Genomic DNA, 115,343 nt, shown 5'->3' with positions numbered 1-115,343 from the left:
CGTAGTTCCGAAAAATATGGCTTGGCAGCGGGAGTCGTCGAATCATTGTCGACAACAATGAACTCAAGCAACTCCCGAGGATAGGTCGACTTGGCAAAAATGCTGTCAAGGCAGTTTCGCAGCAGGTCGATTTTGTCGCGTGTCAGAATGATGATGCTGACGCGGGGCAGCGATTTGGAAGCAGACGACGCGGCGTTTGCGACATTGACTCTGGGAAGCGACGACTTTTCGTTCAGGCTGCATAGCACGAAAGGCACGTGAGCCACCCGTTTACGCGGTGAATGAAGAAGCGCATTCGCCAACGCATCGGCCGATCCATCCTGCAAATCTTTTATAATGGCGGAAATTTGGTTCCGCTTGAGCGCATCTGTGCTACATAAAACCGCCGGCCCGACATAAAAACTATTGCGCAGCAACGTCGGCGAATACGCCGGCTTCATGTGCGGAGAAAGCTGTTTCTCGCCTTCTCGCCAGCAATCATGATCGCCGTAAACGAAATCGATGTCGCCATGGCTGATCGCTTCTAACATGAGGTAGGACGAATGGGGAGCGAGAATCGCCGCCCCCTGAACAATCAGCACAGGGTCGCTCAGGGAAGACAACTGAGCTTGATCTCCCAAGACGGCAAAACCATGCTTTTCGATCAACGGCCTCACGATTGCCTGCGCCTGGCGGCTGGCATCATTACCGAAAAAAACCAGCGCCCTGATATTTTGCAGGGCCAGATCGCGCCACGACGCAAAAATGTGCCTGGCGTTCTCGCAAGCCAGCGCATCGAAGATATGCACGATGGTAATCGACCTGAAGCGCATACGGCGAGCGTGATCACGCATCAGGTCGAGATCGGATTCGTCGATCCGCTCAAAAAGCTCTCGCCACGCCGGATATTGATTCGCCGCCGGTGGCTTCAGGCCGAGCGCGTGTCCTTTTTTTACGTAATGCGCGAACGCCGACTCGTTCGCATCCATCAACTCGGCATACATCATAGAGTACAGCGAACTCGAAAACCCCGGGCCGGGGTCGCGCCCCTCTTTTAGTCCGGAAGAAATGAAATGGCTTAGAGGCTCGATTTCGGAGGCGCGGACGTCTGCATATGTCTTTAAATACCAGTTTCCATCGAAAAACTCCGATATAATCTCGTCCGGTGTTTTTTTGATCGGGGCTGTTTTTTGCAAATCGATTTCTACCGGGAGCGGATCTGTCTTTCGGATTAGACCGTCGAAGTCGTCACCTTTTTTCATAAAATGCTCCAGCGCGCCCATCCCTTCCAAATCGGAAAAGGCAGCTGCATATGCAGCGCTATTGAATGTCGGAGACGGACTCCTTAATTCCCGATCTCCATGACGACAAAAATGCTCAATCGGCTCTAGACCGCTCGCCCTGACATCAGGATAAGCTGTCAAATACCAATCTGGATCGAACAGGGCCGAATTAAGAAAGAGATTTTTCAATTCACGTATGTGTTGTTCGCGAGGATTTACAGTTCTGAATAACGCACTAAGTTTCATTGGAGTCGCCCAATCCCATTGTATGTATACAAGATAACCAAAACGCTTTCGCGTTGCAACAGCCCTGCTGGGTCTGGACGGCGCGCTCCCGTCACGACGGTTTCAAGGTCTCTGCGACGGTTCGTGAGCGCGGTCACATCTTCGGAGTCTCATGCGGAAATTTGTCCCCGGCCCCGGATGTTGCCCATCGATCCCTTGCCCAATCACAGTAAGTATCTCCAGGCAATGCTCGGGGCTTTATGATGTGAGCCACTCATAGCCCCTGCGCGGTCCCTGACGCGCGCGCGATTTTTTGGTTGCCTACAGGCGGCTGCGTAATATCAAAGCCACAGGTTCAGCTGCTCCAGTTGGGCGGGCTGGAGTTCCGGACTGTGGATATATTCCCGGATCACTTGCGCGGTCCATGGCTGAGACAGTTTCGTGTGAATTAAACCCTCATACTCATCGATTGGCACACTTCCTTATCGTGAGCTTAACAGCTTAGAACTGCAACTTCCGACGATGGGCCGCTAAAAAGCGTCCGGTACCTGCTGCTATTACGCCAGGGCAACGGAACTCTTTTATTGTTTAGCCAAGGCGAAGTAGCGGTTGAAACGGTACATCTCATCGAGTCGCATTCCTGCATCTGGTGGCCGGCCCAGTCCGGCTGACGCGAATTACCCTGCACCAGTCTCCGGTCGATTTGTCGCGATGGCGGATCACAGGAATCAAGCAGGCCTGGCCTGCCAGATGGCGCGGCCGCGCGCCGGGCGCTTTTTGTCCGCGCGTCGCCTAGGACGTTGGTTCCCGCCGTAAGTAGAGCCTTTTCCAATTTGCTCATGATAGTGGAAAACGCGCGCTTCAAGGCGTGATCCATCTCGTTCCTCCGTGTGCGAAGTGCGCTTTGTCCTCCCGGTTAGGAAAAACGCGAATTTGTCGCATGCATAGTGACGCATCGCCGCTGACGCACCACTTCCACAATCAGTTAATAGACTTGTCGATAGCCACCTTATCATTTGTATTTTTTGAGTAGCTCGGATAAAGACGCTGCCAATGAAAGGCGACGTTCTCTCATCGGGAATGTATGTAACCTCAACCGTTACAATAGCGATGCTTGTGCATATTCGTGCACGGCATTAACCGTGACGCTTATGTAGCCGGAGAAAGCCAATGAATGGGTTTTGCTCTTAATCTCCATCGTGCATGAAATTTTGCGAATATCTGCTTTCGTCGGCCGACGCCGGATAGTTTGAATAGCGGGCGGGTAAATCGTCATTTCTCGCAAGGGTTCCTGGGATGCCATTACTAGAGTCAGAAATTTGGATCAGAGCCATCGGCATTTGATGGGGTGTAGTTGCTTCGATTGAAACTGAGATTGTAAGAGTCGCAAGAGGAGGATGACGCCGCCGTGCCAGTTGCTTTGCCGGAATCTGGATCAAATCTATCCGAAACGGACGTGCGTCAGGCGCAGACCCGGGAGCCAGACGTGAGCGTAACCGCGGACGACGACGTCGGCGCGCTAGATGCTAAATCGGCGCCGGCCGACGTGCAACGTCCCGTAGACTGCGATGATTCATTCGATGAGGAATTGTATTTGCTGTGCAATCCGGATGTCGCGCAGGCTCTCGAGCGCGGCGTCGTCCAAAGCGGTCGGGCGCATTGGCTGGCCAACGGAGAGGCGGAGCGCAGGCACGAGCAGCCGACAATATGCGAGGATCAACTTTACGAGAGTGCGCCCGTTCGCAGCGAGCCAGACTACGATGTCGTGACATGGGATTTCGACTCCGTCGAGTATTCTTTAATTTACGACGATCTTGCCAGAATATTCGGTTTCGATCATGAACGCTGCCGGCAACATTGGATCGCCGCCGGACGCCGCGAAGGTCGATATGGTCCCGGCGTTCGCCTGTTCGCGGAGCGCGAGGCCTCCCTCGAAAAAGTTCTGCAAAAGCCCTTCGGCATCAATATTTACGGCCCCTTCGCCGCGATCAGCGGTTTGGGGGCCGCCGCACGAAACCTGCTCGCCGCTATCAGAACGAGCGGCGTTCCATACGACCTGCATATCTTCGACGTGTCCAGGGGCGCTCCTCGCATAACGCCCGCCGAGAGAAAAAGACCTGGAAAATATCGGGTCAATCTCATTCTTGCCAACGCTGATCAGATCGAGAACCTGGTTCGTATGTATCCGGCGGGATATTTCGATCACTATTACAACATCACGCAATGGGCATGGGAGCTGGCTGCCTTTCGGCCAGATTGGTACGCCTGTTTTGGCGCCGTGGATGAAGTATGGACCTATAGTTCCTTCGTCGCCGAGTCGATCTCGGCCATCGCGCCAGTGCCGGTTGCCAAGGTTCCAATCCCGATCGTAACGCCGCAGATTTCCGCGACGTCCCGCGACGACGCAAGGAGACGTTTCGCGATCCCGCGCGACAAATTCGTCTTTCTCACCGTGTTCGACGTCGGCAGCACGTCGGCGCGAAAAAACCCCGATTCCGTGATCAATGCCTTTCGCGCAGCCTTTTCGGAGGTCGAGCAGGCGTTCCTCGTCGTCAAGCTTCACTTGCCAGGCAATGTCGACCGCGATCTTCTCCACGATCTCCGCAAAGAGATGGAAGACATCCCCAACGCCACTCTGATTGTCGCGCGCTTATCCGAGCACGAAATGGAAATGCTCCGAGAGGCGTCGGACTGCCTCGTCTCTGCGCACAGAAGCGAGGGCTATGGTCTCAACATCGCTGAGTTCATGGCGCTCGGCAAGGACGTGGTGGCTACAAACTATTCTGGTAATACAGAGTTCTTCTCCGAATCTACTGGCTACGCTGTCGATTATCGCCTCGTCGAGATCGAGACGCAAGCCGGCCCTTATCTGCCCGGATATGTCTGGGCGGAGCCGAATTTCGACTCCCTCGTCGACCAGATGAAACAAGCTTTCGCAGACCGTGGGCGGGCTCAGCGTCGTGAAGCGGCGATAGCGCGCGTGCAGGAATTTTCACCGAAGGCGATCGGCGAGATCATTCGGGCGCGTCTGATGGACCTTCAGCTGAACGCGGAAGCGAGCGCTGTCGAGCCGAAGTTCGCGCGATATCTCGGCGCTTCTCGCGACGTGGGGCTGCCGACAGCCTGCCGCCCAATGTCGTATGAAACCCGCGATGAGCTATCGAAGCTGGTATATCGGCCCCGTTTTTCGATCATTGTGCCGGTTTATAATGTTTCCCCCTCATATCTTCGTCAGTGCATCGACTCGGTCCGCTCGCAAAACTACCCATTCTGGGAACTGTGCCTTTGCGACGACGGTTCCACGAACCCGGAAACCGTTGCGGAGCTTGAATCCTTCCGTGGCCGCGACCCCCGGATAAGAATTCGACGGCTCGAGGTCAACACGGGAATTTCCAACGCCTCCAACGCGGCTGCTGAATTCGCGACCGGCCAATTCCTCATTTTGCTCGATAACGACGACGTAATCCTGCCGGACGCACTGATGGAGGTCGTGCGGGCTTTGAACAAAAACGCCCTGCTCGACTGCATCTATACGGATGAAGAGAAGATCGATGAAAACGGCAATCTAATCGACCACTTCCTGAAACCTGACTGGTCGCCGGAACATCTCGAGTCCGTCATGTACGTGCTCCACATGCTCGTGGTTCGCAAGCAACTGTTCTTCGAGCTTGGCGGCTTCCGGTCCGAATATGACGGCGCGCAGGATTTTGACCTAATGCTTCGGGTTTCCCGAGCGACGGAGCGGATCCATCACATTCAGAAGGTTGTCTATAAGTGGCGCGCGATACCGGGTTCCGCAGCCGCCGTGGTCGACGCCAAACCTTATGCGCTTGAGGCGGGATTCCGGGCCCTGACCGAGCACGCGCAGATCAAATATGGAACGCGCGCCCGCGTCGAAAAGGGGCTGCTGCCGGGGACCTTCCGCATGCGTCGCCCGCTACGGGAGGACGCCGCCGTAACGCTCCTGATCCTCACCAACAATGGCGAAATTGATCTGCCGAACCGCGGGCGTATTCGGCTCATCGACAACTTCGTAGATTCGATCCTGGCGAATACGGCATACCCGGATTACGAGATCATAGTGGTTGATAACTCGCGCCTTTCGTTGGAACAGCGCGAGCGCTTTGCAAACCTCGGTGTCCGAGTCGAGAATTTCACCGGGTCAATCGTTCCGTTCAATTACTCCGCCAAGGCGAATTTCTCCGTTCGGTGTGCGCGGACTGAGCATATTGTCATATTGAACGACGACATGGAGGTGTTGGACGACGGGTGGCTGACCGTGTTGATGGAATTCGCGCAGGATGAAAATATTGGCGGTGTTGGCGCGAGGCTGTTGCATGCCGACGGAACCATCCAGCATGTCGGCATGGTTCTTGGCGTGAACAGCGGCGCGGCGCACCCCTATCATGGATTCCCGGGCGATTTCGTCGGCTACAACGGATTTACCCATCTGATACGAAATTATTCCGCCGTCACCGGCGCCTGCTTCGCGACGCGCAAGAGCGTCATGGCGCTGGCGGGCGGCTTCGACGAGAGCCTCGCAGTTGATTTCAACGATACGGACTTGTGCCTGCGGATCCTGGAGTGCGGCTACCGGATCGTCTATACGCCTTATGCTTCGCTGACCCACTTCGAGAGCGCCTCGGCGAAGCGCACGATGCAAAATCCGGCGGAGGTGACGCTCTTCACTAGCAGGTGGCGCAAATATATCGAGAATGATCCGTATTACAATATCGAGCTGTCGAGAGCCCGTATCGACTATGCGCTTTCGGATGACCCGAGGCGTCGCTTTCGCCGCGGCGCCGGGACACGCTGTCCGACCTGAATCTGAAACGCGCCACGGCCAGGCGCGACCGTCAAGAGTCTGATAGTGTCCCGCGCCCTATCAGAACCGCTCTGCTTCAGTGCAAGTCGGTATGAAGCAAGGATTCTGACGCATATCTGGACGTTTCCGAATGGGCCTGCCGGCGACGCCGCGCTGAAAAGATTGATGAGGCGGGCCTGCGCCGCACGTCCATGGCGCCCGTGTAAAACTTGGTCGGACCGATAGAATGTTATAACATTCACCCTCGGGAAACAAACACATATCAGGTGGCAAATGCTCGGAATCGAGGAAATCAGAGGCGAAATTCCCGGCGAGCGCCAAACGCCGGATTTAACGCCCGCGACTAATTCAACGAAACAACGGCGCGGACGCTGGAAAAAGGGCGAGTGCGGCAATCGGCGCGGCAGGCCGCGCGGCACTTACAGCGCGCGCATGTCGCCGCTCAAGCGGATGCTGGACGGCGACGCGAAGGCGATCCTTCAGGCGACAATCGATGCAGCGAAGAGCGGCGACGTAGGCGCGCAACGGTTGTTACTGGATCGGCTGTTGCCCCGCGAGCGGCTGATTAAAGTTGCGTTGCCGCGCATTCGCTGCGTCACCGACGCGCTTGAAGCGTTGGCGCGCATTCTTCACGCGACCGCTGCGGGCGTGCTGTCGCCTTCCGAGGGCTCCGCAATGGCGGCGCTGACAGGGCGTTACCTCGAAATCGACGCCATGCAACGACTGGAGGAAAGAATAGCCCAGCTTGAGGCGGAGCGTTCAGCGTGAAATTGCGGGCGCTCGCGCGGCGGATTCAGCGGCTGGAGCGCGTGGGGCCGCCGACGCCCGGCGGCATTCGGATCGGGCGCGGCATGGCGGGCCTGCGGGCGGCGCTGGAGCGGCTTGACGGCTTGACGGCGGCCCGAGAACTGCCCAGACAGCCGCCGGACGCGTCGGCGGGGCTTCTGGCGGCCCGGGCGGGCGATGACGGGGCGGGCGATGACGGGCCAGAAGGCGATACGGACGCGGCGACGGCCGAACCGCACGCCGACGCGGCGCACGGCTGAAGGCTCCCGCCGACGCGGCGCGAAATTCCCGCCACGGACTTCCCGAAGCGCGCACACTGTCTGTAGGACAATGTGCAGGCCGGCAAAACGCCAGTGTTTGCAGGGTGTTGCGCTCATTGCGCGTCGGCGGCCGCGCGGAAAGTAACGCTGGCGGCGTCGTTTCGACGGCGTTTCGGGCTCCGGCGGACCGCTCCCGGCGGCTTGTCCGCGCCCGCGCCGAACGCCCGAACCGACGCCCGCCGACGCCAGCCGCCGAACCGACGCCAGCCGAACCAATCCCCTCGCCGGCCGGCGGAAATGCGCGAATGCCGGCCAAGCCCGAGACAGGAATCGGGATTGCAAACAAACTGTCGCCCGGAAAGGCCCGGAAAACGTAGGGGTCGAGAATTTTCCCGCCAATTTGGCGGGAAGGCCAAGACCTAGTTCTGCCAAGTTGGCAGAGCTTGGCCTTCCGGCCAAATTGGCCGGAAAGGACAAGACCTAGCAGGGACAGCGGCGCAGCCCGACGGCGGCGCTTCTGGCCAAGACCGAGACAGGAATCCGGATGGTAGACAGCCCATCGCCCGGAAAGGCCCGGAAAACATAGGGGCGCTGAATTTTCCGCTCAAATTGAGCGGAAAGCCAAGCTTAAAACTCATCCTGACAACTGCGGCCGGGGGCGGCGGAGCGGCGGCGTGTCGGCTTCACGGCCGGCGGCGCGGCATGCGTTCGCGGCCGGCATTCTCCCCCAGCTCAACGGCGGCCCGGCGGGGCCTCGCGCCTTCCGGCGGGGGCTCCCGGCGGGGCTTCCCGCCAGCGCTTCACGGCCGGCGGGGCGGCGCGCGGCGACACGCCCTCCCGGCGGTCATTCCCCTCCCCGGCGGGAGTTTCCCGGCGGGAGTTTGTCACGTTTGACACGGAGTCACGGCAAAAAACGCCCCTACTCTTTTCTATACATTTTTTGACTCTCAGGACTCTGCCTACAGTCCTATTTTTCGTATTTCCACTAGTCTTCTATATTTATTTTGTGACATAGTGACATATGTGACAAAAAAGGAAGAATAAGAAGGAAAATCAGCAACTTGCCAGTGACGTTCAAGCTAAGCAATTTTCATGACATTCGCCCGAAAAGCGTGACATTCGCCCGAAAAGCGTGACATGCTCAAGCTTAATCTGCGCAGGCATTTTTGTGACACGTCACGTTTTTCCGCGCGTCTGCGTCACGTTTTCCGGGGCGTCCACGTGACATTTCGGGCGTCCGCCTGCCTCCCCTCGGGGCTCCCCGGCGCACAAAAAAGGGCGGCCGAAGCCGCCCCTGAATCCGCCCGCCGCGCCGCTCAATCTTCGGCGGCGGCGTCGGGCATAAGCTCGATTTCCTCGCGCGTCTTGCGCCCGTGCTGCGATAACAGCACTTCGGCCGCGAACATGCTCAAGGTGTCCCGCAGGACCAGCACAGGCGGCGCGCCGCCGCCGAGCAGTTCCACGTGCAGCCAATAGGCGATGCGCTCGGCATCCGCGTGAGCCCAACATCGCCGCGTGCGGTTCAGTTCTTGAATTTCAGACTTTGACAAGGGCCGCGTGTCGCCGTTGTCCGTCGTCATCTGGGCATTCTTGAGCAAACAGGCCCGTCGCGAGTCGCTTTGCCAGCCCTTCTTACGAAACCACGCGGCAACTTTGCCCTTCGGCACTCCCCGCAGCCCGGGGACATGGTTGCACATTTGAAGCAACGTGTTTGGCGTCATCGCCACGTGGCGTTCGTCGAGATAAGGCCCTAACATTTCCTCAAGCGTGCTTTCATACGGAGACTCGCGATAATACTCCGCATTGTTGCGCTGTATCTCTGCTTGCAGTTCCTTGTCGTCAATCCAATGCGGCTCGTTTTTAAGAATGCGTGTGACAGCTTCTCCCAACAATTGCGGGCGCATTTCGGCGACGTGCTCCGGAATCGAGCGCCCGTCCGGCATTTCGCGAGCGGCAACTAAATCGCAAACGATGTAACGCCGCGAGCCGGTAGAATCGTTCAGGAATTCGATTTCGTTTGTTGTGCCCACCATATTATAAGATCGCGGTATCGAGCGCGGGAACTTGTCATAGGAGAAGCGAATTTCGTCAACTTTACGCGAGATAAACGCCTTGATGGCTTCATTTTCAGCGCGGCGCATTGCGTTCAGTTCGCTAATCTCTATCAGCATTTTTCCGACGCAATATTTTGCAGCTTCCACCGCATTCGATAGCTCCGGCACGTGGTCGCCAAAGCGCCCGGGCTCGCAACACGCTTCTAGCGTGGTTGATTTCACTATTCCCTGTATTCCGGCGAGAACCACAACGATATCGCATTTGGCCCCGGGCTCCAGTGAGCGTTTGGCCATCTGCAAAAACAATATACGCCCGGCGATGGCCGCCATCTTCTCGTTTTTGACATGAAAATATGTCTTGAAAAAATCGTCGATGCGCGGCACGCCATCCCATTGGCCGGCATATTTCAGCAATTGCTCGGCGAGCTTGTTGCGCGGGTTTTTCGAGGCCATCAATTGCAGCGCCTCGTAAACCATCGATTTCGTAACGCCATGCCATTTCGAAAACGTCGGGCAACCGAGCTTTTTCCGCTGAAGCTCCCCTAATATGTCCAATATGTCGGCGTCTTCAATCAACCTCGGCAACGGGCGGCGTCCGGTTATGCCGGGGAATTCGGAGTCAATACACATGCGCCCGGTTGTCACGTCAAGGTAGACATGCGGAACGCCGTCGGATTCTAGCAGGGCGACGATATTGATAATGCTAACATCAACGTCGCCCGTGCGGCGCTCGGTTGTCAGCGCCTGCGTCGTGTCGCGCTCGGGCGTCAGCAATTGCTCTAGGCGGTCCGCTTCCGTGACGCCTTCCGGCAACGGGTCTGCATCGTCCCATGATACGGGCGCGCCTTCCGGCGGATGGGCAAGATACACTTTCTGCCCCGGGCAGATTTTACGGATACCGGCCGCCGCCGCGTAGCCCTCGCTCCATCCGGCGGCGTCATTGTCGACAACCCATGTCACGACGCCGATTTCGCGCCAATCGATCAATTCGTCATTGTGGCCCGGTGTGCATAACGCGTGCTCGCGTGGCAGGCCGAATGACCAGTTGATGCGATGGATGGCCGCCGCGCCGCCAAACACGGGGCAAACTACGGCAATCATATTTTTGAGTGCGAGCAGGCGGTCGCGAGCTTCCGGCGTGTTCAGCCGGGCGCGAAGGGCTGCGGCGGTCTTCGCGCCCTCGCAAAGCCAAACGCCGACGGGCCGGCCGGTTTCGCGATGCTTCTGAATCGCCTTTACGAGCCCGACATAATTCCCCGGAATCAGGAGACCGTTTTGCGCCAGTGCGCGCCAGCGGTCTGTAATAAAGCTTTGGCCGTTTTCAGCGGCGCGCGACAATATGGTGTGGCGTTTCGAGCCGGGCGCGGCGTTCGGCGAGCGCGGTTCAGTCCGCACGTCGAGAAATATCGCGCAACCGCTGTAACCTTCCACGCGGGTGACGCTGATGATTTCTTCCTTGGTCCCGTTAAATCGCGCATGGTCATCATTGAAATAGCCCGCGCGCGTCGCGGCGTCCGTGGTGCGAATCATCGCCTGTTCGGCGGCGAGCCGGGCGGCGCGGGTGTCGGCGTCCGGCGGGAGCAATGAATCGTCGCCGTTGGGATAAAAGAACGGTTGCTGTTCAAACTCGTCGCGGTGCGGCCCGGCGGTTGCGACTTGGTGGGTGGTTGCTGTGTAATCGCGTCGGCGACTCCAATTGGACATGTCAGCGCCCTCCCGACAGCGAGAGAACGCGAGCCCGCGCGGCGACGGCTGTTGATGGCTCAAACTTGACGCCGGGGCCGCTATTCAGTAAACCGTGCTTGCGATTAGTTTTGCGATGTTTTGTCGGGCTCGGGGCGCGCGAACGCTTCGAGCCCGCTGCATTTGCGGTATCGTCCACAGGCTTATCTCCAGAAAAAGTTTGATCGGCGGCGGGCGACTATTCGGCGTCCGCCAGCTCCTTTGTCGTCTCGGGCTCTTGCGCCGCCGCGCGGCTTTCGCCCCCTTCAAGCTTTGCGAATTCGGCCGCCTCGCGCGCCAGAACGTCGCCCGCGATGGCGCGCAACCGTTCCGCGCGGCCGACGCCACGCCGCTTGGCGGATTCCTCCAGCAAGCGAAACCATGGCTTTGGCGCGCGAATCATCATGCATCCGGAATCGACGGGCTCGCGGCCCCTTGGATTAGGGACGCGACGCGGGGCGGGTTTTGCTGGTGTTTGGCTCATATAGCAATTGATCATCAGTATTAGTCAGGAGTCAATACCTTTTTTGCGCAAGATGCTGTTTTTGTTACAGTGTTTTGTCAACCGTATACTTGCACAGTGTCAACCGTCTACTTGTGCAATAAGTAACCGACTTATGCTTCGTCAACCGTCGTTACTTGTCGTCAACCGTGTCTCCCGATGACGAAGACGGAAGGCCGATGACGAAGACCGTCGCCTGATGACACAGCCCGCCAGTCGCAAAACAGCTCGCGAGCGACGCCGCCAGCGTTACTTTTTCGCGGCCAGCTCCCGACCTATTCCCGCAAGCGACTGAAATCATGGGGCTTTCGTCGTCCTGCACATTGTCAGGACAACAATGTGCAGGGCACGCGGCGGCGGCGCGGCAGCGCGGTTCGGCGTGTGCAACTCGGCTCGCAAATTCAGTGTCAACGCGCCAAGGCGTGCGCCCTCGTTGCGTCAGACGGTTGACGCTTGACGAAGACAAAAAATTTCGAGGAAGGTCGCTCTTGCTACGGAAACGAATTCTTCCGCTCTGAAATGTCTGCGATAATCTGAAATATCTGCATATTTCTATGCAGCGTCTTTCAGCGCAGTGTTTTCTTCCTGCTTCACTGAGGCTCGTTTCACGCGGCTCTTACGAACCGCGCCAGCGCGAATCTCTCCACAGGCTGTAGCCGCAGAGCTTGCGGCCATTCGTGCGAGGTTCAATGCCGCGTTGTGATCGCGGTCAGCCTCAAATCCACAGTCGTCGCAATTGAACATCCTTTGCGACAAGGCCAGCATCGGTTTAACGACGCCGCAGCAAGAGCATGTCTTGCTTGACGGAAACCATCTGTCGGCAACCACAACGCGCGAACCATACATGCGCGCCTTGTATTCCAGTTGCCGCCGAAATTCGAAGAAGCCGCCGTCCATGACAGCGCGAGCGACCTTGCCGTTGGCGGCCATGCCGCGCACGTTCAAATTCTCAACGCCGATTGTGCGGTAGGTCTTTGTCAGCCGCGTGGTCAGTTTATGCGTCGCGTCCCTGCGAATATTGGCTATGCGTGCGTGCAGGCGCGCGAGACGGCGCTTTTGCTTGCGGAAGTTGGCAGAGCCACGGCGCTTGCGTGACAGCGCCTTGTTGGCGCGGCGCAACCGCTTTAGAGCGTCCGTGTGCGGCTTCGGTCCTTCGATAATCTCGCCGGTGGAAAGCGTCGCCAACGCCTTCACGCCAAGGTCGACGCCGACGCAATCGAGCGGTTGCGCGACGGGCTTGATATCGTCGGTTTCGATCATCAGCGAAACAAACCAACGGTCAGCCTCGCGCGAGACCGTGGCGCGCTTCAGGACGCCAGAAAAGCGCACTTCCTCGCGCATCCGAACCCAACCGATAACGGGGAGCTTCACCTTGCGGCCGTCGACACGGAACGTCCCGACTTCATTGGCGGCGCAAAAGCTGGCGCGGCCGTCCTTTTTCTTGAAATGCGGATATTTGCCGCGCTTTTCGAAGAACGCGCGAAACGCCGCGCCAAGATCAATAACCGCCTCTTGAACGGCGCACTTGGTTACGTCGAACATCCACGGGAATTGCTCGCGCTTGATGGCGTTCAACTGGCGGCGCAGGCTTGTATCGTTCGGCTTTCCGCCCGCCTTGTATTGCGTTCGCCATTCGGCCAACGCCCAATTATAGGCGAAGCGCGCGACGCCGCTGGCGCGGGCGAAATACTCCCGTTGCGCCTTGTTCGGATCGAGGGCGATTTTATGGGCGAGCAGCATCGTCGCCATTCGCCGCCCTGCCCTTCGTCGCGCCGGCCTTCAACGAACCAAGCGCGCGCGCCTTCAGCCACGCGTCGACTTCGGCGCGGCGGCGATAGTTGCGGCCGTTGATTTTGAGCGGCGGCGGAAAGCCCGTGTTCGGGTCATTATCCCAACGGGCGAAGCTGCGCAGCGAAAACCCCAGAAGCTTCGCGAGCTTCGGGTCGGCGATCAGTTCGAGATTATCGATTTGATGGGCGGTAGACAAAGCAAACCCCTTCCGCGCTGGCGCGCGGCGTCTTCAGTTGGGTTCGCTCCTATCCCCTCATATGGCCGTTCGCGTCGCGGACGCAAGCGGAAAATTTCGTCACGCCGCCAATTCGCGTCGAGCCGCGACCGCTTCGACATGCTCGCCCCACGCGTTCAATGCGGCGCGCTTTTCATCGTCGAATTGATGCTTCTGGTAAACGCCGACGACGCCCGCGAACGATCCGCTAATGTGATTCACCACGCGCTCGATTATCGGCAGGGAAACGCCGAGCCGCGCCATGCCGCTCACCGCCGTGCGCCGCAAATCGTGCAACGCGAACGGCGGCATGGCGTCATCGCCCGACGCCTTCGCCATGGTCGACAATGCGTCGTCTAACCGCCGTTTCGCCCGTGAAAAGCCCGACGGCGGCGTGTCGCCCGAAGAAAACAGAAAGCCCTGCCCGCCGGCGAAAAGCGGCAATGCTGCGATGATTTGCAGGGCTTGCGGCGACAATGGAACGCGATGTTCAAGGCCATTCTTCGAACGTGCGGCGGGAATCGTCCACGTCGCCGACGCAAGGTCGACTTCGGCCCAAGTCATGCCCGCGACTTCGCTGCGCCGCTGGCCCGTCAACGCCAGCAACTTGAACAGCGGCCCGAAGGGGAAACCGAGCCCGCCCGACGCCCGCCAGACAAGCGCAAGTTCGTCATCGGTCAACGCGCGGTCGCGGGAGTTCTCGGCGGCGACGGGTTTGAGCTTGTCGCACGGGCTCGTTTCAATAATTTCGCGCTCAACCGCCCAAGCGCACAATTTCCGAAAGGCGGCCAAGACGCGGTTGCTCAACACGGGCGCGCGTTCCGCCGTTTCTTCAAGCAACCGCCGCGCGTCGCCGCGCGAGACGGTCGACAGCTTGCGGTCGCCCCAGCGCGCGACGATCTCCCGGCGCAGCAACCGTTCCGTCTCCCGCGCCGAATTCGGCCGCGTCTTCGGCTTGACGTGCTTTTCCAAGAAAAGGTCGACGATTTCCGCAATACTGTCGCGCGCCGGCTGTTGCGAAACCTTGGCGGCGGCGACGCGCTCGGCCTTTTGCGCGCAAGGATCGTTGCCGCGCGCGATTTCCGCCCGCGCCTCTTGCGCCAGTCGGCGGGCTTCGGCGAGCCCGATGGCGGCAAGGCCAATGGTCAGGTTCTTGGAACGCCCGCCGAAGCGATAGCGCAGATTGAAGCTTTTCGAACCGTTCGGCCGCACGGTTACATAGAGCCCGTCGCCGTCCAGCGTTTCATAGGGCCGCGCTTTCGGTCGCAGGCTCTCGATTTGTTTGACCGTCAGTTTTTTCGTCAGGCGCTCGGCCATGCGGTTTCCGATGTAACATTGACGTAACGCCCGGACCCTGTCTTCGCGTGTCCGGCCGTGACGGCGACAATGATGGACAACGCCAAATTTTGCAAGTATAAACAGTCAGATCGGTCGCAACGATTGTCGCCTCGCGTCCGGCTGTGTCAGGGTATGACCGCTGATTTGTAATCAGTAGGTCGGGGGTTCGAATCCCTCAACCGGCACCAATGAAATCAAATAGTTATAGGAAAGAGCGCCGGCGGCGCACAGGGCAAATCGCCACCGTGTCGCCACCGGAACGGCCGGACTCTTCCGGCGTGGCGACTTCACGCCGCCATCCGCGCCACGGCGCCGATTGCTGTTCCGACAACGCCGGTTCCGCCCGCTGTCGGCTCGAAGGCGATAGCGCCAGTCGTGACGCCAAGGGCCGCCGCCAGCGACGCGAGTTCGGCATTCGCCTCGTCCCTGTCGTTCCCGACGATCCGAATTTCAACGTCCATGTGCTGCACTCCATAAGAGGAAATTGTCGCCGCCGCGCGATCGGCTGAATCGAAGCACATGCAAATAATTCCGGCAAGCGTCGCTGTAGAAACGCCCAAATAACCAAGCATTGTTGCCTTTGTAGTCTTTGTATTATTTACGGCTCTACAAAAGCGACGAAAAACTATTCTTTGCTGGCCTGCGTCTGCGCCGCGCGAAGTGCTTCGGCGTGCTCCGCAGGCCGCGCGGGGAAATGGACGCCGGGCGGCGGGCCAGGATGAAACTTGGCGCCGTATATGGCGTCGCTCGCGCTTTCGAGTCTCCCGAGGCCAGAAACCGCCGCGGCGACGTACGGCCGGTCGATCGTCACCTTTCGCCGCTGCGCCGCCGCCGCTGCGGCGGGTTCGGCCAAGTGGCGGGCCGCAAGCAGCCGGCTTTCAGGGGACCGCATTCCATCCGCAGCCCACGCGATGAGCGGTTCTGTCGCGCCAACGTCGTGCAGGAGATAGACGTCGTCAATCTCCCGGCAGACGACGTTCTCGACGCGCTCCTGATTCTGGAAAGCGTGAATCTCACATTGCCTGTAGACCGCGATTGCAGGCATTTTCGCCATGGTCACGCCTCCGCCCGTTTCAGCCACACGATGGCGCCGGGCGCGCGGTCCTTCGCCGGCTCGGCTGGCGGGCGGCCCCTGTCCAAAAGAGCCTTCGCCGCAGAGACGCGCGCCGCGTGCGGTGCCGTTTCATCCGCCGCGATCTCTTCGAGAACGGCCACAGGGTCGACTTTTCCGCTCAGGGCGACCGGCTTGCGGGTCTTGCTGCCCTTCGGCCGGCCCGCGCCAGGACGGGCGCCGCCGCGGCCTGATTGCTTCATGGTCTCCATGGTTCACACTCCATTGATTTATTGGAATGTGAATCCTCTTAACATGAAATCGGCAAAGCGCGCATTTTTGATTTTCGGGCGCGTAAACCTCCAGATGAGACCCCTGCCGGTTCCGAGCCCCTTTTCGTCCAGATAATTCGCCCTCCCCCCGGTAGGGGAAGCGGGGCGCCGTGCCGGTCCATCCGCTGTCCCGGTGCCCCATATCAGGCGACATTTGCCGCCTAATTATTGGCCCGTCGCGTCTTCAGAGAGCCCGGCCTTGATGGTCGCGACGGCGGCGCGCAACTCGGCTGGAAGCTGCGCCTCGATGAAGTCCATCGCGCCTGCGTGGTCGGATCCCGACACCCGGCAGCGGTCGTAAAGGTCCGCGATGTGAATCGGCGTCCAATCTTGACCCCATCACCAATGATCATAAACTATTAAATCTAAAATCTTTTTATACGCTGTCGCCGAAAATGATCGGCGTTCAACCGTGACCCCGGTAAACCGCTCAAAACATAATTATTTCATTGCGATACGCGAAATGGAGCGGGGGTCATTGTTGGACGCCGATCCACACCATGACCGTGCCCGCGCCGTTGCGCGGCGAGATCAAGCGGCCGGATTACCTGGTGGGAATCCCCGGCATCGGCCTTGTCGCCTTCGACGTGAAGGCCAAGACCGTCTATCCCGAGGGCCTGATTTTCGACGTGGACGAGGTGCGCAAGCTCCGGGCCCTTGCCCGCCTCTTCCATCTCACGGTGTATTTTGCGTGCCTCGACCCCGAGGGCGGGCCGCACGGCTATTGGGTGCGCCTGGACCAGCTGGACTTTGTTCCGCAACGGCAAGCTGACCCTCGCCCTGCCCTGCGCCGCCGCCCTGCCCGCATCCCGGGAGGAACCGTTCTATTCCGCCTTCGTCCGCGCCGTGGAGCTCGGATAAGGCGTGCCCGTCCGGGCCGCGCTCTCGTACACGGAGCCGCGCCGCGTCTCCGCCCTGCGGGCTTCGATCGCTCACGCGGAAAGCTTATATAAGGGGTGGCCACCCCCGCCTGTCCGCGTCAAGGGCCGCTTCGCTTAAACCCTTGACCCGGCCATTCGGGCGCGGCGATCGGCTCACCGTGCCAAAGCCCAAGTCTGGGCTTTGGCCCTTCTTTTGACGGGGACCCCTGTCAGAAATTCATGTCATCTAATGACATCCAGATTTTTATAAGGTATTGTGGAACTAAAGGAGAACGAGTTATGCCGAATGTGAGCATTGGTAGCCATTTCGAGGAGTTTGTTGAGGCCCAAGTGAAAAACGGCCGATTTCACAATGCCAGTGAGGTCGTGCGCGCGGGCCTTCGGCTTCTAGAGGATCAGGAGCTGGAGCGAGCCGAGAGAGCCGCACGGTTGGCCAAATCCATCAACGAAGCCTTTGACGAGCCAGGAGAAGACATCCCCGCCGATGATGTGTTCGAGCGCCTTGAACGTCAGTATGCTGAGGATATGAAAGCTCCGCGTCGTGGGGCGTAAAGTCGTTTTCCGTGCCGCAGCTGACCGGGACTTAGCGAAGCTCTACAAGGACATCAAAGACAGCCGTGGTGGCGACCCGACTGTCGCAATCAATTACGTCCGACGCATCCGTTCCTACTGCGAAGGGTTTGCCGAATTTCCGGAGCGCGGCTCCAAGCGTGACGACATCCGGCCAGGGCTGAGGATTATCGGGTTTGAGCGGCGGCTGGTGATTGCCTTCATGTTCGACGACGAAAAGGTAAGGATCGGTCGCATTTTCTACGGAGGCCAAGACTATGAGGCTGCCTTGGGCGAGCATGAGTAGAAAGTCTTTTCGCTCAATAGGTTAGGATCATGCCACACCGTTAGGTGAAATGTTGACGGGAAACGTGGTCTTAACTGTGCAATAGCGTGTTGCAGGCGTAAGTTCCCTCCCATTAGGCACTGAGAATTATGAGCGTTATGGATTTCAAATCGATTGTTGCGCCAAGCGGCAGTGGGACAGCGGTGAGCGCCGCGCAGATTTCCCAGGGTCCTATCATCGCGCCCGTGGCGAGGATCAAGCTCTACAACGCCGACGAATGGGAAGCTTTCACGGAGGAATGGGCCTTCTACAGCCTGAAAAAGACCTATCAGGATGTCGTGAGGTTCAGCGGCGCAGGCGATAAAGGCGTCGACGTTGCCGGGTTCACCGACGGGAACGGTTTCAATGGCGTCTGGGATGGTTTCCAGTGCAAGCACTATGACAAGCCGCTCACGCCAGGCATCGCAAAGCCTGAAATCGCGAAGGTCATCTGGTATTCCTTCAACGGAGATTATACGCCGCCCCGCGCCTATTATTTCCTAGGCCCGCAAGGCATAGGCACTAAGCTCAATACGTTTCTGAAAAAGCCTGAATCCCTACGACAAGAAGTCAAATCGACGTGGGATAAGGATTGCCGAACCAAGATCACCGATACGCAGGAAGTCCCGCTTGAAGGCGATTTCCTGGCATATTTCGAGAAATTCGACTTCTCGATTTTCAAGGCGAAGCAGCCGCTTTCCATGATCGACGAAAGCCGCCAGCACAATCCCTTCCACGCGGGGAGATTCGGCGGCGGACTTCCTCCCAAGCCCATTCCTGGCGCGCCCCCGGGCACGATTGGAGCCGATGAAAGTCGCTACGTCGAACAGCTTCTTTCCGCATATGCGGATCACAAAAAGGAACCTGTCCCATCTCCCGCCGCCCTGGAGAAATGGACAGGCCTGAAAAACCATTTCAACCGGCAGCGCGAAGCGTTCTACCACGCCGAAACGCTTCGGGTTTTCGTGCGGGACAAGGTTGAACCTGGGACCTTCGAGCGGCTTCAGGACGAAATCCACGCCGGAGTGGTTGATACCTGCGACGGTCCGCATGGTGACGGTTATCAGCGCGTATGCGCCGTCACCAAGGCGGTGCAGGACCTGCAATTGACGGCGAACCCCATCTCCCCGATTGCACAGGTTCAAGATCGCCATGGCATTTGCCACCAACTCGCGAACGAGGACCGCTTAAAATGGACCGAATGACCGCGCGGACCTTCAATGGCCCGCTTGAAGCGGGCGTCCGATCCGTGGCCTTGCTCGTCGCGGCCTATCCGGCCGCGTACGACATCCGGCAGCTCACGATTTTCGATTATCTACTCGTTCGAACCAGCGAACTTAATGGCCCCGAGAGTCTCCATCCGCCCTCGCCCGTTCAGTCTCCCGACGCGACTGTCCGGCGAAAAATCGTTCAGGCCGGAATCGACTTGATGATTTCGCGAAGCTTGATTTGCCGTGAGCCTTCACTCGCAGGCATCACGTTTGTAGCGGGCGATGCAGCCGCGCCGTTCCTCGATTCCTTGGCCAGTCCGTACTTGGAGCGCATGAAGGAGCGCGCCGATTGGATCGCGGCCTATTTCAAGGATCGACCACAGGAAGCGGTTGCGGAGACCGTCCAGCAGATCTTCGATAAATGGGTGGCGGAATTCCAGGATCTGGAGCGCAGCTGGGGGGCAAGCGCGTGACCCAGGGAATACGTATCCGGCATCTCACGTTCACCGGGCCACTCAAGCCCGCCGCCACGATTGAATTCAGCCCTGGGATGAACGTGCTGTATGGCGCGTCCGATACCGGCAAGTCCTTCGTCGTGAACGCAATCGACTTCATGCTGGGCGGAAAAGGGCCTCTTCCCGATATTCCGGAGCGGGAGGGCTATGACCGCGTTCTTCTCGGCATCGAGAACCTCGGCGGTGAAAGCTTCACCATCCATCGTAGTGCAAGCGGCGGGGCATTCACGCTTTTCAACGGCCTTTTTCAAGCGTTTCCGGATGTTCCAGGTTGCGAGCTTCGCGAGCAGCACAGCGACGCGAAAGACGACAATCTATCGAGCTTTCTGCTCGAACAGGTTGGTTTGAAAGGAAAGCGGCTCAGAAAGAACGCTCGGGGGGAAACGGTGAGTCTCAGTTTCCGCCACTTGGCGCGTTTGGCGATCGTGGACGAGGAAGAAATCATCCAAAAACGCTCGCCCCTTTCTGATGGAAACAGAGTGGTCGACACAGCGAACGCATCGACCTTCAAACTCTTGCTCACCGGGGCCGATGACAGCGCCCTTTCGGGGCGAGGAGACGACCCCGCCAACCAGTCGCGGGGCGCACAGATCGATCTTCTGAACGACCTGATTGTTGACTACCAGAAACAAATCAAAGGACTCTCTGGTCCCGCCAAGGAGCTTGAGGAGCAGTCTGAAAAGCTCGAAGCGACAATCGAACGCCATGCCGAGCAACTGAACGCGACAGAAAATGCGTTTCGCGAGGCGACGGCCAATCGCCGGGCGCTACGAAAGAATTGGGACGCCGCCAATGAACGTTTGGCGGAGATCGAGATTCTTGAAGAACGTTTCTCGCTCCTCAACAAGCATTACCAGTCCGACCTGGAGCGGTTGAGGGGCATCGAAGAGGCGGGGACGCTTTTTAGCAGCCTAGAGACCGCTGCCTGCCCCTTGTGTGGCGCGGACCCTTCACACCAGGAACTCCATACCGACTGCAACGGCAACACGGAGCTTGTCGTTTCGGCCGCGCGCGCGGAAATCGCCAAGATCGAACAGCTTCAAAGGGAGCTTGGTGAGACCGTAGCCCAGCTGTCTGCCGAGCGACGCTCGTTGGAAATCAGAGTCCCACGGATGCGGGAAAAGCTGGACTCCATCGCTTCGTACGTCGAGACCCAGATCGCTCCCAACTTGCGGTCTATGAGGGGCACTTATGCCGAGCTCTCCAACAAAAAGGCGGAAGTGCGGGAATCCTTGGGTCTCTATCGCTCTTTACAAAGCTTCGAAGAGCGCAAAGCAGCTTTGGAGCGTGAGGTTCAGAAGGCGGTAGGCGGTTCCGCCATCGATGAGGATTTACCCACATCTGCCGTGGACAGGTTTTCCGTGCAGGTGTTGGACCTCTTGAAGGAATGGCACTTCCCGAACATTCAACGCGTCCACTTTGAGAAATCGGAGCGCGATCTCGTTATCAACGGCAAAAACCGAACCTCTTTCGGCAAGGGCCTGCGTGCCATCACGCAATCGGCCTTCACCATTGGCCTTCTCGAATATTGCCGGAGCAATAACACCCCACATCCAGGCTTTGTGATTTTGGACTCGCCCCTGCTTTCCTACCGACCGGAAATCAATGACGACGGCGATGAGAGCTTGAAAGAAACGGATGTTAAATCGCAGTTCTACGAATACCTCGCGAAGACCCCGGAAGACCGTCAGGTGATTATCATCGAGAACACTGACCCGCCCGAAGCAATCCAGGAGCTTGAACAAGCGATCGAATTCACCCGCACGCTTGGTGTGGGCCGCCCCGGCTTTTTCCCGCTCAAACCCGAGACTGCCACCACAACGCAAAGCGAAGGACTGGCTTAATGCCGGTTGCTCAATTGGAGCTTCTAACGGGCGAGACGCTGGAAATCATTTATCTCCGCAAGCTCCCTGCTCTTGGGGATTTGATATATCTGCATTCCGTCCGCACCGGCCGCGCCACGGAGACGGTCGAGAAGCTCTACCAGGCAATGGCCCCGATTTATGCGGGACACCTTGCTCAAAGCGTGACGCCAGGCTTTGACGCGATCGTATCGCCCCCCAGCGAACGCGCGGACGCGGACGTTTACCGAAACGCCCTTATCGGGAAGACGACGGCTTTGGACCTGACCGAGCGCTTTTCCCGGAAGTGAACCGCCCCGGATTTGCCGGAGGCCGTCTTGTTTGAGTCACGCCGCCATGGCGGGCTCTTCGATTTGCGCATAGTAGCGCGCTTCGGCCTCGGCCGGAGGAATGTTTCCGATCGGCTCCAGCAATCTCTTTTTGTTGAACCAGTCGACCCATTCGAGCGTGGCGAACTCCACCTGCTCGAGGCTGCGCCACGGTCCGCGCCGCCAGATCAATTCGGCCTTGTAGAGCCCGTTGATCGTCTCGGCGAGCGCATTGTCGTAAGAGTCGCCGACGCTGCCGACCGAGGGTTCGACACCGGCGTCCGCAAGTCGCTCCGTGTATTTGATCGAGACATATTGCACGCCGCGGTCGCTGTGATGAACGAGACCGCCGCGAACAGGCTGCCGATCGTACAACGCTTGTTCGAGCGCATCGAGCACGAAGGGCGTCTGCGCCGAACGCGAGACTCGCCAGCCGACAATCCGCCGGGCGAAGACGTCGATAACGAAAGCGACATAGACGAAGCCCTGCCAGGTCGCGACATAGGTAAAGTCGGCCACCCACAGCCGGTTTGGCCTATCCGCCGCAAACTGTCGGTTCACCTTGTCTCTCGGACACGGCGAGTTGCGGTCGCTCACAGTGGTTTTTGCCGGCCGACCGCGCACGACGCCCTGCAAGCCCAGGCGCCGCATGAGCCGCTCCACCGTGCAGCGCGCGACATCCTCCCCCTCGCGCCGCAGCTGCCGCCACACTTTCCGGGCGCCGTAAACGGAGAAGTTCTCCGCGAACACACAGCGGATCTTCTCGCTGAGCGTCCGGTCCCGACGCCCGCGCGTCGACAGCTTCGTCTCATCGCGCCGCTGCGCTGCATGCCATCGATACGTCGACGGGGCGATCGGCAAAACCTTGCAGATCGGCTCGACCCCGTAGCTCTCCCGATGCTTGTCGATGAAGGCAATCATGGTTTCGACCGGCGGTCGAGCTCCGCCTGGGCAAAATACGCCGAGGCCTTCCGCAAAATCTCATTGGCCTGCCGGAGTTCGCGGTTCTCCCGCTCCAGCGCCTTCAGCCGCGCCCGTTCGTCCGACGTGACGCCAGCGCGCGAGCCGGCGTCTCGCTCCGCCTGTCGGACCCAGCCGCGAAGCGTCTCGCCCGTGCAGCCGATCTTCCCGGCAATCGAGGCGATCGCCGCCCATTGCGACGCGTGGTCCCCCTGGTGCTCCAGCACCATCCGAACCGCCCGCTCCCGAACTTCAGGTGAAAATCTGTTCGATGTCTTCTTCTTCGCTTCCATAGCCCCAGTCTCTCAAGAGTTGGGGCCTCCGGCAAATCCGGGGCGGTTCAGAAGGGTAAGGTCAAAGCGTCCACTGCCTCGTCCGTCCAAGAGGTTGTCGACGAGTTTGACTACGCCGCTCAAGGAGACGAGTCGGAAATCAATTCATTGCTGATCGTCGACGAGTCGGTGGCGAGCGGAAAAACCGTCGCTGCGGTTTTGGAGCATTTGCGGCACGCGGGTTTGCCCGGGGACTGCAAGATTATGGTCGCCGCTCCCGCATGGCTGAAAGAGTGACTTAAGCCGCGCTACCATTCATCATCGAAGGCCGGGGTGTGAATCGGCGTCCAATCTTGACCCCATCACCAATGATCATAAACTATTAAATCTAAAATCTTTTTATACGCTGTCGCCGAAAATGATCGGCGTTCAACCGTGACCCCGGTAAACCGCTCAAAACATAATTATTTCATTGCGATACGCGAAATGGAGCGGGGGTCATTGTTGGACGCCGATCCACAATCGCGGAGGAGCTGAGCCAGCATTTCACCAGCGTGCCACCCTACCGTACTGTTGACAATGTTCTCGCGGGGTTTATTCAAGCTCTAAGACAAGTATAAGAGCTAATTTAATGGAGAACTCATGAGCGAACATTCTTCCCAAATTACTGGAATCCAAGCCGCATTTATGCAGTTCGATAGGCGTGCGGAAAAAGTCTCCCTTGATATTCTCACGCAAACATTTGTGGATGCGGAGCCGCTCTTCATCCAGCTTTCGAGCAAAAACAATCAGGTCCTCTATGGGCGTAGGGGCACAGGAAAAACGCACGCGTTGAAATTCCTAGCGGAAACTATCGCAAAGAACGGTGATGTTCCGCTTTACATCGACCTTCGTACGGTCGGCTCGAATGGGTCTATCTATTCCGACCCTACCCGCCCACTTGCGGAGCGAGCAGCTCGCCTAATCACCGATGTTCTTGAAGCGCTCGAAGCGGAGTTATTTAACCTTGCCGTAGAGCAGGTCGAGAAAGCGCTCAACCCTGAGCAAATTACGATAAGACTGGATGATCTGAGAACCGCAGTCAGTTCGGTTCAGGTAAGGGGAACAGTAGAAAAGCAGGAAGCCACGAAGAACGCTTTGAACGGAGGAGCGGAAACAAACGCCTCTCTTACCATTTCAAAAAATGAAGGGGCTGGGTTCAATTTTTCAGCTAAGGCGACTGAACAATCATCGGCCACTCAAGAAGGAAGCCTAAAACAAACCGGCCAGATGACAATTAGTCTGGACTTCGGCACGCTTCAATCCGCGCTCAGCGGTCTGATCACAGTCATCGGAAATCCGAGGATTTGGCTGCTCATCGATGAATGGAGCGAGATTCCTCTTGATCTGCAACCGTTCTTGGCTGACTTGCTGAGGCGGACTGTGCTCCCTCAGGAACGCATTATCGTGAAGATTGCGGCGATCGAACATCGCTCTCATTTTGCTGTATGGAAGGAACGCGCGGATTTCATAGGCATAGAGATTGGTGCTGATATGACCGCAGACATTAACCTAGATGACTTTGTCGTGTACGACGTTGATCAAACCCGAGCAATTCGTTTTTTCAGCAATCTGATATACCGGCACTATAAAGTCAGCGATAAGGCAACGGAACAAGTAGACTCGCCGGATGCTCTCATTTCAGAGGCATTCACACAATCTGGGGTTTTTCAAGAGTTTGTAAGAGCCGTTGAAGGAGTGCCTCGCGATGCGCTGAATTTAGCGGCCACTGTTGCGCGCATCGCTTACGGCCGACGCATATCTATTGACGACGTACGCAGGGCCGCTCGCGAATGGTACCAGCAAGACAAAATGTCCGCGACAAAGAGCAATCCCAGGCTCGCTCACGCTCTCAGCTTCATTATCTCCGAGGTTATCGAAAACAGACGGACTAGGGCATTCCTATTCCCATCGGGGAGTTCCAAGCAGGAAATCGACTATCTTTACGATGCGAGACTGCTTCATATTCTTAAGAAAAGCATTTCATCGAACGATGAACCAGGGAAGCGATATGATGTCTATAAAATCGACTACGGCTGCTACGTCGATCTCATCACGACGTCAAAGGCTCCACAGGGCTTACTGGCTGGCGATGATTCTACGCCATTCGTAGATGTCCCCCCTGACGACTACAGATCAATTAGACGCGCAATCCTCCGCCCCGAGGACCTGAGAAAAGCTCTTTCCGCTGAGGGTGAGGGTGGCCCTACAAGCTAACAAGTCCTTTTGATAGCAAGGCGTCTATCATAAATTGAGACGTCCGCAGCTGCCCCGCGCATTCACTGGGATGACGCTTTGCTGTCGCGGAAGCCTCATTGAACATTCACTGGCGCACAAGACGGCCCCGACGGTTGCCTCGGTTCTGGCATATGAACCTCCGCCCCGTAGATTCGCTTGAGAGCATCACGGAGCCGCGTTCGGGGTGAAGGACCGAAGTCACCGCGTCACTGAATTCGCCCCAACTCATATCGTCCGGCCTCTCTAGGACGAGAGTGTGAATCGGCGTCCAATCTTGACCCCATCACCAATGATCATAAACTATTAAATCTAAGATCTTTTTATACGCTGTCGCCGAAAATGATCGGCGTTCAACCGCGGCCCCGGTAAACCGCTCAAAACATAATTATTTCATTGCGATACGCGAAATGGAGCGGGGGTCATTGTTGGACGCCGATCCACAACCATCTGCGATTCCACCTCTCGGCGAGCGCCTGCAACTGCGCGCGCGACGCGCGGCGCGGTCGAGAGGCGCGCAAGACGTCGAAGGGGTCGAGTCGCTCCGCCTGTGTCGGCGACGCGGAGGGCGCGGGGCGTCGGGTCGCCACCGGTGGTGATGGTGATGGTGATGATGATGATGTTATTGTTGTTCGCGGCAGGCGCAGAATAAGACGACCGCCGGGACCGCGGCGCTTCGAATCGAGATTTAGAGCCATTGTTTCTCGCCAGTGGGGGGAGGTGGGACGCGGTTGCTACTCGACGCTAAACGACGACGTGCCGAGTCGTGCCGAAAGGTAACTGTTTGTTTTTGCGCCGCTTAAGCACCTTCGGCGCCTTCGGCGCCTTTTTCGGCTATACCGGCATATGGGGGATAAGGGCGCTGGGGCTTTGTTCCGCTTCCCTCCCCCCTTCCTGCTTCCTTTTCTCCTCTCTATTATTTTAGGTGACGAAGGTGACGAAGGTGCCGAAACATAGTAAAATTAGTTAGTTATGCTTCGGCACGTCGTCGGCACGTCGTTACTCAAAACGGCCCTTCTGGGTCGTCTTCAGGGATTGAAGCGCAGCGTCCACCTTCTGGCGCGCCCACGGTCACGCGCGCGGCGATGCCAATCGAACGCTTGACCAGCCGCGCGAGTTCTTCGCCGTTCGGGATGTAGAAGCCGCGATGGTGCCGAACGCCGTCTTTGATGATGTCGCGAACACGGGAACTTTCGCCCAAGATTCTCGACAGCGCCTTACCGAAGGCGTCGCGGCTTTCCATGCGTCCGCCTTGCTCTCGCGCCGCTCCGGCGTATGCCGCGTAAAGGTCTGCGGAAGGATGGGCTTCTCCTAGCTCCAGCCGCAAGTGTCGTCTGCGCGCGCCGTTCTCATAGGATTCAATGAAGCCTTGTTCGGCGCACGACAACAACCATTGATGGATACTAGACGCGCTTCGGATTTGCTGTTCGGCAAGTTCGATCGTTCGGGGCATTTGGCGAGGGTGCCAAGTCCCAAGCTTTCGACGCTGCAGATAATTCAGCAATTGCCCGTATCCGCCGGCCTCCAAGTCGGCATAAATTTTATTGAACCATGATCGGTCGCCGACTTTCTCTTCCGAGACTTCGCAAACAAACCAGCGGCGCGCATCCTTCCCCGCCTTGATCGCCCATACGTGGTTTGTCGTCAGTATTGCGTGAAGCCGGTTCGGAACTTGATACGCTTTTCGCCCTTTCGGATTTATCCGCAAACTCGCGCCCGTTATGGCGTGCTGCATCCGGTCGGCGGTCTTTGGGTCGCCTGCGAACAAACTTTCTTCCATTTGCAAAAACGATGTAAATTCGAGGTCGTCGACATGGCGACCAACGATTTCCTCCGGGTCAGAAACTACCGCGGCGTGCTTTCCAAAAATAACGCGCAGCACGTCAGAAGCGGTCGTCTTGCCCGAGCCCTCCGCTTCGCTCTTCAAAACGATAACCGTTTCCGCGCGCTTCTCCGGGTTCTTTACGGCCCATGCCATCCAGCGAATGATGTAGCGATATTTTCGACGGTCGCGGCGCGAGATAACGATCCACAAATGCGCGAGGAATGATTTTATCTTGTCGCGTCCTTGAATCGGCGCGACGCCGAATCCACGCCAGAAATTGTATTCATCTATGCGCGCTTTCCGGTGCGGGTCGAAAATTGCGCGACGGATCGGCGGGCGCTTCGGATTCCTCATCCACCACCCTGCCGCAGCGTAAAAATGCTCTTCCTCTTCTGCGTCCACGACACGAACAAAAACGTTCGAAAGATATTTCTCGAACGATCCAGCCGCCATCGTGTGATCTTCGCCCTTGGCGTCACGATGCACAATGTTCACTTCGCCTTCGCGGTCGCAAAGGGCGAAACGCGCGGAAATTGCCGGGAGCAATTCCTCTTCCTCATAGTTGCCGCCGGGAATGTCCGGCAGGCCGTCCAACACCGCGACGGGTGCCAAGCCGCGTCCACCAGCACCGCCGCCGTCGTCGTCGACGCTGAAAATTTCGCGGTAAATGGGGTCACGCATCATGGCGCGCCGAATTTCGGCCTGCAACGTCGAGTCGTCGTCGTCTATTGGAACGCCCGCGAAAGCCTTTTTAGCCTCAGCCCGTGAAACTTCGTGGCGCAGATCGGCCAGGCCGAAATGTTCGAGCGCGGCCTTTATGTGCGACAAGTCGGAGGCGACGCTTTCGATGCTATCCCAAAACGCGCCATCCTTTTCAGCATCGCCGCCGCCGTCCCAGCTCCCGCACCAGTCCAACCATTCGCCGTAAGCAGCGCCGCCGGATGCAGCGAAGACCGCGAATCCGAATTTCGTCCATGTGTCGCGCGCGTCGAAATATCCTTTGTCGTTCGGGATCGCCCGCAGGATTCTCACAACAAGATCATGCGGCAGAAGCGGGTCGACCGCCGCGGCGCCCTTCGGCCCTTCTTTCTTCTGCCCGATAATTTTGAAAAGCCGATCGGGCAGGACGGGAATCGTCCCGCTAGTGAAAGCCTCAATTAGCGTCGGCGCGCTGGGCGCCGCCCTGTAGACGCCTTTCGCGTTAATAGAGCCCGGCAACGCCACCAGGCCCCCATCGCCCCGAACGTCGATTTCAGCGGGCAGGCCGCGGGTCGAATTACCGATACGGGCGCCTGCCGGCTGCCGGAAGAAATAATGCTCGCTGCCGCTCGGGGATAGTGTGACCGGCATTCCGCGGAAGTCTTTTGCAGGGTCGATTCCGAGGTCAGCGAAGAGCCGCTGCAAGTTGGCGACGCCATCGGCGCGGCCCGGTTTTTTGTCCGCGTCCAAAACGACAAGATCGTTCGCGCCCGCGTGCATTCCGACCATTGTTGCCCGCGCGGCGAAAGAAGAGTTTAGGAACCAGTTGCGAAGCGTTGTTTCGTCGGTCGTTCCATGCTCTTTCCAGCCGGTAATGCACGGAATCTTGTCGGCGCTTAGTGGGAAAACCTTTATTCCAATCGCGGCATATTCCAGCGCGACGGAAAGGGCGCGCTCGTTTGCGGGAGCGGTCGCCGCAGGGGGAAACGGATTGATTTTCGAGGCAAGTTCCGCCATACCATATCATCCTTAGTGTGTGTGGAAGAGAGCTTGGGGCGCGCCGTCAAGACCGGCGCGCCCTTCGCTTTTCAGGCCGCAAAGGAGCGGCTCGTCAGGTTGACGAGTTCGCCTCTCATCCGGCGCCAGAGCGCGCTCAAAAGCTTCGGGAATGTTACCGCCCAGGACTAAGCCGCTCCGCGCGACGAACCACAAATCTTCCCGCTGCGCTGGCGTCAGGTTCGGGCCAAAAAGCAGAAAAATTGGCGTGCGAGCCTTTCTTGCGGCGCCGAGTTCAAAGATCGTGCCAAAGCAGTCCGTCTCGTTGATGTATGAAAATACGAAGTCGGCGCCCGCAATCCGTGCGAGCGACGCCTGAAAGACGCACTCCCTCGTCGTTTCCACGTCCTTCGTAACTTCGGTGCAGTCGTTATGCCCGGCGCCGTGCGTCGCCGGCCCATGGGCGCAGCCATGATCGCACGCAACGAAGAACGGGCCATGGTAGAGGAAACCGCCGCAATCGACGGCGTAGTTAGGATCAAAGACGCGCTTCAAATCGTTGATGTCGCTTCCTCCTACGGAAGCGGGCCGGTTGCGCCCGAGAGCGGCCATACGCCAGTCGCCGGCGCCGTGACTGATTTTTCCGGCAAAATAGACGCGCGGCCGGGCGCACCAGATGTTCTCAGGTTCCATGACTGTTTTCCGTGTTGCGGGGAAGAGAGCTTTTACGTCTTACGGCTGACGTAAATTCAAGCCGCCTCGGTCTGCGAGGTAGACCGGCGCGTGCGCTTCGCTATGAACTTCTCGACGGCAGGGGCGGGATAGCGCACCTTGGCGCCCATCTTCGTAAACTCCGGCCCGTCGCCGGACATCCGCCACTTGGCGAGCGTCGATTCAGAGACGCGCAGGCGGCCCGCCGTCTCATGCGGCGTCATGAGGATCGCGGGATTTTCAGCTTCGCCGATTTTCTGCATGGCCATTCCCTTCATTGCGCCGGGGCGGCGCGGAATGGCTGTCTATTCAGGGCATAAAACCGGAATCCGCAACAGAATAAAATCCAAACAAATCGCCCTATTTGCTTGGACGGGAGGAAAAGCGCCGCTCATAGGTCTTCGCGACCTTCTGGACGTGTGACCGCGCGACGGAAAACTCCTTGCACAGATCGTCGACCACGGCCTTTCGCGGTTCGCCGGCGCTGATTCGCGCGATCAGCGCGTTAGCAATATTCGAGTCCCGCACGGCGCGGCCTATTCGCTGCGCCTGATCCTTTTTCTCCCCCTTGCCGCGACGCTCTTTCAGGTCGACGCGGAAACTTGATTTGGCGTCTTGGTCGAAAAGGTCGGCGAGTAGTTTTCGCGTTCCTGGCGGGAGCGGCTCATCGGATCGCAGCAACGCGATGAGGCGCGCGACGCGCTCCCGCATAGGCGCCTTCTCATTGTAGATGTCGGCGAAGATTCTCGCGGCGATGTCTTCCGTCATTCGCCGCGGCCTTTCCGGCGCAGCGGCGTCACCTTGCCGTCCCCTGCCCCGTCCATTGCCGCAGCAATCATGGCGCCGATCGTATCAGCGGCGCGACGCAACGGGTCTGCGGCCACATGGCTGTAACGGTGCGTTGCCGCGGGCGTGGCGTGACCAAGCAACCGGCCAATGGTGGGGAGGCCAAGCGACGCCCCTGCCCCGACGCTCGCGAAGCTATGCCTCAAATCGTGAAGCCGCACGCCTTCTAAGCCCGCTATACGCTTCACGCGCGCCCAAGGCTTATTGAGGTCTGCGCGAGGTTGCCCCGGCCTCGCGCCCGTTATGATGTAGGGGTTGCCCTCAATGCGGGGCAAACCGGCGAGCACGGCTTGCGCGGGCGCAGAGAGATAGAGAGGCTTTCGACCGGTCTTGCTATCGGCCAAGAAGATGACGCCGCGCTCGCCGTCGAACAGCGACCATCTCGCCTTCAAGATTTCCTGAAGGCGGGCGCCGGTCAGGATCAGGAGCTTAATCGCGGCAACGGCGCCGGGGTCGACGCCCTCCCGCTCGCATAGGCGCAGCGCGTCCCCGAGTCGCGCGAGTTCACCCGTCGAGAGGTATCGCTCTCGCGCCTGTTCGCGGAAAGCTTCGATCCTCTTGGCGGGATTGTATCCTTCAGGGACAAGGCCGCGCGTTTCGGCCCAAGCGTACATCTTGCGCCACGCCGCCAAATGGCGATTTGCGAGATAGGGAGTCGCCCGCATAGACGAATGCAGCGCGGCGAGTTGCGCGCGGGTCAACGCTTCAGCCTTAAGCGAGCCGTGCGCCGCCCTCAGCTTCTCCAAACCGGCTTTCGCCGATATGGCGCTGGCGGGCTTCAGCTTGCCGTCAACGTGCTCCGCAACGAAGGCGTCTATCAGGCCAGCGACGGTCAGCGCGTCGCGCTTGTCGGCCTTCTCCGCCGCAGGGTCAGCCCCTAGCGTCACGCGGGCCAGAAGCTCGGACGCCGCACGGCGGCCTTGCTCTGGCGTGAGCGCGCCCATCTTGCCGAGCGTGACCCGCTTCTTTGCGACGCCGCGCCCGCCGCCATCGGGGCGGTATTCGACCACCCAGCTTTTGACGCCGCTCGGCATGACGCGAAGGCCAAAGCCGGTCAGATCGGCGTCATAGGCGATATAGGGCTTGGCTCGTGGTTGGAGCGCGTCGACTACCCGTTTCGTGAGTCTTTCAGAAATCATTTTGCAATCACTCGGTCGCTCGTGTCGCCACCGTGTCGCCACCGTAAAGACATTGGGAGGAACGGCGCGGAATAGCTATGAACGGGATTCGCCGGAAAAACAAGGATTTTTGAATAGCGCGGAATAGCCGTCAATGGTTGGAAATGGCGCGAAATGTGATTTGTAATCAGTAGGTCGGGGGTTCGAATCCCTCAACCGGCACCAATGAAATCAATAAATTATGAAATCAGAAAGAGCGCCAAATTCTCCTTGGTGACCGGTGCTGCTCACAGCGGCGCGCCAACGATTTTTGGAACCGCTGGCGCATCTTGTTCTAATCGTAACCTACATCGTCATGTGAGCCTGAGCATTGGCTCATCCTGGAGGATCGGCTATCGCGCCCCTGCTTGGCCGAGTTCGAGATTCGTGCCGATTGCCTTCATCGCCAGCCGCTGCTCATTGGGCGCGGGCTGCTCGGTCCATAGCGCAAGGAAGCCGGATTTCGTCGCCACGACGCGCGGATGAGTGGCGGTGATTTTCAGCGGCGACAGACGCTTGGCCTCCGTCCAGCTGGCGCCGTCGTCGGAGGAGGTCGCTGCGTAGATGGCGAGCGTGCCGTCATTCGCTTCCGGATCGACCATGTCGAACACCGCGGCGAGCCGGCCTTCCTTGCCGATCGCAATGTCGCCATGCGTCGCGGATTCATCGCCGAGCCGTTGCGGCTCCGACCAGCTCTTGCCGCCGTCGGCGGATTTGAGGTGATAGAAGCCGGCGTTTTCTTTCTTGCGCGTTCCGACGACGGCGTGAATTTCAGGGGTCTTGCCGCCCCGGATGGCAAGACCCCCGCCAATATGCGGACAGCCGGGGAAATCCCAGCCAAAGGCGCCGACCGTGGAGAGCCGAGTCCATTGACGGCTCTTCGGGTCGACGACGCCGATCGCCATGTCGGAGGGCTGCTTGTCGCGGTAAAGCACATAGAGATTCCCGGCGGCGTCGGCCTTGCTCGTCGTCCAGCAGCAGGCGCAGGAGGCGATGTCGAGCGTGAGGTTCTTTGACCAGCTCGCGCCCGCGTCGGTCGAGAAGGCGTAGCGCAGGCCCTGCGCGCCCGGCGCAGGCGGCGGCCCGTCACGGCTGTCGAGCCAGGCCGCATGCAGCGTCCTGCCGTCGGACGACAGGGTGAAGAAGGAATGCGGCCCCCTGGGCCAGTCCGCCGGACCGGCGAGCGGGGTCCAGGTCTTGCCGCCGTCCTCGGAGCGCGCGGCGATCATCGGCCCCGCCCCGCCGTGCGGATTGTCCGCCACATGGCTCATCCACATGGCGACGAGCTTGCCGTTGACCGAAGCGAGGCGCGCGTCGGAGCCACGCGTCACTGTCGCGCCAGCGCCGGGCGGCCCTTGCACCTCGACCTCCTTCGACCAGCTCTTGCCGTCGTCGGTCGAAATCTGGTGCCAGATCGTCGTCCCGCTTCCCGAATGTTTGCCGGTGAGGAGATGCAGCTTCGCGCCGTCTGCGACGACGTCGAGGCTGACCACGCCGTCAGGCAATCGCATGACATGCCTGGCGTGGTCGCCGCCGGCGCCCTGTTGCGCCGCGGGCGCCGCTCCCGCGGCGGCGGGAGGCGGTTCCCCCGCCGGCCGCGCCTCTTCGGCGAGGACCGGCGCCGCGATCAACGCCGCCGCGACTGCGATCGACGCAAGCCGCGCGTTTCTGACTACGGCCGCATATGGTCCAAATTCCAATGCACGCATGATAGCCTCCTCAATACCGCCGCACTTTGTCTGGCTTCAGGCTAGCGCAGCCGCTCAGTAGGTCAACTTCAGCCCCGCCGTGAAATAGGCGCCCGGATTGACTGTGAACTGATAGTAGCGGCCGAGCATGTTGTTCCCCGCCACATAGAGCTCGGTGTATTGCGTCGGTTTCCAGGAGACGCGCGCGTCGAGCTGCCAGAAGCGGTCGAAGCTGCCGTAGACCCCGCGCACGAAGTCCGCGTTGGTCGCGAGATCGAAACTGTCCGCCGTGTAGCGCCCGGTGAGCGTGCCGGTCCAATCCTGATAGTTCGCCTCTAGCGACGCGTTGAAAAGATAGCGTGGCGCGTTTTGAAGGCGTTTACCGACCGTGTCGGGCTGGTCGGGCGCCTCCAGCGTCAAGGCGTCGAAGACATTAGTGTAAGTCACGTAAGCGGTCAGCCAGTCGGTGAGCGTCTGCGAACCGGTGATCTCGAAGCCGCGCACGAGCGCCTCGCCCGAATTCACCGTCGTCGACCATGTCTGAATGATGGTGGGCGCTGGCAGGCGCTTCACGGAATTATAGTCGGAGAGCCAGCTTTCGAAGAAAGTCGCCTTTGCGAAAGTTCCCGTCTGCTTGAAATATTGCTCGTAGCCGACTTCCCAGGAAATCGCCGTCTCCGGCTTCAGATTGGGATTGGAGAAGGAACGCACGTTGCCGCGCGTGCTGTCGACATAGAGCGCATTGAGCACCGGCGCGCGGAAGGCGCGCCCCGCCGACGCGCGCAGAACGCCGTCTTCCCAGGGCATATTGGCTACGAGCGAGACTTTCGGATTGAAGTTCACCACGTCCTGACCGCTGAAGTTATCGTAGAAGCCCGCGCCGGAGCGCACGCCGCTCGTATGCCACCAGTCGACGCGACCGCCGAGATAGGCGGTGAGCCAGGGCGTCACCTTGATCTCGTCCTGCGCGAAGCCCCAGACGAAACGTGACTCGGCCTGCATGCTGCTGGTGAACGCCGTCGACGAGCCGAAGTTCGTCCAGTTGTTGACGTTGAACGCCTGAAAGGCCGCCGTGCCCCGGTCGACGCCCACACCCGTCGTGACATGATGCGCGAAGAAGGGGATGAACTTCGGCGAGAAGGTGTATTGAACGTTCGCGCTGAGCAAATTCTGCGGATAGTTGTTGTAGACGCCCGCGCCGCCGAGCGCCCAAGCGTTGGAATTGGGCGCGACGGAGGGCGTCGTGAAGCGGTAGACGCGCGCCATGTTGTTGACGTTGAGCTTGATTTCCGAGTCTTCGGAGATCTTGTGCTTCGCGAAGAAATAGCTCGTCAGCGTCGATTCATAGGCGAGGCCGGCGCCGAGCACGGCCGCGGGGGTCAGGCGGTTTTGCGGCGCGACGGACGCGTTGTAGCGCAGATAGCTCGACAGAGGCGCATAGCTCTCGAAAAGTCCCTGCATCGAGTTGTTGAGGAAATAGGTGACGCCCGCGCCGAATTTCGTCGCCTGATCATAGTCGTAATAAAGCTTGAGATGGGCGTTCACGGATCGCCATTTGGCCTGGCCCTGCTCGCCGAGGCTCCAGATCGGCTGCCCCTGCGCTGTTACCGTCGGAACCGCGCCAGCGACAAAAGGCGGAACGAGCGTGCGCTGAATGATGTTGTCGCGGAATCCCTCGCTGCCCTCCCAACGGCCGCCGGCGCTCCAGCCGACTCCGTTTGCGAGCCGGTCACGATAGATGACGTCGCCAGCCTGTCGCGAGAACTCGCCGAACGACGTTTCGCCGCGGGCGATGATTTCGCGTTTCTCGGGAATCTTGCTGAAGGCGCGAACAACGCCGCCATAGGCGTTCGCGCCATAAAGCGCCGATGACGCGCCGGGGAGCGTCTCGATGCGCTCGATGTCGTCCATGAAATATTGGGAAAAGTTGAACGTCCCGAACATCGGGTCGTTCATGATCTGGTCGTCCATCAGGAACAGCGTACGCTGCGTGCCTGAAATGCCGCGGAACGAGAAGCGGCTCGCGCGGTTCGCCGAGGGCGCCGTATAGCCGAGGCTCGCGCCCCAGGAATAAATACCCGGCGCGTCGCGCAGAATGGCGCCAATGCGCGGAGCGTCGCGGCGCTGGATGTAATTCTCGCTGAAGACAGTAAGATCGCCGGGCGCTTCGCTCACCTTCTTTTGTGTGCGCGTCGCGGTCTCGACGATAATCTCCTTTTCCTGCACCGGCTGGGCGGACGCGGAAGACGGCCCCGATCCGTGCGTTCCGGAGCCCCCGCTATGACCGGCCGAGGGTGTGCGAGAAAGACCCGGACGCGCCGGACCGATGCTGATGGTCGGCAGCGCCTGCTGGGCGTAAGCGATGGAATCGAAGGCGCAAAGAAGGGCGACGACGGACGCGCCGCCGCGCAGAAAACGCGGTAAGGTCATGGGAATTCTCCTGCGGCTTGTCAGGGCCGCGCGTGCGGGATTATCGGCGCGGCGCGCGAGGCGCCGCAGTCACGCTGTCAGGAGAAGAAAGGAGGCGCGCGGGACGACCAACTGCTCGCCCAGCCGATCAGGCGTGGCGACGCGTCATCGTAGTTGGCGTAGGCCGGTTCCCGGGCCTCGCGCGCGGGATCGAGGGTCAGCGTCGCAAGGACGAAAGCGAGGACGACCATGGCGTCTCGCGATTGCCCCTGACAAAGAAGGCAGCAATCGTGCTGCGAATGACCGGCTTTCCCCGATGGGTTCCCGGCGTCGTCATGGCAGAACGGGCTCGCGAGGAACATCGCCGCCGCCGCGACAGTTTCCGTATTTTGCGAGGACGTCCCCGGAGCGACCAGCGGCGAGAGCATCGCCTGGAATACGAGCGACGCCGCACACGCGAGGGCCAGAAGCGCCCCGCGCGTAACTTTAGCTCGATTCTTGATGATCTGCCGCATGACGATCGAGTGCCAGATTGTCGACAAAATAGTCAAGTTCACGCCATGCGGAAATCGAAAAGCGCTCGAAAATTTTCAATGCCTGTTGCGCATGCGTCACAGTTGTGAACTGCCCGAAGTTGACAATATCACGGACACAACTCTACCTTAGCGATATGAATGGCGGCGTTCACAGGAGCTTGAGGCTTGGCTTTGCAGCGCTTTACGCGCTTGCGACGCTCCTGATCGCCGTTATCGTAGCCTCCCCCGGTCACGCTGAATCATCCGCCGGCATTGGGGCCGGCGACAGCGCGGCGACTCTTTGCGCGAGCCACGAATCGCCGGATGGAGAGCGCAACGGAGCGTCGACTTGTTGTGACGCCTGCCAAATCACTCATGGCGTCGACCTTCCCGCGCCGTCGCCCGCCATCACGGTGATCCAGCGCGAGATCGCTACGCGCCTTTGCTTCCTCCAGCAATTCGGCCGCGTGGCGGACGCCTCGCCCGACGACCTGCGCTCCCGCGCGCCGCCCACACCCCTCATCTGACCTTCCTTACATCGCCGAAGCCACCTCCCCGATTTTGCGTGGGGACGGCTTCGCAATGTCAGAAGGCGCGCTTCAGGGCGCGCCAATGGTTATGCTGAAAGGGCCAATGTCATGGCTTTCATGGACACGGTTTTTCGCCGGCGCGCCGCCGATGGTCTGTCAAAAGACGTCAAAGTCGATCCTTCTGCAAAGAACATTCCCGCAGAGCCTGCCCGAAAGGCGGCGCCTGGCGGATCGAAGCTCTATCGATGGTCTTTCATCATTCACAAATGGGCGGGGCTCGCAGGCTTCGCGTGGCTCGCCGTTCTGGGCGTGACCGGCTTTTTGATGGATCACGATGAATGGCGCTGGATGCAACAGGCCAAGGCGCCCGCATTGCTGACGCCCGCCGATCTGAAAGAATTTGCTTCGCGGAACGTCGTGCGCTTACACCAGATCGATCCCTCCTCGCCGATGGACCGCGTCTCGGGCGGGCCGCGCGGCTTGTGGTTCTCGCACGACGCCGGCGCCAATTGGAGCGCGACCGCTTTTTCGGACGGCGACCATCCGCAGGTCTACGCGGTCACGCCCGATCCGACCCTCGGCTGGGGCAGGCTCTGGTTTGCGACCGACAACGGCGTCTATCGCTCGCTGGACAAAGGCGCCACGGCCGCTCAGGCCGGCCTCCGGGGTGAGCATGTCACCTCGATCGCGGCGAGCGACCGCCCGGATCATCTCTTCGCCGTGATCGACCGATCCAGGGTGCTGCGTTATTCGACCGCTGACCAAAAGACCGAGGAAGTCGCCTTGGCGCCGCTCGACAAGAAGACACGCCCGCCACAGGTCGACCTCATCCATTTCGTTCACGATCTGCATTTCGGCCGCGCCTTCTTCGGTCCGCTGACCTCTCTCGTCATGAATGACATCGGCGGCCTCGGCATGCTCGTTCTGTCGATCACCGGCCTGCTTTACTGGGCGCTGCCGAAATACTGGAAAGCGCAAGGGAAAAGCGCAGAACGCACATCGAAGGCGACGAAGAAGACGACGATCAAATGGCTGTTCAACATGCACAGCCCGACGATCGGCCTCGTCTCCGCAGTCATGCTTCTCTATCTTTCCGTCACCGGCGTATTGCTCGGTCACGGGCGCGAATTGCTGATGTGGATGCGCATGGTTCAGGTGCCGCAGGCCTATCTAACGCCCGCTTTCGGCATGACATCCTGGGACGGATGGATCGAGTCGATCGTCGCCTATCCCGACGCGCCGGGCGTGTTCACGATCGGCAGCCGCATCGGCATGTTCACGACCGCGGACGGCGGCGAAACCTTCGCGCGGGAGGAGGACGCCAAAGGCCAGCCGATCGTCGCCGCGACGAAGCTGCGCCGCCTCGGAGACAAGGTGTTGGTCGCCAACGGCATGGCGGGGCCGTCCACGATCCGTCCCGACGACCGCGTGCAGGAAATCATCGCCGCGCCGGAGAAGTCGCGCATGCTCGGCGTCGGCGGCCCCGGCATGGGCGCGCGCCCGCCCGCGCCGCCAGAGGGCATGGATCACAAGAAAAAATTGGGCATGGGCGGCATGGAAGGCATGTTCATGCCGACCGACGTGACGCAAATGGGCGACAAGCTGCTCTGGAAGAGCTCCAACAAATTCTTCGTGACCGACGCGGAAGGCCGTTCGCTCGAATCCTTCGAGATCAACCAGCCGAACGACGAAGGCGTCCCCTGGTTCAACTGGATCCTCCGTCTCCATATGGGAACGCTCTTCTGGTCGGAATGGAAATGGATCAACGACATCTTCGCGATCGGCGTCGTGTTCCTGACCTGCACCGGCCTCATCCGCTGGTGGCGGAGAAAATGGGCGTAAGGCTTTCCCGCTTTCGCCGTGGCCGATGACGAGGCGCCCCCTTTTCGTCAGCCATCGCTCACGGCCGCCTGGCGTAACGTCAGACGGCTTTGTGCTCGTGAATTCCCAAGTCACGCCTTGCGACTGACGTCACGCCAGGCGCAAGTCTTCCGCCTGCAGACAAAGAAGGGCATGATGAAACGCTTTCTTCCCCTACTGTCGCTCAGCGCACCTGCGGCCGGCGCGAGCCGCGCCGACGAGAAGGATCGGCTGATTATTCCCCTGCAGGGTTTGAAAGTTCGGACTTGCGTGGCCGCTCGGGATCAATTGAGAGGCAAAGGCCTCCGATCGCTTTCCTGGGAACTGCTGATCCATCCTGATCCCGGAAGGAGAAAGCCATTGGCGCGATCGACCAATCCCCGACAAATGAGTGCGTCGACGCGGTTCGCGCCGCCAATGATCCCGCCAACGAAGATTTTTTCCGCGCGGATAGGATGGCTCGCCCTTCCAGTGGCGCCAACATGTTCTCGCGGGCGACTGACTCCCGACGTCGAGCAACCTTCTTTCGTTTCCCAATCCGGCGGGCGGAGATTTTCAGGCCGCAGTCGACCGGCGCTATCATGCGGCCGAAATGTTCAATTTCATGGGCGACCTGAAATCGCGCATGGAGAAGTCGGCGCCGGATGCGCCGAAGTCAGTCCCGGCGCGGTTCACTCCTCACGATGCAGATGACGTTTGTCCGTAGCTGCAACCCGGTTCGGGTGGAGAGCGGCCCGGGGCGGCGGGTCTCCTCTCGATCTCTCGAAAAAAACATTTTACGGCGACCGATCCGATGTTCATTATCCCCTCTTGCGGCGGCAATTCGATAGACGTGATCATCGCGTTTCCTGTCTATTCAGACCTTCTCGAACGGGCGGAAATTGTCTCCCGGTTTGTCGATCTCGAGGCCATTCGATGAGTATCGCCCTTCCACCCCTCGCCTTCGGCGAGGCTATCGCAACCCGCACTGGCGATATCAGCCTGGCCGCGAGCCAGGCCGCCGAAACAGTGACCGCGCTCAGGTCGTTCCACTCGACGGGCGTGAATCGCCGCTTTCAAAGCAAGACGGTCAACCTGTCGATAAACGGGCTCGGCCTTTGCGCAAACGCGTGCACGCCCTTGTCTGCCGAGATGGAGGCGTCAGACGATCTCTATTTCATCTTTTCGTTCCGTGGCGATTGCTTCACTGAGGTGGATGGCCGCAGATATTCCTGGCGGCCGAATGAGACGGGGGTCCTGATCCCCAGAAGCGGCCGCCGCGTCGGCCGGTCGGATGACCGATCCATCGTCATTGCCCGGTTCGATCGCGCGCGTCTCGAAAGCACTGTAGACGCGATGTGCGGACGACCGGCGTCCGCTACGGCCGCCGGGAACCTGGACGAGTTTCGGGTCGTCGACTTGCGATATGGACCACTTGATCTTGCGTTTACTTTTCGCTCCTTCTGCTCGGCGATCGACAGTTATGACTGCAGCGAGAAATTGCTGGAACTGATCCGCTTCGATGATCTCTTTTATCGGCAGCTGGCGCTCTGCCTCGAACCTCAACTCCTCATCAAGGAAGCCTTCGAAGAAAGGCTGCTAGCGCCTGCGAAGGGTGTGATCGACGAAGTCTGCGACGCGATCAAAAGCCGGCTCCACCAGCGTTTCACGATGACAGACATGGAGCGGATGACCGGCATGTCGCGCCGCAGTCTTCAAACAGCTTTCAACCGAAGATTTGGCTGCGCGCCGATGGAATGGCAGAAGCGGGAGAGATTACGCGTCGCGCGACAAATGCTTACGCGTGGCTCCGCCGAATTGAGCGTCGCAGATCTGGCTTTTCAGCTCGGATTTTCATCGGCGTCGCGGTTTACAGCATTTTATCGGGAAATGTTCGGAGAGACGCCCAAGGCGACGATCAATCACGCTCGGAGGGTGGAGTAGAATCGAGAAGACCACCAACCATTGACAGCGATCAACTGCAGCTTGCTCCGCGCGGTTGGAGCGCTTTCCGCCTAAGGGGAAACCGGTTGGGCGCCAGAAACCGCGTCGAAACAAGAAGCCGGGGCCCCGATCCGATGCAATCGGATCGGGAAAAGCTCTAGCGCGCACGGAGACCCGCGACATTTTTGCAACAGCAAGGGTTGAACTTCTCAGCTTGCCGAAAGCGTCTATTCCTTTGCCGAACGAGAGTTGATCGTATTTTTGCGCAGCCCTATTGCTAAGTCATGATAAGAAGTCACAGGCAAATGAGCTTACATTGGCGCACACTTCTCGCCTGTGCGCTTGCAGGGATGCTGCTCATTCGCGGGCTCGGCGTCGGAGTCGCAGACAATAACTCTTCGGCGCGCATGTATAGCGATGCCGACGCGTCTTTCGCCTATTGCGATCACGCTTCGACGGCGCCGGACGACGGGTCAAACGCGCTCCATCCGGACTGCTGCGCGTTCTGCGCACCGAGCGGGCGCCATTCCACGATGGATCCGGTCTTCATCGTCGCCGCCCTCATCCCGCTCCTTTTCCCCGGGCGAGATATTTCGGGGACTCCAAACCTCTCCAGCGAAACGCAGCCGCCAATCAAGGGGCGTGCAATCAGCGTCGCTCAGCCGCGCGCGCCGCCCATCCTCTCCTGAAAGTCGACGGAATCGTCGTGTCGCGCGTCGCGCGGCCCGACCCGCGCCAACAAAAGTCGCGATGCGCGGAACCTGCCGCGCCAGGAGAGAAATCATGTCACGCGCCACGCTCATGCGAGGTGTCTGCCTCGCAACAATCGCTTTTTGTTCTTCACACGCTCTCGCTCAACAAACACTGCCGACGATCGACGTCGGCGGCGCGCGGGCGCGGCCGTCCTCGCCCTCGCTCACCCCGACACGAGGGCCGGTTCAGGCCCGAGGCGCGCCCTCGCAAGGGGCGCCAGTCGCCGCGTCGTCGCAACCGACAAGCCCGATCCTGCGCGCGACGGTCTTCGACCAGCCGACGGGACAGGCTGTCACGACCCTCAATACGCCCTTCATAAAATATATCGACCAATCGCCGCAGGCGGGCCTCGGTGATCTCTTGCGCTTCTCGCCGGGCGTTACGGTGACTGCGCTCGGTCAGGGCGGCGAAGCGATCATCTCGATCCGCGGCTCCGCCAACAACCCCAACGCACGCGCGGTCGGACGCAACTTCGCGCTACGCGACATTGTTGTCCTGTCGGATGGCTTCCCCATCACCTCCGCTGACGGCTTCACCCGTACCTCCGCGCTGGATCCTTACGCTTTCGGCGGTGTGGAGGTCTATCGCGGCCCGTCCTCCGCCCTGCTCGGCAATTTCGCCGTTTTCGGCGGCATCGACTTCAAATCCTATACCGGCGCGCAGCTCGACGGCGTTGAAACCGGCTCGGAAGGCGGCAGTTTCGGCTACGTCAAGAATTTCGTGCGCGCCGGCAAGCGCGTCGTGAGTCCGGCCTATGGCGAATTCGACGTATCGCTCTTTGCCTCGGACAACCGGACCGATGGCTATATTCCGCATCAGAACACGGAAGCGCAGACCGTCAATCTCCTCGCCCGGTGGGCGCCGACAGCCACGGATCGCGTCACATTCAAGTATATGTTCAACAACAGCTTCGGGAACCAGAATGGTCCGTTCTCGTTGCTCCAGTTCTACACAAACCCCTATCAGTATGGCTACGGCTGCCCCATCGCGGCGTTCCTGAGCAGCCCCTTCTGCGTCGGTCGCACTGCGCCGCTTAACGGGATCTGGGGCATACCGAACCAGCCGAACAACCCCAACGGATTGCGGGCGCAGAGTTATGAGTCGCTCGGCATCCACGGCCACACGCAGCAGCACATCGCCGGCGCGCGCTATGAGCACGACTTCGGCCAGGGAACGACATTGCTGGCGCAGGGCACGTTCAATCTGCGCGAGATTCTCGCAGGAGGCCAGCCGCCGCCAGCCGGCAATTATGGAGCGCCGGTCGATCTCATGGGCGGCACGAACAATTGGGATGCGCGCCTCGACCTCTCTCATCATGGCGCGATCTTCGGCATGCCCTCGCTGAGCTATCTCGGCTTCATCTATAACGAGAGCAAACAGTCGGACATTCAGCACGCCCGCGTGCCCAACGTCTGGTATTACGGCGCGCGCGGCGCCTGGGCGGGCCAAGTCGACGCCCATACCCGCAACCTCACCTTGCGCGCGCGCCAGGAAATCGAGTTAGGGCGCGGTCTTACCGGCGTCGTCGGGTTCAGCTCGAACTGGAACCGCGTCTTCGGCGACATTCGCGTCAACCGCTACACGGTCGCGGGACTGTGGCAGACGCCTTCCATGTTCGCCGTCGACAACGAATATTGGAACACAGCGCCAGAGGCCTCTCTCACCTGGCGCTACAGCCCCGAGTGGCAGTTCCGCGCCCGCTATGCCGTGGGTTACGGCACGCCGCCCTTCGACAGCCTGACCAATACGCCAACCGGCGCCGGGCCGAACACCGGCCTGAAGGCGCAGACCAATATGGGCGTCGATGGCTCGGTCGAATGGACGCCGAACGAGACGCTGACGGCCAACGTCACCGCTTACAACGAATGGTACAGGAACGAAACCTTCTCGCAGGTTGGTCCAGCCCCGCAGCTGCAGACCTATGTGACGAACATACCCGCCTCCATTCACCGCGGCGTCGAAACGGCGATCGACTGGCGGCCGATCGAGGGATGGCGTTTCTTTGCGGCGCACACCTATTACAGCCACTTCTTCACGAACTTCCAGGACTCGTTGACCGGCGGCTATGTCTTCGACCGCTCGGGCAAGCGCATTCCCAACGTTCCGGCGCACACCCTCACGGCGCGGGCGGGCTATGACATCCCGTTTGGACAGATGAAGGGACTTGGCGCCTATGTGGAATACGTTTTCCGTTCGGCGCATGCGCTGAATAACTACAACACGATCTGGTCGCCGGGTTACGGCCTCGTCAATGTCAACCTGCACTACAATAGCGATTCGGGATATGGTTGGGCGAAGAGCTTCAGCGCTTATGTGGAAGGGCGCAACCTCATCGATACACCCTACGCCGCAGCCTCTTACGCCATCAACGACACCGTCACCAATGGCTTCATTACGCCGGGCGCGCTTCGCGTGACTGACGGCAATGTCATGCCCGGTCAGCCGCGCGCGATCGTTGCGGGCATGAAGATCAAGTTCTGAAAGTTTTCGCATCTCGGAGGAAACGCGAATGAAAAAAACAATCTCTGGCCTGTCCCTCGCCCTGATGCTGGGTGGCGGCGCGGCCCTCGCCCAAGCGCCCGCCGAGGCGCCGTCCGAGAAAAAAATGGACCACGGCGGCATGAACCACGGCGGCATGGATCACGGCGCGATGGGCGACCAAAAGATGGGCGACCACAAGGCGATGGGCGACGGCGGCTATCATCACCGTTTCGAGGACGCTGAGAAATGGGCAAAGCAATTCGACAAGCCCGACCGCGATGCCTGGCAGAAGCCGGATCAGGTGCTTGACGCGCTGAAGCTTGCCCCGAACGCGTCGGTCGCCGACATCGGGGCCGGCACGGGCTATTTCAGCGTGCGCATCGCCAAGCGTGTGCCGCAGGGCAAGGTCTTCTCGGCGGATATCGAGAAGGACATGGTGCGCTACCTCGGCGAACGCGCCAAGAAGGAGGGCCTCGCCAACATCGTCCCGGTGCAGGCCTCGCCGGAGAGCGCCAATTTGTCCGAGCCCGTCGATGTCATCCTTCTCGTTGACGCCTACCATCATATCGGCAATCGCGTCGATTACTTCAAAAAGCTGCAAAGCTCGCTGAAGCCCGGCGGAAAGCTGGTGATCATCGACTTCCGCATGGAAAATACGGATGGCCCGCCGAAGGAGCATCGCGTCTCGATCGAAAAGGCGACCGAGGAGCTGAAATCCGCAGGCTACTCGCTCATCGAGACGCAGGATTTCCTGCCGCGGCAATATCTCGCGGTCTTCAAGAAAAGCGGCGCGTAACCAGACCCGTCGCCTCGCCCGACAGCGCTCCGCTGAGCTTCAGAAGCGCTGTCGGCGCGCAGTTGCCCAAGCATCCCGCCTAACCCGAACTCCAGCCGCCGGCCGGCGCCTAGGCAAGGAGCATCGCTCCATGAAACTTCATCGCAGAACGATCCTCCTCGCGCTTGGCTCGAACCTGCTCGCCTCTGCGACACAGGCGCAGACCGAGTCCCCGCCATGGGTCCCGGCGCGCGATTTCAAGGACACGGCGAAATGGTCGGCGGCGCTCGACAAGCCGGAACGCGACGCTTGGCAAAAGCCGGATCAGGTCATCGACGCCTTCAAACTGCCGGCGAACGCGCGCGTCGCCGATATCGGCGCCGGCACCGGCTATTTCAGCGTGCGTTTCGCGCGCCGTCTGCCGGAGGCCAGGATTTTCGCGGCCGACGCCGAGCCCAAAATGGTCGAGTTTCTGGCCGAGCGGGCGAAGCGCGAAAGCCTCGCCAATATGATCGCCACGCCGGTGACGATCGCCGATCCGAAATTCCCCGAGCTGCTTGACCTCGCGCTGTTCGTCAACGCCTATGGTCAGTTCTCGGACGCCGCCGCCTATTACACGAAGCTCAAGAGTCAGCTGAAGCCGGAAGGCCGTGTGGCCCTCATCCTGGCCCAACCGGACGAGCAGATGGGCCCGCCGAAGGATCGTCGTCCATCGTTCGAAAAATGCGTGGAGATCATGCAGAAAGCCGGCTTCACGCTCGTCGAGGCGCCGGACTTCCTCCCTCGCCAGTTCTTCGCGATCTTCAGGAAGAGCGTGCAATGACGCATGAACCCGCGCCTCGCGCGCGGTTGCTCGACTTTCGAGGCGCGGTCGCGCTTGTCGTCGCCAATACGATCGGGACGGGGGTGTTCACCACATCCGGCTTCGCGCTCGCCGATCTCGGAGCGCCGTCCTATGTCATGGCGGCCTGGCTGGTCGGGGGACTCTACGCGCTGTGCGGGGTCGCCATCTATGCTGATCTCGCCGCGCGCTATCCTCAGTCGGGAGGAGAATACGCTTTTCTTCGCCAGACACTGCATCCTGCGCTCGGGACTGCGGCCGGGTGGATCTCGCTCGTCGCGGGATTCACCTCGCCCATCGCCGCCGCAGCGCTCGGCGCGGAGCTTTACGCCGCGCGCGTTGGCGGCTTTACGCCCGGCGCGCCATGGTTCGCAAGCACGCTGATTATCGGGCTTGTTGTCCTGCACGCGGGCGCGCCGGCGACGGGCGTGCGCTTTCAGAACATCGCTGTCGCCATCAAGGTCTCGGCCATTCTCGCCTTCATCGGATTCGGCGCCGCGCCCTTGATGAGGGCGGTCGCGGCTGCGCCATCGGCGCCTGCGGAGCCATTCTCGTGGATCGCCTTTGGCGGTTCGCTGGTCTGGATCTCCTATGCCTATTCCGGGTGGAACGCGGCGGTCTATGTCACGGGCGAGGTCGAAGGAACTGGGGCGACGGTGCGGCGCGCGCTTTACGCTGGCGCAGCGGCGGTGATCGCCCTTTATCTTGGCGTCAGCGCCGTCATTCTCTATGGCGCGCCGCTCGACGAATTGCGCGGCGTCGCCGATTCGGGCGCCGTCGCGGCGCGCGCGCTCGGTGGCGCGACCGCCGAACAGGCGCTCAGCGCACTCATCGCGCTGGCGCTCATTACATCCGCTTCATCCATGTTGCTCAGCGGCCCGCGCGTCTATGCGCGCATGGCGCAGGATGGCGCACTGCCAGCAATTCTGGGCCGACTGCATGGCGACCATCCGCGCATCGCAATCCTTGCACAGGGCGCCCTCTGTCTTGTGGTCGTGTGGAGCGCGAGCTTGCGCAACCTGCTCGAATTCGTGGGCGTAACGCTCAGCCTTTCGGCCGCCATGGTGGTCATTGGCTGGCTGCGTCAGGAATTCGCCGCCGCGCACCGGCCCCGGCCGCTGCTCGTTGCGGCCGGCGCCTTGTTTCTTACCGAAGCGACGGCGATTTCCTTCACCGCGCTGAAGATGCGCCCGGGGTCGGCGATCGCGGCGTTGCTGCTGATCGCTGTCGGGCTCGCCTCGCATTACGCGCGAGGTCTTCGCGCTGGCGCTACATCCACTTCTGACGCCACCAGCGAATAAGCCCGGTCCCGATCAGGAAGAGAGCGAACGTCGCGAAGATATCGTTCACCCAGCGCCATTCGCTCCAGAACAGCGCGCCGGTGTGGATGCTGCGCAACCACATGAACATCGGGACGCCGGGCGAGTCGGGATTCGTCGGCTCAAACATTTTGAGCCGCGCGCCATCAAGGCTCGTGAAGACGAGTTTTGCGCTGGTACGCCATAGTAGCCCACCCTCGAAAGCGGTGACGTCAGAGGGCGCAAATCCGCGGGAGAAGGCGCCCATGCTCATCGACATCGGCCGCGCCGACGGCGACGCGCCCTGCGGCCTCATGCCCCCGGACCCTGCGCCTTGCTCCCGGCCGGAGCCCCGATCCATTCTTTCGCCCATGCCGGGATCGGCAGGCGCCAGCGCAGCCTCATGGAATGCATAGTCGTCGCCGCGGATGATCGCCGTCGAACCCATGCCCGACATGATGACAACCCTGTCGCCGATGCGCCGCATGCGGTTGGCGCCGCCGATCGGCTGGCCATCGGCGTTGCTCTCGCGCGCCCATGTCTTCCCGTCGTCGGCAGTCGTGAACATGCCGAGGAAATTGCCAACGGAGAACGTTCCCGGCGCGTCTGGATAGCCGACGATCGCATCGATGTGGCGATCCCAACTGTTCAGGCGGAAGGCCGGGGTCAGCAGCGCGGTCGGGGTGCTGATGCTGCGCAGCAGCCCGCCGAGCTCCTGATCGTGGTCGACCACGATGCCCGTGAGGGCGAGATAAAGGAGGACGGGAGCGGCGATGAGGCCGAGCGTCGCGCCGTGAATGCGGTATAGCCAGCTTGTCGTCGCGCGCTTGGCTTCCGGCGACATGCCGCGAACGCCCGCCTTCGCCTGCACGCGCCACCATTTGCCGAAACCCCAGTAGAGAAGGCCGGTCATGGCAAGAATCAGCATCCCAAGTCCGCCGAGATCATTGAGGAGCCGCGACGTCTTCTCCTCGAACAAACCGCGCCCGAAATGGATCGAGCGGACGAAGCGATGGAGACGAACGCCCAGCGGACGCGCTTCGTCTGGCAGCGGCGCAATATCGAGTATTTCGGCCCTCGACGCCAACTCCGGGTCGAAGCGAAAGACGCGCGACTTGTCGATGACGCCAAGCATTTCGTTCGGCGTCGCGCCTTGCGCGAGAGCCGTGACGCGTTCGCCCGCGAGCCCCGCGATCTCCGCCGTTTCGCCTCTATCGGTCGTCGCGAAGAGACCCATGTCGGTCCCGATCCACAGCCGCTTCCAGCCGAGCGCAGGATCGGCCTCGATGGCGAACACCTGCGGATGCGCATTGTCCTTGAATTGTGTCGCCCGCCAATTGGCCCCGCCGTCGTCGCTTCGCCAGAGGCCGCGCGGACCGGCGGCGAGCCGCCTCGTGGCGTCATTCGGATCGATCTGGAGATAACGTACGACATTTCGCGCGGCGTTCATGCTGACGGAATCGCTGACCAGCCAGTGCGGCGTCGTCACCTGCTGCAGCGATCGCCAGTCGTCGTTATTCAGGAAAAAGCCCGTCAGCCCGAGCACGGCGAGCCATGCGGCGCCGATCAACCCGGCCCATTTGTGGATGACGAAGGCCCACCTGTAGAGCGAGGAATTGCTTTTGCGCTTGCGAACGCTGCCGCTGCGCGTCGCCGCAGCCCCGGCCGCCGAATTCGGGCCTGCCGCAGCGAATCCTTCATCACGCCGAAAAAACCGGTCGATCAGTGACATATTGTGGCCTCCTGCTACTTTTCTCGCCGCGTTCCGCCAACGCGCCGCCTCGGGCGTATCATCAACCAGCGCTGACCCGATATCCCCCGGCATCTTGGATGAATCTATCGAAAGTGCAACGTCGGGGTTAAGGAGTAAGCAAGGCGGCATGCAGGCCCTTGGCCACCCAACCAGCAGGTCAAGTCATCCGTCATAGCGCCGCGGCGAACGCGTCTTGCGTCGACCGCCACGCGCCATTTGCGGCAAGGGATTTTGGTTACTTTCCCCCGGATCGTCCCTACCGGCGGCGATCGGCGGAGTTGCGCCTTTCCTCGGTTCGCGTTCCCTGCGCCGAAATCGCCAGGGCGAGCGAATGTGACCGGCGCGATGAAGCCGCCTTTAAGCAACATATCTCTGCGCTGGCGCGCAGCGCCTTGAACGCAGCCGGGCTTTCCAACGATCTTGCATGGCATGGGAACACCATGCGCCATCCAGAAGTTGAATTGGCAAGCCCGCATGCGCCGGCTTCGGCGCGTAAAGGAAGCGGGTTACAATGCAGCCAAGGAGTAGCGCGATGGTTACTTACAAGGAACACATCGCAATGACTGTTGTGCTTGCGATTATAGGAGCCGCATTCGGCGCAGCATTGGGTGGCGCGACGATAGGCTTCCCGGCGGCGCTCGCGAGCACCATTATCGGCGGTATGGGCGGAGCGGTGTTGGGATCGTTCATGTAGACAACGTCTGAACGAAAATCTCACGAGCGCGGGCGATGCAGGATTCGCTGCTTCGCCCGCGGCTGAGTTCCCATGTTTGTCGGGCCGCGGCTGGATTTTTCATATTTGCCGCCCTAGCATGTTCCTTGTTGGAGGCCGTCTTCGAGGAGATCATTCATGCAAAAGCGCATTTTCATTTGCATGGTCGTCATGGCCAGTCTGAGCTTCGGCCCATTCATGTCTCAATCAGAGGCGCAAACGCTGCGCGGCGCAGCAAGCGTTCTCTCGGCAACACAAAATTTCAGTCCTGTCGACGCCGCTGCATGCCGCGGTTGGGGACGCTGGTGCAGACCTGGCTATGTGCGCACTTGTGGCCCGTGGCGCTGCTGGTGTCGGCCCTGTTGGTAAACCGATCGAGAGCGCGCGATCGTTTCACGAGAGCAAATGCGGCGAATTCGAATTCGCCGAAGTTGCTCATGCTTCCTATCTTGTCGCGCGTTCGAACGGGACACCGCCTATACTTTTCCTGAACGCTCTCCAGCGATTGGGGCGTTCTTCTGATTAACCTTCGTGCTTTAGGGCTGTTGCGCTCTCATTCATCGCCGAAACGCGTGAACCATCGCGCTTGCGAACCGACGCGATGAGCAGGTGAGCCCTATCCGGGCGCAGCTTCAACCATGCATTCACGAGGCGACGACATGGCGATCCGCCCGGTTAAAGTCAAGCCTTCCTTGGAAGTCGGCAGGCAAGGTTTCACGCTACGCTCTCCGAAAATCCGCCGCACTCCGAAAGCGTGCTGCACCAGCATATTTGTGTAAAGACCCGGTCCGCTTGAATAGATACGCCATCCGCCGTCGACCGAAATAGTCCCGGCCCTGACGCGCGACCATTCGGCGCTTGCCTGATACCGATCCGCAAAGGCCGCGTCACTGCTGCTGAAATAGGCGTTGCGTTGCCGCAAGGACGCATGAGCCAATCGATCGGTGACGGCGATCGGATTGGCGACAAGCAGCGCCTCCCAAAGCGCATCGGGATCGCCGAGGATGCTCATGGCTTCCGCATAACGCAAGTGTGAATGCGTATACATCAGGCCAATTTCCCGGCCGAAGAAGGCGGCGGATTCCGCTCGTCGGAAAGTCGTTTCAGGGCCGCCGTGATAGGCTATCGGCCTGTCCATGAGGCGCGCCCCATCGGGAAACAGCAGGTAATTTCTGATAAGGTCGAGATGACGCTGCGCCTGCTCCTGAGTGAAGACTCCTCCAGCTATCGCTTGCACCATCGGAAGCATCGAGTAACCAGGACCGATTGCATCGGCGCTCGGATGGAGCAGCAGCGCCGGCATGTCGCCGTCCGGCTTGAACAAGGCATAGCCGGCCAGCGTCTCGTCGCGAATGAGGAAGCGATTGAAATCCTCGCGCATGGCCGCGACGATGGACCCAAGCTCATCAGCGGCCTCATTGCGCCCAATCCGCCGCAGGATTTCGGCGTAGCGGCGCAATTGCTGATGGAGCAGCGCAACAGTCCAGCTACTTACCATCCAGTCGCGTTTCTCGGGATCGACAGGTTGAAGAGAGTCGTTCCAGTCGCCGTTCCCGTAGCGGATGAGATGCGTGCCAGGGATGAAACGCTCGCGCACCTTAGAGATCAGGGTTTCCACATGCGTCGCAACGGAGTCTGAATAGGCCGTCTTCTCGAAAGTATCTCCACGCCTCCAGGCGACCCGCTCGTCGAGAAAAGCAAAATCCCCGGTCGCTTCGACGTAATCGCACAGGGCCTTCAGAGGCCAGATAATAACGTCCCCATGCGCTTCGCTGTCCCTTATCGATGAATAGGGATCCAGCATGAACCATTGCGGCCAATCGCCCCGCTTTTCGTGCTGCTGGGAAAAAACGATCCGGAGAATCGCCTTGGCAGGCTCGTCGTGCTCGAGTGACAGGAGCAATTCCATCGGGCCCTGACAAACGTCGCGCGTTCCCCATGCGGCGCCCGAATATTGCTCGAGGCCATGAGGCACTGTGAGATGCGCCATGGCGTCGTGTGCGAACCAGGGAAAGATCGTGTTGATCGCCTCGACCTCGGCATCGGGCGCGGGACCCTCCAGACGCAGCCCGCGCGTAACATTGCGCCAGTAATGCGTGGATTTGGCCAGCATCGCTTCGTGGCCGACTGGCCCGCGATATTTCGCCGCCAACGACTCCGCTCGCTTTGCATCCGTCAGCGAACCGACGACCGCGAATACGAATTCGCGCGTGGGACAAGTTCGCATCACTGCATACGCGCCGCTGCGCCGTCTGTTGTCCACGTAAAGCAATTCGTCGCCGCCGACTGCTTCGACTTGCTCGGGCGCGCTTGTCACCAGATGGAAGACCGCCTGCGGATATTGCCGGGCCCACATGCCATCCACATCCGGCCGGAAGGTGAACTGATTTTTCGTCGCGTCGATTTCCATCCTACCCGCATGTGAGAATTCATGCTCGCCGATGACCAGGTGGCCGAAAATAAGCAAGCGACAGGGGGCGCCCTCGACGGTAATTCGCCACTGCATCGCAGGCTCTTCGCCGGAGACAACCGCGGAGACCGCAATGGTTCGGTCCTCGAGTTGATATATCCAGCGACAATCGCATAAGCCCATTTCGAATGCGGACGGCGTAGCCAGCAATCGCCATTGATTCCCGATTTCGACCAGCATGCGCAACCCGTTTCCCCGCGTGATGTTGTAGGGATCACGCGAAACGGAAAAGAGCTTGTGAAAAGATGTATTGCCGATGGTGAGTTGCGCGCCGAAAACGCCGTGCATCCAGCAGGTGGCGCACAAGGTATCGTCACTCGGCAACATCTCGGCGCCGCTGAACAGCAAGGCGCCATGGCGGCGCGCCACAAGTCGCTCTTTTTCGCGCAAGACGATATGCCTGCTGTGGGTTTTATCTGGCGTAAAGAACGACAGAAACTCGCCGCCCGCCTGCTCGACATGCGTGCGTTGTGGATAAAGCGCACCTATCGCACTCTCATCGAGGTTGCGGGCGATGACCGGCGCGGCGTCGTGCAAATGAGTCCGCAGTGGCAGAGACAACGCGGCTTTACACGGCTTCCAGTTCGCACGGGCGCGTTCGGCGATATCGATCAACGCGAGATCGGCGACACTCGAAGCCGCCGGATGGTCTGGCGTGTAGAATCCGAAAAACGTCCACGCGGCCTCGGCGCCAGGCGCCAGCGCGGCAGGGCCGGATTGCAGCGCAGCGCAAGCTGTTTCGTATTGCAGACGCTGGGAAGGGAGCGTGGTCCCAAAGCTGAAGGCAATCTGGTCGGCGTCGCGGTAGGCAGGCCCCATCAGCTGGCGGAAATCGGTTGCGTAGCCTTCCGCGCCGTCGAGGCAACCATGGGCGACCCAGGGATGCGCGCCGGCTTGCCAAAGATTCTGGCGATTCATCAAAACAAAATTCATTCGCGGATGCGTCGCGACAAAATGATCTAGATATTGGCTCGCATAGGCTTCATTGTTCATCAGGAAGGACGGTTCGCCCAGGCCGATATCCTGAATTAAGATGGCGTCGGAGGAGATCTCCCGGTCTCGCAGGTTGTGCGCCTCGACTCGCCATAGCCACAGGTTCAAGTCGGGATGCAGCCACAGGCTGACGCGATGTCGCAAGCCCTTCTGCTCGCCCTCCCACACAAAGCGGTCCTCCCCCACGCCGACACGGCATCGCGCATTGGGGCCGATGACGGGGAGGATCACCGGGTCGGCGCCCCCGGTTCGCAGATAAAGTCCGCCCATCCCATCGGCGATCGGCGACGCGAGCGTCTGGTTGATCATGATACGGCGGTTGTCCCGCACATGTTCGATCGCGAAGACCGCGCCGTTCGGCAACAGGCTGATCGAGACCCCTGCCCTATTGGCGATTCGTGACAGGCCAAGATCGTCCATGCGCGGCGTCGTGATATTTTCTGCTGGCGTTTGCAACATTCCCTGTCCTTCGACAATGGCCTCTTGTCCCGACGACCATTGCGGTTACGGCGACAGAAAAATACGAGACCGGACGCCCTCGAGCTCGAGCCTGGCGACATGATAAAGCGATTCTCGGGAAAATCGCGCAGAGGCGGTCTGATCCTTCACCTCGCTGCGCGCGCCATCGTCCGGCGACGGCCATTCGCTTCGGATCGTCAGATGAGTGACCCGAGTCCTTGCGATCGGATGCAGGCTTGAAATGGATGCAGATTGCCCGCCAACGTGAGGCGCGGCTGCGCGTCTCGCCAGTTTGCCGGGTCTAAACCCTGATCGACGGCGACAATTACGCTGGCTATAAACCTGCGCCGCTCGGGGGTTCAGCCGAATTTCGATCCTCGTCGACCGTCTGGGCCATTTCCTCCGCCAATTTAGCTTCGCCAACGAATTTCTGCACTTCGCCAAGAGCGCTTTGCGCAATCCCCGCGACGGCAAGCTCGGGTGATTGTACGGCGAGGCCGAGAGCGAGCTTCGTTTTCCCCACCGCCTCGTTCGCGTATCCCCTCAGCTGATCGCTTGAGCCGGATTGTAGGATTTTGCCGACAACCTCCGTCACGACGCATTTCTCCGGGTCGATCGTTCCCCGGGCTTTTTCCCGAAGGTCCAGAGAGTCATTTCCTTCGACAGGCTTCGTCGCGGCGCTCGGCGCCGAAACCTTCCGCGCGGTCTCTCCGTTCGTGAGATCAACGTCGGTCGTCGGCCTGTCCGTAAGGTTAGACATCTGATGTCACCGACCTGCAAAATCAGGTTTCACCGACCCGACTCTTAAACGTCGATAGACTGGTCATGGTTCCGACGCGCATCGGTCAAATCCGTGAAGTAACGCCGCATTTCGTTGCGGGAACTTATCGGCGAAGCCTTGCGTTGCAGTAGGCGGGTTCTATCTCATTCATACAAGCGCTTTGCATCGAGCAGAGACAAATCCGAGAAAGCGTCGATGAGGAGCTATTTGCAGACCGGCGCCTCGCCCAGAGGGTGGGAAAGATGCATCGACATCGCCGTGCGCTGGTTGACGAGATGCAGCAACGGATCATGCCAATACCTGATATCGGCGCTAAACGAATCCACTGACGAAGAACTGGCTGACAAGTGCATTTGTTGTTGGGGACTGGACCAGCCCCAAGGCGACGACAACGACATCACCTGGTTCGAGCAGCACGAAACCGACAGGCGCATGCTCGTTGAGGCGTTCGCTGCTACTAGAGCATATTTCGCCGAGGAGCTTTGACCACCTACCCGCGCTTTCAGTTTTGCCACTGAAAAGGCAGCGCCATCTTGGCAATTAGGCAAAGCTGGCCTTCGATACGACCCTTTTTCAAGACATCCCGCTGACATTTTCTTCCGTTTGGCAAAGGAAAGAAATCTAACGCGACGCTACAGCGGAAACGGGCGTCGCGCGGTGGAGTTGTGGCCATCGTTAGGGCTTAAAGCCGGTTCATGTCGCTATGTGATCCCCCGGGGCGATTCCCCGTCGGGATGATCAGTCAAACGCACCGAACCGAGGTCTCGTCAATGCAAAGTCTGGTTGTCGCCCGTCCCGTGAAAAAGGCCATTGTTCTTGCCGCGCTACTGACGGCTTCTCTCCCGCTATACGGCTGCTACACTCCCGGCGAACGCGCCCTAGGAGGAGGCGTCATCGGCGGCCTCGGCGGCGCGGGAATTGGCGCTCTTGCTTCGGGCGGCCTCGCTGGCCCGACATTGGCCGCCGGCGCAATCGGGGCGGCCGGCGGCGCGCTCATTGGCGCGGCCACCGCTCCGACGCCGCGTTACTATTACCGTCGCCATTACGCCCGGCGTCACTACTACTGACGACAACCGACAGCGTCGGGTCGTTCATGCATAATGACCCCACGCTGCGTTCACGCCATGGCTGCTGCAACCCGCTGTGCGTTTCCACAACGCAGTTCATGATGAAACTAGCTAGATCACTCCTGCAGGGGCGATCTTTGCTGCCTCATCTCCAGCGGGGGAAGTCATTCATGTCCAGGATTTTGTCTATGCCGGTCGCCGCCGGCTTCATGTCGATCGCCGCCAGCCTCATGGTCATCCCTGCGCAGGCAGCCGCCGTTTCCTTTGTCTCGAGCAAGGGCGTCAATACGGGAAACTGCGCATCCTCGGCCAATCCCTGCCTCACATTCCAATACGCCTTGAACCAGACTTTGGCTGGCGGCGAGATAAAGGCGCTTAGCCCCGGAAATTATGGTCCTTTGAACATAAATAAGGCGATCACGATAACGGGCGCCGAGGGCGCCGGCGTCGTTCGCGCCAGCGCAGGCGACGCAATAACAATCAATGCCGGGGCGAACGACAGCGTGAATATCTCACGCCTTACGATCGACGGGCTCAAATCCGCGACGAATGGAATCAAGCTAAATTCAGCTGGTTCGCTTTCGATCAGAAACTGCGCCGTTCAGAATTTCACCGGCGTCGGCGTATATCTTCGTCCAACGGCAAATCTGAAATTTTTGCTGACGGACATAATTTCATCGAATAACGGCGGCGACGGCTTCAATATCACAACGAACGGCGGCTCGGCGAAGGGCGTCCTCAAACAAGCGTCGGCGATAAACAATTCCGGCGCGGGCGTGATGATACAGGGATACACGCGACTCATGGTCGTCGACAGCGAGGCCAACAATAACCTTGTCGGCTTCAGAAGCGAGATCGGGGCAATTCTCCGCCTTACGCATTCGACTGCAACCGGAAACAGCGGCAAAGGCGTCTATCTCTTCACCGCCGCCGAAAGCGCCGGCGACAATTTCATCCGTGGCAATGGGTCAGGACCGGTCGACGACGTGAGCGGGTCCCTGACAAACGTGGGGACGCGCTGAAACACGGGTGCGCTTTCATGCACGAGCATGCGAGCGCACCCGTGTTCAGACCATTTTCACCGGCGTACAAAACGACAAATTCGGCCCGGAAATAAAGGGCTCAGGCTGCGGTTCCGGCTTCATCCGGATCGAGCTCGGTTCTGACGGGCAATTGCGTCCGGATCGCTTCGACAATGCTCTGGATGGCGACATTTGCCTCGTCCGCGCGGCGTTCCGCGAGGCTCGCGCGCTGCTCCACCCTTATCAACTCGGCTTCTTTTGCAGCGAGCCGCGATTGCAGCATATCGAATGCGTTGCGCGTCTCCTCGAGCGCTGCTGTGAGTTCGACGATCTTTGCCTCGGCCTCGAGCTGCGCTGTTTCCGCTCGCTCCGCGCGGGCGTCGGCGAGTTCAAGCTTCCTGACGACGGCGTCAGCGACATTGTGAGCGCGCGCTACCGCTTCGGCCGCCTGCTCCTCCAGTCCCTTGATTGCAGCCGCGGCTTCCGCGACGAGGTTCAGGGCCGCGGCGGCGTTGTCGCCGCCGGAGGAAATCTGGCGGGTCGGGAAATTCACTACAGACGCCGCCGTTGATGGCGTCTCATTGACGGAGTTCATTTCGCTCACGTCTTGATCGGACTCGAGCCATTCCATCGAGATCCCTCCTCCGTCGCTCGAATCGATGCGTCGAGCTCGTCTCGCGATTCATATTTTGTAAACGAATCCGGCGAAATATCGACATACAAACAAGCTTGAGCGGCGCATTTTATGTGGCGAATGGAGATTTCAAAAGGCTATGGAGCCTCTCCGGCGTCGGTTCCGACCCCTTCCCCGACTGCGTTCAACAGACAAAAGCGTCAAATTTGAATACGCAGACCGCGCCCTCAAAAACACGCGCGGCTCCGCATGGCCGGCGGGATATTTTCAACGCCGCCGGCGCCGCTCCCGCGCGATCGTGAGGTCCAATGTCTGGAGAAACCGCGAACGGTCGGCGGAAGAAAATGGCGGCGGACCGCCGGTTATTTCGCCAGTGGAACGGATATGCTCCATGAGCGATCGCTGCGCGAGAGCCAGACCAATGGAGTCCCCTGTAAAAGCGCGGCCATAAGGCGCAATCGCGTGAGCTTGTTTCGCCAATACGCGACTGGCCAACGGAATGTCGCTGGTGATGACAACATCTTTCGGAACGATCCGTTCGACGATCCAATCGTCGGCGATGTCGGCACCGGCATCGACGATTATCCGGGCGATCAGCGGAGATTGGGGAATCTGGATAAAGCTGTTGGATACGACGAACGTCCGCAGTCCATAGCGAGCGGCCACCTTGAAAGTTTCATCCTTCACGGGGCAAGCATCGGCGTCGATGTAGATTGTAATCGTCATGGCGCCGTCCTGACAGTTTCGGCCCAAGTTGTCACCCACGCTGATGGCGGCGGCGCTACGAAGGGCCACATGACGAACACTTTTCCCGGCGCGAGCGAGTTTCGCAGCGAGGTCCAGCGAACCGCTCGATTTGCAAGTTTTTGGTAAGCAGCGACTGCAAAGCATCCGATCAATAGCTGGCGACAGTCGGATCAACACCCCAATTGAAGTGATAGTTGACGCCCGCCCGCACGACATGCCCGTCGAAACGGGCTTGCGCCTGTGTTCCGTTTGCCCAAACGAGCGCTCCGGTAGCCAAAACTGTCGTAGTCAACCCGGCGTTGGTTCGGACAGAACCGAGATCGTAATAGAGATATTCAGCTTTCGCGCTCCAGTTCGGCCAGAACATCCATTCGAGACCGCCGCCCGCGCTCCAGCCAACACGCGTATCGGAGAATGAACTACCGCCGAAGCCAGTTGTAATGAAACCGGGAGTGCCAAGTGTAAAGCTCTGCAAACCGGTGACGTTCAGGCTTACGCCGCCATATGCAAGACCGCCGGTTCCGTAAAGGAGCAAGGTCGGACTGAAGAGATAGCCGATGCGGCCCCGCACTGTTCCCAGATAGTCGAGGCTCCTGCTAGCCGACATGACGGTGTTAGCCGATGGAAGTGGCGCCGCGGGAAGCATGACGGGAACCGTAGTTATCAGGGAGCCGCCGCCTACTCCACTGGCGATACCTTGAATATCAGCCTCGACGCCCGCGACGATGTTCCGCTGTAATTGCCAAGTGTAGCCAATCTGACCACCTCCTATGAAGCCTCCGTTCCCACTGGCGCCAAGCATGCCCGTCGCGCCGAGCGCCGCCGCCGCCGACCAGGGAGCGGGGCCAAATGCTCCACCCTGAAAAAGGGGAGCGGAAGCGATAGAGACATTTTGGCTGTTGTTCCACGTTCCGCCGGCGTTCATACCGACGTGGAAACCAGTCCACACCGGCGGCGGAGGATTGTATGCCGGAGGCGGAGACTCGCGCGAAGGGAAATCGGCGGCGAAGGCTGAACCAGCCGCAAGCGTCAGCGCAGTGAGCGCAAAGCCGATCTTTCTCATTGGACAATTCCCGATGCATTGATTCTCAGCTGCGGCTGTAGACGCGCCAGAATTCTTCCAAGCCTCACGCCCGGGACCGGGGGCGTCAACAAGAGTTGCGGCAACGGTAACGCTTCCTGCCTCACATTGTTGCCCAATGAGACATATCCGCCACGGCATGACGGCGCAGGAACAAGCGGACAAAATTACATCCGCAGGCCGGACATCAACGCGACCGACCGGGGCGCGCTCATGAAAAAAACAAGCCGCACTCTTCCATCGTATCGTCGAGGATGCCGATCACATCCTGCATCAACGGGCGGGCCGCTCGATCGGGCTGCACGCAGGCCCATTCGAGTTCTCGCAATCCTGTCAACGCAGCGGGCTCCGACGCGCATCGGTCCAGCAATTCGCCGAGCAGCAATCCAAAGGCGCGGACCTCTATCCGCCGCCACGCGTCGCCCTCAACTCCCTCGGGAAGCACGCAGGCCGCGCCGAAATCGCCGAGCGCCGCCTCGCCGGCCTCACCGTCCCAGAGAATGTTGTGCGCATACAGATCGCCGTGCATCAATTCGCGGGCGTGAAGATGGGCGGCGGCGGAGGCGATCCCGCGCGCGAGGCTCAGCGCGCTCGTCCGAGAAAGCCGTAGCCCGGGATCATAGACGTCCCGGCTGCAACTCTCGGGACTTGGAGGAGCCGCCAGCGTGCGCCAATGAGCCGGCGCGAGCGGCATCAGCAGCGCATCCGCCCCCTCGGGATGATCCGCCAGCCGTCCGAGGGCGGCCGTGAGATTGGCATGTTCGCCGGCGGCGAGACAGGTCGCCATTTCGCGCTCCGGCAAACCGTCGCTGGTCATCGCGCCCCTGAAAAGCTTGAGGGCCACGGGTAGCGCCTCATCCGAACCGCCCACACGCCAGAACGCCCGATGCACGAGTCCCGAGGCGCCCTCGCCCAGCCGGTCTCCGATTTCGAGGTCGGCCCAATGAACCATCGTCGCCGCTGTTGGAGCGAGCGCGCGCTCCATGGGATTGCCGGCCCAGGAGATCCAGGCGAGCCTCGGCAGACTCGCGAGCCAGAGCGGAAGGCTCTCGATGCGATTGGAGCTGAGCCGCACAAGCTCGAGCGAATCCGCACCGGCGAGGCTCGGCGGGAGCGTCCGGAGGCGGTTTCCGGCGAGCATCAGCTTTTGCAAATGCGGCCGCTCTCCGAGAGCGTCGGGCAACCGCTCGATCTGATTGTCGGTCAGGATAAGCCAGCGCAGCAGGGGTGGCAGCGCCTCGCCGGGTATCTCGCGCAGCCCCGTCGCCCGGAAGCCGACCTGGCTCAGCGACGCGCAATCGCCGAGCGATGCAGGAAGCCGCTCGAACCTGTTGCCGGAGCAGAACAACACGCGCAGCTTGTGGAGCCGGCCCATTTCATCGGGAAGATCGCTCAGCGCGCCGCCGCCGAGATCCAGCACCTCGAGCGTATCGGCTAGACCGAATATCTCACGCGGAAATTCGGCAAGTCCCGGCAGACGCAGCCGCCTTGCGCCGGCCAGATCGCCGCGGCGAAGGGCTTCCAGTTCGGTTGTCGTCTTGGAGACAGGCATTCTCACGCTGTAGCGGACGGCGCGCGGGAGCAAAAGCGCTGTTTTTGACGGAGCTGCGTCGTCGCCGACCTTCACGCCAGGAGAGCGGGCGCTCTTCCGGAGAGCCACCAAAGCGGGATTAATTCACGCTTCCATGGAATCTGGATTGAAGTCGCAAAAAATTAAATCTGAACCGGGACCAAGCAGTCGCCAAGATGGCGCAGTCTGAAGTCGCGCAAATCGGCGTAATTCGGCGAAGCGGCGGCCGTTCCCGCGGATGAGGAGTCAAGGGCGGAGCCTACTACCCTGCAGGCACAAAGCAGGACGACACGCCGCAAATAACAACGCCTTCGCGAAGCCAAGTTAGTCGCTAATCGACCCTAAGCGTCCCGATCGCAGGCGTCCCTGAATTTCCAAATGACCAATCCAATTACACGGACATTCTCATTTTCCTCAGAATGACCGTCCTTCACGATCACGGGTGTCTGCCAGAGCGGATCGCTGGAGTCGGGCCAGAACTCGTAATGTTCGCCGCTTCGACGAACGCGTCTCGCGGATGTCTCCTTCAGAGAATTCCCACGGGTTCTTTCGACAATGACCAGATCGCCATCTTCAATGTCAATTCCCGCGGCTTCCACGTCGACGCATCGAATATGATCGCCAGCTTGCGCAAAGCGGTTAATCGACGTTCCTTCGACGATAAGGTCGAACTGGGCTTCTACCGGGAAGCGCGGATCCGCAGGAAACGGGTGGGTGCGGCCGTTTCCATTTGTCATTCTGCGCACCTCGTCTTCCATCCACACGCCCGCAGCGGCGACCCCCAACACAGGAATATTGGACCTCTTTTCATCACAGTCCGGGCAATCGCCATTCGTTTGAACAAGCTCGGCCCGACGCGACAATTTCGCTTTGGCGCTCATCGCGCCATCGCCCGTAAGGAGCCAGCCCGCGTTCACACCGTACGCGCGCGCATAATTAGTCGCGGTCTGTGCGTCAAAATGGTTCTGCCCGTTCTCGTGCGCCCGGTAGGTCGACCCTCTCCAACCGAAACGATTGATCGCATCGCTGGCGGTTCGATATCCAGCCGATATGCGCGCGCGCTTCAAACGTTCGTTCATAGTACCGTTTTGAATCATGTTCGGTCTCCGCCGCCGAAACCAAAGCAGATTGCGCGACACAAGTAATGTCATCTGAATAACATGTCCGCCAAATCCAATTGGGCGATGAAAATCCAATCTGCGAAAGCATTAATCGCTCGCCGCTTGCAAAATCGCGACCCCAGAAAGCCATCTGAAATGTAATTGAAGCGCTGCGGTCATATTGCAATACATGCCGAGGCCGATATTTCCGGGCGCAGGCTACAGCGTGCGGCGCTAGCGTGACCGGCCTTGCAGTAGAACTCCACATCCACACTGCTGGACCTGAACAAAAACGAATGGTCCCCCTAATATTGCGGGAAGACATCGAATGCTGCGAAAATCGCCAGGTCGGCTTCGGAACGCATACAGAGCCATTTCCTGTCGCGAACAGACCTCGCATGGCGCCTCGTTATGGCGCCGACGCTAATGGCTTACTCACTATGGAAATATTTGAAAGCCGTGTCCGCGCAAAAAGACGGGCTCCGGAAGCGTTAGCGTAGCGCTTTCTTCGCGTCTGTAGGAGCGATTCAAATAAGGACGCAGCTTTTGTAGTCCATATTCGACTACGAACCCTCTCCCCCAATTTATTGCGCTCGTCTCAAGACAGGAATCCGCTAGACGATTTCCAAATTGCTTACAGAGAAGAGCAACCCGGTTCCATGCAGAGCAGTGTAGCTTGCGCCGCCGCTATTGTAACAAGACCGGCTTACACGAAAGCTCCCAGCCACGCGAACAATGTTGTTTGTTCGCCCGCTCTGCGTCTTCATTGAGCAGCCCCCAAACGCCATGCTGCGACGGAACCGCAGCATGCGCCTAACATGACGCTAAACGCGAGCAAGAGGCATAAAACACTTATCGTGTTTTCGGTTGAGCGGCCATTATATGGCGAGCGGCGTCATCGAAAAGCGCGCTTCGCCCGGGCGATCAGCGGCGATTATCCGCCGGCGGAGCACCTGAATGGGATGCTTCGGCGCCGGTAACCTAATTAGCCGGGGAAAAGCAGCGGAGAGCCAGCGCTCGCCTTCAGTCGTCCGTTCAGGATGAGAAAAACCGTCATTCGCTGGTCAAAGGCGTAAAGGCGCGGAAGCGACCCCGCCAAAACCGCCACCTGCCCTCTCGCCCTCACCGACCTCTGAGTTCCGACAGGCGCTCGTCGCAGAGCTTCAGCTCGGCGGAGCTTGCAGACCAATAGGAGAGTTCGCACAAGGCCTGATAACGGCTTGCGAAATAGAGGGACCAAAGACCAAAGCCGATCATCAGCAGGAAAGCTGAGGCAATGAGCGTTCTTTTCATGTTTCCACCACAGGTCCGGATCGTCGCAGCTTTAAACCAAAGGTCAGGCCCGAGCAACGAAACCGGCGCCGTTGGCGGCGGCGCAACGAAGGTTGCCGAGGCCCCCTCCAGGCACTATCTTCGCGCCAGATAGGCTCTCTCGACATTTGACAAGATAGGGCGCGCCTATTTCAGCATCAAAGCGAGGGAGAACCCCATTCATGTCGAACAGCCCCGACCAGGCCGAAACGAAAGCCACCGCCGGCGCGGCGACCGAAGGCCAAAAGCCTCATGAGCACGGCTGGGTGGAAGCGCTCGAAGAAGGGATCGAGGAGATCCGGACGCAGCCTGCGGAAGTTCTCTTCCTCGATGTAGTCAAGATCGATCTTCCCTACATCATCATGTTGTCGATGGCGGTTTTCGGCATCGGCCTCGTCACTTTCACGGGCGAGCCGTCGGGCTATTACTGGGAGTTGCTGACCCCTGTTTATTGCGCGATCTGCATTTACGTCGGCTGGCGCCACGCGGACACGCGACAGGAGCGAATCAAACTCATCTGGACGCAAATCTTGCATTGGGCGGCGTTCCTCGCGGCCATGTGGCTGATTTACTCGCCGACGATCCGCACCCTCGTCGACGTCAACGCCACCGGCCTGAACCTCATGACGCTTCTCGCGCTCGCGACTTTCGTCGCCGGCGTGCACGCGGAGGCATGGCAGATCTGCGTCGTCGGCCTCATCCTCGCGATCTTCGTGCCAGCGATGGCGATCATTCAGAGGACGTCGCTCTTCATCATCGTCGCGCTGTTGGGCATCGGTTTCATTGTCGTCAGCTTCTACATGACGCTTCACTCGCATCGGCGTAAAGCCGGGGAAGAAACAATCGCTTGATTGAATAAAGCTCCATGCGCGCCGGGTCATTACAACCCGGCGCGCATTTTTTGTGTCAGGCTGACGGAGCCTGCGCGGAAAGCGCCGCACGAATGGCGTCTTCCTTGGATTTCTCGAAAGACGTGCGCAGCACCACGCCGCCGACGCCCTTGAGCCCCTCGAGAACCTTGTCCGTCGTCATTTTGCGAACGAGCACGAACAACGCCGCTCCGCCCGGCGGTATCGCTCCTGCGACGTCCTTCATGAACTTGTCGTCGATGCCGAAATCGGTCAGCGCGCCGGACACCGCGCCCGAGGCCGCGCCGAGCGCCGCGCCGGCAAGCGGCATCATGAAGATCAGGCCGATGAGTGCACCCCAGAAGGCGCCGGAAACGCCCCCGATCGCTGTCGTGTTGAACAGCTGATTGAGCTTGATTTCACCGTCGGCGCCTTTGACGGCCACGACCGCGTCGCCCATTTCGATCAAATATTCCTTTTGCATCGTAAAAAGCTTTTGCCGGACCTGCTCGGCCTTCTCCTCCGACGGAAAAGCAATAACGAGAAGATCATTCATGAGCGCTCTCCTGCTTATGTGCACGACGATGATCGCGCGCCGCAGGGTTCGATCTAGACCACATGAATGAAATTACAATGCACAGTTACAAATTCAGGATTGTAAACTCTGTAAAAGCTAACCCGCGCGGCGCCGCTCGTCAGCGGCATCGGCGGGTAGCCCGTTGCTCGATGGGAGGTTCGAGACGGATCAGCTTGAACGTTTCGCCCTGCAGCGAACCCGAACCGGAACGGTGACCCGGCGGGGCGCCGCAAACCAGAACGCCAACGGCGAAAGTAAGGACGCCACGAGAAGTGCGTTTAAAACCATCGCGTTTCACCTCCTTTTAGAGAAAACCGCCCGCGCGCTCGGCGCGGGCGGCCATCGTCATTACTCGGTCAGGAGCTTGACGCCTTCCTTGCCGACGAGGGCATGGATGCGCATCAGGATCTGAAGGACGACGCCGAACACGCCCAGAGCCATCCAGCCGAAGAACACGAAGCCCCAGTGAAGCGGAGCAACGAACAGCTCTTCCATGAACCAGAAGGTGTGGCCCCACTCATTCAGGCCAACGTTCGGGATGATCATGAACGGGCCGATGGCGACGATCAGGAACGCCAGCGAGTAGCCATGAGCAAAATACGGAATGCGGGTCTTCGCATAGAAGAACGCGCCAACCGCGATAACCGAGTAGATCGGGTAGCTCATGTAGAACTCGATGATGTGCGACGGCGTGAAGTCCGTGTCGCGAATCACCGTCATGTGCCACGTGCCGTCCTGCTCCGTGAAGAACGAAGCGCCCCAGTAAATGGCGATGCCGTAAACGACAAGCCACTGAACCAGGACAACGAGACGGCGCATCTCTTCACGAGGCGTAACAGCGTCGACGTTGCGGTCGCGGGTCTTCCACAGATAGCCGGCAAGGCCGAGGCCCGAAACCAGCTCAAGCGGAATCTCCGTCCACAGGATCGACATCCAATACGTCTGGAACTCCGGAGCGAACGAGTCCAGACCCGCGCGCCAGCCAAAGACCTGCTCGTAAATGCGAACGATCAGATAGAACACGTTCAGCAATACGAGGCCAATCCACATGCCACGCAGATCGACTACGGATTCTACTTCTGCAGCTGCGCCAGCAGCCGCGCTTGTCGTCGAGCTCATATGAATTATTCCTCCATGTTTTTTCGCTCGAGGTCATGACCCTCGCAGCTGTCACATCTTGCCCCGTACCACGCAAGACAACAGTGACTTTGTCGCCAAACTGGGGGCAAAATCCGCCATTACAGGCGCCGGGCTCCTTTGCGCCTCGTGACAAGGAAACCCTTGAAGCCAAAAAGAAAAAGGCCCGGCTTGCGCCGGGCCTTTCCTGTCGTGCCGAAGCCGAATCAGACGGGCTGAGGCGACATGCCGCCGTCAACGTCGGGCTCGGGCTTCTGGCCCGTCGCCGGGACGCCAGAGCCGCGCGGAGGCTGTGTCGGCGTCGCGCTCGTGTCCTCGCGGACCGGACGTTTGCCGACGAGCAGGCCCTTCATCTCCTCGCCGGTGAGCGTCTCGAACTCGAGGAGTCCGTTCGCCAGCGTGTCGAGTTGAGCGCGCTTCTCGGTCAGGATGCGCTTCGCCTCGTCGTAACCTTCCTGAACCAGCCGGCGCACTTCCGCGTCGATCGTTTGCTGCGTCGCCTCGGAGAGACTCTGCTGGCGGCCGAGCGAATAGCCCAGGAACTGCTCCTGCTGCGGTTCGGCATACGCCACCGTCCCGAGCTTGTCGGAGAAGCCGAGCTGCGTGATCATCGCCCGAGCCACGCGGGTGCACTGCTGGATGTCCGACGCGGCGCCCGAAGTCACCTTGTCGTGGCCGAAGATCAGTTCCTCCGCCACGCGGCCGCCCATGGCGATCGCGAGCATTGCGGTCAACTGCTCATAGGTCTGCGACACCTGATCCCGCTCCGGCAGGCCCTGCACCATACCCAGCGCGCGGCCGCGCGGGATGATCGTCGCCTTGTGGATCGGCATCGCGCCGGGGACCGTCAGCTGAACCAGAGCATGTCCGCCCTCGTGATAGGCCGTGAGTTTCTTCTCCTCGTCGGTCATCACCAGCGTGCGGCGCTCGGCGCCCATCATGATCTTGTCGCGCGCGTCCTCGAACTCCTGATTCGTGACGATCCGCTTCGACCGGCGCGCCGCGAGCAGCGCCGCCTCGTTGACAAGGTTCATCAGATCCGCGCCCGAGAAGCCCGGCGTGCCGCGCGCCACCACCTTCAGGTCGACGTCCGGCGCCAGCGGCACCTTGCGGGCGTGAACCTTCAGGATCTTCTCGCGGCCGATGAAGTCGGGGTTCGGAACCTGGATCTGACGGTCGAAGCGGCCCGGACGCATCAGCGCCGGATCGAGAACGTCCGGACGGTTGGTCGCCGCGATGAGGATGATCCCCTCATTCGCCTCGAAGCCGTCCATCTCGACCAGCAGCTGGTTCAGGGTCTGCTCGCGCTCGTCATTGCCGCCGCCGAGACCGGCGCCGCGATGACGGCCCACCGCGTCGATTTCGTCGACGAAGATGATGCAGGGCGCGTTCTTCTTCGCCTGCTCGAACATGTCGCGGACGCGGCTCGCGCCGACGCCGACGAACATTTCGACGAAGTCAGAACCCGAGATCGAGAAGAAGGGCACGCCGGCCTCGCCCGCGATGGCGCGCGCCAGCAGCGTCTTGCCGGTGCCGGGCGGTCCGACGAGCAACACGCCGCGCGGAATACGTCCGCCCAGACGCTGGAACTTGCCCGGATCACGCAGGAACTCCACGATCTCCTGCAAATCCTCCTTCGCCTCGTCGACGCCGGCGACGTCCTCGAACGTCACCTTGCCGGCCATTTCGGTGAGCAGCTTCGCCTTGGACTTGCCAAAGCCCATCGCGCGGCCGCCAGCTCCGCCCTGCATCTGGCGCGCCATGTAGATCCAGACACCGATGAACAGCAGCAGCGGCAGGCCGTTCACGAGCAGCGTTGAGAGCCAGCCCGGATTGTCGCTGGCCGGCTTGGCGCTGATCTGCACCTTCTTCGCCTCGAGCTTTTGCACGAGGTTCGGATCGTTCGGCGCATAGGTCTGGAAGGTCCGGTTGTCATTGAAGTGGCCGGAGATTTCATTGCCGGAGATCGTCACGTCATGGACGCGGCCCTCGTCGATCTGCACCAGCAGCTCGCTGAAGGTGATCTCTCGCGCCGGAGTGCGTGACTGCTGATGCTGGAACATCGCAAACAGCACGCATGCGACTGCGACGAAGACGACCCAAGGCAAATATTTCTTCCAATTCGCCTTCATTTTCACCTCCCGAGGAACAAACGCTTCCGACGACCGGAGCGTCCTCCCCTTGCTAAATCGTCATTGGACGGAGGACGGATGCCCTCGCCTTGTCCAATGTGTGATTGGAACCAATCTAGGTCAGGATGGCGAAATAGCCAAATTCAGTCCATAATTCGCCAAAAAGACGGGGGGAGATGCACAAGATCGTCGTGGCCGGCCTGGACGGCTGTCTGGGCTCCGCTTTTCTCGGATTGACCGATCTTCTGACGCTCGCGCGGCGGGCGATCGGCGGCGCTTTGCCTCCATCCGATCAGGATTCCGGGGGCGGAGACGCGGACTTTTGCGTCGTCACGGCCAGCGCAACCGGGCGTCCGGTGCGGGACGGCGCTGGCGCGACTTTCGAGGTCGAGACCTCTTTCGAGGAAGTCACGACATGCGACGCCGTTATCGTGCCGAGTTTCGCGCCCGATCCCAACGGCAAGCCGCCGGACATGTCGGCCCATGCCGCAGCGGCCGCATGGTTGCGACGGCATCATTCCCGCGGCGCTCTTATCGGGGGTTGCGGTTCTGGCGTCTTCCTGCTCGGCGAGGCGGGGTTGCTCGAAGGACGTCGTTGCACGACCAGCCGATGGCACCACGAGGAGCTGAAGCAGCGCTATCCGAGAGCCGACACAGCCTGGGGCGCAAGGTTGATCGACGATCGCCGAGTCGTCACGGCGGCGGGACCTCTCTCCTGGATCGACGTGGCGCTGCACGTGATCCGGACGCTCTGCGGACCGGACGCGGGCCGAATCGCAGCTGACTTCACTCTTGGCGAATCGGCGCCCGCGAAGGGCGGCATACGCGGGGCCGCCTACAATGTGAGCGTGCTCGGCGACAGCTCCGATTCGTTTCTTTCCGAGGCCGAGCGAATCGTCCGGCAATCTGACGCCGCCTTCAACGCTCAGGATCTCGCGCGGGCGCTCTCTACGTCGGAGCGCACGCTGCACCGAAGGCTGAAACAGGCCTGCGGCGAGTCGCCCAAGACTTTCATCGACCGCATCCGCGTTGAAACCGCCCGAATGCTGCTGGAAACCAGCGTCAAGCCCGTGAAGGAGCTGGCGGCCAGCGCCGGATTTATCGACGAGGCGAGCTTCCGCCGCGCATTCCGCCGCTTCACCGACATGGCGCCGAGCGCCTATCGGGTCTGGGCCAAATCGAAGAGCCAGGACAAGGCGCAGATGTTTTCCGTTCGCAAGGATTCGGAGATCATCCCCGAGATTTTGACGACGATCCTGGATACTTGCGTCAACGGCGTCACCCTGACCGACCCCGATCTAGAAGATGCGCCAATTGTTTACGCGAACAAGCGATTCGAGGACATCACGGGCTATTCGGTCGCCGAGATCATCGGCCGCAATTGCCGTTTCCTGCAGGGGCAAGATCGCGACCAAGAGGGGCTTCGTCGACTGCGCGAGGCCATCAGCAACCGACAGGCAATCGAAGTGACTCTGCGCAACTACCGCAAGGATGGCGCGCTGTTTCACAACAAGCTCAACATTACGCCGCTTTTCGACGCGCAAGGTCAGCTCATCTACTTCCTCGGCGTCCAATATGACGTCACGGACCAGATCCGCGCGGAAACGGAGATCGGCGACCTCAAAGCCAAGCTTCACTCTCTGGCTTGATTCGCGTCATATTCCGAGACTGCGCTGAAAGCGATCGTCATTGCGCCGCGCGCAGTCTCACAAATCATTAATACAAATTAACTTTCGATCGCCAGCTCGACAATGCGCCCGATTTTGCGACTCCTTTTCGCGTGCGACGCAAAATCTTTTCCTTCTTGCGCATTAGCCAAATGCAATGCGTAATTTTGTCGCGCCGACTGAGTCCATAACATAATCCGCAAAACAAGGCAGTCGGGCAGCGGCCCAGCCAGGGTCAAAGGGGAAGACGCCATGAACTCGATCACCGCCATTTTGTCGATTTTCGCCGCCGCCGCAGCCGTGACCTTCGCGATTACGGCTTTCGTCAACGCCTGACGACAAGAGGCGCGACGGGCCGGTCGCCGCCTTCGTCGCATCAATGGGATACGACGCGTGTCCCTCATGAGACGCGCGTCGTCGGCGCGCTTAGCGCACGGCTCGCCTGCGAGGCGCTGCGGTCACAGCCTCCGGAACACGTAGCTTTTTCGTATTCGCAGCAACCGGACGAGACGTACGGCGGCGACTTGCGTCGGACGCGCGCGACGCGCTGCGATCGGAAGTTTTCGCCAGCCGATCCATGTCGGACGCGAGGCGCCCGAACCAGGCCGCATTGTCGTCGACCCTTTGCTGCGCATCCCGGACCGCGCGGAGCAGCGCAATGTCTTTCGCGAGATTTCGCAAGAAAGCGCAGGTCGCGGCAAGATCCTGACGTTCGCATCTTCGTCGATAAAGTAGCTCGATCTCAGAGTCCAAGAGAGAAAAATTCTCTCGGGTGACAATATGAATCATCTGAGCCCCCTTAGGCTTCACTATATTGTGTGCTGCGGGGACATCCGCAGCGATTGCGCGACGACGGCCACGCCGCGCAATTCCCTCTCGCGTCTCGATTGGCTCTGCGCCGTTCATGACGCCAGTCTTGCCCGCATCGTGTCGACGACTGCCGGATCGAGGTAGAGGCCGGCCAGCCCCGCGAGACATCTGACGCGCGCATCCCACTCCGGTCCGACTTCGTAGAGCACGGCGTAAGTCTCGACGCCGCCGATCATCTGGGGCGCGCCAAGCGGTTCTCCAGCGCAACCGCAGCGCATGAGCATGCGATGCATTGCGCGGTCATAAACCGTTACGATATGGCTGAGGGCGGCGGCCTTGCCGATTTCATTGAGGGCGAGGCCGAGCTCCGCTGTGGCGCGGCTGATGACCGGGGCGTCGACGCGGCTGTCGCCCGTCATCCTGACGGTGAAGCGGCTCGACTCCCAGATCAGCGGGCTTTCTATGCGCGCGCCGTCTGGCAAAAGCTGCGGAAAAGTATCGTTGAGCATGTTGAAGCCAGTGGTCGGCAGAAGTCGAAGCCCGCCGATCACCCGCTCATTTTCGTCCAGCGAGAGCACATAGAGCGGGTCCAGCGCATCGTAACCATCTATTTCCCAGCGGTTGATGACAGTCACCTGCCACTTGAGGCGCTCGTGAAAGACATTGCGCCGAAGCTTGTGCATTTCGTCGATCAGTCGCGGAAAACGCGCGCGCCATTCTCCTGGTATGATTTTGATCATCCTGCAAATCCCCATATCAGTTGGTGATTTGGAAAACTTGCAGGACTTTCAGTGTGTTATCACCTCCCGAAAATGGGGGGTCATTTACGTTTTTTGGGCATCAGATGGGTCGGCTCATAGGACATGTTGATCAGTCCCAGTGCAAGCGCCTTCGCTACCGTGTGCGTCGTATTCGCCGTGTTCAGCCGCGCGCGCGCCGATTCGAGATGAAAGCGCACGGTATGCGGGCTTATAACGAGAATTCTTCCGATTTCCTCGTCGGTTTTGCCGAGCGCCTTCCACCGCAGGCAACTCGCCTCACGCAGCGGCAGATGCACGTCGCCCGGTTCGGCCAATTCCCCGCATGAGCGCAGCGCCGCAGCATGGAAATTCCATGCAACCACCATCAGGTCGCGAATCAGATCGCGGCGAATCGCGCGCCACTCGAGCGCATTTTCGTTCGATGTCACGGTGAAAAGGGCGAATTCCCCGTGGCGGCCGCGGATGGGTATCGACATTCCATTAGCGCCGACGTCGAGTTCCTGCGCCTCGCCGAAGAACTTGCGAATGATCGGATCGCCGCGGTCGATCTCCGACCAGTCGATCGGAAGAATGCCGCCGAGGCCCGAGCGGACGATCGGGTCGATGTCAACGTAACCGCTTTGGGCGTAATGCTTTTGCCATTCCACCGAATAGGTCATCGACAACAGCGGCCGCGCGGCGCCGGGGCTCGGCATGTTCAGCGCCGCGTAGGCGACGTTGTGAAGCCCCCACGCATTCGTAAAGCCGGTGATGATATCGGATGCGGCTTCTACGCGGTCGGCGCGCGCCAGCCGGTCAATCAGATCAAAGAAATCATCCGAATGCACGTGATCGGCCAAAGGTTTGATAATGGACAAGTTCAAGGTAGTGCGCCCTGGCCGCTCAGGCAACCGCTATCCCAAAATTCATCACAGCCCTGTTTTGCCTCTCCGCAGCGAATCACTTGCGCGGCAACAAAAAAGCCCGGCCAAAGGCCGGGCTTTTCACAATCGCTAGCTTGTCCGATCAGTATTTGGCGACAACCGGAGCCGCGCCCCAGTTGAAGTGATAGTTGAGGCCGGCGCGGACCATGTTGCCGTTGAAGCGCTGACGGACCGTGGTGGAATAGGCCCAATCGACAACCGTCGGCTCGACGGCGACCGCCGTGGCGGAAACAGTGCCGAGATCATAGTAGAGGTACTCGACCTTGGCGCTCCAGTTCGGCATGAACATCCACTCGATGCCGCCGCCGGCCGTCCAGCCGACGCGTGTATCGGCGAAGGAGGCGCTGGCGACCGAGTTGAAGGGGAAGCCGATTTCGCTCGTCACGAAGGTGGCGCTGGTGGAAACGCCGCCGTAGGCAAGACCACCTGTGCCGTAAACGAGCATCGTCGGGGTGAACAGCCAGCCGAGGCGGCCGCGAACCGTGCCGAGATAGTCGAGGCGGCTGCTGCGATTGCCGAAGGTGACGATGTTCGTGCCGCTGATCGGATCGAAGGAAGAACCGAAGATGTCGCGGTTCGGCGAATTGCCGGCGACGCCCTGGATGTCCGCTTCCACACCGGCAATGAAGCTGTTCATGAATTGCCAGTTATAACCGATCTGGCCGCCGCCGATGAAGCCGCTGTTGTTGCCGCCATTTTGCCAAGACGCAGCGCTGGCGGCGGCGACCCAGCCGTGGATCGGCGTGCCGCCATTGGCGAGGCCCCACGCGTCCGAGGCGGAGTTGGTCGAAGCGGCCCAGGTTCCGCCAGCATTCAGACCGACGTAGAAACCAACCCACATCGGGGGCGGCGGCGGCGGAACGTAGACGGGGGCTTCCTTGCGCGAGGGAAGGTCGGCGGCGAGCGCCGACCCAGCCGTGAGCGCCAGAACGGCGACGGAAAAAGCGATCTTTCTCATATCGATGGCCTCGTGTTTCGTAAAACCAGTCAGGAAGGGCGCCAGTACGGCCTCTGCTCCACTTCACTCCGAGCCGGGGACCAGCCCGTCGTTACCTGACCCAATCAATCAGCGGTTGACATAATCCGTCAACGCAATCCCGAGCTGAGACGCAGCTGTAAAGGCCTTATTTCTGCGACTGTGGCGCCGCCGCAACATTTTCGTTTGCATCTGCGAAGAAAACAGGCGCCCCAGCGACGAATAGGGTCGATGAGCGGCACAAAAACAAAAAGCCCGGCCATGATGGCCGGGCTTCTCGCGACAGCAGAATGAGTCGATCAGTATTTTGCGACGACCGGAGCGGAACCCCAGTTGAAGTGGTAGTTCAGACCCGCGCGCACGATATGGCCGTCGAAGCGGGTGCGGGTCGTCGTGGAGAAGCCCCAGTCGCCGACAACCGGCTCGATCGAGGCGCCGGAAGCGGAGACCGTGCCCAGGTCATAATACAGGTATTCGACCTTGGCGCTCCAGTTCGGCATGAACATCCATTCGAAGCCGCCGCCGGCCGTCCAGCCGACGCGCGTGTCGGCGAAGGTCGTGCCGCCGACCGAAGACAGACCGATGCCAAGCTCGCTGGTCACGAAGGAGCTGTTCGTCGAAACGCCGCCATAGGCCAGACCGCCCGTGCCATAGACCAGCAGCGTCGGGGTGAAGAGCCAGCCGAGGCGGCCGCGAACGGTGCCGAGGTAATCGAGGCGGCTGCTGCGCGTTCCGAAGGTCGCGAAGGTCGTCCCGGTGAAGGGATCGGACGACGCGCCGAAGATGTTCTGGCTGCCCGAGTTTCCGGCGACGCCCTGGATGTCCGCTTCCACGCCCACGAGGAAGCTGTTCATGAACTGCCAGTTGTAGCCGATCTGGCCGCCGCCGATGAAGCCGCTGTTGTTGTTGCTTGTCGGCGCGGAAGTGGCGCTCAGGCCGGCGGCCCAGCCGTGAATCGGCGAACCGCCGTTGAGAACGCCCCAGCTCTCCGTGCTCGTGCCGCCCGAGGCGCCGAAAGTGCCGCCCGCGTTCAGACCGACATAGAAGCCGGTCCACATCGGCGGCGGCGGCGGCGGAATATAGGCCGGAGCGGCTTTGCGAGACGGGAGATCGGCGGCGAGAGCCGATCCGGCGGTCAGCGCCAGCGCCAGAACGGCGGCGGAAACGGAGGTGAACTTCATCATGGCCTCGTATCTAAAAGCGGATCGCGTGGATCATGTTTGCCAGCGCCTGCACGGGAGAATGCAGAAGCCTGGATTGTCTTCCGACCATCCTCGCCGCAAAGTAGAGTTCACGCTTGCGTAGGGTCAACGCCGAATGTCGACATTTGCCCTGCCGCTACGCTCTTTCGCGCACGGAGTTGCAATTATGCCACAGATCAAGCTGGCTCGGGCGATCGGTCCTTAACGCCCGTTTACGGATTTTCCGCCCGAGGAATGAGCGAGCCACCCCTGCCCCGCAATCCGCTTCAACGACAGCCATCTCGCTGCTTGCCAAGACCGGGCTGCTTTGGCATATGACGCATGCCGTTCGCGGTAACGCGGACCGATATGCGGAGACGTGGCCGAGAGGCTGAAGGCGACGGTTTGCTAAATCGTTATAGGGGAAACCCTATCGTGGGTTCGAATCCCACCGTCTCCGCCATACCACTAATAAAATCAATTACTTACGTGAAAAAATCGGGCGCGACATAGCCCGTGCCATAACGCAGTTCGAGCCGCTGAGTTGGTTTGTCCCGTCCGACTCCAGCCCGACAAGAAAAAAGCCCGAGCGCCGGGACGAAACGGCGCTCAGGCTCCACCACGGGCGAGAGGCACCCACCCCGCGGCGAGGGGATGCTGTAACGGCCGCCCGCCCAGATGCAAGCGTCGCCGGCGGCGACTTCACGCCGCCCTCGGCTGTCAAGCTGGCTGGCGCAAGTTGCGACAGCCAGCTCCTACGCCGCCATCTGCGCCACGGCGCCCGAGCGCCGCAGCTTCTCCGCCGCCCATGCGGTTCGCAGGCATTGCGCAAAGCTCCACGCGAGCCCGAGACGCTTGCCGTCGCGAAAGCGCTTGTGCGCGTCGCACATGATCGCGGCGCGGTCATACATCGCCGCTGGCCCCCTGTCCCTCGAATTGCGCTCGCGCCGCTGCGGCTGCGTCTTCGACCTGTCCCGCCAGCGCCCGAACGGCTGCAGCGTCGGCCGGATCGTGGAAGAGGTCGTCATTCTGGAGAAGCAGCCAGAGAACGCGCGACATGTCCGCAGCCGTGTCGAGATGCTGGCCCAGTTCATAGCGGCCGCCCGTGGTGGTGGTGGTGGTGGTGGTGGTGGTGGTGCTCATGTTCGTCTCCTTCAACAAAATAAACCGCCGCCGCGCGATCGGCCAAATCGAAGCACATGCAAATAATTCCGGCAAGCGTCGCGGTAGAAACGCCCAAATAGTCGAGACGCCCGAAGGGCCAGCCAAGAGTTATCGGTTTTGTAGTCTTTGTATTTCTACAAAACCGACTAAATTATTATTTCCTGGCCTGCGTCTGCGCCGCGCGAGCGGCTTCGTACTTTGCCTTGTCGACGGCGTGACGACGATCCTCTTCCGCCTCGATCGCGGCGCGGCTCTCGGGCGGGCGCGGGGTAAGGGAGTCGTCGCCGGGGGGCCGGACATTCTGCAAAACTGAGCCGTAATAGGCCGGATCGATCCAGTGGAAGGAGTTGAGGCCCGCCGTGTAGGCGCTCAGCATCTCAAGATCGATGTCGGGCCGGGCGACGCGCGCGTTCGCGGCAGACACATAGAGGACGCGCAGCTTGGCTTCGGCGAACAAGAGCGCCTCGGGCGCAAGGCGCCGCTCCGTGACGACGCGCCACAGTTCCCGCCAGTCCGTCATGGCGTCAACGGCGTCAATGTCGCCGCGCACAACGGCGAGGCGCGTTTCGTCCTGAAAGGCGTGAAGTCGGACGCCGCGATGCTCGCCAACTGTCGGAATGTTGTCGTCTTCTTTCATGCGGTCCCCTTCGCGCTCAGGAGTTGAAGCGCCTTCGCGTTCAGGTCGCGGGCGAGGCGCTCGGTGGCGCTGTCCTTCTTTGCTTCGGGCGAATTGGCGGCCTTCGCGTTGAGTGCTTGCCGATACTTCAGCAGCTCGCGCGCCGCCTGTACCCGCGGCGTCGGCTTCAGCCGCCGGTTGCCCGCGATTTGCTCCAGAACCTCGATCGGATCGACCGGCGCAGTTGCCGCGGCTTTGCGAGCCGGTCGAGCCGGCTTCGGCTTCGTTGGCGCTCTCATCGTCACAGTTGGCCTCCTGTTCAGGCTGAAAAAAAATTCAATCGTCGCGCGCGTCTGAACTGCGCATGGCACCCCTGCCGGTGTCGAGCCCCTGCTTTCACAGATGTTTTACCCTCCCCCCTAGGGGGTGAGCAGGGCGCCGCGCCGGTCCATCCGCGGTCGCGACGCCCCATATCAGGCGACATTGCCGCCGGATTATTTGGCCGGCGCGTCTTCAGAAAGCCCGGCCTTGACGGCGGCGACGGCGGCGCGAAGCTCATTTTCGATCGCCGCCTCGATGAAGGTCAGCGCGCCCTCATGATCGAAACCCGACGCGCGGCAACGGCCGTAAAGGTCTTGAAGGTCGTCGATCATCTCTTTCTCCCCTTTTTCGTCTCGCCGCCAGCCGCGCGAGATTCGAGCGCCACTACGCGGCGCTCCAGATCGGCGATGATCTGCGCCGCGTGTTCGCGCTCCCGCACGATGACGCCTTGCAGGAGCATGAGCAGCACGCCAGTGCGCACGAACCCATTGTCACCGTCGTCATCTGCCAATGTCGCCGGTGGTGCCGGCATAGGGCGCGAGGGGGCGGGCCGGTGCTGGCCCGATGCGGCGGGCTCGCGCTCGCGAGCGTCGCGCGCCCATTCATCGGCGGCGCCGGGCCATGGGCGCGGCGTGGCGAGCGTCTGTTCGGCACGGCCAAGCGCCTGAAGCGCCCTCAGCTCGTGCGGCGCGAGCGCGCGGGGTTCGGCTTGCTCTTCGTCTTCGATCATCACCACGATACGCCCTCCGCGAAGACAACGAGGCCATTGCGTTGAACAAAGGCGATATCGACGAGCAACCGCACGGCGATCGTCGCGGTCTGATAAACTTCGCGCACGGGGTCCGCGGTCGTCGGGCCAGTGCCGCTGACGATTTCCGCCGGCGTGTCGTGCATGTGCAGGGTCGCGCTCTCGGCGGTTTCGATATCGACGGCGCCGAAACTGACGGCGAAGCCGGTAGGATCAAGCGCGATGAGGGTTCCTTGCGCGACGGCGCGGCTCGGCCAAACCGGAACCTTCAACGTCGGCATTCTCGCCTGCAAAATCGCCGCTTCGGTTGGATGACAGACGAGCGCCGCATTGCCGCTGCCGCCGGCTGCCGCCAAGGACGAAAGCAGCAAGGCGACGTCATCTTCGGGAGCGCCATAAGGTGAAACCGGCGTGAGCCCGGCAAGGATGCCAGGATGCACGACGTCGTCGCCGGCCGCAGTGTTGAAGATCGCGGCGTCGAGACTGATCGCGGCGCGCTCTCTCAGGACCGCGTCAAAGACGGCGCGGCCGGCGGAGCGCTTCGCGAGTTCACGCGTCAGCGTGAGAATGACGCCGAATTTTCTTTCCGGTCCGATCGTGTCCTCACCGAACGCGTGCTCGTCGAGGGGAATCGGGGCGCCTTCGCCAATCCAACTCACCGGCGCAGGCGCAGCTGCCGAACGCGGGAAGCTAATCGAGGTAAGCGGCGCCAACTCGACATGCGCGCCGGCCGCTTTGACGAGCTGCGCGCCCGCGCTCTGCGCGCCAAGGGCGCTGAAGAAGGCGCCGACCGCGCTCTGCGTCAGATTCGCGCCCCAAGAGCCGGCGCCGGTCGCGCCAACTGTCTGATCGGCCTTGTCGACGCGGCCGCCGTTTTCGAAGACTCGCGCCAGTCGGGGGTTTTCCCTCATGATCCGATCGGCTTCATCGGGCCGTTTCGCCTTTTGCAAAAAGCTGACCCAGGCGGCCGCTGCAAGATCGCCCCCGCGATCGGCGGCGGGCGCCTTCAGGGCTTGAAGGATGCTACTATGCTTCGACATTCGCGAATCCCCTTCTACGAAACTGTGATTTCGCGAATCGTCGCATGTTTCACCGGCCGCCGGCGTCACGCGTGACGAGGCCGCAAGCGCGCGCGACGAACGCAGCGAGGCCGCGCGCGACAGCTTCCCGGTCGTCAGCCTCGATGGGGTGAATGTCGCCCGCCCAAACCAACAAGTCTTCAAGCGCGCCCGCGTCCACTTCGACCGCGACGACGCGCCGACCGAGCCGCTGGCGAGCGCGTCGCCGCCGCTGGCGCTCGGCGCCCGTGCGCCGATGCTTTCCTTTTCCATTTTGCACGTTCGGCACGGCCAAGCTCCTAACAACCTGTTTTTGTTCCCATTTTGCACGCGTTCAAAAACGCTCCCCCGGCCGGTGAAGCGCCCCCGCCCGGCTACAATTTTCGATCGCCCCCCGGCGGCGGCCGCAGGCGCGCCCGTCGCCGCTCGATCATGCCGCGCAACCGCGTAACGATCGCGTCGGCGCGGAACCAAGCGCGCAGCTCGTCATCGCCGCCCGCGACGAACGCGTCGACGGCGCGGCGCCGGATCGTCTCGATCTCATCGTCGAGCCGCGCCCCGTCCAGATGCGCCAACTGCGCCGCGCGCCGATCGAGCTCAAGAATCGCATCGCCCAGGTCGATCATGAGCGACTCCATTTGCGAGCGAGCTTCATGATCTCCTCCCGCGTCGCGAGCCGGCGCTTGCTTGCGCGCATGATGTCGAACGGATCGGGCCGCGGCGGCGCTGCTGGCGCGGTCGGCGTGGCGGGCGTGGTCGGCGCGCGCGGCAGTCGCGGGAGGCGCAACAGCGGCAATCCGTTCGGGCCAGTGGAGGGCTTGCCGTCAGACATGGGCGCCCTCCCGCTTTTCGACGGCAAAGCTCACGGCGCGACAAAGTCGATACGCGCGCGCGAGCATTAACGCGTGGCGAGTCCCGAGAAAAAATTCGGTAATTAATTTAGAAGGGGGACGAGTCTTTATGCTCACGCCCGCGTGTCGAGATTGTCGAGATTGGCCGTTTTTTCCCGTCGAGATTGTCGAGGTCGCGAGGCTCGTCCTAAAAAACTGGGTTAGTTTTGTAGCTTTTCGATTTTGAAGACGTTTCATTTTGGCCTCCATTCTTTGCTGCAAAGCTCAAGGGGCGACAATCTCGATACGCGCGCGCGAGCTTTTCGCACCCATGACCGCGGCGAGCGCCGACTTGCGCCGCTCCTCCTCCTTCGCCCGATCGGCAAAAAGTGCGTGAACCGCAGGATTGACGCGCCACGCCGTTACCCTTGGCCCGACGCCCTCGGGAAAGAGCCAGCCGCCCGCAACCATCGGCGAGACCATGTCGCCGATCTCTGCCACTCGTTTTCCCCGGAAGAGCGCGACGTTCCGCGTAAGGTCGGACGCGGTGATTCTCGCCATGCCGCTCGTGAGCAACCACGAAGCGATTCGCGCGAGCCTGTCCCCGTTGCTGGCGGATTCAGCGGTGCGGTAAAACTCGAACGCGTGCGGAACGAGGAACTGCAAAACAAGCGCCGCCGCGTCTTCGACGGTCCCGAGCCCGACCGGAAGAGCCGCATTGCGCGCCGGGTCGCGCGCCATGTGCAGGATCAGCGCAAGACTGCCGGCGAGCCCGGCGAGCTTACCCACGAAGCCCTGAAAGCCCGCATAAACGCCATGCGCCGCGCCTTCGAGGTCGTGTAGGCGTTTATGCAGATCAGCCATCGCGTCTATCGCGTCATCGGTCATCGACAGCCGCGCCGGCGACGCATCGTGAAGCGCCCGAATTAGCCGGTCATATTCGCGCTCGAAACGATCGGTCGGCGTGTCTTCCCCGTAGCGCGACGCCCCAAGCATGACCGGGACGAAGCGTTGAAGGAGACCATCGCTCGTCAGTCCGTGAAGCTCGCCGAGCCGCTCAGGCTGAATCCCGCCCAAGAGCGACACTGACAGATTTTTAATTCGCAGTTGGCCGCGGCCGATGCGGTCGACGTGGAATGTTCCCCCGTCATAGGACTGCAACCAGAAACCGCGATCGGCCGCGCCGCCGCGCCCTCCGCCAGCGTATTTTTCCATTGAGCCGATCCAGCCGGCTATCTCGTCACGGTAAATTAAAATCCCCCGCTCTTGGCCCGAGAGAACTTGACCAAGCGCCTCGATCGTCGTGTCTCCCGCCAGAAGGCGCGGCGGTTTCGATTGCTCTGCATCGTCGCCGAAGATTTGCCGCTTACCTTCGTGCAGGTCGTGCAGCTCATTGTCGATGTTGCGGAGCGGCGCGATCGCGGCGCGCATCATCGGGGATTTTTTGACGGAAGGATCGCCGACAAGAAGAGTCCATAGCCGCGGGCTCGCGACAAACGAGCCATGTCGTTTCAGCTTCAACGAAAAACGATGATCCATCGCGCCCGAGCAAGCCGAGAGAACGCACATTGCGATTCCATTCGGATCGCAACCGATATTGTTCGCGCTTTTCTCGACGAAGTCCGCAATAGCGGCGGGAAGAATGCCGAACGGAAAATCGGGGACCACATAGCGCGCCCAAGGATCGAACGGAGCGCCAAGTGTTTCGCTGATTCTTGCCTCTGCGATTTTTTCCGCGCTTGCGCTATCCGTCGCGGTGGCGTCAATCCGCGACGCGTCGAAAACCGCTTTCAAGTTGATTTCTTCGCGCTCACGCCAGCCCATCGCGGCAGGATCGGCGCCGAGCGTTTTGCATAACCACAAGGCCGCGTCGGCTACAGTAAGTTCGCCTTCGGGTCTGCCCTCAATGAGCCCTTCCGAATAATGCAATATGACGTCGATCGGCGTGCGCTTTCCTTCGCGCGGGTCGCCCATATCGTGCAATCCGAAATCAACGATACCATCTGGCGCGATTGACAAGTCTTCTTGCAGTTCGCGGCCCAGGTCTTCGGAGCTGACGCGATACGCGCCCGTGCCACTTTGCAAAACCGCAGTAGGAAAAGCGACCGGCGCCCATGCGCTCAGATTTTTCATCGCGAGGTCATTTACGCGACGAAAAAAATTATCCCCGTTGGCGGGAACCTTCGCGACGATGGCGGCGCTCGCGTCCTTTCCGTTCGATCGGAAAGATTCGACGCGCCGATGAAGCAAGTGCAGCGTTAACGGCGCGGCCTTTATTTCGCCGGGCGCGCCGTCAACGCGATTTCCGGTAACTGTGAGATAGCGGGAACTGCTATAAATCTCGACGCCCGCGGCGTCGCACTTCGTCGCGGCCTTCACCTTCCCGCGCGCAAAAAGGCGAATGCCCGTGCCAGAAGGTGAAATTTCGGCGTAGGTTTCTTGAAGGTCGAGAATTTCGCGCACCCATTTGGCAATCTCGCCGGTTTGCGAGTCCCGGCAATGATCCAAGTCGATTCCGGTCAGATCATCGTCGGGCGAGAGGGCGAATCCCACGCCATCGAAATTGTGACGCGCGGCAACATCCTTTGCGCGCTCAAAGTCCGTCCAATTAGCAGGATTGGACGCGTCACATTTACGAAGCGTGAGCGCGCTATACGGTGGTTTTGTGAGGCGCCCTTTGACCGTTTCGAAGCGCCAAACGAGCCACTGGCGGCGCGAGCGCAGATAATCAGGGACGTTCGCCGCAACGTGCGCGACCTTGCGTTTTTCAGCGTTTTCGGGCATAGTGTGGGAGCCTTGTCTTGTGATGTGAATTGAGGGCGTGCCGATCGTGACGGCGCGCCCTTTTCGTTTCTCGATCAATGGGCGCACGCTTCGTCGGCGCGTTCGGACCATGCGTCGACCGCGTGCAATCGGACTGGCCCCCAATGTGGCGTCGGAACCCACAGCCGATGATTGGTCACGACGGGGAGCAGGGGGAGCCGCCAGCCTTTGACGCGCCGTCTCCCCACCATCGCGACCGTTTCGGCATAGGCCGGCTTCTCATAATCGGACGGGTCCGCGTCCCGCGCCTCGATCAGTCCTTGCTGGAGCAGTTCAAGAACGGCGCGGCCAGCGGCGCGCGACAGCGACCACAAGACCACGCCGCCGCTCGTTTTGAGCGCATAGGCGCCGCGACAGCCGGGCAATTGCTCCACGTCGCGAAAGGTCGCGCCGGGGTTTTCTCTTATGAAGGCGTAGAGTCGGGCGCGAAGGCTTCTCCCCGCGTCTTGCGCGTTCCGCCTTGGGCGGCTATTTTCGGAAGTGACAGCCCCTAAGCAGTCACAATCCCGAGCCCCGCCGGCTGCAACCGGCGGGCTCTTTCGTTTGCGCGCCATGATCAGGCGGCCCGTTTCGTGTTGCGCTCCGCAATGCGCGCTTCGATCCATGCGAGAACCTCGCTCCGCACGAAGGCGATGCGACGGGTTCCGATCGGAACGGGCTGCGGGAAACTCCCTTCGTCGCGCTTGCGGTTGATGGCCGTACGCGAGAGGCTCGTGAGCCGGCAGGTCTCGTTAATGGAAACGAGCGTCGGGGTGACATCGTCAGACATAGCCATTCCTTCCTTGGTTGGAATGGTCGACCATAGTTCACATTATACTTTCGGTGTAAACAACAAAAAAATCCAATGAAACTAGTGACAAAATGTATCCGTTACGGGCTTCAGTTGGGTTGAATTTGTAGCTAGTGCAAACCGATTGGTGACAAATTCAAACCAATCACTTTCAATTAGCGACAAATTCAACCCAAATCGGTTTTTTGCCGTTTTCGCGTCGCTGAAGCCGGTTTTTCTCCACCGCGCGAATCACCCGCAAGCGCCGATGCGATTCGCTCGCCTTCACAGTAAGCAGACCATGCCTGCATCAGCTCGCGGCGCTTCTCCAGCGCGTCGGAGCGCCGGTAGGCTTGCTCCACGCGGTTTCCGACGGTGTGCGCGAGACAGAGCTCGGCAGTCTCGCGCGGGGCGTCCGTCTTGTCCCCGGCCCAATCGCGGAAAGCGGAGCGCATTCCGTGCAGCGTCGCCGCCTTGTCCGGCGACGCGAGCCGCAGGGCTTTGGTCATCGCCGTTTCGCTTATCGGTCGGCCATCAACGCCGCCGCCGAAAACAAGCTGGGAGGTCGCCCGCTGGCGCATGGCCTCCACAATCGCCAGCGCGCGGTCACAGAGCGGGACAACGTGCTCCTTCCCCGCTTTCATGCGTTCCGCCGGAACCGTCCATGTGCGGGCTTCTGTGTCGACTTCTGCGAATGTCGCGGCGCGGGCTTCTCCACACCGCGCCGCGGTCAGGGTCAGAAACTCCACCGCCCGCGCGGCCACGCCGCCCGATTGCCGCAGCGCCGCCATCATCGCGGGAACCTCCGCATAGGCGAGCGCGGCATGGTGTCCCCGTTCGAGCTTTCGACGGGCGGGCAAAACCTTGTCGAGAAGCCCTTTCCAGCGGGCGGGATTGCCCGCCGTGCGCCATTCATGCGCTATGGCGTAATCAATCACCGCCTGAATGCGGGACCGCAGCCTGTCGGCCGTTTCCGGCCGCTCGCGCCAATGGGGGAGAAGGCAAGCCTTCACGTCACCCATTGCGATCTCGGCTACCGGCAGACTGTGGAGCGGTTTCGCATACTCGCGAAGCGTCATTTCCCATTGCTGACGATGCTTATCATTCTTCCACTCAGCCGCTTTCGCCGCGAGCAATTCGTCCATGCAATGCTTGAACGTGACGACGCGCGGCGGCTTCCGTTCGGCCGCCGGGTCGAGACCCCGCGCGAGCTTGTCGCGGATCGCGTCCGCCTTCTCCCGCGCCAGCGCCAGCGATACGGGCGCCGTCCCCTGCCCGTAGCCGCCGAGCCCCAACTCAGTGCGCGTCTTGCCGCGCCGGAAGATGAAAAACCACTGGCGGGAGCCGCCCTTACGGACGCGCAGAAAAAGCCCGTCGCCGTCAGCATAGATTCCCGGCTTGCTGAGGGTTCGAATCCTCGTTTCGGAAAGCAACCTGCGCGCCAATTTCGCGTCCCCTTGCCATAACCGCGAAGCTGACCATATCAACCTTTCTGGCAATATCAATGACTTATTGGCAGTATGGACAGTAAAAACGGCGGAGAAGCGGACACCGTCTCCGCCAGAATCAAGAAATCGCTCGCCGGCAGCTGATTTACGAAAACGCGCGTCGCGTGATCGAGCGACGCCTCAGCGCCCACAAGCCCGACCGAAACCTAACGGTCTCGCGCTGTCGCGGTCAGCGAGACGGGACCTCAGAATCTCGATCACAGACGGCCCGGATTCACTCTCGACCGTGGGTAAGCGCGCAAAACCGTCCATGACCAATGCTTTTCCGAAGTCGCCTCGAACAATCGAAATCGCAGCGACATCGCCGAACTGATTTCGAATTATATTAGCAGTAATTACTATTAAAATAATTATAGTTATGTCGACAGCAAGAGGCCTGTTTGCAATTGCAAATTATAAACGCTTGTCGGCAATAATCGATAGTTGTCATTCGAATTATCTCGTTTACTGATCGCAACCAAGTTAGGCTAAGATAGCATGACACACCTGAAGCGCGTCGGAACAAATCGAGAAGACTCAATATGAAAATCTTGAGAGCCAACTTGCAAAAACTGTGTTGCCTGCTGGCCGTGGCCGCAAGCTTCTTCAGCACGGGGGGCGCTGCGCATGCCCAGGCCATTCCGCCTGTTTACACTGCCGTCATCGACGCCGGCAGTAGCGGCACAAGGCTCTTCTTTTACAAGGTTACGCCCGGGCCTTACGCGCAAATCGAGATGCTGATCGACAACTTTGAAAGGAAAGTGCAGCCGAACGGCAAAAAGGAAGACGGCATAAACAATTTCGTCTGCAATAATCCGGACTATGCGCCGCCCGCGACAGTCGTGCCGCAGGTGATCGATCCGCTGCTTCAGGAGCTCAGTTCAAAAATCGCGAATATCAGCCCGCCGGTCCCGGCGGATCGTGTGATTGTCAATTTATTTGCGACTGCCGGGATGCGGACGGCGCAAGCGCTCTGCGGCAAGGCTGCGGTCGACAGGCTATACGCATTTATCCGCGCTGGCGTTCGAACCAAAGGATTTTCGGTCGGCGAAGTACGAACGACAAATGGCAATGCGGAAGAAGGCGTCTGGACATGGGCCAATTTGAACGACGTCTATTTCAACGTCTTCAAAACGGCGACGCCGCCTGTCGGCAACTTCGAAGTCGGTGGTTCCTCGGCGCAAATTGCCTATCCCAGCCGGCAGCAGCCCAATCCGGATCAGAATGTGTATGAAGTTCGGATCAACAACAGGAAGTATAATGTTTTCTCCCGCACCTATCTCGGACTGGGACTCGACGACGCCAGGAAATATGTTCGCGAGACGCAGGCGCCGCAAAACTGCTGGGCGACAGGTTTTCCCTATCAATGGGATCTGGGAGAAAGCGATCCCAGATATCCGAAACTGAAAGTCAACGGGGGCTATAATCTCTACTCGAAACCCTGCAGCACGCTTTTCAACGGAACGATCTCGACGATCCTTGCGAAAAATGGCGCGCCGAACCTGGCCGACACCACGGCCAATTTTGTTGGCGTGTCGGGCGCCTATTTCACGCTCAAGGATTTCGGCGCCGTCAACGCTCCGAGCCAACTCATGCGAAAACTCAATCTTTGCCATACTTACAAGAGTTGGCCGAACATCGAGACCGACGACTTCGCCCAATTCGCCTGCCCGAATGGAACCTATCTCAATACGATTCTCTTCGATCCCACGACCGGAATCTTCAGGTCACAGCCTTCCAGACTGATCAAGGCGCTACCCGACCAGGATCCGAAAACCGACGCCACCAGGCTGACGTGGACGCGCGGATTTTTGCTGATCAAATACTCACAGTAGTCGACATGCGTGCGCGGACCGGACAACTGAGTCCGGTCCGCTTCATGTTACACCAAATGTCCGCTGGAGAGTCCGAACAGAACTATCTTTCCTCATGCGCTTGGTTGATGTTCGTATTGTAAAACAGCAACACAATTGCAGAAACGCGCGCCTGCAACCGAGATAAATCGTTGCGGCCATTGTCCTGCATAACGAATCAGCGAATGCTTCTCATTGAAGCTTCGAACCTCCAATCCGTGGAAGGACCGCCACGGATATTCTCCAAGGACAATGCCGAATGAAAACGCGCCATTTTTGCGTCGTCGTGATGACTGCGGTCATTATGACCGCATCGGCGGTCGCCGCCGATCTTCCGTCACGAAAGGACGACCCGCTTCCCGCGCCGCCGCCGCCGATGTGGACAGGCTTCTATGTCGGTCTGAACGCAGGTGGAACGTGGTCGAACAGCAATAGTGCAAATGTCGCCTCCGCTCCTTTCTGGACCATTCCCGGACTCAACGGCGACGTTCTGGGCGCGTCGGCGATCTCAGCCAGCGCCTACAATCCCGCCAACACCGGCGGCTTCATCGGCGGCGGCCAGATCGGCTATAATTGGCGGATCGCCGGAAGCTTCGTCACGGGCATCGAGGCCGACATTCAGGGAATTGCGGGCAATGGCGGCGCCGGTTCCTCGGCGAATGTCGCAGCCATTGCTGGCGCGCTCGTTCCTACCCATGTCGCGACTGTCGTGGGAACGTCGAAGAGCCTAGACTATCTCGGCACGGTCCGGGGCCGCATCGGCTATCTCGCCACCCCGACCCTGCTGATTTACGGAACGGGCGGTCTGGCCTATGGCGGCGTGAGCTCCAGCACCACGATCTGGCAGTCCGCGAGCTTCATCGACACGACGGTTCCATGGGGCTCCACGGGCGCCTTCTCGGATACGCGCGTCGGCTGGGCGGCCGGCGGTGGGATAGAATGGATGTTCATGTCGAACTGGAGCGCCAAGGTCGAGTATCTGTATTATGATCTCGGTTCGGTGACCTACAACTCCAGCCCGCTGGTGGTGACGAGCACGCTTTTTGGAGCGGAAACCGCCTCACTGCCTTCGACCCGGGTCCGGTTCAACGGCAATATCGTGCGCGCGGGTCTGAATTATCATTTCAACTGGGGTTCGGCCCCGGTCATCGCGCAGTACTGATCGCGTCCATGCAACGGCGCAGCGGCCGGGCTGATCCGTCAGTCCCTGCGCTGCTGCGCGTTTTCCGCTTCGGTCACGGCGGCGTCCTCTATCATATCGTTGAGCTTTTGCTCGCTCCGCATTTGCGATAATCCCTATTCCTTTGCCGGGCGGCGTAGCCGGGGATCAATTTCCCTCCTTCACGGACTGCCCCGCGCAGGGGCGTCGGCGCCGCCGTCCCGAGCAACCGGCGTGCGGACGTCAAGGACAGGATCGGCATATGGCGGCGACGCAATCCGAAACTCGGTCATTCAAGCTGGGCTACCGGCCGGAGCTCGACGGAATCCGGGCGATCGCCATCGTCTCCGTTCTGGGAGGACATTCGACCCTGATCGGATCGGGCGCCGATCTCATGGGGCCGAAACTCGCCACCGGCGCGCTCGGCTTTCACGGCGGCGTTTTCGGCGTCGATATTTTCTTCGTGCTGAGCGGTTTCCTCATCACCACCCTGCTGCTTCAGGAATACGCCTCCTGGCGGCAGATCGACTTCAAGGCCTTCTATATCCGCCGCATCCTGCGCCTGTCCCCCGCGATGCTGATGACGCTTGCGGGTTGCGCCGTCTATCTGTTGCTCTCGGGCGGACACAGCGGGAATTTCGACTGGTGGGCGATTCTCTATTCTGCGCTCTATGTGTCGAATTTCGCCCTCATCTTCGGCGGCCTCATCCTCGGGATGCTTACCCCCACATGGTCGCTTTCAGTCGAAGAACAGTTCTACTCTATATGGCCGCTCATCATGTCGCGGCTGGTCACGGCGAGTCGGGCCTCTGTCGTCAAATTCATCCTGATCGCGATCGTTTTCACGCTAGGGCTTCGCGCCGTCCTGCACGCCGCGTTCTGGCATTTTTACGCGTGGCCGCTGTTCGGGGCGGCCAACCATCTGATCTTCGCGCGCGCCGACGGACTGCTCTGCGGCGCCATGGTCGCATTCGTCGCCCATTGGGGTTGGTTGCCGGATCCGGGCCGCTACGCCACGCAAATCAAGGCCACAGGCTGGTTTTGCGCTCTCACGCTCCTCGCGATCCTCCACTATGGTCCGGGCATTCAGGAAAGCGGACTCTACGGCGCCAGCATTTTCTATTTCTTCTACGCCTATGTCTCTGTTGCGACAGCATTGTTCATCGCAGTTCTGCTTTCGGCGCCGCCGGCGCCGCTGCTCGCCTTGCTGCGATGGCGTCCCATGGTCTGGATCGGCAAGATTTCATACGGACTTTATCTCTACCACATGCCGATCTTCGTTCTGACCCCGGTCGCCCTGCTCGGACAAATCGGGTCCGTCGCCTTCGCCGTTCCGCTCGCCTTCGCTGTGGCGGCGCTTTCCTTCTTCGGGATCGAAAAGCGGCTCCTCAATCTGAGGGAGACTCTGGGCCTGCCGCGCGCCGCGCGTCTCGCAAAGCTGGCGCAGAGGGAGGCGCGCGTTCTTCAGGATCAACACGCGTCCTGAAAGGCGGGGGCAGTTGAACGTCCGGCTGAATCGAGCTTAGATAAGTCAAGCTGATATGCGCATCCGACGCAGCTCTGGCGAAGACGCCGTTCCCCTTCTTCGGGGCGCATGCTCGGAACGCGGCGCGAGGAGTGACTGACATGAATGAATTCGGCGGCGGCTTCCTGATGAACGCTCTCATCGGCTTCGCGCTGGCCCTGCTTGTCTCCTTCTATTTCGTCTGGACCCAGTGACGCGATCGTCTCAGCCAAACGCGAGATAGGCGCTGAACACCGCGACGCCGAGCACGAGAACCGAGAGGACGACGAGACTCGGATGTGTGGCGCGCGGCGAGTGCGGCGCGTCCGAGGAGAGAAGTCGCGCGGTGTGCAGAAACCGGAGCGTAGCGACAACGATAAGAACGACGCCGGCCGCGACCAGGGCTACGCCGCCGTAGCGGCCCGTCGGGCTCCCAAGGCGATGTAGCCGGGCGAGGTGTTGGTCATCGCCGACCGCGCCGGCGATCGTGAGCAGGAACAGATTGAACCGCTCGATCACGAACCCGAGCGCAATGACGGCTATCCCCGTCCGGACCCAGGCGAGGAAGGTGCGTTCATTGGCGGCGATATTGGCGTAATCGCGTATCATCCGAAAAATCCTCCGCTGCCGCCAAGGCTCTGGCAGCGCGCCCACCCCGTCATTGCCGCGGCCGCGGCGAGTACCTATTATATTGGCGGATCGCGGCGGAATCGCCGCGGGAGGCCACACCAACAGTCTCGAGACGAAATGCCCTGGAGTGATCAAGGCGGCCCGCGCAACCAGAATAATAATCCTTGGGGACAGCAAGGCGGCCCTTGGGGACAAGGCCCGGGGGGCGGCGGAGGACAGCAGCCGCCCGACCTAGAGGAGCTTTTGCGACGCAGCCAGGAGGGGCTTCAGCAGATTCTGCCGTCCGGCTTCGGCGGACGCGGGCTCGCTATTCTCGTCCTGCTTACCCTGCTTGCCTGGCTGTTGTCGGGCTTCTACACGGTTGGCCCCAACGAGATCGGTCTGAATCTCATCTTCGGCAAATATCGCGGCAAGACGCAGGCGGGCCTGAACTACAACCTCCCCGCGCCCATCGGCTCGGTGATCAAGCTCGCCGTCACGGACCGCAACGTCACGGACGTCGGCTTCCGCGAGGAGGCGCCGGTCGAAGGCCGCCGCCGCGCGCCCGGTAATGTCGTCGCGCGCGGGCCCGAGGCGCCGGAAGAAAGCCTGATGCTCACGGGCGACGAAAATATCGCCGATGTGAAATTCCGCGTCGTCTGGCAGATCGACCCGGCGAAGCCCGAGGACTACGCTTTCAACGTCGCCAATCCGCCGTTGACCGTGAAGGCCGTAGCGGAAAGCGCCATGCGCGAGATCGTCGGCCAGTCCCAGATCCAGAAGATCCTCACCGCCGACCGCAAGCTCATCGAGCCGGCGTGCCAGGCGCTGATGCAGAAAGTGCTCGACGACTACCACAGCGGCGTCATGGTCCTGCAGGTGCTGCTTCTGTCCGTCGACCCGCCGCAGTCCGTCATCGCGGCCTTCCGCGACGTGACCGCCGCGCAGCAGGACCTGCAGCGCCTCGGCAATGAAGCAGAGGCTTACGCGAACCGGGTCGTGCCCGAGGCGCGCGGCGCCGCGGCGGAAATCCTCCAGAAGGCGGAGGCCTACCGCGAGCAGACCGTCGCCGAGGCGCGCGGTCAGGCGGCGCGCTTCGAGAAGATTTACGAGCAATACAAGAACGCGCCGGCGCTGACCCGCCAGCGCCTTTACATCGAGACCATGGAGCGCGTGTTGGGCGGCGCGGAAAAAGTGATACTGGACGATCCGTCGAAGGGTGGCGCGAGCGTCGCCCCCTTTGTGCCCCTGCCCTCCTTCGCGCCCTTCCAGGGAGGCCGCAAATGAAGTCCGGCCTCCTCTTCACTGTCGCCATCGCCCTGCTGATCGCGGTCGTCGCCGCAGGCGGCGCGCTCTTCACCGTCGAGCAGACCGAGCAGGCGCTGGTTTTGCGCTTCGGCGAGCCGGTCCCCGGGCGCGGCCTCATCACCGAGCCGGGTCTTCACTTCAAGCTTCCGGTCATCGAGAATGTCGTGACTTTCGATAACCGCATTCTGGACGTCGAAAGCCCGAACCTCGAGGTTCTCGCGGCCGACAACCAGCGCCTCGAAGTCGACAGCTTCATCCGCTATCGCATCGTCGACGCGCTGCGCTTCTATCAATCTGTCAACAGCGTGCTCGGCGCGAACAACCAGCTCGCGTCGGTGCTGAACTCGGCGGTCCGCCGCGTGCTCAGCGAGGCCAATCAGCAGCAGATCGTCAGGGACGAGCGCGCCGCTCTCATGGTCAAGATCAAGGAGCAGGCCGACAGAGAGGCGCGAAAATTCGGGGTCGCGGTAGTAGACGCCCGTATCCGCCGTGTTGACCTTCCGCAGCAGATCTCCGAGAAGGTCTATGGCCGCATGCAGACGGAGCGCCAGCGTGAGGCGGCCGAGTATCGCGCGCAAGGCGCCGAGCAGGCGCAGAAAATCACCGCCAGGGCCGATCGCGACGTCGTGGTGCTGAAAGCGGAGGCGCAACAGAAGGCCGACCAGATCAAGGGTGAAGGCGACGCTGAACGCAACCGTATTTTTGCCGAAGCTTTCGGGAAGGATCCCGACTTCTTCGCCTTCTATCGCTCGATGCAGGCCTATGAAGCCGCCTTCAAACCCGGCGAGACGCGTTTTCTCGTCAGTCCGCGTTCGGAATTTTTCCGTTTTTTCTCGGGTCCGGAGGGGAGCCCCGCGCCGAGCGCGGGCCCGAACCCTCCGGAACCAAATCAAAAGCGGTAATCCGCAAGCGCGCCCGTTAGGGCGCGCGACATTTTCTTGTCCCTGCAGGAGACAACACGCATGACATCCGCATTTCGTCGCGCCGCGCGATTCGCCCTCGCGACGGCGTCCGCCCTGTGGCTCGCCGCCGCGCCAGCCTCGGCCAAAGGCCCCGATTCACTCTCCGAACTTTCGGCGCAAGTCTCCGACGCGGTCGTGAACATTTCCGCGACACAGACCGTCGAAGCCAAACGCGGCAAGGGCGGCGACATGCCGGGCCTACCGCCGGGCATGGGTCCGGGGGGGCCCTTCGACGATCTCTTCGAGGAATTCTTCAAGCGCCGCCAGGGTCAGGGCCAGGGCATGCCGGACATGCCGCGCCAGCGCAAGTCCAGTTCGCTCGGCTCGGGCTTCGTGATCGATCCGTCGGGAATCGTCATCACCAACAATCACGTCATCGCCGACGCCAATGAAGTGACAGTCATCTTCAATGATGGCCAGAAGCTCAAAGCCGAAGTTCTGGGCAAAGACCAGAAGGTCGACGTCGCCGTGCTGAAGGTGAAGCCGGAGAAGCCGCTGAAGGCGGTGAAGTTCGGCGACAGCGACAAGGCGAAGGTCGGCGACTGGGTGCTTGCGGTCGGCAATCCCTTCGGTCTTGGCGGATCGGTGACGGCGGGCATCGTGTCGGCGCGCAATCGCAACATCGACAGCGGCCCCTATGACAACTACATCCAGACCGACGCCTCGATCAACAAAGGCAATTCCGGCGGCCCGCTGTTCAACATGGACGGCGAAGTCATCGGCATCAACACCGCCATTCTCTCGCCCTCCGGCGGGTCTGTCGGCATCGGCTTCGCCACGCCGGCGAACACCGTGCAGCCGGTGATCGAACAGCTCCAGCAATTTGGCGAAACCCGTCGCGGCTGGCTCGGCGTGAGAATTCAGAACGTCGACGACGCCATCGCCGAGACGCTGAATCTGGGCGCCACGCGCGGCGCGCTGGTCGCCGGCGTCGACGACAAGGGACCGTCGAAGCCCGCGGGACTCAAGGCCGGCGACGTCATCATCAAGTTCGACGGCAAGCCGATCAAGGAATCGCGCGATTTGCCGAAGCTCGTCGCGGCGACGCCGGTCGGCAAGGACGTCGAACTCGTCATCGTGCGCGGCGGCAAGGAGCAGTCCAAGACAGTGAAGCTCGGCCGCCTCGAGGACGGCGAGAAGGTCGCCTCGCGCGACGCTGGCGACAAGGACAAGCCGGACACGAGCGGCCCCTCGTCCCAGACCACGCTGGGTCTCGAACTCTCGCGCCTAACCGACGAGCTCCGCGCGCGCTTCCAGATCAAGGACACGGTGAAGAGCGGCGTGCTCATTACGGCGGTCGATCCGCGTTCCGACGCGGCCGAGAAGCGCCTGCAAGCCGGCGAAATTCTTCTCGAGGTCAATCAGGAGGCCGTGAACGATCCCGCCGACGCCGTGAAGAAGATCAAGGCGCTGAAAGACGCCGGCAAAAAGACTGCGCTGCTCATCGTCGCCAACGGCCAGGGCGACGCGCATTTCGTGGCGTTGCCGGTCGAGTAATCGACCCATCGTCATCTTGATCATCCTCCTGCGGAAAGTTTCGCAGGAGGATTTTTTTGACCGCGACTGCGCGCCCCCATTACGCTGACCCGGCGGCTTCATGCGCCGCCCTTGCGCGGAGTCGACGATGCAAAGAATAATCCCCAACCTCTGGTATTCCGAAAAGGCGGATGAAGCCGCCGCCTTCTACGCCTCGCTGCTTCCCGATTCGAGAGTGGACAGCGTCACCGCCCTGCCGGCTGAAAGCCCCAGCGGACCGGCGGGCTCTGTCAAGGTCGTCGAGTTCACGCTCCTTGGACAGCCTTACATGGCGATGAGCGCGGGACCATTCGAAACCTTCAACCACGCCATATCGCTCATGATCGAGTGCGAGGATCAGGCAGAAATCGACCGCCTCTGGTCGGCGCTGTCGGAGGGCGGGAAAATCGAGCAATGCGGCTGGCTGAAGGATCGCTACGGCGTCTCCTGGCAGATCGTTCCCACGGCGCTCGGAAAGATGATGAAAGACCCGGACCGATCGCGGGCCAGGCGCGTTGCGGAAGCCATGTTGCAGATGGTGAAGCTCGATATCGACGCTCTCGAACGAGCCTATGGCGGCGAGTGATCCGCGCGCCCGCCGTTCCTCAAACGAACTCCTCGCGCCGATACCCCTGGGCGTAGAGCAGCGCCGTCAAATCGGCATGGTCGATCCGCGCATGCGCAGCTTCCGCCACTTTCGGCTTGGCGTGGTAGGCGACGCCCAGCCCAGCCTCCCGCAGCATGTCGAGATCATTGGCGCCGTCGCCGATTGCGAGCGTCGCCCCGTGTGACAACCCTCGCGCCTCGCGCATTTCCGCAAGCGCCGCGCGTTTGCCCTCTCGCCCCTGAATTGGCGCAAGCACCACGCCGGTCAGCGCGCCGTCTGCAATTTCGAGTCTGTTGGCGCGCATTTCGTGAAAACCGATGCGCGCGGCGACCGGCTGCGTGAATTGCGTGAAGCCGCCCGACACCAGCGCTGTATGCGCGCCATGCGCCCGCATCGTGGCGACGAGCGTGCGAGCGCCCGGGGTCAATGTAATACGCGCCACGAGCGTCTCGATCTGTTCGAGCGTCACGCCTGCAAGTAGCGCGACGCGTTCCTGCAGCGCGGCCTCGAAGGCGAGTTCGCCCGCCATTGCGCGCTCGGTGATGATGGAGATGCGATCGCGGATGCCAGCGAAATCGGCGAGTTCGTCGATGCATTCCTGCTCGATCATCGTCGAGTCCATGTCGGCGACGAGCAGCGCCTTTCGGCGTCCTTCGACCGGCTGAACGACGACGTCGATGGGCTCGCCCGCCAGAGCCTCGTGCAGGCGGAAGCGAAACGCGGCGTTGCCTTCGCCAGCGAGAAAAGCATCGGACGCGACGCCCGGCGCGAGCCAGTCGATGCGCGTCGCCGTCGCGCCCGCCTCGCGCAGCGCCCGTTCGACCGTGGCGTCGTCGAATGTCGTTTCCTGCCCCGCGACAAAGGTCGCGACAAATCGAATCGGCTTTGACATCTCGTCCATTTGCGCGGCAATAGCCTGATGCCGCCACGCGCCATTCTCATTGCAGGTCCAACCGCCTCGGGCAAGTCCGCGCTCGCCCTCGCCGTCGCGCAGCGCATCGGCGGCGCGGTCCTCAACGCCGACTCGATGCAGGTCTATCGCGATCTTCGCGTTATCACCGCGCGTCCAACGCCGGAGGAAGAGCGCCTTGTCCCGCACCTTCTTTTCGGCCACGTCGACGCCGCCGTGAATTACTCCGTCGGCCGCTGGCTTGCCGATTTCGCGGCCACGCTGTTGGATCTCGACGCGCGAGGCGTGACGCCGGTCATCGCGGGCGGCACCGGCATGTATTTCAAGGCCGCGCTCTACGGCCTTTCCGACATCCCGGCCGTGCCGGAGGAAGTCCGCGCGCGGGTTCGCGCCGCCGCCGCCGGCAAGACTCCGCAGGAGCTTCACGCCGAACTCGCCGCGCGCGATCCGGAAACCGCGGCGCGTTTGCGGCCGACCGATCCACAACGCATCCTGCGTGCGCTGGAAGTTCTGACGGCGACAGGCAAACCGCTCGCCTCTTTTCAGGGCCCGCGAAGCGCGCCGCTGCTAGACGCTTCCGCCTGCCCCTCCTTTTTCCTGGCGCCCGAACGCGAGAGCCTTTACGCGCGCATCGACGCCCGCTTCGATCGCATGATGGAAAAAGGCGCGCTCGACGAAGTCGCCGCTCTGCGCGATCGCCGTCTCGACCCTGCGCTCCCCGCCATGCGCGCGCATGGCGTTCCGCATCTCGTCGCTTTTCTCGATGGCCGCATGAAATTGGAAGAGGCGGTCATGCGCGGCAAGCTCGACACGCGCCGCTACGCCAAGCGTCAATTCACTTTCGCGCGACATCAGCTCCCGGGTTTTCAATGGTTGTCGGGCGCCGCGCCGGAAGCGGAGTTGAATGCGGCGCTCAATGCCCTCGCATGAGGAACATCTGGAGCAGCGTCAGCGCGATCTCTGTGGCGATCAAAACGATGATGATCCATTCGAGGCGCACGGAACGATCGGCGTCGATGAGATCCGTCAGCGCCCGCGCCGTTTCCCCGATCACGTCAATCTTGGCGTTGAGCGTGCGGCCGCGCGCCTCCAGTTCGTATTCGTCTTCGAGACGCGCATAGAGGCGCTCGAGATCGGGCCGGTCCCACAATACGTCGGGCTTGTCCTCGACAGCAACGCGCCCAGAGACGCGATGGCGCACGAGCAGCGTCTGGCCGATCAGTTCGAGCATCGACTTGCGTTTCCATGGCGGACGGCCCTTGCTCGCCAGTTCGGCCGCGAAGGGCTCGATCGTGTCGAAGACGGCGTTGACCCGCCGCTCGTCGCGCGCCAGCGCCACGCTTTTGGCAAGCGCGTCGGCGACGACGAGGAGCCTCGCCTCGGAGAGGTCCTTGACCGTCAAACGGCCATTCGATTGCGCCTTTTCCTCCCCCTCATGGGTCGTCTCGATGATCAGGGTCTCGTCATCGCCGCGCGAGGCGCCAGCGACTCTCGCGCCGATTTTCTTGAGGATTTCGTCCTCCTCCAGCGGCGAAAGGCCAAAGAGCACCGCGACGCCGAATCGATAGAGCACGGCGAAGCCAGCCTGTCCGGTGTGAAAGGCCAGCGGGGCGGTAGAGACGAGATCGGCGCGCTCGAGGCCAACCGTGTCGATGCGTTCGCCGAGCAGCAGGGCGCGGGCGGTTACGGCCTGTCGCGTGGGCAGGATGGGTTGAACCTCGAATTCTGGCATCGACGAACCTGCCTGGAATCACTATCTCAGCGATAACGCTGCGCAACTGGATAGCATGTCTTCAATGCCTTGCATGACGACAGCAAAAACGCTAGCTAGCGCAGCAATCGGAGTGGGACGCGCACATGACTTATGTCGTCACAGAAAACTGCATCAAGTGCAAATATATGGATTGCGTGGAGGTCTGTCCGGTGGACTGCTTCTACGAGGGCGAGAACATGCTCGTGATCCATCCCGACGAATGCATCGATTGCGGCGTGTGCGAGCCGGAATGCCCGGCGGAGGCGATCAAACCCGACACCGAGGAAAACCTCGAGCAGTGGCTGAAGCTCAACGCTGACATGGCGCAGAACTGGCCTAACATCACGATCAAACGCGAACCGCCCGCCGACGCCAAGGAATGGGATGGCAAGCCCGGAAAATTCGAGGCGCATTTCTCCGCCGAGCCCGGCCAGGGGGACTGACTCGAGAGCTTCGCCGCACGGCGCCCTGTTTTTGTGCAGGTGATTCTACCCGCCTGCGCCAACGGCGCCGGCGGGGGCGAGGCGAGAGGTTTCCACATCCTTAACGCAACCAAATATTCAGTAATCCTATATGGTTAGCTAGGACTTGACCGGTCCCGGCCCTTTTGACGCATATGCGTAATCTTTGATTTTCGCGCCGCGGCGTGATATATGAGCTGTTAATAAACGCTCATCGACCGACGACCCAACGACGAAGTTCAGCCTCCAGCAATGAGAAGGTGCGCGCCTCGGGAACAGCGGCCAAGGGAGTCCGTAAGCGCGCTGCGGCTCTAGCCAAGGTTTATGAAAATCCGCTTGCCTCCTGATCGGCAGTCGTCGTTCGGGCAATGTAGCGAGTGGTCTGCGTGACTCGTCCCGTCTCCACAGCGGGACGCCAAAGGAGTATCCCGCGTATGCCGTCCGCCAGGAAGAACGAAAAGACGAAAGGGGCCGGCGTTGTCGCGGCTCCGGCGCCCTCGCGCGGCTCGGGAAAAAAATCGGCTTCAAAACCGGCGCGCGGAAAAGGCGCAGTAGCGTCAAAGAGTTCAGCCGCTCCCGGCGGCGGCGCGAAGACGGCGCCATCCATTGGCGTGCCAAAATCGGCGGCGAAGTCGTCGACAACGGCGTCCGCGACAACGGCGTCGTCTTCGAGCAAGTCCTCGTCGGCGGCGACGCGGACGAAGGTAGCGGCGAAAGCGGCGGCAAAGGCCGCGACCAGGACAAGCGCCACGACAAGCGAGAAGGCGCCCGCCAAGGCGGCGACGACGTCTCGCCGCGCCCCGTCCGCCTCCGCCCGCGCGCCGGCCTCGACGGCGAGTGTGAAGGCGTCTGCGGCGAAAGTCCCCGCGCCGGGCAAGGAGCCGAAAGCGCCGACGAAGTCGCCGGCAAAGGCCGCGTCCGAGCACACGGCCGCCGCCAAGGCGCCGAGCGTCGAAAAGGCAAAGGCAGGGAGGCAAGCGCCTCCGGCCGTCAGGGAAAAAGCAGAAAGCGTGAAGCCCGCTCCTGCCCCGACCAAGAACCTTTCCGCGACTCCCGTTCCGTCGAACGCCGTCAAGGCGACGCCGGCAAGAGAGTCCGTAACCTCCTCCCCCGCGACGGGCGTCGCAGCCGCAACGCCCGCCGCGGTCGGAAAGTCCACGCAACCCCCGACAGCCGGCGAAGAAAAAGAATTGGCAAAGAAATCCGAGAACCTCGCATCGTCGGCGGCGCCTGTCGTCGGCGACAAAGCCTCCGACAAGTCCGCAATCGAGACCAAGCCCGTCGTCTCCAAGGCCGCGCCTGCGGCCGGCAAGGCGAAAACCGGCGGTCAGAAACATGGATTCAAACAGAGCGAATTCATCGTTTATCCGGCCCATGGCGTCGGCCAGATCATCGGCGTCGAGATACAGGAGGTCGCCGGATTCAGCCTGGAGCTCTTCGTCGTGAGCTTCATCAAGGACAAGATGATCCTCAAGGTGCCGACCAGCAAGGTCGCGAATGTCGGCATGCGCAAGCTCGCCGAGGGTAATGTCGTCGACAAGGCGCTGGCGACATTGAGCGGTCGCGCGCGCATCAAGCGCACCATGTGGTCGCGCCGCGCGCAGGAATACGAGGCCAAGATCAACTCCGGCGACCTCGTCACGATCGCCGAGGTGGTGCGCGACCTCTACCGCTCCGACACGCAGCCGGAGCAGTCCTACTCGGAGCGGCAGCTTTATGAGGCGGCGCTAGACCGTATGGCCCGCGAGATCGCGGCCGTCCGAAAGCTGATCGATTCGGAAGCGTTGAAGCTGATCGAGTCCTTCCTGCAGAAGGGCCCCCGCCGCGGCCAGAAAGCCGATGCCGACGTGGGTGACGACGGCGACGACGCGGATGTCGATGCTGCGGCGTAACAATCGGGATACGCCAAAGAAAAAGCCCTCCGTCAGGAGGGCTTTTTTATTACGCGTTCGGGAGGCTCTCTTCCGTCCCCTCGCCGTCCTGCATACGTGAAAGCGCCTTGCGCAATTTGATCAGCGCGCGGCTTTCGATTTGCCGCACCCGCTCCTTGGAAATGCCGAGCTTGTCGCCGAGGGTCTCGAGGGTCACGAGATTGTCTGTGAGCCGACGCTCCTGCACGATGCGCAATTCGCGCTCGGAGAGGATCGCGAGCGCGTCCTTGAGCCATCGGGCGCGACGGTCCGAATCCATCGTCTCCTGCACGGCCTCGTCGGGCAGCGGATGGTCGTCGACAAGAAAATCCATGCGCTGGGCGGACCCTGATGAATCGTCGTCGACGAGTTGCGCGTTCAGCGACACGTCCGACCCGGACAGGCGGGAATCCATCATTTCCACGTCGGCGCGCGAGACGCCGAGCGCCTTGGCGATGGCCTGATAGGCGTCGCCTGACCCATAAGCGTCGGGGTCTCGGGCGAGGCGCGCGCGAAGGCGGCGCAGATTGAAGAACAGCGCCTTCTGGCTGGAACTGGTGCCGCCACGAACGATCGACCAGTTGCGCAGGACATAGTCCTGAATCGAGGCGCGGATCCACCAGGTCGCATAGGTCGAGAAACGCACGTCGCGCTCTGGCGCGAAGCGGGCCGCGGCCTCGAGCAATCCAACATGGCCTTCCTGGACGAGATCGGCGATCGGCAGGCCATAGTGACGGAACTTCGCCGCAAGGGCGATCACGAGACGCATATGCGCCGCCGTCAATTTATGAAGCGCTCGCCGGTCGCCGTGGTCGCGCCAAGCTACGGCCAGTGCTTTTTCCTCGTCCCGTTCCAGGAAGGGAGCGTCAGCCGCTGCTTTCATCAGTTCGCGGCCGAGGCCAGGAAGATACGCCATGGTCAGGTCTCCACAGCGCGCTATCTCTTTACTGATATCGGATGAGATAATCGCGCATTCTTGAACAACTCTAGTTGTTCAACCCGCCTATGCGCGCGAAGTTCCGTCGCCTTTGCGTTTCATTCCGTTACAATTTTGTAATGCTCTCCCGGCGTCACGGGGTCCGCATCCTCCAAGCCATTGAGAAGCCGGAAATATTCGACTGGTCGATTAGGCGTAACCATACGGGAGGAAAGGGTTTCCACCGAGTCGCCGGGCGCAGCCGCGACCACCGAAATCTTGAGCCCGTGAGCCTCATGCGCCTCCTCCGGCGTCACTCGTCGGAAGGTCATGATCGATTCCATGAAGCTCTTGTCCGCCCCGTCCGTCAGCGCCTTCGCAGCGAAGATCAGCCGATAGAGAAAATCTCCCGACTGAATCACGGCGAGGCGGAAATTCCACTCGCCCGCGCGCGCGATCGCCGTGACCGCCGGCAGGCCATTGACGTCGATCTTCTTCACCGAAGACTGCATGAGCCCATCGACCCAGCCCGATCCGACATAGGTTTCGAGGGACTCGAAGTGCGGATCGCGGACACTGTCGAGGCGCAACGCCTCATTGTCGGCCTGGCGAACGCCGAAGACCGCTTCATTGGAGTTCTCCAGCAGGACGCCCTCTGGCGCGGTGAAAGTGAAGCGCAGCCGTGGATGGGTGAACTTGCGGTCTCGGACATAGCCCTCCATCGGATCGTCGCCGAAGGCCACGCCGTTGATCGCCGCGAGATAGCCGTTCCGGTCGCGCGTGCCCACGCCCGGCGCGCCAATCTGGCGGGCTGCGGCTATCGCCTTGGCCACGCGGTCCGGCGTCGACGGATGGGTGGACATGATGTCGTAGTCCAGCGAGCTCTTTTTCTTTCCGTAGAGCGCCGCGCGAAGCTCGGTCGAACGACCGAGCGCGGTGAGAAAGCGGGAGGCGCCATAGGGATCGTAACCGGCGCGAGCGATCACCCGCACGCCGGTCGCGTCGGCGTCCAGTTCCTGCTGGCGCGAGAAGCTCGCGACCGAGAGGCGCTGGCTGGAGCGAACCTCCTCGCCTTTCTGCTTGTTCTGGATCACCGTCGCGGCCTGGGAAATAAGAGCCGCCTCGCGTTCGCGCTCGGCGCGCAGGGCGCTGTGCCGTAATGTGACATGAGCGATCTCATGCGCCATCACCGCCGCAGCCTCCGAAGCGTCGGTGGCGAGCGCCAGCAGACCACGGGTGACGTAAAGGTTGCCGGACGGCAGAGCAAAAGCGTTGACCACCGGCGTATTGAGTATCGTGACTCTGTAGGCTGGCTGGCCGGGCGTATCGCTCGCGCCCGCGAGCTTGACGAGAATCTCGTTCAGATAGCGCTCTGCGGCCGGCGCCTGATATTCCCCGCCGAACTGCGCAACGAGCTCCTTGTGCTGGACCGAGCTGCGGTTGTCCATGCGCGGCGGCGCCGGCTTGGTCGGCGGGATCGGCGCCGTGAAAACCTGCCCTTGCCGCTCGAGCTCGGCGCAGGCCGAAACGGCCAGCGCGCACGCCGCGACGAAGACCGCCCGAACCCAGGATTTAAGGCGAACTGGCGCGGTCAATGAGTTCGATCTCGGCAGGAGTGGATATTTCCATGCGCGGTCCAAAACCTGTTTCAATAAGTCCTCGCACACGCGCCCGACGTCCCGTCAGCGTCAGCAGATCGAATCCCGCTTTTGCAAACATAGCCAAATTGCGCCGCGAAATCACGACAGAGAAATTGTCCCAGCGCTTTTCGTTGAAATTCAGATAGATAGCCCCGCGGGATTCGCCCACGGAACGAATGGTTCCCTCTACGATCGTCATTCCCTTGCGCGCAAGCAGCGTGGCTCGCGCCTGAGGAGCCGCGGGATCGACCGGCCGCGACTCGGCATCGGCCCAAAGTCCCCGCGCCGCCGCCCGGGCGCGCGCCTCGGCCAGGAGATAGTCCCCGGCGCAATCTGCGGCGGCCGGGTCCGGACGGAAGCGGGCGTCGCCGGCCTCAAGGAGCGCGGCTCCGACCGATATGAGCGGAGCCTCCGCTCCCTCCCCTTTGGCGGCGAAAAGTCGGACGGGGAAGCGGCCCCATCTGTCGGGCCCGGCGGCCAGAGCGCCGAGGAATATGTCACGCCCGGCGAGCCACTCCGAAAGCCGCTTCAGCGCATCCGCGCGCAAGCCCTGTCCGCTCGTTGTCAACGAAGGGAATTCGAGACCTGAAAGCGCCGCCCGACGGCCGTCGTCGAGCAGCAGGTCGAAATCCTCATCCACCGCCGCGATCGTGGCGGGAACCGTGGCTTCGAGTGAACAGGGGCCGGTTTCCGGCGCTGACGCAAGCGCGACCGCAGGCATATTCAGCAAATGGGCATAAAGGAGCGAGGCCCAAATCGGCTTCTTTCGGCTCGCGGCGCGACGCTCGCTCACCAGGTTCATACGCTTCTGGCTCAAGCGTCCTCGCCGCATTGCAATATAGACTGCAGATCCCATGTCTCCGGAAACAAAAATCCCGATCCCGTCAAAGTTAAGGCAAAGCCATGTTCGGGCGTCCACATTCGCAAGACTTCCGCCGCAATTTGGCCGAAACAGCGCCTATGCTAGCGCCTCGTGCACCATCGGCGCGGCGGTCCGCGCGGTTTCGATCTTCCCGACAAAGCCCCATGATCTCTCGCATCGTTCTCTCCGTCGCCCCCCTGCTCTTCGCAGGCGCCGCGATGGCCTATGACCCCTATGGCGGCGCGCGGCCCGAGGTCGACGTTGAGCCGGCGCAGACCTACAATCGTCCCCCCGCCGACATAATCGACGAGGGCCCCGGAGAAATCGGCGGCCCGGCTGGACCCGACGCCGCCGCCCTGACAATGCGCGTGGACCGGCTGGAGCGCGACCTTCGGCGTCTCACCGGCCAGAACGAGGAATTGCAGCACAAGGTTCAGGTCCTCGAGGACCAGCTGCGCGCCGCGAAGTCGGAGGCGCCGCGCGCCTCGGACGCCCCTGCCCGCTCCGCCGTCCCCTCGACGCCGGCGCCAGCGCCATCGGCGGGCCGTCGCGACGACGCCTTCGACCCGGCGACGGACCCGACGGCCCCCGGCGCGCCGCGGCAACTCGGCACGACCCAACCCTCGGCGCCCCTTGCGAACCCGCCAAAGACCGCCGCCGGATCCGTCACCACCGCGCCGCCTGTACGCGAGGTCGGCCAGCCGCTGGACATCGCCCACGGTCGCCTCGTCGGCGACGAGCCCATCGCCCCGGCCGAAATCGCTCCGCCGCCGCCGGCCGCCCCGCCCGGCCCCAAGGAGGAATACGACGAGGCGGTCGCCTCGCTGCGGGCAGGAAGATTCGAGGCGGCCGAGAAGTCGCTGACGACATTTCTCAGCAAGAACCCCAAGAGCAAATTCGCGCCCGCCGCGACGTTCAATCTCGGCGAGAGCTTCTTCCTGCGCGGGCGCCATCGCGAGGCGGCGGAGAAATATCTCGAAATTTCCACCAAATACGGCCAGTCCGCGCAGGCGCCCGACGCCCTGCTGCGCCTCGGCCAGTCGCTGAGCGCCATGGGCGCAAAGGAGCAGGCCTGCGCCTCCTTCAGCGAGATCGGCGTGAAATATCCCAACGCGACGGCGCGCATAAAGGAAGCCGCCCAGCGCGAGAGCAAGAAGATTCAATGCTGACGCTTTCGCGCCGCGCGGGTTGAGCTTGCGCGGGAAAAACGAAAGCGACCCGCTCGCGCTGCTGGCGCCGCATCGTTCGCTGCTGCTCGCCGTATCCGGCGGGCCGGACTCGGTCGCGCTGATGCTGCTCGCCGCGCAGTGGCCGGACCGACGCTCGCATGACATTGCTGTCGCGACCGTGGACCATGGCCTGCGGCCGGAGGCGCGACGAGAAGCCGAGCAGGTCGGCGCCTGGGCGAATGCGCTCGGCTTTCCTCATCATCTCCTGACCTGGCAGGGCGAAAAGCCCAGCACGCGCGTTCAGGAGCGGGCGCGGACCGCGCGCTACGCGCTGCTTGCAGATTGTGCGGGACAGATCGGCGCCGGGGCGATTGTCACCGCGCATCACGCGGACGATCAGGCCGAAACAATTCTGTTCCGCCTCACGCGCGGCTCGGGAGTTGCGGGCCTTGCCGGAATGGCCGCAGAATCACGCTGCGGCGGCGTCGCGCTGCTACGGCCGCTCCTGGGCCTGCGGAAAACGGCGCTCGAAGAAATCTGTCGACGCTGCGACCACGATTATTTTCGCGATCCGTCGAATGTCGACGAACATTACGCCCGGGCGCGAATGCGCAAGTTATGGCCGCTTCTCGCCGCGCAGGGTCTCGACGACGAAGCCTTGCTGCGACTCGGTCAGCGCGCCGCTCGCGCCGACGGGGCCCTGAATTTCTGCGCGGAGAATGCTCGCGAGCGCGCCATTGTCGACGTCGATTCGGAGACGGCGCGGTTCGATGCGGCGGCGCTTCGCGAACTCCCCCCGGAGATCGTCCAGCGGCTGCTCGCTGGGGAAATCGCGCGACTGGCGCCGCTCGCGCCACTGCGTCTCGAACGGCTCGAACGGGCCGCGCTCCGCCTGGTCGCGGCCCTAGCCGACGGCGCGAAGCTGCGGTTAACTATCGCCGATCTTTTACTGGACGCGCAGGGCGCACATGTCACGTTGCGCCCCGCGCCGCCGCGCCGCTTCAAGCAGAAACCCCGAAGCTGACGGCGGAGACGCTCGCTGCGCCCGCCTATCTTGGCAAGGAACGGGGGCGCGCCTAAATTACCCTAAATGACCGGAGCGTTCCGAGGGATGGTCCCGTTCGTGCGCCTCCCAAAGGTTACTCAATGAACGCAAACTTCAGGAACCTCGCCTTGTGGGCCATTATCGGCCTGCTGGTGGTGGCGCTTGTCATGCTGTTTCAGCAGCCAGGTCAGCGCACGCCGATCCGGGATATTTCGTTCAGCGAACTGCTCACGCAAATTGATCAGGGTCGCGTTCATGACGTGACGATCGCCGGCAATGAAATCACGGGTCGCTTCAACGACAATCGTCCGTTCTCGACCTATGCGCCGAACGACGCCAATCTCGTTCCGCGCCTTCAGGCTCACAATGTGTCCATCAGCGCGAAGCCGCAGAATGAAGGCGGCGGCTGGCTGATGACGCTTCTGCTCAACGCGTTGCCGCTCGTTGCATTCATCGGCGTATGGATTTTCCTGTCGCGACAGATGCAGGGCGGCGCCGGCCGCGCCATGGGTTTCGGTAAGTCGAAGGCGAAGCTTCTCACCGAGACGCAGGGACGCGTGACGTTCGAGGATGTCGCGGGCGTCGACGAGGCGAAGGAGGATTTGCAGGAGATCGTGGAGTTTCTGCGCGATCCGGGCAAGTTCCAGCGTCTGGGCGGACGTATTCCGCGCGGCGTGCTGCTCGTTGGACCGCCCGGCACGGGCAAGACGCTGCTGGCGCGCGCCATCGCGGGCGAGGCCGGCGTGCCCTTCTTCTCGATCTCGGGTTCCGACTTCGTCGAAATGTTCGTCGGCGTCGGCGCGAGCCGCGTCCGCGACATGTTCGAGCAGGCGAAGAAGAACGCGCCCTGCATCATCTTCGTCGACGAAATCGACGCGGTGGGCCGTCATCGCGGCGCCGGTCTCGGCGGCGGCAATGACGAGCGCGAGCAGACCCTGAACCAGCTGCTGGTCGAGATGGACGGCTTCGAGGCGAATGAGGGGATCATCCTCATCGCGGCGACCAACCGTCCGGACGTTCTCGATCCGGCGCTGATGCGTCCGGGCCGCTTCGACCGTCAGATCCAGGTTCCGAACCCCGACTTCATCGGCCGCGAGAAGATCCTGAAGGTTCACGCCCGCAAGGTGCCGCTGGCGCCGGACGTCGACCTGAAGGTGGTGGCGCGCGGCACGCCGGGCTTCTCGGGCGCGGATCTGATGAACCTTGTCAACGAGGCGGCGCTGCTTGCGGCGCGCCGGTCGAAGCGGATCGTCACGAATCAGGAGTTCGAGGACGCGCGCGACAAGATCCTGATGGGCGCCGAGCGCCGCACGCTTGCGATGACGGATGAAGAAAAGAAGCTCACGGCCTATCACGAAGGCGGCCATGCGCTTGTTTCGCTCAACATGCCGGGCTCGACTCCCATCCACAAGGCGACGATCATCCCGCGTGGTCGCGCGCTGGGCATGGTGCAGAGCCTCCCCGAACGCGATCAGATCTCGCAAAACTACCAGGAGCTGACCGCAATGCTCGCGATGGCGATGGGCGGCCGCGTGGCGGAGGAACTGATCTTCGGTCCGAAGAAGGTGACGTCCGGCGCCGCGTCGGACATCCAGCAGTGCACCCGCGTGGCTCGGGCGATGGTCACGCAGCTCGGCTTCTCCGACAAGCTCGGGACGGTGGCCTACGCCGATCCGCAGCAGGAGCAGTTCCTGGGCTATTCGATTGGCCGCCAGCAGAACCTCTCCGAGGCGACGCAGCAGCTGATCGACGCGGAAGTGCGTCGTCTCGTGCAACAGGGTTACGACACGGCTAAGCGAATCCTCACGGAGAAGCGCGACCAGCTCGAAACTCTCGCGCAGGGCTTGCTGGAGTTCGAGACGCTGTCCGGCGAGGAGATCGTGAATCTTCTCGCGGGCAAGCGCCCGGTCCGTGAGGATACGAGCGCAAAGCCGCCGCAGACGCCCTGGGGCAGCGCTGTCCCGACCACGGGCCAGAAGCCCGAGCCGGACGTCGGCGGCATGGAGCCGCATCCGGTTTGACGGAAAAGAAGAAGCCCGGCGTCTCCGCCGGGCTTTTTTAATTCGATTGTCGCCTCGGGCGCCCTATCGTTGCGGAAGCGGACCGCCACGCGCGGGTTCGAAGACGAGGACATTCCCGAATTCCTCGGCTGACAGAAATTCCAACCCGATTCCGTCCCTTGCCCGCCACACCGCGCGCACGTCGCGCAGTTCGCCCTTCCGCTCGATGAAGAGCCGAAAGACATCAGGGAGCGCGATTTCCTCATCGCAACAGATTTTCGCGCCCGTATCGCTGAGATTGCGGATTACGCAATCGAAAGCCGAGCGCTCGAACTCGATGCGCCCGGTCAGCAGCGTCCGCCGCCGCATCGCGCGTCGCCGCTCGACCGTTGTTCCGCGCTCCATCGGCCTCCCCTCCTGAAATTTCTCGCGGCGAATATGTAAACACGGTTAAGCAAAGCTTTACCATGGGCTCCGTTGATTAACCTTAACGGCGCCGATCAATCCCTGGCTTGCTCGATCAGCGCCTGCACAGTTTCGGCAGGACGGCACAGCGCCGCCTTGTCCCCGAGCACCACGATCGGCCGCTCGATCAGAATCGGGTGCTTCTCGATAGCGTCGAATATCGCCTCCTCGCCGAGCTTGGGATCGTCGAGGCCGAGTTCCTCATAGGGCGTGCCGCGCTTGCGAAGGATATCCCGCACATTCTTGCCCATGCGCTTCAAAATGCTCTCGAGCGTCTTCCGGTCCGGCGGCGTCTTGAGATATTCGATCACCTTCGGCTCGAAGCCGGCTTCCCGCAATGCGGCCAGCACGTTGCGGGAGGTGCCACAGGCGGGGTTGTGATAAATTTCGACTTTCATTTGGCTTCCTTTTGCCGCCGAGGGCGGTTAACGATTAACTAAAGCTTCACGCAGAGGAAGATGCGCGACACAAAATCTGCCATGATTGTCCTCTGTTATTTCGCGCACTTACGATAAAAGGCACGAGCATTTTGTCCGACGACAAGAAGGACTCCTTATGACCCGCACCTATTTCGGCACCGACGGCATCCGCGGCCTCGCCAATGTCAAGATTACGCCAGAACTGGCGCTGAAGGTTGGCCAGGCCGCAGGGCTCATTTTCCATCGCGGCGAGGGTCGCCACCGCGTCGTCATCGGCAAGGACACGCGCCTCTCCGGATATATGATCGAATATGCGCTCGTCGCCGGCTTCACCTCCGTCGGCATGGACCCGCTGCTGCTCGGCCCGATGCCGACGCCGGCCGTCGCCATGCTGACGCGCTCGATGCGCGCCGACGTCGGCGTCATGATCTCCGCCTCGCATAATTCCTATGAGGACAATGGAATCAAGCTTTTCGGGCCGGACGGCCACAAACTCTCCGACAGCATCGAAATGGAGATCGAGAAGCTGATCGACGGCGACCTCACGCGCAAGCTCGCCGGCCCCACGGAACTCGGCCGCGCCCGTCGTATCGACGACGTTCGCGCGCGTTACATCGAATTCGCCAAGCGCACCCTGCCCCGCAACATGAGCTTCGAGGGTCTGCGCGTCGTGATCGATTGCGCCAATGGCGCCGCCTACAAGGTCGCACCGGAGGCCCTTTGGGAGCTGGGCGCCGAGGTGATCGCCATCGGCGTCGAGCCCGACGGCTTCAACATCAATCGGGACGTCGGCTCGACCTCGCCGCAGGCGCTGCGCGAAAAAGTCCGCGAATTGCGCGCCGATGTCGGCATCGCGCTCGACGGCGACGCCGATCGCGTCATCATGGTCGACGAACGTGGTCAGGTCATCGACGGCGACCAGCTGATGGCCGTGGTTGCGGAGAGCTGGCGCGATCAGGGCCTGCTCGCCAAGCCCGGCCTCGTCGCAACGATCATGTCGAACCTCGGCCTCGAGCGTCATCTGAGCTCGCTCGGCCTGACGCTCGAGCGCACGGCGGTCGGGGACCGGTACGTGATCGAACGCATGCGGCAGGCTGGCTATAATGTCGGCGGCGAACAGTCGGGCCATGTCATCCTTTCCGATTTTTCAACGACGGGCGATGGTCTCGTGACGGCGATGCAGGTGCTCGCCGAGGTCAAACGCCAGCAGCGTCGCGTCAGCGAAGTCTGTCATTGTTTCGATCCCCTGCCGCAGGTGCTGAAAAATGTGCGGGCGCAGAAGCGGACGCTGGAGAAGGATTCGGTGGTGATGGCCATCGATTCCGCGCGAGAGAGATTGAATGGAAGCGGCCGCCTGATCGTGCGCGCATCGGGCACCGAGCCCGTGATTCGCGTCATGGGCGAAGGCGACGATCCCGATCTCGTCGAAACGCTCGTCTCGCAAGTCTGCAACGCACTGAAGGAATCCGCGGAAGCGGCGTGAGCCGCGCGGGTTTCGAATATCAAAATCGGACCGATCCGAAGCGCGCGCGGAGGCTGAAACGCCCTCGCGCGCGCTGTGCGTTGGCGCGCAAAATTACTAATGAAAACAATAAATAAGCCGGCTCTTTTGGTTAAATCGTAAGGTTAACTTGGACTTAAGCATTATATTGCAAAGTCTTCGCTGTTGGCGTTGCGCCAAGGGACCGCTCAGCGGCCCGCTATACGCGAAGGGGAATTCAGTCATGGGCCGTTCCTTTGCCCTCATCCTTGCGGCGGCAGCCGTCGTTGGCGCGAGCGCCAGCGCGCATGCCGCCGATCTTCTGCCGCCTCCGCCGCCGATCGAAGCGCCGCCTCCGCCGGTTGATTTCGGCGGATGGTATCTGCGCGGCGACGTCGGCGTCGGCGTCAACCAGCTCACGAATCTCCGCTCGACCTTCGACCCGACGGTCGTGGTGCCGATGCCCCTCTTCAACCAGTATTCGATCGGGGACGCGGCCTTTGCGGGCGCCGGCGTCGGCTACCAGTTCAACAGCTGGTTCCGCGCCGATGTGACGGGCGAATATCGCACCGCCGCCAACTATCGCGCGACGCAGAGCTACACCGACATCTGGAGCGCCCCCGGCTTCTCGCCCTGCGGCATCGGCGCGCGCTGCCACGACACCTATAACGGCCAGCACAGCGCGGCCGTCTTCCTGGCCAACGGCTATTTCGACCTCGGCACCTGGTACGGGATCACGCCGTATGTCGGCGGCGGCATCGGCTTTGCGGTCAACTGGCTGCAGAACGTCAACGACTTCTCGGCGCAGCCAGCGGGCGGCTTCGGCTATGCGTCGGACACCAACCGGACGAATTTCGCCTGGGCGGTCATGGCCGGTCTCGCCTACAACGTGACCCCGAATCTCAAGCTCGAAGTCGGCTACCGTTACCTCGACATGGGCACGATCAACACCAATCCGATCTACTGCCAGGGCGTCGCGGTATGCCCGCGCGAGCGCCAGTCGTTCGATCTCGCCTCGCACGACATTCGTCTGGGCTTCCGCTACATGCTCGGCGGCTTCGCGCCGGCGCCGGTCCTCGCGCCGCCTCCGGGTCCGCTGGTGCGGAAATACTGATCGCTCTTTCACCAAAGAGACGAGCGGCGCGGGTTCTCCCGCGCCGTTTCCTTTTGGCCTCGCGCAGGCCATGAAAATCCGCCATATGTCGGCGATGGTCGATATAGCCGACGACGACGCCGGTTCCGTGCAAGGAACCAATGCGCCCGAGATAAGCGTTTCGGAACTCGCCAATGCGCTCAAGCGCACGATCGAGGACCGTTTCGGGCGCGTCCGAGTGCGCGGCGAAATCTCCAACTATCGCGGCCCGCACGCCTCCGGCCACGCCTATTTCTCGCTCAAGGACCAATCCGCGCGGCTCGACGCCGTGATCTGGAAGGGGACCTTCATGCGGCTGCGCACGCGTCCGCAGGAAGGGCTGGAGGTCGTCGCCACCGGCCGGATCACGACTTTTCCCGGCAAGTCGTCCTATCAGATCGTCATCGAGGCGATGGAGCCCGCCGGCGTCGGCGCGCTGATGGCGCTGCTCGACGAGCGGCGCAAGAAGCTTGCAGCGGAAGGCTTGTTCGACGAAGCGCGCAAGCGCCCCCTGCCCTTCCTGCCGCGAGTCGTCGGCGTGGTCACGTCGCCGACAGGCGCGGTCATTCGCGACATTCTCCATCGCCTCAACGACCGCTTTCCGCGGCGCGTGCTCGTGTGGCCCGTGCGCGTGCAGGGCGAGACGTCGGCGGCGGAAGTCGCGGCGGCGATCAATGGCTTCAACGCCCTGCCGGCCGACGGCCCCGTTCCGCGCCCGGACGTGCTGATCGTCGCGCGCGGCGGCGGTTCGCTCGAGGATTTGTGGAGCTTCAACGAGGAGATTGTCGTTCGCTCGGCGGCGGCGAGCGACATCCCACTGATTTCCGCCATCGGCCACGAGACGGACACCACGCTCATCGACTTCGTCGCGGATCTGCGCGCCCCCACGCCCACCGGCGCCGCCGAAAAGGCCGTGCCTGTCCGGGCCGAACTTGCCGAGCATCTCGCGGCGCGCGCGCGAAGACTCGCGGCGGCGAAGACCCGCGCCATGGAGCAGCGCCGCACCCAACTTGCCACGCTCGCGCGGCTGCTGCCGGCGCCGGAGCAATTGCTTGCGAATCCGCGCCAGCGTCTGGACCGCGCCGGCGAGAGGCTGCGCGGCGCCTTTCGCGCCGGACGGGACGCGCAGCGGCTGCGTCTGGCTCGCGCCGCCAATCTGCTCGCGCGCCATTCGCCGCAGGCGGAACTCGCCCGCGCAAGGGAGAGGCTCAAAGGGCTCGACGCCCGGCTGGCGCAAGGCCTCGCGGCGCGGCTGACGTTGGCGCGACAGCAGAATCAGGGCTCCACGCAACGCCTCGCCAACGCCGGGGGAAGACTGGATCGCGCTTTCGTTACGCTCCTGCGCCAGAAGAAGGAGAAGCTCGAACGCCTCGGCCGCCTGCAGGACTCCCTGAGCCACAAGGCCGTGCTGGCGCGCGGCTTCGCGCTGGTGCGCGACGAGAAGGACGCATTGGTGCGGGGCGTCGCACAGGCGCCGCCCGGAACCGCGCTCAGCATAGAATTTGCCGACGGAAGGATAGACGCCCGCGCCGGCAACGCCGCGACAGGCCCGGCGCCGATCGTCCCCGCCCCACGCAAGCGCGCGAAAAAGCCCGGGGACGATCAGGGCTCGCTGTTCTGATCTATTCGAATCTCATCTGGAAGGCGACGATGCTGCGCTGCATCTTGGCCTTGGGCAGATAGCAGAACACATTGGTCGAGAGCTGGGCCTCCTGACAATGCTCATGTTCCGTCGCCCACTCGTAACCGAGGTCGTCCATGCAGGCCTTGATCTTCTGCTCGATCAGCTTCGGATTATCGCGCCGCTCCTGCGGAAAGTCGCGCTCGACCTGATATTCGCAGTCTGTGACGTCGATCTTCATTCCCTCGAAATAACGGCCGCTCGCGCCGCTGGTGACGAACATCGCCTCGGTTGCGAGGATGAAAACCAGCCCAAGGACGAGGGCGATCTTTTCCTGAGTCCTGGACTTGAGGAAATGCATGTCGAAGAGCGACAACACGCCGATCACCAGAAGCCCGCCGCCGATGATCAACGTCAGCGGCGATAAAAACGGCGCAATGCCCTCGTTCATTCAACCCTCCAGACCCATACCGCCCTGTCATACTAGCGGCGCCCCGCCGACGGGCAAGGCCGGCTGCGCACAAGCCTTGGCCCAAGCCGTTGCAGCTTCATATAGACTTGACTAACATCAAGACAATCAGGCGCCGGGGCTTCTTCGGCGCGTCCAATCAAAATTCAGAGAGCAAGACAATGGGATCGAGCTCCGTCATTACGCTCGCCGCGCTCATGGCGCTTACGGCAACGGCTTCGGCATGCATTATTGCGTGCCGTCCCACGGAAGAGCATGCTCGCGCAGTGATCAACCACCTTGTCGCGAAGCGCTTCAATTCGCCGTTCACCGTCGTTTCTTACGAGACGACCCGCACCGCTGATTTCGACATGATCGCCGGCGAGATGCGCGGTTACGAGATTTTCTTCAAGGCTCGGGTGCAGTTCCCGCGGGGCGCCAACCTCGACTGCGCCCCCGGCGCCGCCGAACGCCCCGGCGATTGCACGGATGACGCCTATTTCTCGCTGATCCGCCCGACCCGGCCGACCCCGAACGGCCGGCAATATATCGAGCCGGGCGGAACGCGCCTCTTCGACGAAGACCTGCGCTTCGCGGAGTTGAAAGGCGGCTGGAAAGGCCCGGACGGCGAGCTTTACAATCCCTGAACCCGCCATTCATGTTTCGTTAACCATTTAACTCCTTATTAAGGAAGGGGCGAATTTGCTCAAATGCAACAGGTTCCGAACACCTTCAATCAAGGTTGACGGAACCTTCGTTTAACCCTGCGGGACTAGGACTATCCCCAGTCGCTAGTCGTAACAGGAGTAGATCATGCTGTTTTCTCGAAGCGCCCGCTGCGCCAAACTCGCCGTCGCCCTGACGGCGGCAATGGCCCTGGCGGCCTGCGCCAAGAACACGGCGGATGAAGCGGCCGAGGGTGGCCTCGCCGGCGGCGCCGGCGGTTACGGCCGCGGCGGCGTGCAGCGGAGCGGGATCGCCAGCCCCGGCAGCGCACAGGATTTCGCCACCAATGTCGGCGACCGCATCTTCTTCGAAACCGATTCGACCGATCTGACATCGACAGCGCAGGCGACGCTCGACAAGCAGGCCGAGTGGTTGAACCGCTATGGCCGCTACAGCTTCACCGTCGAGGGCCACGCCGACGAGCGCGGCACCCGCGAATATAATTTCGCGCTGGGCGCCCGCCGCGCCGAGGTGACAAAGAACTATCTGATCTCAAAGGGCGTTTCGGGCAGCCGCATCCGCACGGTGAGCTATGGCAAGGAGCGTCCGGTCGCGGTCTGCGACGACATTTCCTGCTGGTCGCAGAACCGCCGCGCAGTGACTTTGCTCGCAGGGGGAAATTCCTGATCAAAGGGCGAAAACGCCCCTTGCGTCGGCGGCGCTGTTGCGGCATTGAAGGCACGCGCAAAGCGCATGCAGGAGTGTAGCTCAACTGGTAGAGCACCGGTCTCCAAAACCGGGGGTTGGGGGTTCGAGCCCCTCCACTCCTGCCATTAAATCAAAGACTTAGCAAAAACCTCCCAAGCCGGGATTTCCACGGGGTAACGATAGGGTAACGCCCCTCCCCCGCCCGCCGGCGGCATTTGGCGCGTATCGGGTTCAAATCCCCCGAATCGAGAATCGCCCTTGCGGCTGGAGCTATAGAAGCCGCCGGCCGGCCGATCCCGCCGATCGCCAGCACCCTCTCCCGCCGTCCGATAAAGACAAACCCGAGCCCGGCCGAACGGCGCGCCGATCTTGTGGGCTCGCACCCGAGCGGCTTAAGCTCCCGTCCATGCCTTCCCCAACGCGCTACACCGGCCCGGCTATGGACCTTGCGAACATGCGCAGCCTTGGCGTCCGCGCCGTCGCCGTCGAATGCGGCTGCGGCCGCCGGGAGAGCATCGATATGTCTGGATTGCCGGGGTCGGTCGAAGTGCCGTCGCTCAAGCGCCGGCTTCGCTGTCAGGTCTGCGGAGCGCGCCCAAGCGACGTTCGGCCGGACTGGTCACAGCATCGGGCGAGCAAAATTGGAAGACAATTTGGTCTGCCAGCTGATTTCAGGATGAAATTTGCTAATTTTTTGCATATAAGCTCTTGAAACGAGATCAAGACGCTTATGAATGGGACGGAAATGCTCCTAAGATTTAGCGTTGCCAATCTGCTTTCGATCGCAGGGCAACAGGAACTCTCGCTCGTTGCGAGCAAACTTAAAGGCCCTGAAGCGGGCTTGTTAGACGTGCCTTCCGAAGCAGGTCTAAAGGGCCTGCCTGCGGCAGTGATTTATGGCGCGAACGCATCAGGAAAAACCAATTTTCTTAAGGCGTTCCGCTTCATGGAGACCTGCATTCTTTATTCGCACTCCAGCCTCGATCCGCAAGGTGGCGTCCCACGGATACCCTTCGCTCTCGATGAACGCATAAAGGCTTCGCCAACAAGGTTAGAAGTAGATTTCATCTTGGATAACGTTCGATACGCCTATGGCTTTGAATGTGACAACGACCGTTTTGTGTCGGAGTGGCTATATTCCTTTCCCGAAGGCAAAAGAAGAAAGCTGTTTGAGCGGAAAGATAACGACGTAGATTTTGGATCCTTCATGCGAGGCGCTAAAAAGGCTCTTGTTGAGTTTATGAGACCAAACAGCTTGTTTTTATCGACAGCGACTCAAAACGACCACGAAGAGTTATCGAAAATTACCTCGTTCTTTCGCGGGATGAAATATATCGGCAGCATGTCTTTTTCTGCGGATGCAATTAATGAATCATTCAAAGGCAACAAGATTGACAGCCGCACAATGAAACTCCTTGCTGAAATCGGAACAGGAATTGTCGATCAACGAGTCAGAAATAGAGAGAAAAATATAGATATTAAAAATTTTACTGAAAAGGTAACTCAGTTATTCAAAGAGCAATACAAGCTCCTGCCATCAGAGATTCGATTTGAAACTAGAGAGGCTAGTGATGCGGTTATAGAGCTTGCTCACAGGGGCGGAGATGCCGATCCGCATTATTTTGGTCTCGAAAGGGAAAGTGCTGGAACGCGAAGGCTTCTAAAAATCATGAGTTCTGTTTTTGCGGCACTGGATGAAGGAACGATGGTATTTATCGACGAGCTGGATGCTAGCCTTCATACACTAGCAGCTGAAAAGATAATAGAATTGTTTTTATGCAGAGAAATTAACAAGAAAGGAGCCCAGTTAATCACGACAACACATGATACTAACATACTAAATTGCAAGTCGCTCCGCAGGGACCAAATATGGTTTTGCGAGAAAGACGGCGTAGGAGCGTCACACATATTTTCTCTATCTGAGATCAAGTCACGCCCAAGCGATAATTTTGAGCAAGGATACTTGGAAGGAAGATACGGAGCAATTCCGTTTGCAGGTAATTTACGAGCGCTATTTGCGGGCGAATAAATGAGAAAATTCAAGTCTCTCAAAAGAGTCGTCGGCAAACGACCGACTAAGATAAAGTTTTACATTTACACGGAAGGAGCGAACACTGAACCTGAATATTTTAGGCATCTAGCGAGCAGCAACAAAGGAACCTTGGTTGGAATTCAAATAGTGCCGGCCGCCGGCGTCCCTTTGACAATCGCAACAAAAGCATGCGCTCACGCTAAGGACTTGGTCAGAGCAGCTAAGCGAGATTCAGCGTTGAAGAACGATAAGGTCTGGGCTGTTTTTGATCAAGACGAGCACCCGGGCGTGAGAGAAGCGCTTGGGATGTGTAGGTCGGCGGGTGTGGGGACTGCTTTCTCTAACCCCTGCTTTGAGCTCTGGCTTATTCTACATTACGAGGATTTCGATAAACCAGATGACCGTCATCAAGTTCAGCGATACCTCGAAGGTCTTTGCGATGCCTACGACAGAAAGCGCGCAAAGACTGCCGATTTTGAAATGCTAGTTACAAAGGTCCGCGAAGCTGAGGCGCGAGCTAGATCTCAATATGAGCGAAGAAATACGGAAGGCGAGTTGTCGAGACCTTACACAACCGTATTCCAACTAACTGAGGCGATACGAGACGCGAGCGCGTCGCACGAGGAAGCCATCAAAAACGTCTAGGCGAGAACCTGATTTTTCAAACCTTCCACTTGCGGTTGAGCAAATGACTTACCAGCTGCGGTCGGTTTTCAGCTCGCCAAACGGCCACGGCGGTTGAGACGACAAGGTCGTCGTGAACGCTTTCGCGCCACGCCTCGAAACTTTCGTTGCCTTCGACGCTGATTTGATTTTGGAGGTCTCCATCCCGGCC

At 61.0% G+C, this 115,343-nt stretch carries 105 protein-coding genes, 2 tRNA genes and 1 other annotated feature (1 of these 108 running past the window's edge); of the genes, 48 read left to right on the top strand and 59 right to left on the bottom strand.

Annotated features, from left to right (window positions below; all coding sequences use genetic code 11):
* Positions 1 to 1,508: the beginning of a glycosyltransferase gene (locus LG047_RS00535; RefSeq protein ID WP_227964436.1), read on the bottom strand. The gene continues 1,807 nt to the left of window position 1, outside the view; only the first 1,508 of its 3,315 coding nucleotides appear in the window; its start codon is at positions 1,506 to 1,508; its stop codon lies off the left edge, out of view.
* A gap of 1,465 nt (positions 1,509 to 2,973) precedes the next feature.
* Here LG047_RS00535 and LG047_RS00530 point away from each other — a divergent pair.
* The 3 genes from LG047_RS00530 (at position 2,974) to LG047_RS00520 (ending at position 7,358) form a co-directional block, all read left to right on the top strand.
* Complete coding sequence (locus LG047_RS00530; RefSeq protein WP_227964434.1) at positions 2,974 to 6,312, top strand: glycosyltransferase; 3,339 nt, start codon at positions 2,974 to 2,976, stop codon at positions 6,310 to 6,312.
* Positions 6,313 to 6,585: 273 nt separating this feature from the next.
* The gene (locus tag LG047_RS00525) at positions 6,586 to 7,080 is read left to right on the top strand and encodes a DUF5681 domain-containing protein (protein ID WP_051134340.1); all 495 of its coding nucleotides are present in this window, start codon (positions 6,586 to 6,588) and stop codon (positions 7,078 to 7,080) included.
* Positions 7,077 to 7,358 carry a hypothetical protein gene (locus LG047_RS00520; RefSeq protein WP_227964431.1) on the top strand — a complete coding sequence of 94 codons (282 nt, stop codon included), beginning with the start codon at positions 7,077 to 7,079 and terminating at the stop codon, positions 7,356 to 7,358. The genes LG047_RS00525 and LG047_RS00520 overlap by 4 nt, the downstream gene beginning before the upstream one ends.
* A 1,316-nt stretch (positions 7,359 to 8,674) precedes the next feature.
* Here the strand turns inward: LG047_RS00520 and LG047_RS00515 are convergent.
* From LG047_RS00515 to LG047_RS00480, 8 genes are all read right to left on the bottom strand, one after another.
* Positions 8,675 to 11,116, bottom strand: a complete 2,442-nt coding sequence (locus tag LG047_RS00515; protein WP_227964428.1) for a virulence-associated E family protein — start codon at positions 11,114 to 11,116, stop codon at positions 8,675 to 8,677.
* Positions 11,117 to 11,333: 217 nt separating this feature from the next.
* Positions 11,334 to 11,540, bottom strand: a complete 207-nt coding sequence (locus tag LG047_RS00510) for a hypothetical protein (RefSeq protein WP_227964426.1) — start codon at positions 11,538 to 11,540, stop codon at positions 11,334 to 11,336.
* A 648-nt stretch (positions 11,541 to 12,188) separates the two neighbouring features.
* Positions 12,189 to 13,385: a transposase gene (locus LG047_RS00505; RefSeq protein WP_227964423.1), complete on the bottom strand. Its 1,197-nt coding sequence runs from the start codon at positions 13,383 to 13,385 to the stop codon at positions 12,189 to 12,191.
* Positions 13,360 to 13,623, bottom strand: coding sequence for an AlpA family transcriptional regulator (locus tag LG047_RS00500; protein ID WP_227964420.1), 264 nt, complete (start codon positions 13,621 to 13,623; stop codon positions 13,360 to 13,362). The genes LG047_RS00505 and LG047_RS00500 overlap by 26 nt, the downstream gene beginning before the upstream one ends.
* Positions 13,624 to 13,722: 99 nt before the next feature.
* Positions 13,723 to 14,958: a site-specific integrase gene (locus LG047_RS00495; RefSeq protein ID WP_227964417.1), complete on the bottom strand. Its 1,236-nt coding sequence runs from the start codon at positions 14,956 to 14,958 to the stop codon at positions 13,723 to 13,725.
* A gap of 308 nt (positions 14,959 to 15,266) precedes the next feature.
* Positions 15,267 to 15,440 (bottom strand): hypothetical protein, encoded by a 174-nt coding sequence (locus LG047_RS00490; protein ID WP_227964414.1) that lies wholly within the window; start codon positions 15,438 to 15,440, stop codon positions 15,267 to 15,269.
* Between the two features lie 164 nt (positions 15,441 to 15,604).
* The gene (locus LG047_RS00485) at positions 15,605 to 16,033 is read right to left on the bottom strand and encodes a hypothetical protein (RefSeq protein WP_227964412.1); all 429 of its coding nucleotides are present in this window, start codon (positions 16,031 to 16,033) and stop codon (positions 15,605 to 15,607) included.
* A gap of 2 nt (positions 16,034 to 16,035) precedes the next feature.
* On the bottom strand, positions 16,036 to 16,302 hold the full coding sequence (locus LG047_RS00480; protein WP_227964409.1) for a hypothetical protein: 267 nt from the start codon (positions 16,300 to 16,302) through the stop codon (positions 16,036 to 16,038).
* Positions 16,303 to 16,862: 560 nt separating this feature from the next.
* On the opposite strand from LG047_RS00480, the gene LG047_RS00475 reads away from it, so the two are divergent.
* From LG047_RS00475 to LG047_RS00445, 7 genes are all read left to right on the top strand, one after another.
* On the top strand, positions 16,863 to 17,315 hold the full coding sequence (locus tag LG047_RS00475; protein WP_227964406.1) for a hypothetical protein: 453 nt from the start codon (positions 16,863 to 16,865) through the stop codon (positions 17,313 to 17,315).
* A gap of 207 nt (positions 17,316 to 17,522) precedes the next feature.
* Complete coding sequence (locus LG047_RS00470) at positions 17,523 to 17,795, top strand: type II toxin-antitoxin system ParD family antitoxin (protein WP_227964403.1); 273 nt, start codon at positions 17,523 to 17,525, stop codon at positions 17,793 to 17,795.
* Positions 17,785 to 18,099, top strand: a complete 315-nt coding sequence (locus LG047_RS00465) for a type II toxin-antitoxin system RelE/ParE family toxin (protein WP_227964401.1) — start codon at positions 17,785 to 17,787, stop codon at positions 18,097 to 18,099. The genes LG047_RS00470 and LG047_RS00465 overlap by 11 nt, the downstream gene beginning before the upstream one ends.
* Positions 18,100 to 18,227: 128 nt before the next feature.
* The gene (locus LG047_RS00460) at positions 18,228 to 19,322 is read left to right on the top strand and encodes an ABC-three component system protein (protein WP_227964400.1); all 1,095 of its coding nucleotides are present in this window, start codon (positions 18,228 to 18,230) and stop codon (positions 19,320 to 19,322) included.
* Positions 19,310 to 19,801, top strand: coding sequence for an ABC-three component system middle component 2 (locus tag LG047_RS00455; protein WP_227964398.1), 492 nt, complete (start codon positions 19,310 to 19,312; stop codon positions 19,799 to 19,801). The genes LG047_RS00460 and LG047_RS00455 overlap by 13 nt, the downstream gene beginning before the upstream one ends.
* A complete protein-coding gene (locus LG047_RS00450; RefSeq protein WP_227964397.1) occupies positions 19,798 to 21,687 on the top strand; it encodes an AAA family ATPase in 1,890 nt (629 codons plus the stop codon). Before LG047_RS00455 ends, LG047_RS00450 begins: the two co-directional genes overlap by 4 nt.
* On the top strand, positions 21,687 to 21,995 hold the full coding sequence (locus LG047_RS00445; protein ID WP_227964395.1) for a hypothetical protein: 309 nt from the start codon (positions 21,687 to 21,689) through the stop codon (positions 21,993 to 21,995). The genes LG047_RS00450 and LG047_RS00445 overlap by 1 nt, the downstream gene beginning before the upstream one ends.
* A gap of 36 nt (positions 21,996 to 22,031) precedes the next feature.
* Here the strand turns inward: LG047_RS00445 and LG047_RS00440 are convergent.
* A protein-coding gene (locus LG047_RS00440) for an IS3 family transposase (protein ID WP_227964392.1) occupies positions 22,032 to 23,266 on the bottom strand; the annotation gives its coding sequence in 2 pieces (ribosomal slippage) (positions 22,032 to 22,969 and positions 22,969 to 23,266; 1,236 coding nt in all).
* Positions 22,860 to 22,976 (bottom strand) — a sequence feature (AL1L pseudoknot). It overlaps the preceding gene by 117 nt.
* A 147-nt stretch (positions 23,267 to 23,413) precedes the next feature.
* Here LG047_RS00440 and LG047_RS00435 point away from each other — a divergent pair.
* Positions 23,414 to 23,542 carry a phosphoribosyltransferase gene (locus tag LG047_RS00435; RefSeq protein ID WP_227964390.1) on the top strand — a complete coding sequence of 43 codons (129 nt, stop codon included), beginning with the start codon at positions 23,414 to 23,416 and terminating at the stop codon, positions 23,540 to 23,542.
* Between the two features lie 345 nt (positions 23,543 to 23,887).
* Positions 23,888 to 25,501, top strand: coding sequence for a hypothetical protein (locus LG047_RS00430; RefSeq protein ID WP_227964388.1), 1,614 nt, complete (start codon positions 23,888 to 23,890; stop codon positions 25,499 to 25,501).
* Between the two features lie 1,021 nt (positions 25,502 to 26,522).
* Here the strand turns inward: LG047_RS00430 and LG047_RS00425 are convergent.
* From LG047_RS00425 to LG047_RS00390, 8 genes are all read right to left on the bottom strand, one after another.
* The gene (locus tag LG047_RS00425) at positions 26,523 to 29,060 is read right to left on the bottom strand and encodes a bifunctional DNA primase/polymerase (RefSeq protein WP_227964386.1); all 2,538 of its coding nucleotides are present in this window, start codon (positions 29,058 to 29,060) and stop codon (positions 26,523 to 26,525) included.
* Between the two features lie 12 nt (positions 29,061 to 29,072).
* Positions 29,073 to 29,732, bottom strand: coding sequence for a hypothetical protein (locus tag LG047_RS00420; RefSeq protein ID WP_227964383.1), 660 nt, complete (start codon positions 29,730 to 29,732; stop codon positions 29,073 to 29,075).
* 56 nt (positions 29,733 to 29,788) lie between these two features.
* Positions 29,789 to 30,019 carry an AlpA family transcriptional regulator gene (locus LG047_RS00415; RefSeq protein WP_227964381.1) on the bottom strand — a complete coding sequence of 77 codons (231 nt, stop codon included), beginning with the start codon at positions 30,017 to 30,019 and terminating at the stop codon, positions 29,789 to 29,791.
* 91 nt (positions 30,020 to 30,110) lie between these two features.
* On the bottom strand, positions 30,111 to 30,518 hold the full coding sequence (locus tag LG047_RS00410) for a hypothetical protein (RefSeq protein WP_227964377.1): 408 nt from the start codon (positions 30,516 to 30,518) through the stop codon (positions 30,111 to 30,113).
* Positions 30,515 to 31,735, bottom strand: a complete 1,221-nt coding sequence (locus tag LG047_RS00405; RefSeq protein ID WP_227964375.1) for a site-specific integrase — start codon at positions 31,733 to 31,735, stop codon at positions 30,515 to 30,517. The genes LG047_RS00410 and LG047_RS00405 overlap by 4 nt, the downstream gene beginning before the upstream one ends.
* 371 nt (positions 31,736 to 32,106) lie before the next feature.
* The gene (locus tag LG047_RS00400) at positions 32,107 to 33,462 is read right to left on the bottom strand and encodes a sialidase family protein (protein WP_227964372.1); all 1,356 of its coding nucleotides are present in this window, start codon (positions 33,460 to 33,462) and stop codon (positions 32,107 to 32,109) included.
* 54 nt (positions 33,463 to 33,516) lie between these two features.
* Positions 33,517 to 35,871: a TonB-dependent receptor gene (locus LG047_RS00395; protein ID WP_227964370.1), complete on the bottom strand. Its 2,355-nt coding sequence runs from the start codon at positions 35,869 to 35,871 to the stop codon at positions 33,517 to 33,519.
* 77 nt (positions 35,872 to 35,948) lie between these two features.
* Positions 35,949 to 36,401, bottom strand: coding sequence for a DUF2946 family protein (locus LG047_RS00390; protein WP_227964367.1), 453 nt, complete (start codon positions 36,399 to 36,401; stop codon positions 35,949 to 35,951).
* A gap of 143 nt (positions 36,402 to 36,544) precedes the next feature.
* Here LG047_RS00390 and LG047_RS00385 point away from each other — a divergent pair, with 143 nt between their 5' ends.
* The 8 genes from LG047_RS00385 (at position 36,545) to LG047_RS00350 (ending at position 46,829) form a co-directional block, all read left to right on the top strand.
* Positions 36,545 to 36,892 carry a hypothetical protein gene (locus LG047_RS00385; protein WP_227964364.1) on the top strand — a complete coding sequence of 116 codons (348 nt, stop codon included), beginning with the start codon at positions 36,545 to 36,547 and terminating at the stop codon, positions 36,890 to 36,892.
* Between the two features lie 111 nt (positions 36,893 to 37,003).
* Positions 37,004 to 38,737: a PepSY-associated TM helix domain-containing protein gene (locus LG047_RS00380; RefSeq protein WP_227964363.1), complete on the top strand. Its 1,734-nt coding sequence runs from the start codon at positions 37,004 to 37,006 to the stop codon at positions 38,735 to 38,737.
* A gap of 933 nt (positions 38,738 to 39,670) precedes the next feature.
* Entirely contained in the window at positions 39,671 to 40,678 is a 1,008-nt protein-coding gene (locus LG047_RS00375) for an AraC family transcriptional regulator (protein ID WP_227964360.1), read from the top strand.
* A 305-nt stretch (positions 40,679 to 40,983) separates the two neighbouring features.
* On the top strand, positions 40,984 to 41,367 hold the full coding sequence (locus tag LG047_RS00370; protein ID WP_227964356.1) for a hypothetical protein: 384 nt from the start codon (positions 40,984 to 40,986) through the stop codon (positions 41,365 to 41,367).
* Positions 41,368 to 41,461: 94 nt separating this feature from the next.
* The gene (locus LG047_RS00365; protein ID WP_227964353.1) at positions 41,462 to 43,912 is read left to right on the top strand and encodes a TonB-dependent receptor domain-containing protein; all 2,451 of its coding nucleotides are present in this window, start codon (positions 41,462 to 41,464) and stop codon (positions 43,910 to 43,912) included.
* A gap of 28 nt (positions 43,913 to 43,940) precedes the next feature.
* On the top strand, positions 43,941 to 44,708 hold the full coding sequence (locus LG047_RS00360) for a class I SAM-dependent methyltransferase (protein WP_227964349.1): 768 nt from the start codon (positions 43,941 to 43,943) through the stop codon (positions 44,706 to 44,708).
* Between the two features lie 130 nt (positions 44,709 to 44,838).
* Positions 44,839 to 45,510, top strand: coding sequence for a class I SAM-dependent methyltransferase (locus tag LG047_RS00355; protein ID WP_227964346.1), 672 nt, complete (start codon positions 44,839 to 44,841; stop codon positions 45,508 to 45,510).
* Positions 45,507 to 46,829 (top strand): APC family permease, encoded by a 1,323-nt coding sequence (locus tag LG047_RS00350; RefSeq protein ID WP_227964344.1) that lies wholly within the window; start codon positions 45,507 to 45,509, stop codon positions 46,827 to 46,829. The genes LG047_RS00355 and LG047_RS00350 overlap by 4 nt, the downstream gene beginning before the upstream one ends.
* Here the strand turns inward: LG047_RS00350 and LG047_RS00345 are convergent.
* Positions 46,798 to 48,558, bottom strand: a complete 1,761-nt coding sequence (locus tag LG047_RS00345; RefSeq protein WP_227964342.1) for a PepSY-associated TM helix domain-containing protein — start codon at positions 48,556 to 48,558, stop codon at positions 46,798 to 46,800. The two genes, LG047_RS00350 and LG047_RS00345, sit on opposite strands and share 32 nt — an antisense overlap.
* A gap of 553 nt (positions 48,559 to 49,111) precedes the next feature.
* Between LG047_RS00345 and LG047_RS00340 the strand changes: the two genes are divergently transcribed.
* On the top strand, positions 49,112 to 49,273 hold the full coding sequence (locus tag LG047_RS00340; RefSeq protein WP_192815572.1) for a hypothetical protein: 162 nt from the start codon (positions 49,112 to 49,114) through the stop codon (positions 49,271 to 49,273).
* A 634-nt stretch (positions 49,274 to 49,907) separates the two neighbouring features.
* On the opposite strand, the gene LG047_RS00335 is transcribed toward LG047_RS00340, so the two are convergent.
* Positions 49,908 to 53,213 (bottom strand): GH36-type glycosyl hydrolase domain-containing protein, encoded by a 3,306-nt coding sequence (locus tag LG047_RS00335; protein WP_227964340.1) that lies wholly within the window; start codon positions 53,211 to 53,213, stop codon positions 49,908 to 49,910.
* A 334-nt stretch (positions 53,214 to 53,547) separates the two neighbouring features.
* On the bottom strand, positions 53,548 to 53,973 hold the full coding sequence (locus tag LG047_RS00330; protein ID WP_227964337.1) for a hypothetical protein: 426 nt from the start codon (positions 53,971 to 53,973) through the stop codon (positions 53,548 to 53,550).
* Positions 53,974 to 54,764: 791 nt separating this feature from the next.
* On the opposite strand from LG047_RS00330, the gene LG047_RS00325 reads away from it, so the two are divergent.
* Complete coding sequence (locus LG047_RS00325) at positions 54,765 to 55,061, top strand: hypothetical protein (protein WP_227964334.1); 297 nt, start codon at positions 54,765 to 54,767, stop codon at positions 55,059 to 55,061.
* A gap of 170 nt (positions 55,062 to 55,231) precedes the next feature.
* Positions 55,232 to 56,083, top strand: coding sequence for a right-handed parallel beta-helix repeat-containing protein (locus LG047_RS00320; protein WP_158497257.1), 852 nt, complete (start codon positions 55,232 to 55,234; stop codon positions 56,081 to 56,083).
* A gap of 100 nt (positions 56,084 to 56,183) precedes the next feature.
* On the opposite strand, the gene LG047_RS00315 is transcribed toward LG047_RS00320, so the two are convergent.
* The 6 genes from LG047_RS00315 to LG047_RS00290 form a co-directional block, all read right to left on the bottom strand.
* Positions 56,184 to 56,714, bottom strand: a complete 531-nt coding sequence (locus tag LG047_RS00315) for an ABC transporter permease (protein ID WP_227964331.1) — start codon at positions 56,712 to 56,714, stop codon at positions 56,184 to 56,186.
* 270 nt (positions 56,715 to 56,984) lie between these two features.
* Positions 56,985 to 57,443 carry a YaiI/YqxD family protein gene (locus LG047_RS00310; RefSeq protein WP_227964328.1) on the bottom strand — a complete coding sequence of 153 codons (459 nt, stop codon included), beginning with the start codon at positions 57,441 to 57,443 and terminating at the stop codon, positions 56,985 to 56,987.
* Positions 57,444 to 57,612: 169 nt separating this feature from the next.
* The gene (locus LG047_RS00305) at positions 57,613 to 58,527 is read right to left on the bottom strand and encodes an outer membrane protein (RefSeq protein ID WP_227964325.1); all 915 of its coding nucleotides are present in this window, start codon (positions 58,525 to 58,527) and stop codon (positions 57,613 to 57,615) included.
* Positions 58,528 to 58,756: 229 nt separating this feature from the next.
* On the bottom strand, positions 58,757 to 60,097 hold the full coding sequence (locus LG047_RS00300; RefSeq protein ID WP_227964313.1) for a leucine-rich repeat-containing protein kinase family protein: 1,341 nt from the start codon (positions 60,095 to 60,097) through the stop codon (positions 58,757 to 58,759).
* A 359-nt stretch (positions 60,098 to 60,456) separates the two neighbouring features.
* Positions 60,457 to 61,212, bottom strand: a complete 756-nt coding sequence (locus LG047_RS00295) for a hypothetical protein (protein ID WP_227964310.1) — start codon at positions 61,210 to 61,212, stop codon at positions 60,457 to 60,459.
* A 1,125-nt stretch (positions 61,213 to 62,337) separates the two neighbouring features.
* Positions 62,338 to 62,508, bottom strand: coding sequence for a hypothetical protein (locus LG047_RS00290; RefSeq protein ID WP_192815571.1), 171 nt, complete (start codon positions 62,506 to 62,508; stop codon positions 62,338 to 62,340).
* 200 nt (positions 62,509 to 62,708) lie between these two features.
* Here LG047_RS00290 and LG047_RS00285 point away from each other — a divergent pair, with 200 nt between their 5' ends.
* Positions 62,709 to 63,377, top strand: coding sequence for a hypothetical protein (locus LG047_RS00285; RefSeq protein ID WP_227964307.1), 669 nt, complete (start codon positions 62,709 to 62,711; stop codon positions 63,375 to 63,377).
* 55 nt (positions 63,378 to 63,432) lie between these two features.
* On the opposite strand, the gene LG047_RS00280 is transcribed toward LG047_RS00285, so the two are convergent.
* From LG047_RS00280 to ftsH (LG047_RS00270), 3 genes are all read right to left on the bottom strand, one after another.
* Positions 63,433 to 63,930 carry a DUF1269 domain-containing protein gene (locus LG047_RS00280; RefSeq protein WP_036281098.1) on the bottom strand — a complete coding sequence of 166 codons (498 nt, stop codon included), beginning with the start codon at positions 63,928 to 63,930 and terminating at the stop codon, positions 63,433 to 63,435.
* Positions 63,931 to 64,299: 369 nt separating this feature from the next.
* A complete protein-coding gene (amoC, locus tag LG047_RS00275) occupies positions 64,300 to 65,070 on the bottom strand; it encodes a bacterial ammonia monooxygenase, subunit AmoC (protein ID WP_084678888.1) in 771 nt (256 codons plus the stop codon).
* Between the two features lie 224 nt (positions 65,071 to 65,294).
* On the bottom strand, positions 65,295 to 67,220 hold the full coding sequence (gene ftsH, locus LG047_RS00270) for an ATP-dependent zinc metalloprotease FtsH (RefSeq protein ID WP_227964304.1): 1,926 nt from the start codon (positions 67,218 to 67,220) through the stop codon (positions 65,295 to 65,297).
* A gap of 176 nt (positions 67,221 to 67,396) precedes the next feature.
* On the opposite strand from ftsH (LG047_RS00270), the gene LG047_RS00265 reads away from it, so the two are divergent.
* Positions 67,397 to 68,869 carry a GlxA family transcriptional regulator gene (locus LG047_RS00265; protein ID WP_227964301.1) on the top strand — a complete coding sequence of 491 codons (1,473 nt, stop codon included), beginning with the start codon at positions 67,397 to 67,399 and terminating at the stop codon, positions 68,867 to 68,869.
* A 77-nt stretch (positions 68,870 to 68,946) separates the two neighbouring features.
* Here the strand turns inward: LG047_RS00265 and LG047_RS00260 are convergent, their stop codons facing one another.
* From LG047_RS00260 to LG047_RS00240, 5 genes are all read right to left on the bottom strand, one after another.
* Positions 68,947 to 69,216 carry a hypothetical protein gene (locus LG047_RS00260; RefSeq protein ID WP_227964299.1) on the bottom strand — a complete coding sequence of 90 codons (270 nt, stop codon included), beginning with the start codon at positions 69,214 to 69,216 and terminating at the stop codon, positions 68,947 to 68,949.
* A 573-nt stretch (positions 69,217 to 69,789) separates the two neighbouring features.
* Entirely contained in the window at positions 69,790 to 70,437 is a 648-nt protein-coding gene (locus LG047_RS00255) for an acyl-homoserine-lactone synthase (RefSeq protein WP_036281087.1), read from the bottom strand.
* A gap of 80 nt (positions 70,438 to 70,517) precedes the next feature.
* The gene (locus tag LG047_RS00250) at positions 70,518 to 71,321 is read right to left on the bottom strand and encodes an autoinducer binding domain-containing protein (protein ID WP_227964296.1); all 804 of its coding nucleotides are present in this window, start codon (positions 71,319 to 71,321) and stop codon (positions 70,518 to 70,520) included.
* Between the two features lie 142 nt (positions 71,322 to 71,463).
* On the bottom strand, positions 71,464 to 72,339 hold the full coding sequence (locus tag LG047_RS00245) for an outer membrane protein (protein ID WP_036281085.1): 876 nt from the start codon (positions 72,337 to 72,339) through the stop codon (positions 71,464 to 71,466).
* A 317-nt stretch (positions 72,340 to 72,656) separates the two neighbouring features.
* Positions 72,657 to 73,541 (bottom strand): outer membrane protein, encoded by an 885-nt coding sequence (locus LG047_RS00240; RefSeq protein WP_227964291.1) that lies wholly within the window; start codon positions 73,539 to 73,541, stop codon positions 72,657 to 72,659.
* 370 nt (positions 73,542 to 73,911) lie between these two features.
* Between LG047_RS00240 and LG047_RS00235 the strand changes: the two genes are divergently transcribed.
* A tRNA-Ser gene (locus LG047_RS00235) sits at positions 73,912 to 74,001 on the top strand.
* A 292-nt stretch (positions 74,002 to 74,293) separates the two neighbouring features.
* Here LG047_RS00235 and LG047_RS00230 read toward each other — a convergent pair.
* The 11 genes from LG047_RS00230 to LG047_RS00180 all read right to left on the bottom strand — a co-directional run bounded on the left by LG047_RS00230 (position 74,294) and on the right by LG047_RS00180 (position 80,249).
* Positions 74,294 to 74,449 (bottom strand): hypothetical protein, encoded by a 156-nt coding sequence (locus tag LG047_RS00230; RefSeq protein WP_227964288.1) that lies wholly within the window; start codon positions 74,447 to 74,449, stop codon positions 74,294 to 74,296.
* A complete protein-coding gene (locus LG047_RS00225; RefSeq protein ID WP_227964284.1) occupies positions 74,442 to 74,681 on the bottom strand; it encodes a hypothetical protein in 240 nt (79 codons plus the stop codon). Before LG047_RS00225 ends, LG047_RS00230 begins: the two co-directional genes overlap by 8 nt.
* Positions 74,682 to 74,856: 175 nt before the next feature.
* Positions 74,857 to 75,339 (bottom strand): hypothetical protein, encoded by a 483-nt coding sequence (locus tag LG047_RS00220; protein WP_227964282.1) that lies wholly within the window; start codon positions 75,337 to 75,339, stop codon positions 74,857 to 74,859.
* Positions 75,336 to 75,623 carry a hypothetical protein gene (locus LG047_RS00215; protein ID WP_227964278.1) on the bottom strand — a complete coding sequence of 96 codons (288 nt, stop codon included), beginning with the start codon at positions 75,621 to 75,623 and terminating at the stop codon, positions 75,336 to 75,338. Before LG047_RS00215 ends, LG047_RS00220 begins: the two co-directional genes overlap by 4 nt.
* Positions 75,624 to 75,812: 189 nt before the next feature.
* Positions 75,813 to 75,971 (bottom strand): hypothetical protein, encoded by a 159-nt coding sequence (locus LG047_RS00210; protein ID WP_227964275.1) that lies wholly within the window; start codon positions 75,969 to 75,971, stop codon positions 75,813 to 75,815.
* Positions 75,968 to 76,369 carry a hypothetical protein gene (locus tag LG047_RS00205; RefSeq protein ID WP_227964272.1) on the bottom strand — a complete coding sequence of 134 codons (402 nt, stop codon included), beginning with the start codon at positions 76,367 to 76,369 and terminating at the stop codon, positions 75,968 to 75,970. Before LG047_RS00205 ends, LG047_RS00210 begins: the two co-directional genes overlap by 4 nt.
* Positions 76,369 to 77,427 (bottom strand): hypothetical protein, encoded by a 1,059-nt coding sequence (locus tag LG047_RS00200; protein WP_227964268.1) that lies wholly within the window; start codon positions 77,425 to 77,427, stop codon positions 76,369 to 76,371. Before LG047_RS00200 ends, LG047_RS00205 begins: the two co-directional genes overlap by 1 nt.
* A gap of 49 nt (positions 77,428 to 77,476) precedes the next feature.
* Positions 77,477 to 77,734, bottom strand: a complete 258-nt coding sequence (locus LG047_RS00195; protein WP_227964266.1) for a hypothetical protein — start codon at positions 77,732 to 77,734, stop codon at positions 77,477 to 77,479.
* A gap of 85 nt (positions 77,735 to 77,819) precedes the next feature.
* On the bottom strand, positions 77,820 to 78,071 hold the full coding sequence (locus tag LG047_RS00190; protein ID WP_227964263.1) for a hypothetical protein: 252 nt from the start codon (positions 78,069 to 78,071) through the stop codon (positions 77,820 to 77,822).
* Positions 78,068 to 78,277, bottom strand: coding sequence for a hypothetical protein (locus LG047_RS00185; RefSeq protein ID WP_227964260.1), 210 nt, complete (start codon positions 78,275 to 78,277; stop codon positions 78,068 to 78,070). Before LG047_RS00185 ends, LG047_RS00190 begins: the two co-directional genes overlap by 4 nt.
* 283 nt (positions 78,278 to 78,560) lie before the next feature.
* A complete protein-coding gene (locus tag LG047_RS00180) occupies positions 78,561 to 80,249 on the bottom strand; it encodes a DUF3987 domain-containing protein (RefSeq protein ID WP_227964257.1) in 1,689 nt (562 codons plus the stop codon).
* Between the two features lie 465 nt (positions 80,250 to 80,714).
* Here LG047_RS00180 and LG047_RS00175 point away from each other — a divergent pair, with 465 nt between their 5' ends.
* Positions 80,715 to 81,092 carry a hypothetical protein gene (locus LG047_RS00175; protein WP_227964255.1) on the top strand — a complete coding sequence of 126 codons (378 nt, stop codon included), beginning with the start codon at positions 80,715 to 80,717 and terminating at the stop codon, positions 81,090 to 81,092.
* A 41-nt stretch (positions 81,093 to 81,133) separates the two neighbouring features.
* Here LG047_RS00175 and LG047_RS00170 read toward each other — a convergent pair whose 3' ends face one another.
* The 3 genes from LG047_RS00170 to LG047_RS00160 form a co-directional block, all read right to left on the bottom strand.
* Positions 81,134 to 81,472: a hypothetical protein gene (locus LG047_RS00170; protein WP_227964253.1), complete on the bottom strand. Its 339-nt coding sequence runs from the start codon at positions 81,470 to 81,472 to the stop codon at positions 81,134 to 81,136.
* A gap of 182 nt (positions 81,473 to 81,654) precedes the next feature.
* Positions 81,655 to 81,867: a helix-turn-helix transcriptional regulator gene (locus LG047_RS00165; RefSeq protein ID WP_370634947.1), complete on the bottom strand. Its 213-nt coding sequence runs from the start codon at positions 81,865 to 81,867 to the stop codon at positions 81,655 to 81,657.
* 188 nt (positions 81,868 to 82,055) lie between these two features.
* The gene (locus tag LG047_RS00160) at positions 82,056 to 83,312 is read right to left on the bottom strand and encodes a site-specific integrase (protein WP_227964248.1); all 1,257 of its coding nucleotides are present in this window, start codon (positions 83,310 to 83,312) and stop codon (positions 82,056 to 82,058) included.
* Between the two features lie 584 nt (positions 83,313 to 83,896).
* Here LG047_RS00160 and LG047_RS00155 point away from each other — a divergent pair.
* From LG047_RS00155 to LG047_RS00145, 3 genes are all read left to right on the top strand, one after another.
* Complete coding sequence (locus tag LG047_RS00155) at positions 83,897 to 85,189, top strand: hypothetical protein (RefSeq protein WP_227964245.1); 1,293 nt, start codon at positions 83,897 to 83,899, stop codon at positions 85,187 to 85,189.
* Positions 85,190 to 85,466: 277 nt separating this feature from the next.
* On the top strand, positions 85,467 to 86,369 hold the full coding sequence (locus LG047_RS00150) for an outer membrane protein (RefSeq protein ID WP_227964241.1): 903 nt from the start codon (positions 85,467 to 85,469) through the stop codon (positions 86,367 to 86,369).
* Positions 86,370 to 86,628: 259 nt separating this feature from the next.
* Entirely contained in the window at positions 86,629 to 87,852 is a 1,224-nt protein-coding gene (locus LG047_RS00145; RefSeq protein ID WP_227964238.1) for an acyltransferase, read from the top strand.
* Positions 87,853 to 88,095: 243 nt separating this feature from the next.
* Here LG047_RS00145 and LG047_RS00140 read toward each other — a convergent pair whose 3' ends face one another.
* A complete protein-coding gene (locus tag LG047_RS00140; RefSeq protein WP_036281078.1) occupies positions 88,096 to 88,479 on the bottom strand; it encodes a YidH family protein in 384 nt (127 codons plus the stop codon).
* A gap of 138 nt (positions 88,480 to 88,617) precedes the next feature.
* On the opposite strand from LG047_RS00140, the gene hflK reads away from it, so the two are divergent.
* The 4 genes from hflK to LG047_RS00120 all read left to right on the top strand — a co-directional run bounded on the left by hflK (position 88,618) and on the right by LG047_RS00120 (position 92,850).
* Positions 88,618 to 89,766 (top strand): FtsH protease activity modulator HflK, encoded by a 1,149-nt coding sequence (gene hflK, locus LG047_RS00135; RefSeq protein WP_227964235.1) that lies wholly within the window; start codon positions 88,618 to 88,620, stop codon positions 89,764 to 89,766.
* Positions 89,763 to 90,689 (top strand): protease modulator HflC, encoded by a 927-nt coding sequence (gene hflC / locus LG047_RS00130; RefSeq protein ID WP_227964231.1) that lies wholly within the window; start codon positions 89,763 to 89,765, stop codon positions 90,687 to 90,689. Before hflK ends, hflC begins: the two co-directional genes overlap by 4 nt.
* 60 nt (positions 90,690 to 90,749) lie before the next feature.
* A complete protein-coding gene (locus tag LG047_RS00125; RefSeq protein ID WP_227964230.1) occupies positions 90,750 to 92,246 on the top strand; it encodes a Do family serine endopeptidase in 1,497 nt (498 codons plus the stop codon).
* 127 nt (positions 92,247 to 92,373) lie between these two features.
* Positions 92,374 to 92,850 (top strand): VOC family protein, encoded by a 477-nt coding sequence (locus tag LG047_RS00120; protein ID WP_227964228.1) that lies wholly within the window; start codon positions 92,374 to 92,376, stop codon positions 92,848 to 92,850.
* 19 nt (positions 92,851 to 92,869) lie between these two features.
* Here the strand turns inward: LG047_RS00120 and serB are convergent, their stop codons facing one another.
* On the bottom strand, positions 92,870 to 93,772 hold the full coding sequence (gene serB, locus LG047_RS00115; protein ID WP_370634946.1) for a phosphoserine phosphatase SerB: 903 nt from the start codon (positions 93,770 to 93,772) through the stop codon (positions 92,870 to 92,872).
* Positions 93,773 to 93,790: 18 nt separating this feature from the next.
* Here serB and miaA point away from each other — a divergent pair, with 18 nt between their 5' ends.
* Positions 93,791 to 94,711, top strand: coding sequence for a tRNA (adenosine(37)-N6)-dimethylallyltransferase MiaA (gene miaA / locus LG047_RS00110; protein ID WP_227964227.1), 921 nt, complete (start codon positions 93,791 to 93,793; stop codon positions 94,709 to 94,711).
* Here the strand turns inward: miaA and LG047_RS00105 are convergent.
* Complete coding sequence (locus LG047_RS00105; protein ID WP_051134006.1) at positions 94,695 to 95,513, bottom strand: RMD1 family protein; 819 nt, start codon at positions 95,511 to 95,513, stop codon at positions 94,695 to 94,697. The two genes, miaA and LG047_RS00105, sit on opposite strands and share 17 nt — an antisense overlap.
* Before the next feature lie 125 nt (positions 95,514 to 95,638).
* Between LG047_RS00105 and fdxA the strand changes: the two genes are divergently transcribed.
* Positions 95,639 to 95,977 carry a ferredoxin FdxA gene (fdxA, locus tag LG047_RS00100; RefSeq protein WP_036281067.1) on the top strand — a complete coding sequence of 113 codons (339 nt, stop codon included), beginning with the start codon at positions 95,639 to 95,641 and terminating at the stop codon, positions 95,975 to 95,977.
* 340 nt (positions 95,978 to 96,317) lie between these two features.
* Here the strand turns inward: fdxA and LG047_RS00095 are convergent, their stop codons facing one another.
* Positions 96,318 to 97,154 (bottom strand): hypothetical protein, encoded by an 837-nt coding sequence (locus LG047_RS00095; RefSeq protein WP_255679513.1) that lies wholly within the window; start codon positions 97,152 to 97,154, stop codon positions 96,318 to 96,320.
* Positions 97,155 to 97,185: 31 nt separating this feature from the next.
* Here LG047_RS00095 and LG047_RS19510 point away from each other — a divergent pair, with 31 nt between their 5' ends.
* Positions 97,186 to 97,887, top strand: a complete 702-nt coding sequence (locus tag LG047_RS19510; protein WP_370634945.1) for a CarD family transcriptional regulator — start codon at positions 97,186 to 97,188, stop codon at positions 97,885 to 97,887.
* Positions 97,888 to 97,936: 49 nt separating this feature from the next.
* On the opposite strand, the gene LG047_RS00085 is transcribed toward LG047_RS19510, so the two are convergent.
* The 3 genes from LG047_RS00085 to LG047_RS00075 form a co-directional block, all read right to left on the bottom strand.
* Entirely contained in the window at positions 97,937 to 98,821 is an 885-nt protein-coding gene (locus LG047_RS00085; protein ID WP_227964222.1) for an RNA polymerase factor sigma-32, read from the bottom strand.
* Between the two features lie 119 nt (positions 98,822 to 98,940).
* Positions 98,941 to 100,416, bottom strand: a complete 1,476-nt coding sequence (locus tag LG047_RS00080) for a M48 family metalloprotease (protein WP_227964220.1) — start codon at positions 100,414 to 100,416, stop codon at positions 98,941 to 98,943.
* Positions 100,394 to 101,278 carry a nuclease gene (locus LG047_RS00075; RefSeq protein WP_227964219.1) on the bottom strand — a complete coding sequence of 295 codons (885 nt, stop codon included), beginning with the start codon at positions 101,276 to 101,278 and terminating at the stop codon, positions 100,394 to 100,396. Before LG047_RS00075 ends, LG047_RS00080 begins: the two co-directional genes overlap by 23 nt.
* Before the next feature lie 209 nt (positions 101,279 to 101,487).
* Between LG047_RS00075 and ybgF the strand changes: the two genes are divergently transcribed.
* From ybgF to ftsH (LG047_RS00060), 3 genes are all read left to right on the top strand, one after another.
* Positions 101,488 to 102,492 (top strand): tol-pal system protein YbgF, encoded by a 1,005-nt coding sequence (gene ybgF, locus LG047_RS00070; protein ID WP_227964218.1) that lies wholly within the window; start codon positions 101,488 to 101,490, stop codon positions 102,490 to 102,492.
* Between the two features lie 25 nt (positions 102,493 to 102,517).
* A complete protein-coding gene (tilS, locus tag LG047_RS00065) occupies positions 102,518 to 103,516 on the top strand; it encodes a tRNA lysidine(34) synthetase TilS (protein WP_227964217.1) in 999 nt (332 codons plus the stop codon).
* 122 nt (positions 103,517 to 103,638) lie between these two features.
* On the top strand, positions 103,639 to 105,558 hold the full coding sequence (gene ftsH, locus LG047_RS00060) for an ATP-dependent zinc metalloprotease FtsH (protein ID WP_227964210.1): 1,920 nt from the start codon (positions 103,639 to 103,641) through the stop codon (positions 105,556 to 105,558).
* 63 nt (positions 105,559 to 105,621) lie between these two features.
* On the opposite strand, the gene LG047_RS00055 is transcribed toward ftsH (LG047_RS00060), so the two are convergent.
* Together LG047_RS00055 and arsC are read right to left on the bottom strand one after the other, a co-directional pair.
* Positions 105,622 to 105,942 carry a PilZ domain-containing protein gene (locus LG047_RS00055; protein WP_227964206.1) on the bottom strand — a complete coding sequence of 107 codons (321 nt, stop codon included), beginning with the start codon at positions 105,940 to 105,942 and terminating at the stop codon, positions 105,622 to 105,624.
* Positions 105,943 to 106,037: 95 nt separating this feature from the next.
* The gene (arsC, locus tag LG047_RS00050) at positions 106,038 to 106,400 is read right to left on the bottom strand and encodes an arsenate reductase (glutaredoxin) (protein WP_036281053.1); all 363 of its coding nucleotides are present in this window, start codon (positions 106,398 to 106,400) and stop codon (positions 106,038 to 106,040) included.
* Positions 106,401 to 106,557: 157 nt separating this feature from the next.
* On the opposite strand from arsC, the gene glmM reads away from it, so the two are divergent.
* The 3 genes from glmM (at position 106,558) to xseA (ending at position 110,654) form a co-directional block, all read left to right on the top strand.
* Entirely contained in the window at positions 106,558 to 107,904 is a 1,347-nt protein-coding gene (gene glmM, locus LG047_RS00045) for a phosphoglucosamine mutase (protein WP_227964203.1), read from the top strand.
* Between the two features lie 241 nt (positions 107,905 to 108,145).
* Positions 108,146 to 109,015 (top strand): outer membrane protein, encoded by an 870-nt coding sequence (locus LG047_RS00040; protein ID WP_036281049.1) that lies wholly within the window; start codon positions 108,146 to 108,148, stop codon positions 109,013 to 109,015.
* Between the two features lie 85 nt (positions 109,016 to 109,100).
* Positions 109,101 to 110,654: an exodeoxyribonuclease VII large subunit gene (gene xseA, locus LG047_RS00035; protein ID WP_227968383.1), complete on the top strand. Its 1,554-nt coding sequence runs from the start codon at positions 109,101 to 109,103 to the stop codon at positions 110,652 to 110,654.
* 1 nt (position 110,655) lies between these two features.
* Here the strand turns inward: xseA and LG047_RS00030 are convergent, their stop codons facing one another.
* On the bottom strand, positions 110,656 to 111,105 hold the full coding sequence (locus tag LG047_RS00030; RefSeq protein ID WP_036281045.1) for a hypothetical protein: 450 nt from the start codon (positions 111,103 to 111,105) through the stop codon (positions 110,656 to 110,658).
* 284 nt (positions 111,106 to 111,389) lie between these two features.
* Between LG047_RS00030 and LG047_RS00025 the strand changes: the two genes are divergently transcribed.
* From LG047_RS00025 to LG047_RS00005, 5 genes are all read left to right on the top strand, one after another.
* Positions 111,390 to 111,749 (top strand): hypothetical protein, encoded by a 360-nt coding sequence (locus LG047_RS00025; protein WP_227964201.1) that lies wholly within the window; start codon positions 111,390 to 111,392, stop codon positions 111,747 to 111,749.
* A 166-nt stretch (positions 111,750 to 111,915) separates the two neighbouring features.
* Positions 111,916 to 112,455 (top strand): peptidoglycan-associated lipoprotein Pal, encoded by a 540-nt coding sequence (gene pal, locus LG047_RS00020; RefSeq protein WP_036281043.1) that lies wholly within the window; start codon positions 111,916 to 111,918, stop codon positions 112,453 to 112,455.
* Between the two features lie 70 nt (positions 112,456 to 112,525).
* Positions 112,526 to 112,601: transfer RNA gene (locus LG047_RS00015), tRNA-Trp, on the top strand.
* Between the two features lie 605 nt (positions 112,602 to 113,206).
* Complete coding sequence (locus LG047_RS00010; protein ID WP_227964193.1) at positions 113,207 to 114,505, top strand: ATP/GTP-binding protein; 1,299 nt, start codon at positions 113,207 to 113,209, stop codon at positions 114,503 to 114,505.
* On the top strand, positions 114,506 to 115,153 hold the full coding sequence (locus tag LG047_RS00005) for an RloB family protein (protein ID WP_227964192.1): 648 nt from the start codon (positions 114,506 to 114,508) through the stop codon (positions 115,151 to 115,153).
* The last annotated feature ends 190 nt before the right edge of the window (positions 115,154 to 115,343 follow it).

This window comes from Methylocystis sp. WRRC1, from assembly GCF_020733155.1.
In the GTDB taxonomy this organism is placed as follows: Bacteria; Pseudomonadota; Alphaproteobacteria; order Rhizobiales; family Beijerinckiaceae; genus Methylocystis.
This window is presented reverse-complemented; position numbering and strand designations above follow the sequence as displayed.

Coding starts and splice junctions, on each gene's coding strand:
- LG047_RS00525 (WP_051134340.1), top strand. CDS start 6,586: ATGCTCGGAATCGAGGAAATCAGAGGCGAAATTCCCGGCGAGCGCCAA.
- LG047_RS00515 (WP_227964428.1), bottom strand. CDS start 11,116: ATGTCCAATTGGAGTCGCCGACGCGATTACACAGCAACCACCCACCAA.
- LG047_RS00510 (WP_227964426.1), bottom strand. CDS start 11,540: ATGATGATTCGCGCGCCAAAGCCATGGTTTCGCTTGCTGGAGGAATCC.
- LG047_RS00505 (WP_227964423.1), bottom strand. CDS start 13,385: ATGGCGACGATGCTGCTCGCCCATAAAATCGCCCTCGATCCGAACAAG.
- LG047_RS00495 (WP_227964417.1), bottom strand. CDS start 14,958: ATGGCCGAGCGCCTGACGAAAAAACTGACGGTCAAACAAATCGAGAGC.
- LG047_RS00490 (WP_227964414.1), bottom strand. CDS start 15,440: ATGGACGTTGAAATTCGGATCGTCGGGAACGACAGGGACGAGGCGAAT.
- LG047_RS00485 (WP_227964412.1), bottom strand. CDS start 16,033: ATGGCGAAAATGCCTGCAATCGCGGTCTACAGGCAATGTGAGATTCAC.
- LG047_RS00480 (WP_227964409.1), bottom strand. CDS start 16,302: ATGGAGACCATGAAGCAATCAGGCCGCGGCGGCGCCCGTCCTGGCGCG.
- LG047_RS00475 (WP_227964406.1), top strand. CDS start 16,863: ATGACCGTGCCCGCGCCGTTGCGCGGCGAGATCAAGCGGCCGGATTAC.
- LG047_RS00470 (WP_227964403.1), top strand. CDS start 17,523: ATGCCGAATGTGAGCATTGGTAGCCATTTCGAGGAGTTTGTTGAGGCC.
- LG047_RS00460 (WP_227964400.1), top strand. CDS start 18,228: ATGAGCGTTATGGATTTCAAATCGATTGTTGCGCCAAGCGGCAGTGGG.
- LG047_RS00455 (WP_227964398.1), top strand. CDS start 19,310: ATGGACCGAATGACCGCGCGGACCTTCAATGGCCCGCTTGAAGCGGGC.
- LG047_RS00445 (WP_227964395.1), top strand. CDS start 21,687: ATGCCGGTTGCTCAATTGGAGCTTCTAACGGGCGAGACGCTGGAAATC.
- LG047_RS00430 (WP_227964388.1), top strand. CDS start 23,888: ATGAGCGAACATTCTTCCCAAATTACTGGAATCCAAGCCGCATTTATG.
- LG047_RS00425 (WP_227964386.1), bottom strand. CDS start 29,060: ATGGCGGAACTTGCCTCGAAAATCAATCCGTTTCCCCCTGCGGCGACC.
- LG047_RS00420 (WP_227964383.1), bottom strand. CDS start 29,732: ATGGAACCTGAGAACATCTGGTGCGCCCGGCCGCGCGTCTATTTTGCC.
- LG047_RS00415 (WP_227964381.1), bottom strand. CDS start 30,019: ATGGCCATGCAGAAAATCGGCGAAGCTGAAAATCCCGCGATCCTCATG.
- LG047_RS00410 (WP_227964377.1), bottom strand. CDS start 30,518: ATGACGGAAGACATCGCCGCGAGAATCTTCGCCGACATCTACAATGAG.
- LG047_RS00405 (WP_227964375.1), bottom strand. CDS start 31,735: ATGATTTCTGAAAGACTCACGAAACGGGTAGTCGACGCGCTCCAACCA.
- LG047_RS00400 (WP_227964372.1), bottom strand. CDS start 33,462: ATGCGTGCATTGGAATTTGGACCATATGCGGCCGTAGTCAGAAACGCG.
- LG047_RS00395 (WP_227964370.1), bottom strand. CDS start 35,871: ATGACCTTACCGCGTTTTCTGCGCGGCGGCGCGTCCGTCGTCGCCCTT.
- LG047_RS00380 (WP_227964363.1), top strand. CDS start 37,004: ATGGCTTTCATGGACACGGTTTTTCGCCGGCGCGCCGCCGATGGTCTG.
- LG047_RS00375 (WP_227964360.1), top strand. CDS start 39,671: ATGAGTATCGCCCTTCCACCCCTCGCCTTCGGCGAGGCTATCGCAACC.
- LG047_RS00370 (WP_227964356.1), top strand. CDS start 40,984: ATGAGCTTACATTGGCGCACACTTCTCGCCTGTGCGCTTGCAGGGATG.
- LG047_RS00365 (WP_227964353.1), top strand. CDS start 41,462: ATGTCACGCGCCACGCTCATGCGAGGTGTCTGCCTCGCAACAATCGCT.
- LG047_RS00360 (WP_227964349.1), top strand. CDS start 43,941: ATGAAAAAAACAATCTCTGGCCTGTCCCTCGCCCTGATGCTGGGTGGC.
- LG047_RS00355 (WP_227964346.1), top strand. CDS start 44,839: ATGAAACTTCATCGCAGAACGATCCTCCTCGCGCTTGGCTCGAACCTG.
- LG047_RS00350 (WP_227964344.1), top strand. CDS start 45,507: ATGACGCATGAACCCGCGCCTCGCGCGCGGTTGCTCGACTTTCGAGGC.
- LG047_RS00345 (WP_227964342.1), bottom strand. CDS start 48,558: ATGTCACTGATCGACCGGTTTTTTCGGCGTGATGAAGGATTCGCTGCG.
- LG047_RS00340 (WP_192815572.1), top strand. CDS start 49,112: ATGGTTACTTACAAGGAACACATCGCAATGACTGTTGTGCTTGCGATT.
- LG047_RS00335 (WP_227964340.1), bottom strand. CDS start 53,213: ATGTTGCAAACGCCAGCAGAAAATATCACGACGCCGCGCATGGACGAT.
- LG047_RS00330 (WP_227964337.1), bottom strand. CDS start 53,973: ATGTCTAACCTTACGGACAGGCCGACGACCGACGTTGATCTCACGAAC.
- LG047_RS00325 (WP_227964334.1), top strand. CDS start 54,765: ATGCAAAGTCTGGTTGTCGCCCGTCCCGTGAAAAAGGCCATTGTTCTT.
- LG047_RS00320 (WP_158497257.1), top strand. CDS start 55,232: ATGTCCAGGATTTTGTCTATGCCGGTCGCCGCCGGCTTCATGTCGATC.
- LG047_RS00315 (WP_227964331.1), bottom strand. CDS start 56,714: ATGGAATGGCTCGAGTCCGATCAAGACGTGAGCGAAATGAACTCCGTC.
- LG047_RS00310 (WP_227964328.1), bottom strand. CDS start 57,443: ATGACGATTACAATCTACATCGACGCCGATGCTTGCCCCGTGAAGGAT.
- LG047_RS00305 (WP_227964325.1), bottom strand. CDS start 58,527: ATGAGAAAGATCGGCTTTGCGCTCACTGCGCTGACGCTTGCGGCTGGT.
- LG047_RS00300 (WP_227964313.1), bottom strand. CDS start 60,097: ATGCCTGTCTCCAAGACGACAACCGAACTGGAAGCCCTTCGCCGCGGC.
- LG047_RS00295 (WP_227964310.1), bottom strand. CDS start 61,212: ATGATTCAAAACGGTACTATGAACGAACGTTTGAAGCGCGCGCGCATA.
- LG047_RS00290 (WP_192815571.1), bottom strand. CDS start 62,508: ATGAAAAGAACGCTCATTGCCTCAGCTTTCCTGCTGATGATCGGCTTT.
- LG047_RS00285 (WP_227964307.1), top strand. CDS start 62,709: ATGTCGAACAGCCCCGACCAGGCCGAAACGAAAGCCACCGCCGGCGCG.
- LG047_RS00280 (WP_036281098.1), bottom strand. CDS start 63,930: ATGAATGATCTTCTCGTTATTGCTTTTCCGTCGGAGGAGAAGGCCGAG.
- amoC (WP_084678888.1), bottom strand. CDS start 65,070: ATGAGCTCGACGACAAGCGCGGCTGCTGGCGCAGCTGCAGAAGTAGAA.
- ftsH (WP_227964304.1), bottom strand. CDS start 67,220: ATGAAGGCGAATTGGAAGAAATATTTGCCTTGGGTCGTCTTCGTCGCA.
- LG047_RS00265 (WP_227964301.1), top strand. CDS start 67,397: ATGCACAAGATCGTCGTGGCCGGCCTGGACGGCTGTCTGGGCTCCGCT.
- LG047_RS00255 (WP_036281087.1), bottom strand. CDS start 70,437: ATGATCAAAATCATACCAGGAGAATGGCGCGCGCGTTTTCCGCGACTG.
- LG047_RS00245 (WP_036281085.1), bottom strand. CDS start 72,339: ATGAGAAAGATCGCTTTTTCCGTCGCCGTTCTGGCGCTCACGGCTGGG.
- LG047_RS00240 (WP_227964291.1), bottom strand. CDS start 73,541: ATGATGAAGTTCACCTCCGTTTCCGCCGCCGTTCTGGCGCTGGCGCTG.
- LG047_RS00230 (WP_227964288.1), bottom strand. CDS start 74,449: ATGTATGACCGCGCCGCGATCATGTGCGACGCGCACAAGCGCTTTCGC.
- LG047_RS00225 (WP_227964284.1), bottom strand. CDS start 74,681: ATGAGCACCACCACCACCACCACCACCACCACCACCACGGGCGGCCGC.
- LG047_RS00220 (WP_227964282.1), bottom strand. CDS start 75,339: ATGAAAGAAGACGACAACATTCCGACAGTTGGCGAGCATCGCGGCGTC.
- LG047_RS00210 (WP_227964275.1), bottom strand. CDS start 75,971: ATGATCGACGACCTTCAAGACCTTTACGGCCGTTGCCGCGCGTCGGGT.
- LG047_RS00205 (WP_227964272.1), bottom strand. CDS start 76,369: ATGATCGAAGACGAAGAGCAAGCCGAACCCCGCGCGCTCGCGCCGCAC.
- LG047_RS00200 (WP_227964268.1), bottom strand. CDS start 77,427: ATGTCGAAGCATAGTAGCATCCTTCAAGCCCTGAAGGCGCCCGCCGCC.
- LG047_RS00190 (WP_227964263.1), bottom strand. CDS start 78,071: ATGATCGACCTGGGCGATGCGATTCTTGAGCTCGATCGGCGCGCGGCG.
- LG047_RS00185 (WP_227964260.1), bottom strand. CDS start 78,277: ATGTCTGACGGCAAGCCCTCCACTGGCCCGAACGGATTGCCGCTGTTG.
- LG047_RS00180 (WP_227964257.1), bottom strand. CDS start 80,249: ATGGGCGACCCGCGCGAAGGAAAGCGCACGCCGATCGACGTCATATTG.
- LG047_RS00165 (WP_370634947.1), bottom strand. CDS start 81,867: ATGTCTGACGATGTCACCCCGACGCTCGTTTCCATTAACGAGACCTGC.
- LG047_RS00155 (WP_227964245.1), top strand. CDS start 83,897: ATGAAAATCTTGAGAGCCAACTTGCAAAAACTGTGTTGCCTGCTGGCC.
- LG047_RS00150 (WP_227964241.1), top strand. CDS start 85,467: ATGAAAACGCGCCATTTTTGCGTCGTCGTGATGACTGCGGTCATTATG.
- LG047_RS00145 (WP_227964238.1), top strand. CDS start 86,629: ATGGCGGCGACGCAATCCGAAACTCGGTCATTCAAGCTGGGCTACCGG.
- LG047_RS00140 (WP_036281078.1), bottom strand. CDS start 88,479: ATGATACGCGATTACGCCAATATCGCCGCCAATGAACGCACCTTCCTC.
- hflK (WP_227964235.1), top strand. CDS start 88,618: ATGCCCTGGAGTGATCAAGGCGGCCCGCGCAACCAGAATAATAATCCT.
- hflC (WP_227964231.1), top strand. CDS start 89,763: ATGAAGTCCGGCCTCCTCTTCACTGTCGCCATCGCCCTGCTGATCGCG.
- LG047_RS00125 (WP_227964230.1), top strand. CDS start 90,750: ATGACATCCGCATTTCGTCGCGCCGCGCGATTCGCCCTCGCGACGGCG.
- LG047_RS00120 (WP_227964228.1), top strand. CDS start 92,374: ATGCAAAGAATAATCCCCAACCTCTGGTATTCCGAAAAGGCGGATGAA.
- serB (WP_370634946.1), bottom strand. CDS start 93,772: ATGGACGAGATGTCAAAGCCGATTCGATTTGTCGCGACCTTTGTCGCG.
- miaA (WP_227964227.1), top strand. CDS start 93,791: ATGCCGCCACGCGCCATTCTCATTGCAGGTCCAACCGCCTCGGGCAAG.
- LG047_RS00105 (WP_051134006.1), bottom strand. CDS start 95,513: ATGCCAGAATTCGAGGTTCAACCCATCCTGCCCACGCGACAGGCCGTA.
- fdxA (WP_036281067.1), top strand. CDS start 95,639: ATGACTTATGTCGTCACAGAAAACTGCATCAAGTGCAAATATATGGAT.
- LG047_RS00085 (WP_227964222.1), bottom strand. CDS start 98,821: ATGGCGTATCTTCCTGGCCTCGGCCGCGAACTGATGAAAGCAGCGGCT.
- ybgF (WP_227964218.1), top strand. CDS start 101,488: ATGATCTCTCGCATCGTTCTCTCCGTCGCCCCCCTGCTCTTCGCAGGC.
- ftsH (WP_227964210.1), top strand. CDS start 103,639: ATGAACGCAAACTTCAGGAACCTCGCCTTGTGGGCCATTATCGGCCTG.
- LG047_RS00055 (WP_227964206.1), bottom strand. CDS start 105,942: ATGGAGCGCGGAACAACGGTCGAGCGGCGACGCGCGATGCGGCGGCGG.
- arsC (WP_036281053.1), bottom strand. CDS start 106,400: ATGAAAGTCGAAATTTATCACAACCCCGCCTGTGGCACCTCCCGCAAC.
- glmM (WP_227964203.1), top strand. CDS start 106,558: ATGACCCGCACCTATTTCGGCACCGACGGCATCCGCGGCCTCGCCAAT.
- LG047_RS00040 (WP_036281049.1), top strand. CDS start 108,146: ATGGGCCGTTCCTTTGCCCTCATCCTTGCGGCGGCAGCCGTCGTTGGC.
- xseA (WP_227968383.1), top strand. CDS start 109,101: ATGTCGGCGATGGTCGATATAGCCGACGACGACGCCGGTTCCGTGCAA.
- LG047_RS00030 (WP_036281045.1), bottom strand. CDS start 111,105: ATGAACGAGGGCATTGCGCCGTTTTTATCGCCGCTGACGTTGATCATC.
- pal (WP_036281043.1), top strand. CDS start 111,916: ATGCTGTTTTCTCGAAGCGCCCGCTGCGCCAAACTCGCCGTCGCCCTG.
- LG047_RS00010 (WP_227964193.1), top strand. CDS start 113,207: ATGAATGGGACGGAAATGCTCCTAAGATTTAGCGTTGCCAATCTGCTT.
- LG047_RS00005 (WP_227964192.1), top strand. CDS start 114,506: ATGAGAAAATTCAAGTCTCTCAAAAGAGTCGTCGGCAAACGACCGACT.